At 56.6% G+C, this 115,343-nt stretch carries 109 protein-coding genes and 2 pseudogenes (2 of these 111 cut by a window edge); 66 read left to right on the forward strand and 45 right to left on the reverse strand.

Annotation, left to right across the window (positions count from 1 at the left end):
* On the forward strand, positions 1-116 hold the final stretch of the coding sequence (locus ACR0AI_RS13580; RefSeq protein WP_480674749.1) for an ABC transporter permease. 1,030 nt of this gene lie to the left of the window's left edge; the window shows 116 of its 1,146 coding nt (coding positions 1,031-1,146); its start codon lies beyond the left edge, outside the window; its stop codon occupies positions 114-116.
* 98 nt (positions 117-214) lie between these two features.
* Here the strand turns inward: ACR0AI_RS13580 and ACR0AI_RS13585 are convergent, their stop codons facing one another.
* From ACR0AI_RS13585 to ACR0AI_RS13615, 7 genes are all read right to left on the reverse strand, one after another.
* Complete coding sequence (locus tag ACR0AI_RS13585) at positions 215-1,087, reverse strand: NAD(P)-dependent oxidoreductase (protein ID WP_480674751.1); 873 nt, start codon at positions 1,085-1,087, stop codon at positions 215-217.
* Positions 1,088-1,102: 15 nt separating this feature from the next.
* Positions 1,103-2,065, reverse strand: a complete 963-nt coding sequence (locus ACR0AI_RS13590; RefSeq protein WP_480674753.1) for a 2-hydroxyacid dehydrogenase — start codon at positions 2,063-2,065, stop codon at positions 1,103-1,105.
* A 4-nt stretch (positions 2,066-2,069) separates the two neighbouring features.
* Positions 2,070-2,264, reverse strand: a complete 195-nt coding sequence (locus tag ACR0AI_RS13595; RefSeq protein WP_170380356.1) for a hypothetical protein — start codon at positions 2,262-2,264, stop codon at positions 2,070-2,072.
* Positions 2,265-2,280: 16 nt separating this feature from the next.
* On the reverse strand, positions 2,281-3,624 hold the full coding sequence (locus ACR0AI_RS13600; protein WP_480674755.1) for an amidase: 1,344 nt from the start codon (positions 3,622-3,624) through the stop codon (positions 2,281-2,283).
* On the reverse strand, positions 3,621-4,985 hold the full coding sequence (locus ACR0AI_RS13605) for a TRAP transporter large permease (RefSeq protein WP_170380354.1): 1,365 nt from the start codon (positions 4,983-4,985) through the stop codon (positions 3,621-3,623). The genes ACR0AI_RS13600 and ACR0AI_RS13605 overlap by 4 nt, the downstream gene beginning before the upstream one ends.
* Complete coding sequence (locus ACR0AI_RS13610; protein ID WP_170380353.1) at positions 4,978-5,586, reverse strand: TRAP transporter small permease subunit; 609 nt, start codon at positions 5,584-5,586, stop codon at positions 4,978-4,980. Before ACR0AI_RS13610 ends, ACR0AI_RS13605 begins: the two co-directional genes overlap by 8 nt.
* 82 nt (positions 5,587-5,668) lie before the next feature.
* Positions 5,669-6,763 carry a TRAP transporter substrate-binding protein gene (locus ACR0AI_RS13615; RefSeq protein WP_170556021.1) on the reverse strand — a complete coding sequence of 365 codons (1,095 nt, stop codon included), beginning with the start codon at positions 6,761-6,763 and terminating at the stop codon, positions 5,669-5,671.
* 246 nt (positions 6,764-7,009) lie between these two features.
* On the opposite strand from ACR0AI_RS13615, the gene ACR0AI_RS13620 reads away from it, so the two are divergent.
* Positions 7,010-7,843, forward strand: a complete 834-nt coding sequence (locus ACR0AI_RS13620; protein WP_170556020.1) for an IclR family transcriptional regulator — start codon at positions 7,010-7,012, stop codon at positions 7,841-7,843.
* A gap of 55 nt (positions 7,844-7,898) precedes the next feature.
* On the opposite strand, the gene ACR0AI_RS13625 is transcribed toward ACR0AI_RS13620, so the two are convergent.
* From ACR0AI_RS13625 to ACR0AI_RS13660, 8 genes are all read right to left on the reverse strand, one after another.
* Positions 7,899-9,335: a sulfatase-like hydrolase/transferase gene (locus tag ACR0AI_RS13625; RefSeq protein ID WP_480674757.1), complete on the reverse strand. Its 1,437-nt coding sequence runs from the start codon at positions 9,333-9,335 to the stop codon at positions 7,899-7,901.
* A gap of 4 nt (positions 9,336-9,339) precedes the next feature.
* Entirely contained in the window at positions 9,340-10,128 is a 789-nt protein-coding gene (phnX, locus tag ACR0AI_RS13630) for a phosphonoacetaldehyde hydrolase (RefSeq protein ID WP_480674759.1), read from the reverse strand.
* A gap of 14 nt (positions 10,129-10,142) precedes the next feature.
* Complete coding sequence (locus ACR0AI_RS13635; RefSeq protein WP_480674761.1) at positions 10,143-11,330, reverse strand: 2-aminoethylphosphonate--pyruvate transaminase; 1,188 nt, start codon at positions 11,328-11,330, stop codon at positions 10,143-10,145.
* Positions 11,331-11,426: 96 nt separating this feature from the next.
* Positions 11,427-13,361 (reverse strand): ABC transporter ATP-binding protein, encoded by a 1,935-nt coding sequence (locus ACR0AI_RS13640; protein WP_480674763.1) that lies wholly within the window; start codon positions 13,359-13,361, stop codon positions 11,427-11,429.
* The gene (locus ACR0AI_RS13645) at positions 13,361-14,524 is read right to left on the reverse strand and encodes an ABC transporter permease (RefSeq protein WP_480674765.1); all 1,164 of its coding nucleotides are present in this window, start codon (positions 14,522-14,524) and stop codon (positions 13,361-13,363) included. The genes ACR0AI_RS13640 and ACR0AI_RS13645 overlap by 1 nt, the downstream gene beginning before the upstream one ends.
* Before the next feature lies 1 nt (position 14,525).
* Complete coding sequence (locus tag ACR0AI_RS13650) at positions 14,526-15,518, reverse strand: ABC transporter permease (protein ID WP_480555242.1); 993 nt, start codon at positions 15,516-15,518, stop codon at positions 14,526-14,528.
* 89 nt (positions 15,519-15,607) lie between these two features.
* The gene (locus ACR0AI_RS13655; RefSeq protein WP_480674767.1) at positions 15,608-17,659 is read right to left on the reverse strand and encodes an ABC transporter substrate-binding protein; all 2,052 of its coding nucleotides are present in this window, start codon (positions 17,657-17,659) and stop codon (positions 15,608-15,610) included.
* A 93-nt stretch (positions 17,660-17,752) separates the two neighbouring features.
* A complete protein-coding gene (locus tag ACR0AI_RS13660) occupies positions 17,753-18,652 on the reverse strand; it encodes a LysR substrate-binding domain-containing protein (RefSeq protein WP_480674769.1) in 900 nt (299 codons plus the stop codon).
* Positions 18,653-18,915: 263 nt separating this feature from the next.
* Between ACR0AI_RS13660 and ACR0AI_RS13665 the strand changes: the two genes are divergently transcribed.
* Positions 18,916-19,692, forward strand: coding sequence for an HAD-IIB family hydrolase (locus ACR0AI_RS13665; protein ID WP_480674771.1), 777 nt, complete (start codon positions 18,916-18,918; stop codon positions 19,690-19,692).
* A gap of 18 nt (positions 19,693-19,710) precedes the next feature.
* Positions 19,711-20,946 carry a glycosyltransferase family protein gene (locus ACR0AI_RS13670; RefSeq protein WP_480674773.1) on the forward strand — a complete coding sequence of 412 codons (1,236 nt, stop codon included), beginning with the start codon at positions 19,711-19,713 and terminating at the stop codon, positions 20,944-20,946.
* Here the strand turns inward: ACR0AI_RS13670 and ACR0AI_RS13675 are convergent.
* From ACR0AI_RS13675 to ACR0AI_RS13745, 15 genes are all read right to left on the reverse strand, one after another.
* Positions 20,924-22,666 (reverse strand): sugar phosphorylase, encoded by a 1,743-nt coding sequence (locus tag ACR0AI_RS13675; protein WP_480674775.1) that lies wholly within the window; start codon positions 22,664-22,666, stop codon positions 20,924-20,926. The genes ACR0AI_RS13670 and ACR0AI_RS13675 overlap by 23 nt on opposite strands.
* A gap of 380 nt (positions 22,667-23,046) precedes the next feature.
* Positions 23,047-24,888, reverse strand: a complete 1,842-nt coding sequence (locus ACR0AI_RS13680; protein WP_480674777.1) for a V-type ATP synthase subunit A — start codon at positions 24,886-24,888, stop codon at positions 23,047-23,049.
* Positions 24,885-25,577: a hypothetical protein gene (locus ACR0AI_RS13685; RefSeq protein ID WP_480674779.1), complete on the reverse strand. Its 693-nt coding sequence runs from the start codon at positions 25,575-25,577 to the stop codon at positions 24,885-24,887. Before ACR0AI_RS13685 ends, ACR0AI_RS13680 begins: the two co-directional genes overlap by 4 nt.
* A 1-nt stretch (position 25,578) precedes the next feature.
* Positions 25,579-26,256: a hypothetical protein gene (locus ACR0AI_RS13690; RefSeq protein ID WP_170702247.1), complete on the reverse strand. Its 678-nt coding sequence runs from the start codon at positions 26,254-26,256 to the stop codon at positions 25,579-25,581.
* A complete protein-coding gene (locus tag ACR0AI_RS13695) occupies positions 26,256-26,699 on the reverse strand; it encodes an ATP synthase subunit C (protein WP_170324458.1) in 444 nt (147 codons plus the stop codon). Before ACR0AI_RS13695 ends, ACR0AI_RS13690 begins: the two co-directional genes overlap by 1 nt.
* Positions 26,696-28,492, reverse strand: coding sequence for a V-type ATP synthase subunit I (locus ACR0AI_RS13700; RefSeq protein ID WP_480674781.1), 1,797 nt, complete (start codon positions 28,490-28,492; stop codon positions 26,696-26,698). Before ACR0AI_RS13700 ends, ACR0AI_RS13695 begins: the two co-directional genes overlap by 4 nt.
* Positions 28,489-29,094 carry a V-type ATP synthase subunit D gene (locus ACR0AI_RS13705; protein WP_480674783.1) on the reverse strand — a complete coding sequence of 202 codons (606 nt, stop codon included), beginning with the start codon at positions 29,092-29,094 and terminating at the stop codon, positions 28,489-28,491. Before ACR0AI_RS13705 ends, ACR0AI_RS13700 begins: the two co-directional genes overlap by 4 nt.
* Positions 29,072-30,433, reverse strand: a complete 1,362-nt coding sequence (locus ACR0AI_RS13710) for a V-type ATP synthase subunit B (protein ID WP_170641218.1) — start codon at positions 30,431-30,433, stop codon at positions 29,072-29,074. Before ACR0AI_RS13710 ends, ACR0AI_RS13705 begins: the two co-directional genes overlap by 23 nt.
* Positions 30,434-30,586: 153 nt before the next feature.
* The gene (locus tag ACR0AI_RS13715) at positions 30,587-33,010 is read right to left on the reverse strand and encodes a DUF3141 domain-containing protein (RefSeq protein ID WP_480674786.1); all 2,424 of its coding nucleotides are present in this window, start codon (positions 33,008-33,010) and stop codon (positions 30,587-30,589) included.
* Positions 33,011-33,622: 612 nt separating this feature from the next.
* A complete protein-coding gene (gene argE, locus ACR0AI_RS13720; protein ID WP_480674788.1) occupies positions 33,623-34,768 on the reverse strand; it encodes an acetylornithine deacetylase in 1,146 nt (381 codons plus the stop codon).
* Entirely contained in the window at positions 34,765-35,700 is a 936-nt protein-coding gene (locus ACR0AI_RS13725) for a LysR family transcriptional regulator (RefSeq protein WP_170556001.1), read from the reverse strand. Before ACR0AI_RS13725 ends, argE begins: the two co-directional genes overlap by 4 nt.
* 54 nt (positions 35,701-35,754) lie before the next feature.
* A complete protein-coding gene (locus ACR0AI_RS13730) occupies positions 35,755-36,864 on the reverse strand; it encodes a Rieske 2Fe-2S domain-containing protein (protein ID WP_170768233.1) in 1,110 nt (369 codons plus the stop codon).
* Positions 36,865-36,888: 24 nt separating this feature from the next.
* Positions 36,889-37,563: a DUF1028 domain-containing protein gene (locus ACR0AI_RS13735; protein ID WP_480674790.1), complete on the reverse strand. Its 675-nt coding sequence runs from the start codon at positions 37,561-37,563 to the stop codon at positions 36,889-36,891.
* Positions 37,564-37,567: 4 nt separating this feature from the next.
* Positions 37,568-37,984 carry a RidA family protein gene (locus tag ACR0AI_RS13740; protein ID WP_170473868.1) on the reverse strand — a complete coding sequence of 139 codons (417 nt, stop codon included), beginning with the start codon at positions 37,982-37,984 and terminating at the stop codon, positions 37,568-37,570.
* A 2-nt stretch (positions 37,985-37,986) separates the two neighbouring features.
* Positions 37,987-39,129, reverse strand: coding sequence for an aromatic ring-hydroxylating oxygenase subunit alpha (locus tag ACR0AI_RS13745; RefSeq protein WP_480674792.1), 1,143 nt, complete (start codon positions 39,127-39,129; stop codon positions 37,987-37,989).
* A gap of 200 nt (positions 39,130-39,329) precedes the next feature.
* Here ACR0AI_RS13745 and ACR0AI_RS13750 point away from each other — a divergent pair, with 200 nt between their 5' ends.
* Complete coding sequence (locus ACR0AI_RS13750; protein ID WP_480674794.1) at positions 39,330-40,577, forward strand: flavin-containing monooxygenase; 1,248 nt, start codon at positions 39,330-39,332, stop codon at positions 40,575-40,577.
* 198 nt (positions 40,578-40,775) lie between these two features.
* On the opposite strand, the gene ACR0AI_RS13755 is transcribed toward ACR0AI_RS13750, so the two are convergent.
* Both ACR0AI_RS13755 and ACR0AI_RS13760 read right to left on the reverse strand, forming a co-directional pair.
* Positions 40,776-41,648, reverse strand: a complete 873-nt coding sequence (locus tag ACR0AI_RS13755) for an amidohydrolase family protein (protein ID WP_480674796.1) — start codon at positions 41,646-41,648, stop codon at positions 40,776-40,778.
* Entirely contained in the window at positions 41,645-42,658 is a 1,014-nt protein-coding gene (locus ACR0AI_RS13760) for a nuclear transport factor 2 family protein (protein WP_480674798.1), read from the reverse strand. Before ACR0AI_RS13760 ends, ACR0AI_RS13755 begins: the two co-directional genes overlap by 4 nt.
* A gap of 152 nt (positions 42,659-42,810) precedes the next feature.
* Here ACR0AI_RS13760 and ACR0AI_RS13765 point away from each other — a divergent pair, with 152 nt between their 5' ends.
* The 15 genes from ACR0AI_RS13765 (at position 42,811) to ACR0AI_RS13835 (ending at position 57,336) form a co-directional block, all read left to right on the forward strand.
* Entirely contained in the window at positions 42,811-43,857 is a 1,047-nt protein-coding gene (locus ACR0AI_RS13765) for an ABC transporter ATP-binding protein (protein WP_480674800.1), read from the forward strand.
* A 75-nt stretch (positions 43,858-43,932) separates the two neighbouring features.
* Complete coding sequence (locus ACR0AI_RS13770) at positions 43,933-45,144, forward strand: ABC transporter substrate-binding protein (RefSeq protein ID WP_480674802.1); 1,212 nt, start codon at positions 43,933-43,935, stop codon at positions 45,142-45,144.
* Between the two features lie 67 nt (positions 45,145-45,211).
* Positions 45,212-46,234 carry a carbohydrate ABC transporter permease gene (locus tag ACR0AI_RS13775; RefSeq protein WP_170380322.1) on the forward strand — a complete coding sequence of 341 codons (1,023 nt, stop codon included), beginning with the start codon at positions 45,212-45,214 and terminating at the stop codon, positions 46,232-46,234.
* Between the two features lies 1 nt (position 46,235).
* Positions 46,236-47,390 carry a carbohydrate ABC transporter permease gene (locus ACR0AI_RS13780; RefSeq protein ID WP_170692622.1) on the forward strand — a complete coding sequence of 385 codons (1,155 nt, stop codon included), beginning with the start codon at positions 46,236-46,238 and terminating at the stop codon, positions 47,388-47,390.
* 4 nt (positions 47,391-47,394) lie between these two features.
* Complete coding sequence (locus ACR0AI_RS13785; protein ID WP_170380320.1) at positions 47,395-47,925, forward strand: ester cyclase; 531 nt, start codon at positions 47,395-47,397, stop codon at positions 47,923-47,925.
* A gap of 11 nt (positions 47,926-47,936) precedes the next feature.
* Positions 47,937-49,268, forward strand: coding sequence for a histidinol dehydrogenase (hisD, locus tag ACR0AI_RS13790; protein ID WP_170667739.1), 1,332 nt, complete (start codon positions 47,937-47,939; stop codon positions 49,266-49,268).
* On the forward strand, positions 49,265-50,317 hold the full coding sequence (locus ACR0AI_RS13795) for an ester cyclase (RefSeq protein WP_480674805.1): 1,053 nt from the start codon (positions 49,265-49,267) through the stop codon (positions 50,315-50,317). Before hisD ends, ACR0AI_RS13795 begins: the two co-directional genes overlap by 4 nt.
* On the forward strand, positions 50,317-51,081 hold the full coding sequence (locus tag ACR0AI_RS13800; RefSeq protein WP_480674807.1) for an SDR family NAD(P)-dependent oxidoreductase: 765 nt from the start codon (positions 50,317-50,319) through the stop codon (positions 51,079-51,081). The genes ACR0AI_RS13795 and ACR0AI_RS13800 overlap by 1 nt, the downstream gene beginning before the upstream one ends.
* Positions 51,081-52,124 (forward strand): LacI family DNA-binding transcriptional regulator, encoded by a 1,044-nt coding sequence (locus ACR0AI_RS13805; RefSeq protein ID WP_480555248.1) that lies wholly within the window; start codon positions 51,081-51,083, stop codon positions 52,122-52,124. Before ACR0AI_RS13800 ends, ACR0AI_RS13805 begins: the two co-directional genes overlap by 1 nt.
* Entirely contained in the window at positions 52,121-53,110 is a 990-nt protein-coding gene (locus ACR0AI_RS13810) for a nuclear transport factor 2 family protein (RefSeq protein WP_480674809.1), read from the forward strand. Before ACR0AI_RS13805 ends, ACR0AI_RS13810 begins: the two co-directional genes overlap by 4 nt.
* Positions 53,111-53,258: 148 nt before the next feature.
* Positions 53,259-54,218, forward strand: a complete 960-nt coding sequence (locus ACR0AI_RS13815; protein ID WP_480674811.1) for a cupin domain-containing protein — start codon at positions 53,259-53,261, stop codon at positions 54,216-54,218.
* Positions 54,215-54,817: a class I SAM-dependent DNA methyltransferase gene (locus ACR0AI_RS13820; protein WP_170473918.1), complete on the forward strand. Its 603-nt coding sequence runs from the start codon at positions 54,215-54,217 to the stop codon at positions 54,815-54,817. The genes ACR0AI_RS13815 and ACR0AI_RS13820 overlap by 4 nt, the downstream gene beginning before the upstream one ends.
* 10 nt (positions 54,818-54,827) lie before the next feature.
* Positions 54,828-55,952, forward strand: a complete 1,125-nt coding sequence (locus ACR0AI_RS13825) for a cobalamin-independent methionine synthase II family protein (protein ID WP_480674813.1) — start codon at positions 54,828-54,830, stop codon at positions 55,950-55,952.
* Positions 55,949-56,644, forward strand: a complete 696-nt coding sequence (locus ACR0AI_RS13830; RefSeq protein WP_480674815.1) for an alpha/beta fold hydrolase — start codon at positions 55,949-55,951, stop codon at positions 56,642-56,644. Before ACR0AI_RS13825 ends, ACR0AI_RS13830 begins: the two co-directional genes overlap by 4 nt.
* The gene (locus tag ACR0AI_RS13835) at positions 56,641-57,336 is read left to right on the forward strand and encodes an RraA family protein (RefSeq protein ID WP_480674817.1); all 696 of its coding nucleotides are present in this window, start codon (positions 56,641-56,643) and stop codon (positions 57,334-57,336) included. The genes ACR0AI_RS13830 and ACR0AI_RS13835 overlap by 4 nt, the downstream gene beginning before the upstream one ends.
* A gap of 319 nt (positions 57,337-57,655) precedes the next feature.
* On the opposite strand, the pseudogene ACR0AI_RS13840 reads toward ACR0AI_RS13835, so the two are convergent.
* From ACR0AI_RS13840 to ACR0AI_RS13850, 3 genes and pseudogenes are all read right to left on the reverse strand, one after another.
* Positions 57,656-58,338: pseudogene (locus ACR0AI_RS13840) on the reverse strand (IS6 family transposase).
* A gap of 271 nt (positions 58,339-58,609) precedes the next feature.
* Positions 58,610-59,677 (reverse strand): ParB/RepB/Spo0J family partition protein, encoded by a 1,068-nt coding sequence (locus ACR0AI_RS13845; RefSeq protein WP_480674819.1) that lies wholly within the window; start codon positions 59,675-59,677, stop codon positions 58,610-58,612.
* Complete coding sequence (locus ACR0AI_RS13850; RefSeq protein ID WP_480675071.1) at positions 59,670-61,055, reverse strand: AAA family ATPase; 1,386 nt, start codon at positions 61,053-61,055, stop codon at positions 59,670-59,672. Before ACR0AI_RS13850 ends, ACR0AI_RS13845 begins: the two co-directional genes overlap by 8 nt.
* A gap of 580 nt (positions 61,056-61,635) precedes the next feature.
* On the opposite strand from ACR0AI_RS13850, the gene ACR0AI_RS13855 reads away from it, so the two are divergent.
* A complete protein-coding gene (locus ACR0AI_RS13855; RefSeq protein WP_480674821.1) occupies positions 61,636-62,898 on the forward strand; it encodes a replication initiation protein in 1,263 nt (420 codons plus the stop codon).
* A 637-nt stretch (positions 62,899-63,535) separates the two neighbouring features.
* Here ACR0AI_RS13855 and ACR0AI_RS13860 read toward each other — a convergent pair.
* Complete coding sequence (locus ACR0AI_RS13860; protein WP_480674823.1) at positions 63,536-64,204, reverse strand: GntR family transcriptional regulator; 669 nt, start codon at positions 64,202-64,204, stop codon at positions 63,536-63,538.
* Between the two features lie 124 nt (positions 64,205-64,328).
* On the opposite strand from ACR0AI_RS13860, the gene ACR0AI_RS13865 reads away from it, so the two are divergent.
* The 11 genes from ACR0AI_RS13865 (at position 64,329) to ACR0AI_RS13915 (ending at position 72,953) form a co-directional block, all read left to right on the forward strand.
* Positions 64,329-64,835 (forward strand): TRAP transporter small permease, encoded by a 507-nt coding sequence (locus ACR0AI_RS13865; RefSeq protein ID WP_480674825.1) that lies wholly within the window; start codon positions 64,329-64,331, stop codon positions 64,833-64,835.
* Positions 64,836-64,838: 3 nt separating this feature from the next.
* Entirely contained in the window at positions 64,839-66,125 is a 1,287-nt protein-coding gene (locus tag ACR0AI_RS13870; protein ID WP_480674827.1) for a TRAP transporter large permease, read from the forward strand.
* Positions 66,126-66,144: 19 nt separating this feature from the next.
* Positions 66,145-67,155, forward strand: coding sequence for a DctP family TRAP transporter solute-binding subunit (locus ACR0AI_RS13875; protein ID WP_480674829.1), 1,011 nt, complete (start codon positions 66,145-66,147; stop codon positions 67,153-67,155).
* 21 nt (positions 67,156-67,176) lie between these two features.
* The gene (locus ACR0AI_RS13880) at positions 67,177-68,145 is read left to right on the forward strand and encodes a C-terminal binding protein (protein ID WP_480674831.1); all 969 of its coding nucleotides are present in this window, start codon (positions 67,177-67,179) and stop codon (positions 68,143-68,145) included.
* Entirely contained in the window at positions 68,139-68,417 is a 279-nt protein-coding gene (locus ACR0AI_RS13885) for a hypothetical protein (protein WP_480674833.1), read from the forward strand. Before ACR0AI_RS13880 ends, ACR0AI_RS13885 begins: the two co-directional genes overlap by 7 nt.
* Positions 68,418-68,434: 17 nt before the next feature.
* On the forward strand, positions 68,435-69,085 hold the full coding sequence (locus ACR0AI_RS13890) for an RraA family protein (protein WP_480674835.1): 651 nt from the start codon (positions 68,435-68,437) through the stop codon (positions 69,083-69,085).
* Positions 69,086-69,155: 70 nt separating this feature from the next.
* Complete coding sequence (locus tag ACR0AI_RS13895; RefSeq protein WP_480674837.1) at positions 69,156-70,346, forward strand: L-dopachrome tautomerase-related protein; 1,191 nt, start codon at positions 69,156-69,158, stop codon at positions 70,344-70,346.
* A gap of 62 nt (positions 70,347-70,408) precedes the next feature.
* A complete protein-coding gene (locus ACR0AI_RS13900) occupies positions 70,409-71,326 on the forward strand; it encodes a sugar kinase (protein ID WP_480674839.1) in 918 nt (305 codons plus the stop codon).
* A gap of 3 nt (positions 71,327-71,329) precedes the next feature.
* Positions 71,330-72,034 (forward strand): SDR family NAD(P)-dependent oxidoreductase, encoded by a 705-nt coding sequence (locus ACR0AI_RS13905; RefSeq protein ID WP_480674842.1) that lies wholly within the window; start codon positions 71,330-71,332, stop codon positions 72,032-72,034.
* A gap of 12 nt (positions 72,035-72,046) precedes the next feature.
* A complete protein-coding gene (locus ACR0AI_RS13910) occupies positions 72,047-72,574 on the forward strand; it encodes a 2,4'-dihydroxyacetophenone dioxygenase family protein (RefSeq protein WP_480674844.1) in 528 nt (175 codons plus the stop codon).
* A complete protein-coding gene (locus tag ACR0AI_RS13915; RefSeq protein WP_480674846.1) occupies positions 72,552-72,953 on the forward strand; it encodes a methylglyoxal synthase in 402 nt (133 codons plus the stop codon). The genes ACR0AI_RS13910 and ACR0AI_RS13915 overlap by 23 nt, the downstream gene beginning before the upstream one ends.
* Before the next feature lie 190 nt (positions 72,954-73,143).
* Here the strand turns inward: ACR0AI_RS13915 and ACR0AI_RS13920 are convergent, their stop codons facing one another.
* A complete protein-coding gene (locus ACR0AI_RS13920; protein WP_480674848.1) occupies positions 73,144-74,091 on the reverse strand; it encodes a LysR family transcriptional regulator in 948 nt (315 codons plus the stop codon).
* A gap of 236 nt (positions 74,092-74,327) precedes the next feature.
* Between ACR0AI_RS13920 and ACR0AI_RS13925 the strand changes: the two genes are divergently transcribed.
* From ACR0AI_RS13925 to ACR0AI_RS13980, 12 genes are all read left to right on the forward strand, one after another.
* The gene (locus ACR0AI_RS13925; protein WP_480674850.1) at positions 74,328-75,068 is read left to right on the forward strand and encodes an SDR family oxidoreductase; all 741 of its coding nucleotides are present in this window, start codon (positions 74,328-74,330) and stop codon (positions 75,066-75,068) included.
* 60 nt (positions 75,069-75,128) lie between these two features.
* A complete protein-coding gene (locus ACR0AI_RS13930; protein ID WP_480674852.1) occupies positions 75,129-75,251 on the forward strand; it encodes a hypothetical protein in 123 nt (40 codons plus the stop codon).
* Between the two features lie 93 nt (positions 75,252-75,344).
* Positions 75,345-75,503, forward strand: a complete 159-nt coding sequence (locus tag ACR0AI_RS13935) for a hypothetical protein (protein WP_480674854.1) — start codon at positions 75,345-75,347, stop codon at positions 75,501-75,503.
* Between the two features lie 320 nt (positions 75,504-75,823).
* Positions 75,824-76,243 carry a hypothetical protein gene (locus ACR0AI_RS13940; protein WP_480701360.1) on the forward strand — a complete coding sequence of 140 codons (420 nt, stop codon included), beginning with the start codon at positions 75,824-75,826 and terminating at the stop codon, positions 76,241-76,243.
* A gap of 1,429 nt (positions 76,244-77,672) precedes the next feature.
* Positions 77,673-78,185 carry a ferredoxin-type protein NapF gene (napF, locus tag ACR0AI_RS13945; protein WP_480674858.1) on the forward strand — a complete coding sequence of 171 codons (513 nt, stop codon included), beginning with the start codon at positions 77,673-77,675 and terminating at the stop codon, positions 78,183-78,185.
* Positions 78,182-78,454 (forward strand): chaperone NapD, encoded by a 273-nt coding sequence (locus ACR0AI_RS13950; protein WP_480674860.1) that lies wholly within the window; start codon positions 78,182-78,184, stop codon positions 78,452-78,454. Before napF ends, ACR0AI_RS13950 begins: the two co-directional genes overlap by 4 nt.
* 17 nt (positions 78,455-78,471) lie before the next feature.
* A complete protein-coding gene (napA, locus tag ACR0AI_RS13955) occupies positions 78,472-80,964 on the forward strand; it encodes a nitrate reductase catalytic subunit NapA (protein ID WP_480674862.1) in 2,493 nt (830 codons plus the stop codon).
* 27 nt (positions 80,965-80,991) lie between these two features.
* A complete protein-coding gene (gene napG / locus ACR0AI_RS13960) occupies positions 80,992-81,810 on the forward strand; it encodes a ferredoxin-type protein NapG (RefSeq protein ID WP_480674864.1) in 819 nt (272 codons plus the stop codon).
* Complete coding sequence (gene napH, locus ACR0AI_RS13965; RefSeq protein WP_480674866.1) at positions 81,807-82,724, forward strand: quinol dehydrogenase ferredoxin subunit NapH; 918 nt, start codon at positions 81,807-81,809, stop codon at positions 82,722-82,724. The genes napG and napH overlap by 4 nt, the downstream gene beginning before the upstream one ends.
* Before the next feature lie 12 nt (positions 82,725-82,736).
* Positions 82,737-83,174: a nitrate reductase cytochrome c-type subunit gene (locus tag ACR0AI_RS13970; RefSeq protein ID WP_170376987.1), complete on the forward strand. Its 438-nt coding sequence runs from the start codon at positions 82,737-82,739 to the stop codon at positions 83,172-83,174.
* Between the two features lie 29 nt (positions 83,175-83,203).
* Positions 83,204-83,896: a NapC/NirT family cytochrome c gene (locus ACR0AI_RS13975; protein ID WP_480674868.1), complete on the forward strand. Its 693-nt coding sequence runs from the start codon at positions 83,204-83,206 to the stop codon at positions 83,894-83,896.
* A gap of 12 nt (positions 83,897-83,908) precedes the next feature.
* Positions 83,909-84,172, forward strand: a complete 264-nt coding sequence (locus ACR0AI_RS13980; protein WP_480674870.1) for a hypothetical protein — start codon at positions 83,909-83,911, stop codon at positions 84,170-84,172.
* Positions 84,173-84,827: 655 nt separating this feature from the next.
* On the opposite strand, the gene ACR0AI_RS13985 is transcribed toward ACR0AI_RS13980, so the two are convergent.
* The 3 genes from ACR0AI_RS13985 to ACR0AI_RS13995 all read right to left on the reverse strand — a co-directional run bounded on the left by ACR0AI_RS13985 (position 84,828) and on the right by ACR0AI_RS13995 (position 87,456).
* Complete coding sequence (locus tag ACR0AI_RS13985; RefSeq protein ID WP_480675073.1) at positions 84,828-85,226, reverse strand: transposase; 399 nt, start codon at positions 85,224-85,226, stop codon at positions 84,828-84,830.
* A gap of 409 nt (positions 85,227-85,635) precedes the next feature.
* Positions 85,636-86,733 (reverse strand): Gfo/Idh/MocA family protein, encoded by a 1,098-nt coding sequence (locus ACR0AI_RS13990; protein ID WP_480674872.1) that lies wholly within the window; start codon positions 86,731-86,733, stop codon positions 85,636-85,638.
* 12 nt (positions 86,734-86,745) lie between these two features.
* On the reverse strand, positions 86,746-87,456 hold the full coding sequence (locus ACR0AI_RS13995) for a GntR family transcriptional regulator (RefSeq protein WP_480674874.1): 711 nt from the start codon (positions 87,454-87,456) through the stop codon (positions 86,746-86,748).
* 105 nt (positions 87,457-87,561) lie between these two features.
* On the opposite strand from ACR0AI_RS13995, the gene ACR0AI_RS14000 reads away from it, so the two are divergent.
* The 6 genes from ACR0AI_RS14000 to ACR0AI_RS14025 are packed head-to-tail and all read left to right on the forward strand — an operon-like array spanning position 87,562 to position 93,138.
* Positions 87,562-88,716: an LLM class flavin-dependent oxidoreductase gene (locus ACR0AI_RS14000; RefSeq protein WP_480674876.1), complete on the forward strand. Its 1,155-nt coding sequence runs from the start codon at positions 87,562-87,564 to the stop codon at positions 88,714-88,716.
* Positions 88,716-89,606, forward strand: a complete 891-nt coding sequence (locus tag ACR0AI_RS14005; RefSeq protein WP_480674878.1) for an aldo/keto reductase — start codon at positions 88,716-88,718, stop codon at positions 89,604-89,606. Before ACR0AI_RS14000 ends, ACR0AI_RS14005 begins: the two co-directional genes overlap by 1 nt.
* Complete coding sequence (locus tag ACR0AI_RS14010) at positions 89,606-90,121, forward strand: flavin reductase family protein (protein WP_419740565.1); 516 nt, start codon at positions 89,606-89,608, stop codon at positions 90,119-90,121. Before ACR0AI_RS14005 ends, ACR0AI_RS14010 begins: the two co-directional genes overlap by 1 nt.
* Before the next feature lie 53 nt (positions 90,122-90,174).
* A complete protein-coding gene (locus tag ACR0AI_RS14015; RefSeq protein ID WP_170478072.1) occupies positions 90,175-90,762 on the forward strand; it encodes a TRAP transporter small permease subunit in 588 nt (195 codons plus the stop codon).
* Positions 90,763-92,052 carry a TRAP transporter large permease gene (locus ACR0AI_RS14020; protein ID WP_480674881.1) on the forward strand — a complete coding sequence of 430 codons (1,290 nt, stop codon included), beginning with the start codon at positions 90,763-90,765 and terminating at the stop codon, positions 92,050-92,052. It begins immediately after the preceding gene.
* 24 nt (positions 92,053-92,076) lie between these two features.
* Entirely contained in the window at positions 92,077-93,138 is a 1,062-nt protein-coding gene (locus ACR0AI_RS14025; RefSeq protein WP_170378744.1) for a TRAP transporter substrate-binding protein, read from the forward strand.
* Positions 93,139-93,168: 30 nt separating this feature from the next.
* Here the strand turns inward: ACR0AI_RS14025 and ACR0AI_RS14030 are convergent, their stop codons facing one another.
* Complete coding sequence (locus ACR0AI_RS14030; RefSeq protein WP_170457746.1) at positions 93,169-93,639, reverse strand: tetratricopeptide repeat protein; 471 nt, start codon at positions 93,637-93,639, stop codon at positions 93,169-93,171.
* A gap of 3 nt (positions 93,640-93,642) precedes the next feature.
* On the opposite strand from ACR0AI_RS14030, the gene ACR0AI_RS14035 reads away from it, so the two are divergent.
* The 8 genes and pseudogenes from ACR0AI_RS14035 (at position 93,643) to ACR0AI_RS14070 (ending at position 102,196) form a co-directional block, all read left to right on the forward strand.
* Positions 93,643-94,926 carry a cytochrome-c peroxidase gene (locus ACR0AI_RS14035; RefSeq protein ID WP_480701362.1) on the forward strand — a complete coding sequence of 428 codons (1,284 nt, stop codon included), beginning with the start codon at positions 93,643-93,645 and terminating at the stop codon, positions 94,924-94,926.
* A 1,295-nt stretch (positions 94,927-96,221) separates the two neighbouring features.
* Positions 96,222-96,347 (forward strand): annotated as a pseudogene (locus ACR0AI_RS14040) (mechanosensitive ion channel domain-containing protein); the annotation flags it as partial.
* Positions 96,345-96,722 carry a hypothetical protein gene (locus ACR0AI_RS14045; protein ID WP_480675075.1) on the forward strand — a complete coding sequence of 126 codons (378 nt, stop codon included), beginning with the start codon at positions 96,345-96,347 and terminating at the stop codon, positions 96,720-96,722. The pseudogene ACR0AI_RS14040 and the gene ACR0AI_RS14045, both read left to right, overlap by 3 nt.
* Positions 96,723-96,863: 141 nt before the next feature.
* Entirely contained in the window at positions 96,864-97,133 is a 270-nt protein-coding gene (locus ACR0AI_RS14050) for a potassium channel family protein (RefSeq protein ID WP_480674885.1), read from the forward strand.
* 180 nt (positions 97,134-97,313) lie between these two features.
* On the forward strand, positions 97,314-98,393 hold the full coding sequence (locus ACR0AI_RS14055) for an AI-2E family transporter (RefSeq protein ID WP_480674887.1): 1,080 nt from the start codon (positions 97,314-97,316) through the stop codon (positions 98,391-98,393).
* A complete protein-coding gene (locus ACR0AI_RS14060) occupies positions 98,390-99,454 on the forward strand; it encodes an HlyD family secretion protein (RefSeq protein WP_480674889.1) in 1,065 nt (354 codons plus the stop codon). Before ACR0AI_RS14055 ends, ACR0AI_RS14060 begins: the two co-directional genes overlap by 4 nt.
* Positions 99,444-100,460: a DUF2955 domain-containing protein gene (locus tag ACR0AI_RS14065; protein WP_170768655.1), complete on the forward strand. Its 1,017-nt coding sequence runs from the start codon at positions 99,444-99,446 to the stop codon at positions 100,458-100,460. Before ACR0AI_RS14060 ends, ACR0AI_RS14065 begins: the two co-directional genes overlap by 11 nt.
* A 299-nt stretch (positions 100,461-100,759) precedes the next feature.
* Complete coding sequence (locus ACR0AI_RS14070; protein WP_480674891.1) at positions 100,760-102,196, forward strand: arylsulfatase; 1,437 nt, start codon at positions 100,760-100,762, stop codon at positions 102,194-102,196.
* 313 nt (positions 102,197-102,509) lie between these two features.
* On the opposite strand, the gene ACR0AI_RS14075 is transcribed toward ACR0AI_RS14070, so the two are convergent.
* The 3 genes from ACR0AI_RS14075 to ACR0AI_RS14085 form a co-directional block, all read right to left on the reverse strand.
* The gene (locus ACR0AI_RS14075) at positions 102,510-103,994 is read right to left on the reverse strand and encodes a BCCT family transporter (RefSeq protein ID WP_480674893.1); all 1,485 of its coding nucleotides are present in this window, start codon (positions 103,992-103,994) and stop codon (positions 102,510-102,512) included.
* Positions 103,995-104,294: 300 nt separating this feature from the next.
* Positions 104,295-105,662, reverse strand: a complete 1,368-nt coding sequence (locus tag ACR0AI_RS14080; protein WP_480674895.1) for a sensor histidine kinase — start codon at positions 105,660-105,662, stop codon at positions 104,295-104,297.
* Positions 105,659-106,327 carry a response regulator transcription factor gene (locus ACR0AI_RS14085; protein WP_480674897.1) on the reverse strand — a complete coding sequence of 223 codons (669 nt, stop codon included), beginning with the start codon at positions 106,325-106,327 and terminating at the stop codon, positions 105,659-105,661. The genes ACR0AI_RS14080 and ACR0AI_RS14085 overlap by 4 nt, the downstream gene beginning before the upstream one ends.
* A 139-nt stretch (positions 106,328-106,466) precedes the next feature.
* Between ACR0AI_RS14085 and ACR0AI_RS14090 the strand changes: the two genes are divergently transcribed.
* From ACR0AI_RS14090 to ACR0AI_RS14110, 5 genes are all read left to right on the forward strand, one after another.
* Complete coding sequence (locus tag ACR0AI_RS14090; protein WP_170377047.1) at positions 106,467-107,555, forward strand: tricarboxylate transporter; 1,089 nt, start codon at positions 106,467-106,469, stop codon at positions 107,553-107,555.
* A gap of 79 nt (positions 107,556-107,634) precedes the next feature.
* Positions 107,635-109,665 (forward strand): tripartite tricarboxylate transporter permease, encoded by a 2,031-nt coding sequence (locus tag ACR0AI_RS14095; protein ID WP_170659840.1) that lies wholly within the window; start codon positions 107,635-107,637, stop codon positions 109,663-109,665.
* Positions 109,666-109,752: 87 nt separating this feature from the next.
* Positions 109,753-110,841, forward strand: a complete 1,089-nt coding sequence (locus ACR0AI_RS14100) for a 4-oxalomesaconate tautomerase (RefSeq protein ID WP_480674899.1) — start codon at positions 109,753-109,755, stop codon at positions 110,839-110,841.
* 51 nt (positions 110,842-110,892) lie between these two features.
* Positions 110,893-111,111, forward strand: coding sequence for a hypothetical protein (locus tag ACR0AI_RS14105; RefSeq protein WP_480674901.1), 219 nt, complete (start codon positions 110,893-110,895; stop codon positions 111,109-111,111).
* Positions 111,112-111,125: 14 nt separating this feature from the next.
* A complete protein-coding gene (locus ACR0AI_RS14110) occupies positions 111,126-112,106 on the forward strand; it encodes a D-2-hydroxyacid dehydrogenase family protein (RefSeq protein WP_480674903.1) in 981 nt (326 codons plus the stop codon).
* On the opposite strand, the gene ACR0AI_RS14115 is transcribed toward ACR0AI_RS14110, so the two are convergent.
* Positions 112,075-113,139, reverse strand: a complete 1,065-nt coding sequence (locus tag ACR0AI_RS14115; RefSeq protein ID WP_480674905.1) for an AbrB family transcriptional regulator — start codon at positions 113,137-113,139, stop codon at positions 112,075-112,077. The two genes, ACR0AI_RS14110 and ACR0AI_RS14115, sit on opposite strands and share 32 nt — an antisense overlap.
* Positions 113,140-113,217: 78 nt before the next feature.
* On the opposite strand from ACR0AI_RS14115, the gene ACR0AI_RS14120 reads away from it, so the two are divergent.
* The 3 genes in view from ACR0AI_RS14120 to tcuB are tightly spaced (at most 11 nt apart) and all read left to right on the forward strand, a layout consistent with a single transcriptional unit that may run on beyond the window.
* Positions 113,218-113,898 (forward strand): GntR family transcriptional regulator, encoded by a 681-nt coding sequence (locus ACR0AI_RS14120; RefSeq protein ID WP_170766421.1) that lies wholly within the window; start codon positions 113,218-113,220, stop codon positions 113,896-113,898.
* Between the two features lie 11 nt (positions 113,899-113,909).
* Complete coding sequence (tcuA, locus tag ACR0AI_RS14125) at positions 113,910-115,304, forward strand: FAD-dependent tricarballylate dehydrogenase TcuA (protein WP_480674907.1); 1,395 nt, start codon at positions 113,910-113,912, stop codon at positions 115,302-115,304.
* Positions 115,294-115,343: the 5' portion of a tricarballylate utilization 4Fe-4S protein TcuB gene (gene tcuB, locus ACR0AI_RS14130; RefSeq protein WP_480674909.1), read on the forward strand. The gene runs 1,033 nt beyond the window's last position; only the first 50 of its 1,083 coding nucleotides appear in the window; the start codon lies at positions 115,294-115,296; its stop codon lies off the right edge, out of view. Before tcuA ends, tcuB begins: the two co-directional genes overlap by 11 nt.

The following is a 115,343-nucleotide window of genomic DNA, read 5'->3' on the forward strand; positions in this document are numbered from 1 at the left end:
TGGTTCTGCGCGATGCCTCTCTCTATGATCTGCGCTCGGAGATCGTGTGGATGATCGGCTTTGCCATTTTCGGATTGCTGGCAGCAACGCTGAGGTTCAAGAAGCGCCTGGGCTAGCGAACCATCTGGCGCTTGGGCAGCGTGTCAGGCACATCGCCGCCCTACCTCGGTTTGCCTTGCAAGCGCTCAGCCGGGAGGCCTCGTAAACGTGGTGTTCAATCCAGCGCCCGAAGTCTCTTTAGCAAAGACGAGGTATCCCAGCGACCGCCGCCGAGTTTCTGAACATCCTTGTAAAACTGATCGACCAACGCCGTCACCGGAAGGCTTGCCCCGGTTTCATTTGCAGTATCAAGACAAATCCCCAGATCTTTGCGCATCCAGTCCACGGCAAAACCGTGGTCAAAATGGTCGTCCAGCATCGTCTCGTACCTGTTGGCCATCTGCCAGCTTCCGGCTGCGCCTTGGCTGATAACCTCGACGACCGCGCGCCCGTCCAGACCGGCTTTCTCGGCGAAATGCAGGGCCTCGCTTAAACCCTGAACCAGACCGGCGATCGCAATCTGGTTGCTCATCTTCGTCATCTGACCCGCACCGCTTTCGCCAATCCGACGGCAGATTTTCGAATAGACCTGCATGATCGGCTCGGCCGCATCGTATACAGACTGATCCCCGCCGCACATGATCGAAAGGACACCGTTTTCGGCCCCCGCCTGACCGCCCGAAATCGGCGCGTCTACAAAGCCCAAACCCTGATCCTTTGCCGCAGCATACAACTCGCGCGTGACCTTCGCCGAAACGGTCGTGTGGTCCACGAGCGTGGTGCTTTGCGACATCCCGGAGAACGCTCCGTCTACCCCCGTGCAAACGCTGCGCAGGTCATCGTCATTCCCCACACAGGTCATGACAAATTCTGCCCCCTCGGCCGCCTCGCGCGGGGTTGCGGCCATAGAGCCACCATGTTCAGCAACCCAGGCATCGGCTTTGGCAGCCGTCCGGTTGAAAACCGTCACGTCGTGGCCTGCAGCCTGTAGGTGGCCTGCCATCGGATAGCCCATCACGCCCAGGCCGAGAAAAGCAAGTTTAGCCATTACTTATGTCCTCTACTACAAAAGGTCTCGCGGTGTTTGACCCGCAAAAAAAGCATCCAGATTGTCCAACGCTCGAAAGCCCATAGCGTCTCGGGTTTTGGTTGTAGCACTGCCTATATGCGGCAACATGAAGATGTTTTCATGCGCTGCGAATTTTGGGTTTCCACCCGGTTCGGTCTTGAAACAATCAAGCCCGGCAGCGGCCAGCTTGCCGCTTTCGATCGCGTGCAGAAACGCGTCTTCGTCAACAAGCGCACCCCTCGCCGAATTCACCAGAACCGCGCCGTCAGGCAACTTTGCCAGATTTTCGGCGTCCATCAGGTTCGTAGTATCCGGTGTTGCGGGACAATGCAGCGACAGGAAATCCGCGACCGTCAACAACGTGTCGATGCTTTCGTGATATGTCGCGCCTTGCTCTTGTTCAGGCGACAGGCGGGTGCGGTTGAAATAGTGAACCTCCATATCAAAACCGCGCGCCTTTTCTGCGAACGCGCGACCCACACGGCCCATACCGACAATCCCAAGCCGAGCACCGGTGAGCTGTTTGCCGACCATGAAAGACGGGCTCCAGCTGTCCCAGGCACCGGTGCGCATCAGGCGGTCCCCTCGGACCGCATGCCGCGCGGCACCCAGCATCAGCAACATCGCAAGCTCGGCCGTGGCGTCCGACAGGACGTCGGGCGTGTTTGTCACGACAATCCCCTTCGCAGCCAGTGCCGGAAGGTCACAATGATCTACGCCCACTGAATGGTTCGCCACGATCTTCAGCCGTGGATCAAGCTTTGAGACGACCTCGGCCGAGAAATGTTCCGAGTGACAGGGCATCATCGCGTCGACCCTTGCGCTCAAGGCGATGATCTCGTCCGCCGTGCCCGGCGTGTCGGCCTCGTTCAGAATCACGTCATAGCCTTGTCGCGCGCGCGCAATCGTGGCATCGGACACCCGACGCGGTAGCCAGAGAACGGGTCTATCGCTCATGGGGTCAGTCCTTTTTGATCGCGTCTTCCCAGAAATTGTACAGCGCCAGGGCTATGACGAAGACCGCAATACACAAGAACGGAAACCCGCCCCAGAACCCGGCGAAACCGGTCGAGATACTGTGGGCAAGCCCGAGGACGAACACCATCATCAGGCCGGTACCGATGAGGCCCATGAGAATATTTGTCAGTCGTGACATAGGATTGCTCTCCCTTTTATTCTTGCGTTCTGAGGGTTCTTTGAACCCATGAAGCTGTGCGAAGAAGCCGATCGTCTTCTTCGACCGCGCCGATCAGCTGGACACCAATGGGCAAGTCATTCCGCCCCACCAACAAAGGCAGCGTGAGGCAGGGCAATCCCGCCAACGTCCAGGTGAGGCAGAAAACAGAATCTCCGGTATGGCCCGCGCTCAGCGGCACGGCTTCGCCGGTTGCTGCCGGGGCCAGGATTGCGTCGAATTCATTGAAATACTCGGCGAAAAAGCCTTGAGCGGAGGCCATGACGGCCAAGGCGTCTTCATATTGGGCCTCGCTGATATCTCCGCCACGGGTGACGGCGGATTGCATCTCGGGGCTGAGGTCTGGCCAATGCGCGTTCGAGATTTCGGCCATGTTCTGGCGAATTTCATAGTCATAGATCGTTTTGTGAACGGTGATCAGATCGGCCAGTTGCGGCGATACCGAAAAACGCTCGACCCTTCCACCAAGCCCCTCGATAACGGCGTTCAGCCCCTCAAGCGCATCTGGATCAAGGCGGTCGTTGAACGGAAAATCGAGCCAGGCAATGTTCGGTTCAACCGGAACCTCTGCCTGCGCGCCGGACAACATATCCGCTCGCGGCCGGGCAAAGCTGGCGGGATCGCGCTGGTCATATCCGGCGACCACATCTGTCAGCAAGGCGATATCTTCCAGTGCGTTGGCGAACCCCCCAACGTGGTCCAAAGAAACCGAGGTCCTGAAAACCCCATGCCGCGAGATCATTCCGCGCGTGGGTTTGAAACCATAGACGCCGCAATAAGAGGCCGGGCGGATAACCGAGCCCCCGGTATGCGTGCCGATGGCCAGAGGCACATGTCTGGCCGCAACGGCCGCAGCCGATCCGCTGGACGACCCCCCCGGTGTTCTGGTCGCATCGAATGGGTTGGTGGTGTCGGTCGGATGCATGAAGGCAAGCTCGGTCGTCTTGGTCTTGCCCATGATAACGGCACCGGCCTCGCGCAGGCATTCAACCAGCCTTGCATCTGCCTCCGGCTGTCGACCCGAAAAGATCGGCGTGCCCCGCTGCGTGGGCATGTCTTTTGTATCGACAATGTCCTTGAGCCCGATGGGCACGCCGTGCAAGGGGCCTGTCGCCCGTCCGGCCTTGCGAATGCGATCCAGCTCACGCGCCTGATCCAGCGCCACGCCCGCATCCAGATAAGCCCAGGCGCGGATGGTGCTGTCGGTCTCTTCGATGCGTTTGAGACAGTCCTCAACCAGCGCTTCGGACAAGACACGCCCGTCCCGAATGCCCTCGGCGGATTGAACCGCCGAGAACAATGACAGATCATGTTTGGTCATGGCACCCAGACCCCGAACAGGTAGTCAGGCAGCCACAGCGCGATGCCCGGGAACTGATACATCAGCACCATGCACAGGATCACGATGGCCAGATAGGGCATCAGACCTCGGAAGATCTCCATCAGCTGGATCTGGTTCTTGAGGACCCCCTTCAAGTAGTAGGCTGACATAGCCATCGGTGGTGTCAGGAATGAGGTCTGCAAGTTCAGAGCCACCAGCATCGCGAAGAAATACGGGTTGACGCCAAACGTCTCGAGCATGGGCAGGAAGATCGGCACGAAGATGATCAGAATCTCGGACCATTCAAGCGGCCAGCCCAGCAGGAAGATGATCAACTGTGCAAGCACCAGGAACTGCCAGGGCTGAAGGTTCATGCCAACAACCCAATGCTCAATCACGTCATGCCCGCCGAGATAGGAAAAGATCGACGCAAAGGTCCACGAGCCCACGAACAGCCAACACACCATAGCAGTGGCCTTGGCCGTGAGGAAGACGCTTTGCTTGACCTTGTCCCAGGTGAGCGACCGGTAGAGCACGGCCAGCACAAGCCCGCCCAAGGCACCCATCGCCGCCGCTTCGGCCGGCGTTGCAAGACCGCCGAGGATTGATCCAAGCACCAGCAGGATCAAAACGGTCAACGGCACGAACGAAATCAGGAGGTCCATGTAGATCTGCCGTTTTGGCGGAACATCATCCTCCTGCGGCTTGGGGGCCAGCGACGGGTTCAACCAGACACGCACCATGACGTAGACGATGTAGAGACCCGCCAGCATGAGGCCCGGAAAGACCGCCGCTGCATAGAGGCGCAGAGGAGAAAGCTCGGCAATGGCGGCGTAGACGATCAACATGATCGACGGCGGGATCAGGATACCCAAGGTGCCACCGGCACAGATCACGCCCGAGGCAAAGCTACGCTGATATCCCGCGTTGGCCATTGCCGGATAGGCCAGCAAACCCATCAGGGTGACAACCGCGCCCACGATGCCCGACGCCGTCGAGAACACCGCGCAGGTCAGCAGAGCCGCAATCGCCAGAGATCCGGGTAGGTTACGGGCTGCCATGTAGAGCGAAAAGAACAACCGGTCGACGATATTCGCCCTTTCGACCACGTAGCCCATGAACAGGAACAAGGGGATGGCAACAAGCGTGTCATTCTCCATCACCGAATAGGTATTCTGGTTCAGCAGGTAGAAGATGTTGTTGTTGAAGATGTCCGCAATGCTCTCGGGCGCGGACTGGTAATAGGCGTAGTACCCGAACGCGACGCCCATGGCGAGCAGTGTGAACGCAATCGGAAAGCCCAACAGCACCAGCACAATAAAGAGGCTGAGCATCAGGATGGCGACTTGTGGGTCAGTCATCGCTGCGACCTCCTTGCTTGGTGCCTGTTGTATGAATTCGGTCGACGGTTGATTCCATCAGCATGTCTTCGGTCTCGCGCACGTCATCCAGACGGTCGAGCCAGACGCCATTTCTCATCGCCAGCCAGCATCTTGCCATCTCGGCAAGCCCTTGCAGCATCAGCAAAACACCGGCGACCGGGATCAGGGTTTTGAAGAAATAGATCTGAATTCTGGCGGGGCTGTTCCAGCTCACCTCTTCATAGCGCCAACTGTCCTTGGCGATTTCCCAGCCGTACCAGAACAGGGCAAACATGCCGGGGAAGAAAAAGATAATATACAGAACGAAATCGACCCGCGCCTGCCAGCGGACCGAGAACAGGCGGTACAGCACGTCGCCGCGCACATGCGCGTCTTGCGCCAGCGCATAGGCCCCGGCCATCAGGAACAGGGCGCCATACATCTGCACCATCATATCGAACGCCCAGACGGTCGGCTTGTTCAGCACATACCGGACGAACACTTCGTAGGACACCGAAAGTGTCAGTATTAGGATGCACCAACCGAAGGCTTTGCCGACCCATTGGCTTAGCCCTTCGATGGCGTGGATTGTCTTGATCAAGGTCAGTTCCTCGCCTGTTCCGCCCGCAGTTCAGAAAGCCGCGCACCGGCGCGACCTTCCGTTTTCAAAGAGTTGTCAGGCCTCAGCCGAAGTAGTGCTTATACGCCAGCTTGTAGTCCGGCTGGTTGAGGTTGAGGTAGTTCATGACAGTCTCAGCATAGGCCTTCTGGCTGTCGACGACCTTGGCAAAGAACGGATCTTCATTCGAGATCCTTTCGACCACCACATCCCAAGCCTCAAGCTGGGCCTGCATCACGCTGTCAGGCGTGCGATACACGTTGACGCCCTGCTCTTCGGCCAGTGTCACCAGATCGTCGGCGTAGCGCTTGGTGTTGTTCCAGTAGAAGTTCGAGTTCTCGGCCTCGGACGCGTATTTCAGGATCGCCTGAAGCTCGGGCGCAAGCGCGTTGAACTTGTCTTTGTTGAACGTGACCTCGAAGAACTCCTGGCTCTGGTGGAACGAGGCCAGGTGATAGTGTTTGGACACGTCCTGCATACCAAAGTCGCGGTCGGATGTGGGGTTGTTAAACTCGGCCGCATCAATCAGGCCGGACTTCATCGCGGGCTGGATCTCGCCCCCGGGCAGCTGCACAACGGACATGCCCATCTCAAGCAGAACATCTGCCGCAAGACCAACTGTACGGTACTTCAGACCGTTCATCTGATCCGAACTTGTGATTTCCTCTTTGAACCAACCCAGTGGTTGCGCAGGCATGGGCGAGTTGAAGAACGACACAACGTTCAGGCCAAGGATGCCCATCAGCTCGTCAAACAGTTCCTGACCGCCGCCATAGTTCACCCAGCCCAGTACTTCCTGGCTGGACCAACCAAAGCAAGGACCCGTCCCAAACAGCGATGCTGTCTTGGATTTCGAGTACCAGTAGGCCGGAACATAATGCGCCGCGTCCAGAACACCGCGGTGAACCGCGTCCTGCATCTGGCTGGTTTTCACGACCGAATTCACAGGCAGAAGTTCGATCGTCAGTTTGCCACCGGACATTTCGTTGACGCGGTTGACGTAGGATTGCGCGTTCTCAAGAAAGATGCCGCCACCCCAGGCAGCCTGCATCTTCATTGTCGTTCCTTCCTGAGCATGGACAGCCGGAGCAGCAAGCGCACCAGCACCTACAACAGCGGAGCCACGCAGAAAGTTTCTGCGGTTCAAAGATTTTGTCATGTTTCCTCCCTAGACTGGGCCGTCGCCGATATCCCTTCGGCATTGGCACCAAACCCGCCCTCCAGCGGATAGAATCTACGATAAGCCAGATTCGCAATTTTTCAAAATATTTTGGAAACTCTTTCATTTTGAGCGTCAAAATGCACGCAAATAATTGTTTTTGCTTAAATTATTATTTTCATTTTTTTGCACTTGCGAACAAGCTAGACTCTTTTCACAACCAGCCAGATGACAAACGCGCCAAAAATGAACGAACCAAAGACAGTTGCAAGACGCGGGCGGCCGCGCCTGAAAGCGAATGAAGAAAAGCCCGCAGGTTCTCTGGTCGGGGCGCTGGATCGTGGGATTCGTGTCCTGATTGCAGTCGCAGATGCGCGGGGCGCGACGCTTGTTGACATCGCACGAACGACAGGCATTCCAACGGCGACGGCGCACCGGCTACTGACCACACTCCAGCAGCGGGGAATGGTGGTCAACGATGCCGAACAGGGTAAGTGGCGCGTCGGACCGCAGGCCTATCGGATCGGCAATACGTTTGAGGAAACCTCGAATCTGCTGGAAGTCGCACCAGCGGCGATGCGCAAGCTGTCCAAGGAAACCGGAGAGACAGTGAACCTTGCCATCGAGGAAGGTGGGCAGCTGCTTTACCTGATCCAGGTCGAATCCGAAAATCCGATCCGCGCCTCGATCAAAAATGGCACCGCAGCATACTTTCACACATCCGGTGTCGGCAAAGCCATTATGGCGTATATGGACGAGGCAGCGCTTGAAAAGCTGTTGTCCCCTCTGACACTGGTTCAACAGACGCCCAATTCGATTACGGACAAACAACAGCTCAAAGATGAACTGCAGACATCCCGGCAAAGGGGATGGGCGATCGACGATGAAGAGCGTTTTCCAGGTCTGCGCTGTATCGCAGCGCCTGTCTTCGACTCGTTGGAGAATGTCGTCGCTGGCGTTTCAGTATCAGGGCCCATCACCAGATTCCCCGACAACAAGCTTGAAACCTTGGCCGCGTCGGTTGTTGAGACTGCGGCAAGTATTTCTGAAAAACTCCGGAATTCCCCACCTCAGAGTTAATTCCTTCGCTTTTTCAACCATTTTTGAGCTTTGGAGGTCGGGACCCAAAGCCACCTCAGACTACGCCTTTTCTCATTCTGTGTGACAGCACCTCAGCCCGCAGGTGATGCAGTCGGGGCAGATCTTCCCGCGCGAGATTCCGGGTGCAATCGGGATCGTTTTCGACATCAAACAGCATCGGCTCGATATCCGTTGCGAAATGCGCAAGCCGATATCCGTCTTTCTCAAACGCAAGGGCGCGGCAATGATCGGGCGGGCATTGCCATGCGGTTTCAAAGCGCCCCTTGCCGTTCTCTGATCCAAGCTCAAGCTCGACCATGGCCCCTTGCCCGACGGGTCGGTCGGGCGCCAAGAGGTTGCTGCCCTGCATCTCGGGCGGCGTTGTCGCCCCAAGCGCCGACAGAACCGTCGGGGCAACGTCAATTGACTGGGTCAACACGTCGATATCTTCGGGCGCAAGATCCGGATGCCCGATCATCAGGGGCACGTGCGAGGCGGCGCGGAACGGGGTCTGCTTTCCCCACAGACCAAGATCGCCCAGCATCTCTCCGTGATCGGCGGTCAACACGATCAGTGTGTCGTCCAACTGCCCCACGTTTCGCAACCATTCAAAAATCCGACCGATATGGTGATCGACCTCGGCGGCCAGCCCCAGATATGTGGACCGGCACAGCGCGATTTGTTCGGGCGTCATTGCGTCCTGCTGTCCGTTAAAACCCCAAAACATATCCGTGCCGCTTGGGCGGGAATGGTGGGCCTCAAAGAACGGATGCTCAAAAGCGGCCTCAACCGGTGGCGGGATATCCTGCGGGTTGATCAAATCGTTATACGGCGCGGGGGCAACAAACGGAGGATGCGGCCGGATATAGGTGACCATGGCAGACCACGGCTGAGATTTGCGAACGTCAAGATGCGCCAAAATCCGGTCGGTCAGGTACGCGGTATCACTGTCCTGCACGTCATAGAGCGCTGGCCCTCCGAGAGTGTCGTTCTGAGGTTTGTAGAGCGCAGTCAGGTCGCCCGCATCCGGCACGTCATAGCCACGCGATCTGAGATGGGCGAGCCACTCCCACGCTTCCTCGCGCATCTCGGTGACCTCGGTGATGCCCGGGATCGGCCCTGTGTAGGAGAGATGCGCAGGGTCATTTGGGTGTAGGTCCCTGGGATCGGGCTGCGTGTCTGTATAGCCGAACAACAACAGCTCTAGCCCATTGGTGCGCAGCGCCGTTGCAAGGTTGGGGATATCGCGCCGCAGCGGAACGCCATTCTGAACCGATCCGTGGTTCATAGCGTATTGGCCCGTTAGCAAGCTTGCACGGGCCGGACCGCAGGGCACTACAACTGTATGATGGTTGCGGAAATGCACCGATCGCGCGGCCAGAGCGCGAATGTTGGGCAGCGGCACATGCTGGCCCAAAGCGCCCGTCAGAAGGTCTGCGCGGAACTGATCGATGACGATGAACAGAAAATTGCGCGGAGCCTTCTTCAACATGGGGTCAGGCCTCTGCGTTGTCCAGCTTACGGATCAGCGCGGGCAGATCGGCAACCGTGTCGATCACATAGTCCGCGCCCGCGTCCTTCAGGATCTTGGTCGCGTGCTGGCGCAACTCGTCAACCTCTTCTGCGGACAGTGCGGCCAGTTCCTCCGGTGTCTTGCCCACTGCGTTGCCGGACAAGGACACGCCAACTGTCAGACAGCCAGCAGCGACGCCTTCTTTGATGCCTGGCTCGGTGTCATCGACCTTGATGATCGCCGCAGGCGGATAGGCCACAAGATCAACCATGCATTTATACATGCCCAGCGGGCCGGGGCGGCCCTCGGGCAGGTCGTCAGAACAGACCAGGTTGTCCGGCTCATAACCCTGAGCGGCGGCAACCGGCAGGACGTTCTCCATGATCGAGCGGGTGTAGCCCGTGGTCGACCCGATCTTGAGGCCCATGGACCGCAGATCATCAATCGCAGCTTTACCACCCGGAACAAGATCCGCGTAGTCGGCAGCGACTTTTTCGTTCATCGGCACGAAGATCTCATAGACCTTGTCGACATCCTGATCAGTTGGCGCGTTGCCGTATTTTGCCTCCCACTGGGCGGCGATTTCGGGCATGTCCATCATGGTGCGGATGTGATCCCATTTAGGCGCGCCCATCGGTGCGCGGGCCTGTTCAATGGTGGCTTCGATATCGAACTTGGCGAAGGCCTTCACAAACACACCCATTGGCGCGAATGATCCAAAATCGACCATTGTCCCCGCCCAATCAAACACGGCGGCTTTGAATTTGCTCATTGTCTTTCCTTTCGTCAGGCAGGTTCAACCTGTTTCTGTTTGAGTGTTTCGTCCGAGGGTCTGGCACTGTCGACCCCCATGTCACGCAGCACCTCAGCTGCGGTGTCAACGACCGCTTGCATCACATGCGCATCGACTTGTCCGATGTGGCCAATCCGGAAGCTTTCGGCTGCGGTCAGTTTGCCGGGATACAGGATAAATCCGCGCGCTTTCATGCGGTTATAGAAATCCGGAAACGCAAAACGAGGGTGATCTGGGCAGAAGAAGGTGGTGATGATCGGCGACAGCCACTCGTCGTCCAGCAATGTGACAAAGCCCAGCGCGCGCATCCCTTTGACCAGCGTCTTGCGGTTCTCAAGATACCGCGCGCCCCGCGCGGCGACGCCGCCCTCGGCCTCATGCGCGCGCAGCGCTTCGATGAAGGACGCGACCACATGCGTCGGCGGGGTAAAGCGCCACTGGCCTGTCTTCTCCATCGCGGTCCATTGGGCGTGAACATCCAGGCTGAGCGAATGGCTCTTGCCTTCCGCCGCCTTGATCGCGTCTGTTTCGGCGATCACGAACCCAAAGCCCGGTACGCCCTCGATGCATTTATTGGCCGAGCTGACCATGGCCTGAAACGGGATTACATGCGGCTCGAGCGGGACAGCACCGAAGGCCGACATGGAATCGACCAGAAGCTTGCGGCCCGCCGCCTGTGTGGCGTCCGAGATCTCCTGAAGCGGGTTGAGGATGCCCGAGCTGGTCTCGCAATGGATGGCCAGCACATGCGTGATCGCGGGGTCGGCCTGCAAAGCCGCGGCTACCTGATCCCCGCGCGGGGGCAGATAGTCCCCCATGTCGATCACGGCGCAGTCACGACCAAGATACCCCAGCGTCTGTACCGCTCGTTTGCCATAGGCGCCGTTGCACAACACCAGCACCTTGCCGTCCTTGGGCACAAAGCTGCCCAGCATCGCCTCGACCACATAAGAGCCGCTGCCCTGCAAAGGCACACAGTCATAGCGGTCTTTGTCCTGCCCCAGAATATCCAGCAGGCGGCGACGCAACTCAGCCGTCATGGCGCGGAAATCAGCGTCCCAGCTGCCCCAGTCGCGCAGCATCGCCTCTTTCACCGGCAGCGACGTAGTCAACGGGCCCGGAGTCAACAGATACGGTTCACCGAAATGCGGCGAGGGCAGTTTTTGGGTGTGATCAATCATGACATTCATCTTCTATATGAAGGGTGCCACAACATAGGCTTGAGCTATGGCGTGACTACAGTTTTCCAGTGACCCCCGCAAGGGCATTTCGACCGGCTAAGCGGGTTCCAGTGTCTTGATCCTTTCCGCGGTCACGTGCTGATCCAGATGGCAGGCCACGAAATGCCCCTCATCCACTTCCACCAGCTGGATCGACTCGTCCGAAGGCTGATCCGGGATGCGCAGTGACACCCCGTCCGGGCCATTCCAGGCAACCGGATGGATCATGTCCCCCTCAAAGCGGATCGGCTTGAATTCGGCGTCGGGGTCGGGATGCGCTACGGCGGACAGCAACGCCTTGGTGTAAGGGTGCTGCGGGTTGAAAAAGATCTTGTCGGTCGGGCCATATTCCATGAACCGCCCCCGATACATCACCGCCACCCGGTGCGAGATCTGCGCAACCACCGCCAGGTCATGCGCGATGAACAGGAAGCTGACACCCTGTTCGGCCTGTACGTCCTTCAACAGCGCGACGATCTCGGCCTGAATCGACACGTCCAGCGCCGAGACGCATTCGTCGCAAACAACAAACTTGGGCTTGGAAACCAGCGCGCGCGCTATGCAGATCCGCTGCCGCTGCCCACCGGAGAACGCATGCGGGAAGCGCCGCAGATGCTCCAGGTCGATCTTGCAACGCGCCGCGATCTCGCGCACCCGTTCGTCGATCTGGTCCCGGTCCGTGATGAGACCCGAGGCCACAAGCGGTTCGGCTATGATATCCCGCACCGTCATGCGCGGGTTCAGTGAGGAATACGGGTCCTGAAAGACAAGGCCCATTTCCGGGCGGAAGCTGCGTAGCAAGTTGCCACCGAGGTTGTGCAACTGAACCGGCCCTTCATGGAATGCCATGTTGATCTTGCTGCGCACCGCGCGCAGCTCAGCCTCGGAGGCGTGGGCAAGGTCGATATCGCCCTTTTTCTTGCGGTGAAAGATCACCTCGCCTTCGCTGGGATCAATGGCGCGCAGCATCGCGCGGCCAACGGTGGTTTTGCCTGATCCGCTTTCGCCGACGAGGCCCACGGTTTCGCCCTTTAAGATGTCGAAAGTGATGTCACTAACCGCGTGGACCGTTTCAACCTCGGTTCGGAACAACTTCTTCTTTCTCACCTCGAATTCGACGCCCAGATTGTTGACGTCAATCAGCTTTTTGCTCTTCTTCAACGGCGCGGGCGGGACGACCTTGTCCAGCCGCGGAACCGCGTCCAGCAAGCGCTGGGTATAGGCCTGTTGCGGATTGTTGATGACCTCGCGCACGGTGCCGCGCTCAACAATCTCACCCTTGTACATCACCGCAATGTCGTCCGCGACCTGAGCCACGACACCCAGATCGTGGGTGATGAAAATCATGCTCATGCCCAGCTCGCTCTGCAGATCACGCATCAGTTGCAGAACCTGCGCCTGAATGGTCACGTCCAGCGCGGTTGTCGGCTCATCTGCGATCAGCAGCTGCGGGCCCGCCGAAAGGGCCAGCGCGATCATGGCACGCTGGCGCATGCCACCCGACATCTCGTGCGGGAATTGATCCACGCGGGCGGAGGGGTTGGTGATGCCGACCTTGTCCAGCATCTCAATCGCCAGCTCACGCGCCTGGCGTTTGTTCAGACCGCGATGCAGCTGGATCGCCTCCATGATCTGGTTGCCGATAGTGTAGATCGGCGAAAAGCTGGCCATCGGCTCCTGAAAGATCATCCCGATCTCGCCGCCGCGGATCACGCCCATGCGTGGGTCATGGGGGCGCACCTTGGCCAGGTCGACGGATTTACCGTCCTTCATGACGTAGTTGATCTCGGACCGCTGATAGATGCTGGCAATGCCGGGCAGCAGCTGCATCACCGCCTTGGTCGACACGGATTTGCCCGAGCCACTTTCGCCCACGATGCCCAGCGTCTTGCCCTTCTCAAGCGAGAATGAGACATCGCGAACCGGCTGGATCAGCCCTTCGTCTGTGCGGAAAGACAGGGTCAGGTTTTTGACGTCCAGGATGTTTGCCATCACTTCGCCTCCGCATAAGGGTCAGCCGCGTCGCGCAACCCGTCGCCGATAACGGTGAAGGCCAGAACGGCCACCACCACGAACACGGCGGGAATGAACAGCCATGGGGTTTGCTCAATCGCGCGCACCGATTGCGCCTGTTGCAGCAGAACACCCCACGAGACCGACGGCGGGCGCAGGCCCAGGCCAACGAAGGACAGAGCGGTTTCCGACAGGATCATATAGGGAAAAGAGATCACCAGATCGACGATGATGAAGCTGGTGAAACTGGGCAGCATGTGCTGACCGATGATGCGCTTGGGGCGCGCACCGGCCAGTCGGGCCGCAACCACATAGTCTTCGTTTCGGATCGACAAAAGCTGCGACCGGATACGCCGCGCCAATGTCGGCCAGCCAAAGAGGCCAAGGATCAGTGTCATCGCAAAATAGACCTGTGTGGTCGACCACTCCTTGGGCATGGCGGCCGCCAGTCCCATGTAAAGCGGGATGATGGGCACAACGCGGATCACCTCGGTCACACGCTGGATGACGTTGTCGATGAGGCCGCTGAAATACCCGGCAATCCCGCCGATGATCAGCGCCAGTACAAATGAGATCAGCACCCCGATCACACCAATCGAAAGAGACGTCCGCGTGGCATAGATGGTGCGCGAGAACACATCCCGCCCCAGATCATCTGTGCCCCAGAAATGAATCTTGGCGTCCGGGTTCTGCAAGCCGATCAGGTGGCGGTCGGTTGGGATAAAGCCCAGAACCTTGACCGGTTCGCCTTTTACGAACAGCCCCAGATAGTTGCGCACCTCGGGATCGGGCACCGACACGGCCCGCAGGGTCACCGGATCACGCTCGGTCTTGGTGCCGTTGATAAAGGGCACGACCGAGCATCCGTTGTCATCGCAAAAGCGCGGGATTTGCGGCGGTCCTTCGATATAGGAGGTATCGCGCGTGACTGGGCCATAGGGGGCGACAAATTCGGCAAACAATCCGGCCAGCGCCATCAGCCCCAGCACGATCGAGGCATACATCGCGGCGCGGTGCTTTTTGAAACGCCACCAGATCAGGGTCCATTGCGAAGCCGAGTAGTATTTCAGCAACTGCTGACGTTCTTTTTCTGCAGCCCGACGCTGGGCCGGGGTCATTTCGGGATCTGTCATATCGGTCATGTCACGCCCCCAGCTTGATGCGCGGGTCAAGCCACGCCAACAGCAGATCGGAAAGGAAATTCATGAACACGATGGCAAAGGTCAGCATCAGCAGGATCGCACCCGCCACGTTCATGTCGAGGTCGAGATACGCTTTCAGCAGCAGCTCACCCAGTTCGGTCAGGCCCAGAACCACGGCCACGATCGGCAGCTCGGAAAAGATCCGGTTCACGTCAAACCCGATGGTAGAGACGACCGGGTTGATTGCCAGCCGGGCCGGGTATTTGATCAGCAGCTTCCGCTCGGGCACACCGCGCGCGCGGGCTGCGGTGACGGATAGCTTGTTCAACTCATCCGACATGGTCGCGCGCACGGTCTGGATTTGGTAGGCCACTGCCGACCAGGCCAGAACCACCGCAGGCAACCACAGGTGTTTGAGCATGTCCCAGACCTTGGCCACGCTCCACGGGGCGTCCTGATACTGGGCCGAGAACAAGCCGCCGATATCCGCCCCAAACCAGCGGTTGGCGAAATACAGCATGACCAGCGCCAGCAAAAAGTTTGGCAGAGCGAGGCCCAGATACGAGAAAATGGTCAGACCATAGTCAATGGCCGAACCGCGCCGCACGGCCGCGTAGATCCCAACGGGGATCGAGATCAGATAGGTCAGGATCAGCGTCGCGAACAGGATGCCTGCGGTCAGCCAAACCTTGTCACCGATCACCTTGGTGACCGAGGTTTCAAAGGCAAATGCCTGCCCGAAGTCCCAGCGCAGAACGATACCGCCAATCCAGTCGAAATACCGAAGCAACATCGGCTTGTCCAAACCCAGTTCCTGACGGATGGCTTGCACATCGGCCTCGGTCACGTTGACCCCGGTGCCCGAGTATTTTCGGAACGCGTAGCGATCTGCGTAATCTCCCGGTGGGATTTCCATGATCAGGAACACCATCATCGACACCAGAAGCATCGTGATGGCCATTCCTACTAATCGTTCGGCGGTGAATCTGAGCATGCGTCTGTCCCGAAATTGCAGCTTGGGCTGCAAACTCCGGGGCGTCTGCTGCAAACGCCCCGGAGGAAAATGTCAAACCCGTATGGGGGTTACTGTTCCAGCCACCACTGCGAGGGGCGGTAGGGGTAGGTCCAGTAGAAGTCGTAGGTTTTCGACTTGATGGGTTTGACGTTCTGCAGGTCGTTGCGCCACAGGAAGGGGGCAACGATGTCACCGACGGTACCGATCTTCAGCATGTTGTCCGTGTGGATCTTGACGATTTCTGCACCGATTTCATTGCTGGTGTCCGAGCCGAACTCAGCCTGAATGAACTGCTCGCTCAACTCCCACAGCTTTTGGATATCGGCTGGGGGTTCAACGCCTTCGGCCCCATCGGTCTGTTTCCATGTGGCCCATTTGGCACCGGTGCCCGGGTTGAAGAAGTCGCCAAAGGGCGGCACGAAAACGGTGGTATCCTGCGAGATGGTCGGGCCGGCATTGCCGTCATATTTCCAGGTCGTCAGATCCAGATCGTTGTTGTTGCCCGAGGCGCGGTATTCGTCCGAGGTAACCTCTTTCAGGTCAACGCGCACGCCCACGGCGGTCCAGTAATCCCGCACCAGCTCCATCATTTTCACCGGCACACCCTGCGAGGAATAGACCAGGCGAATGACCAAAGGCTTGCCGTCCGGACGCTCCAACGTGCCGTCACCGTCACTGTCGCTCAGGCCCATTTCAGCCAGAAGGGCCTTGGCGCCTTCGACGTCATAGGCGATGTCCTTGGTCAGCACGTCGTCCGAAATGAACGACACCGTCTTGGGCTCGGCCGGAACACCCTGCATCGGAGTGCCCTGACCCAGATAGACGATCTCGTTGATTTCATCGCGGTTCATCGCCAGCGACATGGCACGGTTGAAGCGCACATCGTTGAAGATTTCGCGCAGCACCTCGTCGTTATGGGTGCGGTTGAACGAGAAGAACACGTTTTCACCCAGAGTCGGTGCGAACTGGATTGTGTAGCCGCCCTTGGCTTCGTTCTCTTTCAGCAGCGGGAAGTCTTCCAGGAAGATCGCCTGCTGTTTCCAGACAACCTCTCCGTTCATGACCTTGAGGTTCTGAACTTCCTTGTCGCTGACATAGCTCTCAACGATTTCGTTGATATAGGGCAGCTGGTTGCCCGCAGTGTCGACTTGGTGGAAATAGGGGTTTGCCACCAGTTTGCGACCTTCCGAGGTCTCTTCGACAACGATGTGGCTTTCCAGGGTCGGCACAACCGCACGGCCAATCGCAGCGGCTTTGTCAGCGTCTTTCAGCAGCGGCGAGGGAACGTCTTTCCAGTCCGAGCCGCCATAGTAGAAATCAACCGCTTCGGCACCGTTAGCGAAACCGTATTCCTGCGCCAGCGCATCGGCGTTTTCGTTGTATTTGGGCATGAACTGGCCCAGGAAATGCTTGGGCTGGAACGGCTGGCCGTAGTCGACGGCAAAGCGATTCAGAATGCCCGGCGTCGGCACCGGGAAGGTCATGCGGACGGTCACGTCGTCAACCGCCTCAACATTGATCGGCTCGCCTGCAAACAGCCAGCGATCCGGGGTTTTTTCCAGAATGTCGGTGTTCAGCAGCAGATCATTGTACCAGAAGGCAACATCTTCGGCGGTGAAGGGTTCGCCGTCCGACCATTTGTGGCCCTCGCGCAGCGTGATCGTCAGAACGGTTTTGTCTTCGTTCCAGTCCCATGCCTTGGCGACGTTGGGCACAACCGTCTGCAGGTCATCCGCATAGCGCACAAAGTTCACGTGGCGCACAGACAGCAGGTCCGACGTGCCCGACTCGGTCGCTTTCGAGATGCCGGTGATCGCGCCGCCATACTGGCCGATGCTGTCATAGGGCATCACGACCAGAGGCTCGGTCGGCAGACGGTCTGCGACAGCGGCCAGGTCGGCGTTGCCAAGGATTTTGCCGTTCAGGTCGGCAATCGCAGGGTTTTCCGAGAATTCCAGGGTGCAGGATGCAGCCGATTGCAGCTCGGCCAGTTCCAACTGCTGCGGGAACGCGGGCTCTAGCCCCATTGGATCAGCGACGGTGGCGACCGGGCAATTTGCCAGCGCGGGAACCGCAATCATCGTCGCGGCAGTGGACATCAGGATATGACGGATCGTCATGACAACCTCCAGGTTTGTTCGACGACCCGGTTAAGGGGCTATTGTAACAGTTTAATAATGAGTGATCGTTTATAGCTTTAAACTATGGCGCGCCTATTCGTTAACGCTCGCCAAAGTTTCTTGAGTAATTTCATAGAATTGCCGGACAGTGGCCGACGCTGCCATCGCGGGCATCGAAACCAAAAACTGATGAGCGCTTAGTTTTTGATCGTTAATCGAGATGAATTTCAGATCCTTGTCTGCGGCCACCAACTCCGATTCGAAGCCTACCCCTTCGCCCACGCCAGCCCTGACCAGAGAGGTGATCGACCCCCAGGAGCCGAGGCCCAGAATGGTTTCCGGCACGATTCCAGCTTCTGAGGCTGCGCGTTCGAAGATCTGACGCGTACCGGCATTTGGCTCCCGCTGTATTAGTCTCAGTTTCGCGACATCCGCCCAACTAAGGGTTTCGACGTCTCGCAATGCACCTTCGTTTTGGGCCACTATGCCGATCCGAAACGAGGCGACCTTTTGGCAATGCATCGTCTCCAGCGGTTCGAGCGCGGTGACAAAGGCGACATCCAGATCACCGGTGCGCAGCAAGGGCAACAGGTCAAGGCTAGCCATTGCACGCGCATTCAGGGTGACACCCGGATGGGTCTGGATAAATCGGGCAATAGGAGGCATGGCGATCTGATAGGTTGAATAGCCCACCCAAAAACTGCCCGACTTCAGGTCTTTCCGCGCGCCAATCGCCAGATCGACCTCGGACTTCAACGCCAGCAGAGCCTTGATCTGTGGACGCAGTGTTTCGAACACTTCGGTGGTTTCAATACCCTTGTTGCCCCGCCGCAAAAAGCGACACTCGGTTTGCCGCTCCAAGGCGACGATCAGGTTGGAAACCGTGGGTTGAGAGACGCCCAACTCTTCTGCCGCAGCCGTGAAACTGCCGGTGCGGGCAACCGCCTCAAGCGCTTTGAGCTGGCGGATGCTCGGTTGTACATTGCTGGGCATGGTCGGTTTCCTTCGCTCGCGCTGTCGTGCAGGTGATCCGGAACAGACACAAAGTTCAATGCCCGGATACGCTTTCCTAGCTTTATCCGTTTTCATTTCCCGCCCGTCCAGTGCGCATGGGAGCGGGTTAAGTCAGGACTTACCGGTCTAAATTGCCTAATTCTTAATCGTTCTCGCCTGTATGCTGATTTTTTAAACAAAAAACTCGCATCTTCTTGTGATTTGAGATGTGGCCGCGCAATCTCGGATGTTAGTCAGAAGCCATGCTCCAACGCCTGCCACTTCTGGTTTTCTCCGATCTCGATGGTACTCTGCTGAACCATCAAGACTATAGCTGGGACGCCGCACAACCCGCGCTAAAGCGGCTTCGGGACATTGGCGCGGGGCTCGTGCTGGCCAGCAGTAAAACCGCTGCCGAGATTATTGGCTTGCGCCAAGCCATAGGCTTTTCAAACCTGCCGTCGATCGTCGAAAATGGGGCTGGCATTCTGGCACCCGGCCACCCAGAAACCGGCGGGCCATCCGAATACCTGAACATTCTGAATATCCTGCAACACCTCCCACCCGGCTTTCGCGGCTTCGCAGATATGAGCGTGCAGGAGGTGAGCGACAGGACCGGCCTTGATCTCGTAGAGGCAGAGAAAGCCCAGGATCGGCATTTCAGCGAACCGGGCGTGTGGGATGGCGCGCCAGAGGATCTTGACAGGTTTATCTCCGAAGCCGGGCGGTACGGCCTTAAGGCCAGGCAAGGCGGTCGATTTCTCACTTTGTCGTTCGGAAAGACCAAAGCGGATGCCATGTCCGACGTGATCCGCCAGCTGAAACCGGAAAGAACCATCGCGCTTGGGGACGCACCGAACGATCTGGAAATGATCCTTGCCGCCGACGCCGGTGTGGTTGTCGCAAACGGGCATGGCGCATCCATTCCGCTCCAGACACCCGAAGCCGAGCAGCGGATATTCAGAACCACACGCGAAGGCCCCGAAGGCTGGGCCGAGGCCATTCTGACCCTCACCGCATCCGATCACAAAGACAGTTAACCAAGACAGGCAGCCCAAATGGCAGACTTCCATCAAAACGGAAACATCACCACGCTTCACAACCTGCGAAGCCGTCCGGCCGAGCACCTGGTGCACGAAATCTCGGTCTTTGCCGAAACGCGCAAGGTGACACTGATCCTGCCTTGTCTCTACTCTGAACTGGAAGGTCCGGCCCTTACTGGGATTATCGACGAACTGTCAAAGGTCAATTACCTGCATCGCATCATCATCGGGCTCGATCAGGCCGACGCAGAACAATACCAACGCGCCAGAGCGTTTTTCGACCGTTTGCCCCAAAAGCATGTTGTGATCTGGAACAGCAGCCCCCGGATGTTACAACTGGAAGACCGGCTGCGCGACCTTGGCCTTGCACCACAGGAACCCGGCAAGGGCAAAAACGTCTGGTCCTGTATCGGCTACCTGCTGGCCTGCGCCGACAGCTCGGTCATGGCGATCCATGACTGCGATATCGTGACCTATAAACGGGATATGCTGGATCGGCTGGTCTACCCCGTGGTCAACCCAACCTTCCCGTTCCAGATGGCAAAGGGTTTTTATCCGCGCATCGGCAATGGCAACCTGAACGGCCGTGTCACGCGGCTGCTGGTCAGCCCTCTACTAATCGCGCTGAAGAAGGTGATCGGAGATCGGGACTATATCGATTACCTACGCAGCTTCCGGTATCCGCTGTCAGGCGAGTTTGCCATTCGCACACCGACCCTGCCCGATCTACGCATCCCGTCGGACTGGGGGCTGGAAATCGGCGTTCTTTCCGAAGCCTGGAGGAACCTCGCGCCCAAATCCGTCTGCCAGGTCGAGATTGCCGACAATTACGATCACAAGCATCAGAAGCTGTCACCCGAAGATGCCAACACAGGGCTGAGCCGGATGTCGACCGACATATGCAAGGCCATTTTCCGTAAACTGGCCGCAGATGGTACCGTATTCACCACAAACACATTCCGGACCCTCAAGGCGACCTATTATCGCTCGGCTCTGGATTTGCTCGAGGGTTACTATACCGACGCAAAGATGAACGGCTTGGCACTTGACCGCCACACCGAGGAAAAGTCGATCGAGCTCTTTGCCGAAAACATCATCCGCGCCGGTCGGGTCTTTTTGGAGAACCCCCATGAGACGCCGTTTATCCCGACATGGAACCGGGTCCATGCCGCAGATGCCGAGTTCCTGCACCACCTGAGCGAAGCGGTCGCGCTGGATCTGGATGAGTTCACACCGCAGGGGCGTTCGTGATCCAGCGACACTGATAAGGCGCCAGTGAGAATTCGGACATGTTGGCACCAAAGACCTCGCCGGTCAGGGCGTCCATCCATGTTTCTTCTGCAATCAGGTTTACCTCTGTCGGGTTGATCTGCACGTGATCCGCAGACACGTTGTGCAAGGCAAAAATGGATTGGCTTCGATCCAGACTCTGCCGCCAGATGCCGAAAACCCTTTCGTCGAGCCGTAGGGTAAACTGCGTCGCATTCGGGTGGAACGCCGATTGCTGCGCGCGAATGCGCAAACGGCGCGACATTTCCGACAACACTCGGGATTGATCCGATCCGGGGTCGGCGAGCTTTGACAAAAGGTCCGGATAGTGCCAGCGATGCCGGTTGATCGCCCTGTTCATCCCGCGACGTTCCACCGCCTCATGGTCGTTTGGGGTGGCTAGAAGAGAATGGATGTAGAATGCGGGAATACCCTCAAGTGACATCACAATGGTCTGCGAACAGATAAAACGCGCCAGGTGAAAATGGTCTTCACCGTCAAAGGTCGCGCGCATGGCCTCGAAAAAGGCGCAGTTCAATTCATAAGGTTCTTCGCGACCATCTGGTAAGGCGCGCATGGAAACCAGCCCGCCCAGCCTTCGCACGGTGTCGATCATCCGCGTCTTTTCTTCGGGTGGCAGCAACCCTTCTGCGGGCCGCATCCCGATACCATCATGGCTGGCGGTGAAATTCAGATAGGCGCACCCCAATTGTGCCGGAGGCATGGCCGCCTGCCAGTCACGCAAATACCGTGCCGTGCCAGACTGCATAGCGTGCAGGATCAACGGAGGCAGGGGAAAATTGTAGACAGCATGCGCCTCGTTACGATTGCCGAAATAGCTTAAGTTTTCGGTTCGCGGAACATTGGTTTCAGTCAGCAGGACGACCGTCTCTGTCGTGAAGTCGCAAAGAAGCCGGAGCAGCTGCACGATCGCGTGCGTCTGAGGAAGGTGGATCGACGTCGTACCCACCTCTTTCCAAATGAAGGCCACGGCATCCAGCCGCAGGATGCGCACGCCCTTGTCGATATGCAGTCGGATGATCCGAAGCATTTCGATCAAAACCTCAGGATTGCGGAAATCCAGATCAATCTGATCGTGGCTGAACGTACACCAGACGTGACGGTCGCCACGGCTCGTTTCAACCTGACGCAAAAGCGGGGTGGTTCTGGGCCGTACCACCGGCTGCAGATCATCTTCAGGCTTAGCCTCGAAGAAGAACCTGTCATGCGGCGGCTTTCCCTGCAGGTAGTTGTTGAACCATAGCCCCTGACTGGACACGTGGTTGAGTACAAGATCCGACATCAGGTGGAAATCACCCGCGATACGCGTAATGTCCGGCCAATCCCCCAATTGCGCGCTGACGCTGTAGTAATCCGAAACCGCAAATCCATCGTCGGATGTGAAGGGAAAGAATGGCAGGATATGCACGCCGTTCACGACCCCCTGCAGATGACGCACAAGAAAATCGTGCAACAGGTCTAGTGGTTTATGAACCTGATCTTCGATGGAATTGCCGTAAGTGATCAGAACACTGTCTCGCTCCGACCAAAGACCATTGCCGGGCTTTCGCCCCTGCTTTCTTTGGTGGTGCCCTGGCGGCCAGAACGCTTGCACAATCTGCTCGGATAATTCTGCATGGTCATGGTCCGGGTAGATACGGATCAGAAGATCCGTCAGTCGCCGGGAGAAATTCTGGCTCATGGTCGTTGTGCTTGGCTCGGCTTCGTCAAATGCCAATTGTTCGCCAGAGCAGTAGATCTGTCAAACAAGTCCAATTCCAGCTGCGCACCATCCCTAGGTTTATCGATCCATCTGCCTGTAAATTGGTCGATTTCAAAGAAAAAATAACGCGCTTGCGATGTGGCCATCGCGCATAGCATCCTTCGGATATCGATTACTCTTGACGGAATCTTGGATTGGTTCTCAACGCGAAGACTTCGAAAGTCGTGCTCCGGCTAGCCAAGACACTTTGGGCTGTCAAAAGTTTGCAACAGCTCTGGGAACGATGACTCGCCCGACCAGAAACCTAACATGCATCGTCCTCACAAGTCTGCGTTCTGTCCTCAATGGCCAGCCACTTGTCAGATGCCGAATTTTTCATGACAAAGATCGGTGATCTGTTGCCAGATTGATTTGAATTCCGGCGTGTTTTCGGCTGCGTAGTGGAAGTTTTTCATCAAACCGGTGAGTTGCGTAAACACCTGCCGTACTTCGGCTTTGTCTGCGAAATCGGCTGTGGACTGGGTGACATCGTAGACCAGTTTGAAGGTCATTTTTTGCCGCTCCAACGGCACGGTTGCATCCACCTGATCAAAGGCATCCTGCTGAAGGTAGACCATATCCACAAACAGCGCTTTTTGTTGGGTGACAAAGTCCTCGATAGTGACGCCCTCTTCGCCGGTGACCTGCATCATTTGGTCGACCTGCTCACCTTTTTCGATCAAGGCCAGCAGGTCCCTAACCTTACCCGTCCAACCGGGTTCCGCGTTCTTGTCATACCAGTCGGAAAGCTGATCCGTGTAGCGCGACCAACTGAGCATCGGGTCAACGGCCGGATAGAACCGCTTATAGGCCCGCTCCGAGGACAAGCCGAGGAAACATTTCACGGTAGACAGAGTGGACTGCGTGACCGGTTCATCAAAGTTGCCTCCAGCGGGTGACACCGTCCCGATCAAAGTCAGGCTGCCCAGATCGTCATCATTGGTTTTCAACGCGCCCGCGCGTTCGTACAAACCCTTGATCGAGCTTTCCAGATAGGCCGGAAACCCCTCCTCGCCCGGAATTTCTTCCAGTTTGCCGGAGGTTTCACGCATCGCTTGCGCCCAACGGCTGGTGCTGTCGGCAATCAGCAAGACGTCATAACCCATCTGGCGGTAATACTCGCCCAGCGTGATGCCGGTGAAGATTGAGGCCTCGCGCGCGGCTACCGGCATTGAGGACGTGTTACAGATGATGATCGTGCGATCCATCAGGCTGCCGCCGGTGGTCGGGTCGGTCATCTTGGGGAATTCGTGGATCGTCTCGACCACCTCACCGGCGCGTTCACCACAGGCCACGACGATGACGATATCTACCTTGGCATTCCGCGCGATCAGGTTTTGCAGCACCGTCTTACCTGCCCCAAAAGGGCCGGGAATGCAGGCCGTTCCGCCTCGGGCGATCGGGAAGAACGTATCAATCAGGCGCTGCGAGGTCAGAACCGGCTCGGTCGGATAGAGGCGTTCGGACAGGGCGCGTTTGAGGATGCTCTCTGGCAAGGGGCGCCGTACTGGCCATTTCTGCGACAGGGTGAGTGTGTGTTCACCACCCTGCTCATCCTCTAGCCGGGCAACGATGTCGTGGATCGTGGCCGCGCCCTTCTGGACCCAAACGACCTTGTAGTCGCCTGTCCAATTGAAGGGCAACATGATCTTGTGGCTGAAGTGGCCTTCGGGCACCGTGCCAATACTGTCGCCTGCTGTGACCGTATCACCGACCTTGACCGACGGCGTGAATGACCATTTTGCCTGATCGTCGAGCGGGGCAACGTCTGCCCCGCGCGGCAGGAATGTTCCAAACTCGCTGGCCACCTTGGGCAGCGGCGATTGCAGGCCATCAAACACCTGCCCCAACAAGCCCGGCCCGAGTTCGACTGACAGCAACTGGCCCGATTGTTCTACCGGATCGCCGACGGCGACACCGTCGGTGCTCTCATAGACTTGAACATCCGCTATATCACCGCGTACGCGCAACACTTCGGCCTTTAGCCGCTCTTGCCTGCCGCCTGGGCCGGGGCGCGTGGGCAGGATGAAGACCACCTCGTTCTTGACCAGCTGTCCGGGCTGGCCCGAGGCATCGGCGTTCGCTTGGATCTGCACCAGCCCCTCTTGCACCGAAACGACGCGGGCGGTGGCGGTCTGCGTGGCGGGGGTTGGGGCGGTCATGCGTATGCTCCCTCAAAATCGATATCGGCAACATCGGCCATGGCCTGTTGCGCCAGATGCTCAAATCTCTTGGCCGCGTCCTGCGCGTTGCTTTGCGCCCAGCGGTCGAAAATATTCCATTTCAGCACATAGATCGCCACCGCTTCGAAATCGAAGTAGTGACGAGATGCGTGTCGTTTCAGTTGCTTGTGACTGACCGATAAGAGCAACCGTTCAAGGCCCAATGGATCTTCGGCATCCAATAGCTGTTTCGCGTCCTTGATCCATGGCATCGCGCCTTCAAGACGGAAATGCGGATCGCCCCAATTCTCGGGGATGTGCCGGCTCCAACGGCCCATGCCGAACACCCCTGACGGGGCACCACCGCCTTGCTTACGCAGGCGAAGCGCGGCAACGACGGTGCGCAGATCCATGCGTTCCACAAGGATCTTCCGCAGAGTTGGTTGCGGCGTATCCTCCAGTGCTTCTTTGCATCGCTTCATGGCCTGAGCATCCGTCACGTCCATGTCATAGCCGCTCCAGTTCAGAGCATGCTCCAACGCCTTCAAAACGCGCGTGTCCTCGGATGTCAGCGCCGTCAAACGCCGCTCAAGGCGGAGGCGCGACAAGGGCGGCTGCTTTGCGACGAACAACCGTTCCGAGCCCGGCAGGCTGCTGATCAAAGCGATATAGGCGTCGGGGTCCGGCATGTTACCGGATCACCCCTTCCAGCACGGCGCGGAAACGAGGCTGCAGATGCTGCATCAGCAACGAAGCCACGGCTTTGTCGGTTAGGTCCAGAACAACGCCCTGATCTTCGGCCCGTACTCGGATACCGTCCTGCGCATCGTCCGCAGCATGCAATTCAACCTGTTCGCGCAGCATCTCGGCAGTCAGGCCAAGCACGTATTTCGTCAGCTTTCCGGACTGGATGTCATCGGCGTTTTGCTTGATATCCTCTTGCGTGGCGACCTTTGCGGGCAGGATGACCTGAACCTTGCCCTCGAGGTTGGCGCCCTCAGCCGCGCGCCCGACAACCTCCAGGATCATCTGTTTCAGCAGGTCTGGGTCTGCCATTTCCTTGGTGACGAGGCGCGCCACATCCTCTCGAAACCGATCCGTCAGGCCCGCTTTCATGGTCAGAACTGCGTCCCGCATGGCGGTGTTCAACGCCTCTTCGCCTGCCGCGCGATAGCTGTCGGAGTCGCTGCGGGCTTTTTTCTGGTAGGCATCCGCCTCGCGCTTGGCGTCCGCCAGAATCTTGGCCGCCTCGGCCTTTGCATCCGCCCTCAGCTTTTCGGCATCCGCCTGCCCCGCAGCCACCCCGTCATTGCGCAGTTTGTCGATCAGCGCGTCGACGCCGTGCGAGATCATGCCATCCTGTGCCATCAACTGATCCCCGCGCTGATAACGAGGGCGAAGACGAAGGCGAAGACGCCAAAGCCCTCGATAATAGCCGCCGGAGCCAAGGACAGGCCGAAAATCTCAGGCTTTTCTTTGGTCGCATTAATCGCGGCGGCACAGGCCCGACCCTGCCAGATTCCGCAATACATAAGCGCGATGCCTGACAGGATGCCGATCCCGAACAGCCCACCCGCGTTTTCCGGCGTCACGTCGCGGTTGAGCGTGAACATGATGACGATCCCGTAGATCACCATCGTTGACGGAAAAGCCGAGACACCGACGAACCGGCCATAGCCGCCCTCGGTCTCGGTCATCGCACCAATACTGGCCATGCCCGCAATCGAACAGCCAATCGCACTGGCCGCCGCGCCCAGCGCCATAGGGGCATAGATGCCCAGCCAACCCAATGTCAGAACAAGCTCATTCATTCCTGAACCTCCTTACGGGCGAACGGACGAAAGACAATGCCTTCGTCCGGCAGACCCCATTTAAAGAATTCGATGTAATTGAGACGTAACCCGTGGACGACGCCGCTCATCATGGCGAGCGCGAAGTTCAAGATATGGCCAATGATCAGGATCAGCAGGCCGAACAAAATGCCGGGCCCCTTCAGCGCGTGGATCACCGAGACCGCCAGATCGTTGAATGTGATCGCAAGCGAGGCCGAAGCCAAGCCAAGCGCAAACAGGCGCATGTAGCTGAGGACATCTCCGAATGCGCCCATGGCCCCGGCAAGACCCTGCACACCGTCAATAAGTCGCCAGAGCCAGTCGATTGGTTTTTTGATCTGCCTCTCGCTGGTAAACAGCAGGATCGCCAAAAGACCCGCGCCCAATATCATCGCGCCCGGCGCTGCTGATTGGCCTTTCATGTAGCTGAGCCACAAGACGAACCCGCCGATCAGCGCCGCGATCCAACCAAGATTGGCAACAGCTTTGCGCTGCCCCCATGCCGCACGCGCGGCTAAAGCGTTGGCCAGCACAAGATGCAAGACACCGACAACAATCGAGATCATCATCATTGAGCCGAAATTATTCAGGTCCAGCAATTTGGCCTTTGCCAGAAGGGACCCATCGGGCGGCGCGACCCCGAAATAGCTGCCAACCAGCACGCCATAAATGACTGTCGCCGCCGAAACGATGACGCCGTAGCGCCTCCAGGATTGTTGGCTGACTGTCCCGCCCAAACGCTTCCAGAACAACAACAGGCCCAGCAGAATGACGGCCCCATATCCTGCATCTGCCACGATCATCGCAAAGAAGAACGCGAAAGAGGCAGCGACGATCACGCTCGGGTCCCAGTCCTTGTAGCCCGGCACTTGGTAAAACAGCGCCAAGTCCACAGCAGCGCTGCGCTGTTCCGGCTGCTCCAGCAATGTGGGCGGGGTGTCATCGGCGCCCGGGTCTTCGATCAGAACGGCGGCATCTTTCGCCCCCGCCATCTCCAGAACCGCATCAATCCGATCTTCTGGCACCCAGCCCTGCAAGGCAAACATCGCCTCTTCGTCGCGGACCTTCTGGGTGGCGTGGGCTAGCTCTGCCGCACTTTCCGCTACGGACAGGTTGCGCCGCATCAGCGTCAAGTAGCGGGACTGCGCAACCCGTTCCGCCTCAAGCGCTTCGATCGCGATCTCTGCCTCTTCCAGCTGTGCTTCCAACTCGTGAATCGGCAAAGACCCGGTATGCGTGCGTGGAACCGGCAGGATGTCATCGGCCGGTTCGTCCGGTGCAATCAGGACGGCATAGAGGAAGCGGTGATCCTGTTCGAGAATGGCCCAAGGAAGCGCCAGATTCTCCAACGCGTCCCGATGCTTTAGGGGCAGTTGGTAGAACCACAACCGGTTGCCCGCTAGCACATCGTCGGGCGGGAAATCCAAATCCCCCCAAGGCTGTACCTGAGCAATCCGATGGGCCAGAAAATCCCTTCGGTCTGACATGTCACGCGTACGCTGCATCAGGTCCAGCACGTCTTTGACGAACTGATCCATCTGGAACTCAGGATCGCGTTGTATTTGCCTGCGAGGCTCGGGGACATCAGTTAGAAAACGCAGTGCCTTGTATGCTTCATGCGCGCCCCGTTCGTTGACCTTCTCCGGCTCAGCTGGCGGAGGGGCCAGGGGCAGCACATGCATACAACCAAGCGCCTGCAGCGCCTCAAGCGTTTCGATCTTCTGCGCCGCCCGTCCCACCAAAGACAGCTTTTTGAGCCGTGCAACACTCATGATACGGCCTCCTGCGCATGTTTGCGCTTGGAGATCTTCGAGCGCACGACGGCCTGCATCTGCTCATCACTCAGATAGATGCGGATCTTCTTGATATTGGCCTTGGCGCGCGGGATCAGAACCTTTTCGAACAGATTGACCCGCTGCGTGATCGTGGCGACGGCCTTGTCGAATATCTTCACCCGCTCTTCCGCCACTTTGACCCGCAGACGCGCCTCAATCATGTCGTGCAGCAATTGCGCGGCGGCGTCGACCCAATGGGGCTTGGCCAGCCGTGAGTACGGCCGCACCGAAACCTCGATCCGGTCAAGGGCGGGCATCTTGACGCCCACGACATTCACCTCCTTGACCTTGTAGTCTTTCAGCTCGACCAACCCGTCCAGATCAATACCCTTCTGCGCCAGCATGGGCAGCTTCGCGCCGACCTGTTGCGCCAGATCGCTCACTTCGTCTTCGAGACGCTTTACGTCGTCGCGTGCTTTGGCGCGTTCGGCCATCAATTGCTGGCGCTTCAGGTCCAGCGACGGCAGGAACCGCTCGTAGCTTTTCAGCTGTGTCTGCTCGCGGGCGAGCGACGACTTATTCAGCTGCAACCGCGCCATCACCATCCTTTGGGAAATACTTGTCGATCAGAGCTTGCTTCATCAGCAATTGTTCAGGCGCAAAACATTCGGCCAGTGTTTTCCAACCCAGATCCAGCGCGTCCTCCAACGGGATCGAGACATTGATATCCATGAACCGTTTTCGGAACAGCGCACCGAATTTAAGCAGTTGATGATCGTAGTCCGACAGATCAAAGGCCATCGCCTGTTTCTGCGCCGCATCCCGGCTTTCCGAATAGAAGCGGATCATCGTGTTCATGATCTGCCCGTGATCCTCACGTGTGGTTTTGCCTATGACGTTCTGCTTTAGGCGCGAAAGACTGCCGAATGGGTCAATCACGCCCGAATGCAGGTAGAACTGCCCCTCGGTGATGTAGCCCGTGTTGTCCGGCACAGGGTGGGTCACATCGTTGCCGGGCATCGTCGTGACGGTCAAAACAGTCACCGAGCCCCCTTTGGCATAGTCACAGGCTTTCTCGTAGCGCCGCGCTAGCTGCGAATAGAGATCACCCATATAGCCACGCTGCGAGGGGACGCGTTCCTGACTGATGCCCACCTCTTTCATCGCGTCTGCATAAGCAGTCATGTCGGTCAGCAAAACGAGAACGCGCTTACCCTCTTCCACCGCGAATTTCTCGGCCACGGCCAGCACCATGTCTGGTACCAGAAGGCGTTCCACCAGAGGGTCCATGGCCTGATTGACAAACATCACAGTGCGCGAGAACACCCCTGCATCCTCGAACGAAGTCCGAAACGTGTGATAGTCATCGAAGATCAACCCCAACCCGCCGAAGACCACGATATCCGCGTCCGCCTGTATCCCGATGCGGCTGAGGAAGGCGTTGAACGGTTCGCCCGAGACCGAAAAGATCGGGATCTTCTGACTTTCGACCAGCGTATTGAACACGTCGATCATTGGCACGTCGGTGCGGATCATCTTGTTGGGCACGGCCCGCTCGGCCGGGTTCACAGTTGGCCCGCCTATCTCGATCCGCGGTTCGGCCGACAGGTCAGGGCCGCCGTCTATCGGCTCTCCCGCTCCGTCAAAAACGCGTCCCAGAATATTGGCGGAATACGGCGTCTGCATCGGGTGACCCAGGAAGGTCGCCGTCGCCTCGGTCGAGATGCCCTTGGTGCCCGAGAACACCTGCAGTGTCACCACATCCCGGTCGATAAAGATCGCTTGGGCCAGCGTTTTATGCCCATCGATCGTTTCGATCACCGCCAGATCATTGAACCGAACAGCCGGCGCGCCACCATCGTCAACCGGCACACGAACCTTGATCGTGTCTCCGACAATTTCCAATACACGTGTATACTTCAAAAGACTCTGAGACATCGCCTACCCTAAGTCGCATGTTTAAGAGTTTAAATTCTTTCCACCTTCGTGCTGCCCACCAAAGCATCAGCGCCGGAGGGATTTATATTGATCTGGCAAATCTGGTTGCCGCCAAGTTAATAGACGTTTCCAGCCTAAAGCAATGAAATCGTTTTAATTCAGACTGGATTTTGTCTTTACTCTTCGCTTTCTGGGTCGAGCTGGTGACAACTCTGACGCTGGCTTTGCCTCAGTTCCAGCATCCCCACTGTAGTCCAAAACCCGCACAAGCAGATTGGCCATCTCTTCCAGTTCTTTAGAGGGTGTTCGGACTTCACCTATGATATGTTTGACGAGATCGACGGCTTCAGTGCGCCGCGCTTTGTCCGGCAATAGATAAGGCAACGTTTCGACCGCGCCCTTCGGATCGAAAGTGGCGATCAGAGATTGCTCATGCAGAATACGTTGACGGTTGGTGACCGAAAGGGACTTGAACGGCGCTTCGTGGTGAAAGATGTGCGCCCAACGGTGCAAAATCTCGGCACGAAAGCCTTTGTGACTGTCAGCCAATAGAACCAGTATACGAATGACCGCCTCGGGTAGACCCCCTTGCCGCATATGAGCAAGCACCGCGCCGACCTCGGGCAGATCGCGCAAAGTCGCCGGATCCGGCAGGGTACGGCGAGCTGCATTCCTTTGCCCGAACCAAGAGGCAAACGGCCCGCCCCAAATTGCGTAGAACGACGCCTCATACCAGGCGTCGCGCAAATCTCGGCCAAAATCCATCGACTGCTCAATCCATTCACCGGTGAGTTTCTCCCATTTCAGAAAAGGATTTTCAGCATCGGCAGGGGCGCGCTGCGCTCTGGCATTCTGCGCCAGAGTTTCGATTCCTTTCCCCAAAACTGTGCTCGAAGACATTGCAGCGCGCTGTACACGCAATGGATGTGCATCGCGCAAAGCTTGAGCCATCACCGGTGACGACAGGGCTTGCACCGCCGGGCGACCGAAGGTTTCATAAGCCCCTGCTTGCACTTCGGACATTTGCGCCACTGCGGCAAAGCTGGTTTCATCCTGCCGACCGTCATCCAATGCCGCGACATCCGACAGCGAGCGTTCGACGAAACGAACTTCGAAGGATTTATCGACCCCGTCCCCTTCGATGCTATCAATGACCATCTCATAGAGACCGGGCGCCATTGCCTCGACCGTCTCAAGTGTAGAGGCCAGGCCTGCGTGCTCTTTGCGCGCGACCTTGGAGGAAACAAAGATGCCCAGATGCCCCACTTCTTCATGAAGCATGTAGATTATGCGCTGGCCGCGTACCCGTATCTCTTCTTCGTCGGCATAAGTCTCGGCAATCCAGTTTAACGCCTGTTGAGGCGGCGTGATATTGTCACCATGGCTTGCAAAGACAAAAATCGGCGCTTTGATCGCCTTGAGATCAACGGGAATTCCAGGCTCCAGTTGTGCGGTATTCTTGACCAGCCGGTTTCCAACGAACAGCTGTTCTACAATCCACCGAATTTCGGCCTCGTTCAGAAGAAAGAACCCACCCCACCAGCGCTCAAAATCGACAAAGCGTTGCCGGCCACCTTCGGGATCGCGATACAGATCGAAATATTTTCCATAGTAGTTTCGGCTGGGGTTTAGCTGCTCGAAATTCATCACCAGATTGGCGCCGTCGAACTTGCCATTCCCCAAATCCGACCAGAACATCGGCTGCCAGGTACCGCCAAGCATACCACCATTGTAGCGCATGGGGTTTTCACCAACCTCACCCGACCAAGGTGCAACCGGCGCTCCGTTGAGCACCAAAGGCCCGGTCAGATCAGGGTTGCAGGCCGCCATCAGCAATGTCGCCCAACCGCCTTGGCAGTTTCCTGTCACAACAGGTTGCGGGCTTTTGGGGTGACGCGCGCTGACAGTGCGAACAAATCCAGCCTCGGCATGCATGACGTCGGCTAGTGTCTGACCTTCAACCGGATCACGGCCGAAGCTCACAAAATAGACCGGATGGCCCTTGGCCAGCGCAACACCGACTTGGCTGTCGGACTTGAAACCACCAATACCTCCTCCGTGCCCAGCACGCGGGTCGATGATGATGTAGGGGCGTTTGTGATCGTCTACCTCAATCCCTTGCGGGGGGACAATGCGCAATAGCTGATAGTTGCAGGGCCGGTCGAGTTCCGCCCCGTCAACGATCACTTCGTAGTCATAAGCAAGCACTGGCGGGCAACCGGCCGCTTCATGTTCGATGAAAACATCACCACGCTCACGCAAGGCGTCCATCGTCAAGGCGACGCGCTGACCAGCATCCTTGACGTAGTCCGCCCAAGCCGAGCCAACAGATTTCGTCTGCGTGAATTGCACCGCAAGATCTCGCAGATCGCTTGTCAGGTTCAGAACCCGATCCGAATGGTGTTCAGTTATTTTCTGTGCCTGAATGGTGGCGGCTCGAGACAAAATTTCATACTGAACACCAGATTGATCGAGCACGTTGGAAATCGCGTCAAACAATTTGCTGTTCACGGCCGTTATGTTTTCACCCGTTGCAAGGGTCGATGCCTTTTCATTCGCGAATGAATTCCGAGCCATTGATCTATCCTTCCTCGGACGATGTTGTTTTTACCGTCGATGGGGAGTATGCCCCCGGTCAAATTGAACGCCTCGCTGCTTGCAAGAAACGATGCACAGGTCGACATCTTCGATGGTCGCGAAGTGATGTGTGGGTGCATGCTTTGCTGCAGCGCACCAAAATTGGCTATCCCGGTGACGACGCGGGTTTTCAGAAGGCCTGACGACATCTTCGCTTTGCGACTGCAGCGCGCGTGCATAACCCCACGCGATCGACCGATCGCTCGCTACTCCGATGACGACAGCTTTTGACCTATTCAGGTGGAACATCGTGGCGCCTCGATTTCTGCAGTGCAGCATACCACTTCTCAATCGATTCGAAACATTTGAATGGTCAGACTACCTCGCCAACGCTGCGTCAAAGTCGTTCTGTAGCAAGGTTGTGGCACATTAGACTCCGCAACAATCTCTGACGACACGCGACCGATCCATTAGAATGGACAACGCTTAAAGCTGACCACAATACGCCAATCCAGGACCGCCCCTACCGGAGCAGACGGCATTCATACGCATCAAATGTGGGCGTCAATTGTCGGAAGCTTCGCAACTGACCTCACAAAAAACACATCTGCCCTAGAGGCCAAACAACACCTCATTCGCGACTTTTCCGAGCATGAGGGAACAAGCAACCAATTGTTCCTCGGAAACGTACTCATCAGGCTTGTGGCCTTGTTCCGCCATAGACCCTGGGCCGCACACCACTGTCGCGATGCCGAGGTCTGACAGAACGCCAGCCTCAGTTCCGAATGCAACGTGGGTTGTGTCGCCGCCGCCAGAGGATTTGACCAGTGAGACCACCGGTTCAGAGCTGGCGACTGACAGCCCCGGGTATCCCGCCAGCAACCGGAGCGAGATTTGGGCAGCCGGCGGAAACTTGGCCAAAACCGCGTCTGCTGCCTGCTGAAGCTCGGCTTCGATCTCGTCGGGGTCATCTTCCGCCAGATGCCGGAACTCAAACGCAAGCGTCGCCTTGTCGGGCACAAGGTTGAGCGCTGTGCCGCCGGACAGCTGGCCAACATGGAAGGTCGTATAAGGAACATCGTAGGCGTCGTTGCGGATCCCGGTTTGTTGGACCTTCTGTTGCATCTGGCGCAATTCTCCGACGAAATCGACAGCAACGTGGAGCGCGTTCACAAACAGCGGTGCGAGCGCGGAGTGTCCGGCCTCTCCTCTGATGTCAGCGCGGTAGGCACGCTTGCCTTTGTGACCAATGGCGACCTGCATCTCGGTCGGCTCGCCCACAATGGCCAGTCTGGGACGTCCCAACAAAGAAGATAGCTGCTTTTTCATGCGTGAAATCCCGACGCAGCCGATCTCTTCGTCGTAAGACACCAAGAGCTTTAGGGGCGTTTTCAGCTCCCGACCGTGCACGGAATCGGCGAGGGCCAGCATCTCAGCCAAAAAGCCTTTCATGTCGGTCGTTCCACGTCCGAACAACCGGTCGCCCTGACGGGTGAGTTTGAAGGGGCTTACGCTCCAATCCTGCCCCTCAACCGGCACCACGTCAGAATGCGCAGAGAGCAACAGCCCGCCTTCAACAGATGGCCCGATTTCTGCAAAAAGCCCTGCCTTAGGTTCGTCAGGATCTGTGATGCGCTGCACCCGAAAGCCGCGATTGCGCAGAAAGTCTTCGATATAGGCGATCATATCGAGGTTGGATCGTGCGCTGACGGTTTCAAAGGCGACCAGCCGCTCCAGAACCTCTAGCGAGACACTCATGAAAGCGCTTCTCCTCCGATTGCGCGGAAGGCGCCCGCGCGGGCTTGAGCCTGCGCATAGTCTATGAACGCAGACACCGTACGCGACTTTTCCGCACCGTGGGTGGTCAAAAGGCCCATTCTCAAGGACCGAACCGGTCCTGTAATCGGCACGCAAACAAGCGGGTTGCCGTCCGGTGATGTATTGCTTTGTGGGCGCACATTGGCGATGGAATAGCCAAAGGCGTTCCCAACCATCGAACGCATCACGGCCATGTCTCGCGTCAGCTCCACGATACGAGGCTGGCGCGAAGATGCGGTAAACAGCGACAGGAAGTAGTCGGTACTGATCGGCAAATCGAGAAGGATCATTGGCAGGTCCGCCAGGTCATCAATCGATACGGATGTCCGCGTCGCTAGCTCGTGCCCAGCATGCAACAAAGCAAATGGGTTCAGGCGCACCAACCCGATGAAATTCAGGTCGGTTGGAATATCCATGTCATAGGTCAGTGCAATGTCGATCTCGGACCGTTGCAACGCATTGAATATTTCTGCCTGGTTCAGTTCTTTCTGGGCGATCCTGACATCTGGAAATCCGGTTTCAAACCCGCGCCGCAAGCGCGGTAAGACAAGTTGCGCGAAGGTCAACAGGCAGCCCACTGCGAGAGGGCCGCGCGCCGTACCTGAAATATCGGCGGCAATGTTTGCGATCTCTCTCGCGTCGTTCAGGACCTGGCGGGCTTTTTCAAGCACCCTTTGCCCACCTTGTGTCAGTGACAGGCCCTGCGCGTGTTGCCGCACAAACAGCGAAATCGCCAACTCTTCTTCAAGCTGGGTGATGGCAGATGAGATCGACGGCGACGAGACGTTCAACCGGTCTGCGGCCCGCGCTATACTGCCTGTTTCGCCAACCGCAACGAGGTACTCCAACTGCCGGAGGGTCAGACGCGGCACGCAGACGCTCCTATTTTAGAGATGTTGTCAGAGGTCTTAGCGACTCGCATAGTCTCAGGCCAGATCAGGGGCACTATCCTGTTGGGCCAGCCATGTTTGGAAATCGCGGATCGTGCCTTCATAGTCATCCCCTGCCAGCGGCCCTTCGATCGCGTGGGCAGAATGCAGCGCGACCTGCATGCGCTCAAGCTTTTCGCGATCCTCGCGGTTGACCTCTTCCCAGAGCGCGATTCGCCCCTGGATCGTGTCGTGATCGAGGTTATCGCGATAGACGGACATCGTCCATTTGACGCGGATCAGGTTCGCGTTGATCGGGAAAATAGACAACGATACGAGCAGGCTGGCGGCTTGGCTGGCCACCTGCGTGGGAAACTTCGCAAAGAGGGACGACCGTTTTCGTTCTGCCTCGCTCAGGCCCGCTGCGCCGTCTCCGCGCGGCGTGATATTATCAGGGTAATTGGCAGCGTAGGAGGTGTAGCCATCCCCGCTGACCAGCTTGCGAGACAGCCCCGACGGGGTGTAGCCGTGAAGGGTTTGCGGATGGACCACACTCAGGTGGTAGCCTTCCATGAAGTTCTCGACCAGGCATTTCCAGTTGGTCTGCCAGTTCTCTTCAGCCACATGCACAAGGCGGAAATCCTCAGTCTCATAGGGCGCCAGCATGGCATCAAGCTCGGGATGTTCAAACGGCGGGGCGTTCGGCGTCAGATTCACGTAAATAAACCCGTTCCAAAGCTGCACCTGGTGTTCCGGCAGCCTGCAGGATTTAGGGTCAAAGCCCGCATTCTCCATTCGCGGCGCACGTAGCAAGGCACCGTCGCGCCCATAGGCCCAAGCGTGATACGAGCAAACAAACCGCTTTGTATTACCGCTTCCTTCTGCCAGTGGCATTCCGCGATGCCGACACACATTCGCAAGGGCACGGATTTCACCCTCATCGCCGCGCACGACGAGCAAGGGTTCATTCAGAAGCTGGACGGTAAAGAAATCACCGGGTTCCGGGATTTCGTCGACCCGACCCAAACAGTGCCACCCGCTGCGCAGCACAGTCTGCGCCTCGTGGTCGAATTGCTCCTGTGAGGTATAGAACGCGCCGGGCATACCCATCGGGCGATCCGCGGGCAAGGCGGCCAAGTCTTGAAGTTTCGTTCGCAAATGGGTCATCCCGGCCTCCCTTGTTGTTATGTCTTACGCGTCCCCTGGCACGCCATAGGAGGGCGCGGCGGAGGGATCGAGTGCGCGGCGCACGTAATCGTCCAGTTGTGGTTTGTAGACGTCCCAGGCGGTTGCAACCGCTTCAATGGGGCAATCCTCGGTCCAGTCGCAGCGCAGGTCGGCCACGGGCCAGCTGACTTTGTCGACCAACATCAGACCCGCGGAATGCACGGGCCCGGCCTCGCCCCCGGCAACAAGCCCAGCGCGCAGTGCAGCAATCAGCCGGTCACCCAAGTGACCTGTCGCATCTTCGAATGCGGACACGATGGCAGCGGGCACACCGTCATGGGCCAGAAGATTGCCCCCCGATGCAACATCCCTGCCCTGCGCCTCGTTCCAGTTGCCCAGCACGTTTTGGCCGGAGTGGATGGCTGTGGTTCCGATTCCGTCAATTGCCAGAAGCTGCCTGTACGCGATGTGCGCGGCCTCACCAGTGATTTGGCTCACCGCCACCTCAGCCGAGGCGCCCTGTTCCATCAGATCGAGCGTCTTTGGGCCAAGGCTCGGATCGGTGACATTCTGGCTCGCCACCGCGCCAACGCCTGCACGGGCATAGGCGCAACGAGCTGCTACCGCCGGAGAAGAAGACGAGATCGCCATGCCAAACATGCCGGTCTGTGCGCAGCGGGCCACAAGAGAGAAAGTCACGGGGCTAGTCCGGGATCACGGCGGTGGCGTCAATCTCCACCAGCCATTCGGGCCGTGCCAGAGCCTGCACCACAAGCCCGGTCGAAACAGGATGCACGCCTTTGATGTATTCGCCCATGGTCCGATACACAGCCTCACGGTGGCGGACATCGGTGATATATACGACCACCTTGACGAGATGCTCCATTTCGCCGCCTGCTTCTTCGATCAATTGCTTGATGTTCTGCATCACCTTGTGGGTCTGCTCTGCCGGGTCGTGGCTGTCGATGTTCTTGGCATCGTCTAGGTTCTGCGGGCACTGCCCGCGCATCCAGACAGTACTCCCGCCGCGTGTGACGACGGCTTGGCACAGGTCATTATCGAGCGACTGTTCGGGGTAGGTATCGCCGGTATTGAAAGGGCGGATGCGGGTGTGAGCCATATTTAGGACGCGCCTCCTGCGTCGATCTTTGCCATCAGATACTGCGCAAAGTCATAGTTCGGGCGTTCCAGATGGCTCAGGTGCCCAGGCGTTGCTGCTTCTGAACAAAGACCCCGAAACACTTTTTCGGTACAGCCGCGATCTTCGACATTCACGTCATCCAGAAGCGCCTTGAGCGCGGTGAAATTGTCTTGCGCATCCGGGTCATCCGCAAAGTCATTCGACATGCCACCGCCAAAGCGGATATGCACCTGACCCGGCCCTTTGGGATGCAAGGACAGATACCAGAAATACCCTGGCGTCAGCGTGATCATAAGGCTTGGATAAAGCGCCAGAAGAAAGGTCGTGCGGCGTTCATCGCCTTTCAGCCGATCATTGCTGGGGTGCGCCATGGCAATGCGCAGGGATTCATCCTTCAGAATCGTGTGGTAGTTGAAGGCCGCGCTACCGGGCGGGCAAATCATATCCTCCAGCCGCGACAAGCCACCAATCGTGCCCGCGTGGCACACCGGCAAATGGTAGCTTTCCATGAAATTCTCGGCCAACACCTTCCAGTTAGTATCCCAGACATGTTCTTCGTAGAACGCCTCAGAATAGTTGGCCATATTATAGCCTTCGATCATTGTCGCCACTTCGGACAGTTGCTCGGCCACGGGGGCCGCATTTGGATCAAGGCAGACAAAGACCCAGCCTAGCCATTCTTCGCAGCGGACCTGAGGCAACGCGTAGTTTTCTTTGCAAAACCCCTCGTTCTGCTTCATCGCGGGCGCACCGCGCAGCTTGCCGTCGAGGCTATAGGTCCAGGCGTGATAGGGGCAGACGATCGTCTTGGCATTCCCGCGCCCATGCAAAAGCGTTGACATGCGGTGCAGGCACACATTGCTCATCGCGCGCAGATCGCCGTCTCTGTCACGCAATACAACGATTGGCTGCCCTGCCAGTTCGCAAGCCACATAGTCCCCGACAGACGACAAGGCGTCGGCCCGGCCCACACAGTACCAGTCCTTGCGGAAGATGTGCTCAAGCTCTGCATCGACAAAGCTCTGCTCGGTATAGACCTCGGTCGGCATGGCCCGCGCACGTTCAAAAGGGACCGAGGTATTCGCGCGCAGAGCGGCGATAGGATCAACGTGGTCTTTGGGCATGAACGAACCTCTTTGCCTGAGTCGCGGGCGGCCACCGCATTCACATACTGAGACGGCTTTTGCCGGAAACAAACCAAAAGTCTATCTTACCGGTGATTAGGTAAAATCTAATCGACATAAGATGATACAAAATTAGGGTTGCACAAGCAAAAGAAGCAGCCGGGCCAACAGATACCCAGCACGGCAAAAAAGGTGACGCGATGGAAAATTTCGACACGGTGGTGATTGGCGCAGGTCAGGCGGGCATTGCCACAAGCGAGCATCTCCGTGCCCAAGGCATAGACCACGTCCTCTTGGAGCGCGGCCGCATTGCCGAACGTTGGCGATCCGAGCGGTGGGATTCACTCGTTGCAAATGGTCCGGCATGGCATGATCGCTTCCCGGGCCTCGAGTTTTCCGGCGACCGCGACGCGTTTCCGCGCAAGGAATGCGTGGCCAAGTATTTTGAAGACTATGCCAAAATGATCGACGCGCCCGTGCGCACAGGCGTCACGGTGACGCGTGCGCGCCCGCATGAAAACCGCGCGGGTTTTTTGATCGAAACGTCGCAAGGTCCCATAGAAGCGCGCCACCTCGTCTGTGCCACAGGGCCGTTTCAGAAACCGGCGATTCCGCCGATCATCCCCGAATCCTCTGACGTTCTGCAGATGCATTCCACCGCGTATCGCAATCCCCAGGCTTTGCCTGAGGGCGCCGTTCTGGTCATCGGCGGTGGTTCCTCCGGATCGCAGATCGCGGCCGAATTGCATGATGCTGGGCGCGAGGTTTTCTTCTCCATTGGCCCCCATGACCGACCACCGCGTCGCTATCGAGGGCGCGACAACGTCTGGTGGCTGGGCGTTCTCGGCATTTGGAATTTGGATACACCGGCGCCCGGCACCGAACATGTCACAATCGCAGTCAGTGGCGCGCATGGCGGCAAAACTGTAGATTTCAGGAAACTTGCCCAGCGCGGCATCACTTTGCTGGGGATGTCGTCGGGATATGAAAACGGCGTCCTCCACATCTCTGATGACCTAAAAGCCAATCTGGATGCGGGCGACGCAAACATGTTGTCCTTGCTCGAAGCCGCCGACGCCTATGTTGCACGCACTGGCATGGACCTGCCAGAAGAGCCCGAGGCCTGGGTCATAGCGGACGATCCCGCCTGTGTGTCAGACCCAATTCGCGAGCTGGACCTTGAGCGCAACAATATCCGCACCGTGATTTGGGCAACAGGGTTCCAGTTTGACTATGACTGGCTGCAGGCAGACACGCTGGACGACCGGGGCAGACCGATCCATCAACGCGGTGTCTCTCCGGTGCCGGGTCTCTATTTCGTCGGGCTGCCGTGGCAATCGCGCCGTGGGTCCTCGTTTATCTGGGGCGTGTGGCACGATGCAAAGTTCATCGCGGACCAGATCTCTATTCAGGAAAACTATCTGGCCTATGCACCAAACTCTCCTTGAGAGGTGTCGTTCTGCAAAAGAGAACCAGGCCGTTCGCATGAGCGGCCTGATCTGACTGGCTCAGTTTTAATTTGAAGTCGAAAGTCTGCTGAAATGTTGAAACCGAATGAATCTGGGCGTGCACTTATCTAAGCGTATCGCCCCACGCGGCCCCCTCAGATGCAACGGGCCGATCAACTTCGAGTACAGTTTCCAACCTCATTCAAAACGGTAGAACCTCTTTGCAGTGTCGTGGAACACGCTGTTCTGATGCTGGTCAGGGATCAGTTCTTGAAGGCGCGAAACCAGCTCAAGGTAAGTCGAAGAAAGACTGTCGACCGGAAAGTTCGATCCGAACATGCAACGATCTGCGCCGAATTGCGACAAGCAGGTAGAAACGATTGGCGCGACGCTTTGGGCGCTCCAATTGTGATCAAACATGCCAAGCCCAGAGAGTTTGCAATGGACGTGCGGCAGTTTGGATAGGGAACTAAGCGCCTCTCGCCAGTGACTTAGTCCCTCAGCACTGCGGTCATGTGGTGAGCCAGCATGGCAAAGAGCGACAGGCGTACCTTGTGCCTGAGAAAGCGCTTCGGCAGTTTGCTCCATCAATTCGGGAAGCAATTGCAGGTCAAAGGAAAGGCCTCGCTCGCCCACAGTTTTCAACCCTATCCGGAAATCCGGGTTTTCAAGCAATCTGTTTGTACCGGTCTTGGCATCTTCGCCGCGCGCGCGCCCAACGATCTGACGAACACCCCGAACCGAGGGTAGCGATTGAAAGCGGTCCAGCTGGTACTCTAGATCGTTGGCCGTCAGATCGCAAAATACGACCTGAACCAGCGGCCAGTCAGGATATTGATCGGCCACGGATTGCACCCACTGCGCCTCGGCCCAGGGATCGGCGGCGCCGACCTGGATATGGACCGAAGCCGAGAAGCCCTGTGCCGACGCATCCGCGCGATACTCTGGTAATAAATAGTCACGCTGGATCGGCGTGGGGTCGCCAAAGAACCGAACGGCGCCCTTTTCCATCAACCAAGGATACTCGACCGCGTTCAGATCCCACAGATGGTGATGTGCGTCTATCTTCATGGTGTTTCGATCCCAGCAGTGCGACCCAATACGTCGACGCCCTGTTGTTTCCAGAAATGCAGCAGGTCTATGAAAATCCAGTTTTCGGCCAGTTTGTCCTCGGCACGGCGATAAATGTCGATCACCCTGAACTCACCCGGTTTGCCAGTGGCCGGCATACCCATGAACCCTCCTGAGGGCGTTGCGGTGAAGTTAGGCCAGCCAAAGAAGCCGCCATAATGCCCTTCGGCCAGGCGGCAGATATGCTTGGTCTTTGACCGGTCTTTGAAACCCGCACGGAACGGTCCCGAGTGTTGCTTGGCATAGCGTTCGATCGTGTAGGTCGCGCCTATCCCCTCGGGCCCCCACCAGATCATGTCTTGATGCCAGGTTCTGGCCAACTCTTCCTCAAGCGGTAACCCGCCTTGCCACTGGCCAAGGTCCGAGATCATCGCATTGATCAATGCCAGTGTTTTCTCACCCTCTGCAACCGGCTGTTCCGTGAGCAGCAGGCCGTCATGTGGCATTGGGCCGGGTTGCACCAGATGCGCCGCTGTTTGCGGAGGAAACGGGTTCTGGCCGGCTTGTACCATCAGGTGCGGTATGTCGAAATACATCGCCGTTTCCGTGATCTTGCCATCGGCGACCTTGTAGAAGGCGCAATAGCGCAGAAACGCCATCTTTCCGGTCGGTCGGATGCCAAGCCAGGGATGGTCGAACAGGCCCATCAAATGCCCCATAGTGACGACCCACACATCTGATTCATCACGCAGCGAATTCTGCCCGGCGAACATGATATCCACCCGATTTTGCAATCGTGTCAGACTGGATTTCAGGGGCATCCAGAATTGCTGGGCCACCTGTTCAGCATCATTGATTAAGTTGAATGGGTGAAAGCCGCGCCAAACTGAATCAGGCGTACAGAAACGGCTCATGACGTTGGGAACGTCTTGGGGCGTCGCTGAATCCAATGCGGAATGAAAGTCAGAGATAACTTTTTTCTCTTTCTGGAAGGTCACGGTATTTTCCATTTGTGTCAGGGTGTTGCGCGTTTTGTGTCGCTAGAATGAATCGGGTATTTTCCACATTCTTGCATACGTATGCAAAAAAGTCTTGCCTGATTTGATACATGCGAACTACAGTTTTGCAAACGTATGCAAAACGAATCCTAGTTGGGGGCACCATGGCGGAAATTCAACTGCGTAACGTCGGCAAACGATGGGGTTCGTTTGTGGGGGTCCACAATTTTGACCTAACCATCGCAGATCGCGAGTTTCTGGTGCTGCTTGGTCCATCGGGTTGCGGCAAGACCACCACGATGCGGATGATCGCCGGGCTTGAGGACGTGACCGAGGGCGATATTTTGATCGACGGCAAGGTCGTCAACGATCTGGAACCCAAAGACCGCGACGTGGCGATGGTGTTCCAAAGCTATGCGCTCTACCCCAACATGAATGTTTATGAGAACATCCGCTTTCCGCTGAAAGTCCGCGGCATCGACCCGGCGACCCATGACGACAAGGTGCGCCGTGCCAGCGCAATGGTCGAGCTGGACGATTTCCTGCATCGCAAACCCGCGGAACTGTCGGGCGGTCAGCGGCAGCGCGTGGCTTTGGCCCGCGCCATCGTACGTGAACCGAACGTGTTCCTGATGGACGAGCCTCTGTCGAACCTGGATGCCAAGCTACGGGTCTCGACCCGGGCGCAAATCAAGAACCTCAGCCATGAGCTGGCGGTGACCACGATCTATGTGACCCACGACCAGATCGAGGCGATGACACTGGCCGACCGCGTTGTAGTGATGAAACAGGGCGTGGTGCAGCAGGTCGGTAGCCCGACCGAAATCTATGACCGACCTGCGAATACCTTTGTGGCCAGCTTTATCGGCTCACCCGCCATGAACCTGATGGAAGGTGAGGTCGCGGGCGGCGTGTTCCGTGCGGAACATGTCGAGATCCCGGTCAACGCACCCGATGGCGCCATGACACTGGGTTTCCGGGCCGAGGATGCCAGCCTTGCCGAAGGCGCGGGCCAGATCACCGCACCGATCTACACGCTGGAGCTGCTAGGCGACGCGACCATGATCTCGGTCCGGGTCGGTGGGGCTTTGGTGTCGGTCAAGGCCGATAAATCTTTCCGCGCCGAGATCGGGGATGATGTCTCATTCTCGGTGCCAACAGAAATCTGTCACCTCTTCGAAGCTGGAAGCGGTGCGCGGATCGGGGAGTAACCCCGCCAACAGCCCTTCGGGGCATAACAGCGGTCCGGGCGTCGACGACGGACCCATCCTGACAGGGAGAAACGCATGAAACTCAAGACGATCCTAATGGCAGGCGCCATGGCCATCGCGGCAAGCGGTGCATCGGCAGCCTGCTCCTATGAAAACGAAGTGCCGCTGAAATCGCTGTCAGCGGGTTTCGAAGCCTGGAAAGCTGTGACGGACGCAATGGCCGAGTGCGGCAATTTCAGCGCCTCGCTGGACCAGGAGTTCCGCGAAAAGCAGCCAGAAGCCTTTGCGGCCGACCCCTCGCTCTATCAGATTGGCGGCGTTGCGAATGAAACCATGATCCCGCTTCTGAACGCGGGCACAATCCGTCCGCTGGATGATCTGGTTGCAAAATACGGGCAAGACCTGCTGCCCAACCAGCTGATCAAGGTGGATGGCAAAGTGATGGCGATCGCCATGATGGTGAACGCGCAGCACCTGATGTATCGCAATGATGTTCTGGCCGAGCTGGGCATTGAAGAGCCCAAGACCTATGACGACGTTCTGGCTGCCGCCGCCAAGATCAAAGAGGCCGGCGTGATGGAATACCCCATCGGCGGCACCTTCAAAACCGGTTGGAACCTGGCCCAGGAATTCGTCAACATGTATATGGGCGAAGGCGGCACGTTCATCGGCGACGGCAATATGCCCGCGATCAACAACGAAAAGGGCGTCAAGGCGCTCGAGACGATGAAGGCCATGACCGAGTTCATGGATCCCGAATACCTTGTGTCTGATTCCACCTATGTGCAGCAGCAGTTCCAACAGGGCAAGATCGCTATGGCGAACCTGTGGGCCAGCCGCGCCGCTGCCATGAATGACGAGGCCGAAAGCCAAGTGGTCGGCAAGGTCACCATGGCCTCGGCTCCGATGGGATCCGAGCGCCCCTCGACCACAATCTGGTGGGACGGCATCGTTCTGGCCTCGAACATGAGCGATGAAGAGGCCGATGCCGCCTTCCGTCTGGTCATGGAAGGAATCGACGGTGACATGGTCAGTGCCAACAATGACACCGCCGTCTGGCTGAACGCGGCCTACCAGCCCGGCGAACTGGCTGCAGGCGCTGCCGCCTCGGCGGAAAACGGTGCGGGGGCCTACCCGGCCAGCGCCGCCATGGGTGTTCTGCACAGCGCCCTGGGCAATGGTCTGGCCGACTACCTGACCGGCGCCAAGGACGCACAGACTGCGCTGGCCGATATCGAGGCGGACTACATCACCGCCGCGAAAGAAGCTGGTTTGATCAGCAACTGATCCTCCCCGGGGAGGGCCCCGTGCCCTCCCTATTTCCCAACCCGAGAACCATGAGAAAGGCAGAGCCATGAATTTCAGGACATTTGCCGCCTTTGTTGGCCCCTCTGTCTTTATGATGCTTCTCTTTATCGCTTTCCCGTTGGTCAGCGTGTTCAAGCAGAGCTTTTACATCACCCAACCCGTCTATGAGATGGTCGAGGTCGAAACCTGTACCCCTGGCTTCCTGACCCAGACCTGTGTGACCGAGCAGAAATCGCAGCCAAAGCTGGATGAGCATGGCGAGGTGATCACCCAGACCGAATATGTCGGCCTGCAAAGCTATCGCAATGTGCTGGAACCCGAGCGGGCCTGGCGCGCGATCACCGAGGGCAATTGGTCCGTGCTGTCCACCATCAACTTTTGGAAGGCGCTGCGATTCACGCTGACTTTCACGCTGATCACACTGCCTCTGGTCATTGGGTTCGGGTTGGGCATCGCGGTTCTGATCAACAACGCCGCGGGGTCGATCCGCGGGCCGGTCATCTTCATCTCGCTGCTGCCTTTCATCATCACGCCGGTGATCGGCGCGCTGTCGATCAACTGGCTGTTCCGTGGTGACGGCATCCTGACGGCGCTGCTGGAATGGTGGTTGAACCGAGACATCGCCCTGTTCGCGCAGGCCTGGACGATTGAAATCTTGATGATGTTCTATCGCGTCTGGCACGTGGCCCCGTTTGCGGCCGTTGTGTTCTATGCCGGGCTGCAGACCGTCAACCAGGACAGTCTCGAAAGCGCCGTGATCGACGGGGCGACTCGTTGGCAGCGGATGAAATACATCGTCATTCCGCATCTGATGCCGCTGATCATCTTCGTGTCGATGATCCACCTGATGGACGCCTACCGGGTCTTCGAAGAGATCGTCGGCTTCTCCAGCCAGGCTTATGTCATCTCGCTGCAATGGCTGACCTTCGACTTCCTCGTGCCGGATCAGGCGGGCAACCGGTCGATCAGCCGGGCCTCGGCCAGCGCGATGCTGACCATGATCGGGATCGTCATTCTGCTGATCCTGCCGCTGCGCCGCACTTGGCGCGACCATAAAGGAGGCCACTGATATGTCCTCGCGCGCGCTTCGCCAACCTCTCAGCCTGCGGCTGACCTCGAACATCTTCCTGGCATTCTGGTGCCTTGTCGCCGCCTTCCCGATCGTCTGGATCGCGATCATGAGCGTCAAATCCCCAGTGGACGCCTATGACAGCAACGCGCTGAACGTGATCTTTGGCCCGGCGACGCTGGCCACAGGGAACGGACTTTCGGTTCTAGATATCATTCTCGGGATCGCGGTGATCTGGGGCGCAGCCATGGTCGTGACAAAGGTGCTGCCCGCGAAGATCAAGGAATACACCGCGCCGGGTCAGGCATGGTTCGGTTGGGTGGTCGGAGTGCTTGTCGCCCTGATCGCCTTCCTGCTGGTGTTCTTTGTGGTTTTGCCCGCGGTTCTGAACGTGCTGAACCCGCTATTCGGCCCTCTGGGTCGCGACGTGCTGGGCGTGACGACCGAGCACTACAAAACCGTGTGGGTTGACCGGGGCTTTTCCAACAACTTCAAAAACTCGCTGATCGTGACCGCCGGAGTTGTGACGGTATCGCTGACCGTGGGCACGCTGGCCGGTTATGGTCTGGCGCGGTCGGGCTCGACACTGGCCTTCTGGATCTTGCTGATCGCGCTGATCTTTCGCGCGCTGCCGCATTCGGTTCTGGTGGCGGGCTACCTGCCGGTCTTCATCAACTCGGCCGAATGGCTGGCGCCTATTCTGGGTGAGAATGCACCGACGCTCTACGGCAAGCCTTTCGCCGTGATCGCGGTGCTGGTTGCGATCAACCAGCCGTTCACGATCTGGATGCTGCGCTCGTTCTTCCAGAACATCCCAGCGGAACTGGACGAAGCCGCGCGGGTTGATGGCTGCAACCACTTTCAGGCCTTCCGCAGGGTGATCATGCCGGTGATGTGGCCTGGGGTGATTACGACCGGGCTGTTCAGCTTCCTGCTGGCCTATAACGACTTTCTGGTGACCTCGCTGCTGCTTGATGCGCAGAACCAAACAATGGTCCCTGCCATTGCGGGCATGTTCAACCGCGAAACAACCACGACCGATCAGGTGGTCGCCGTGGCCGCTGCGGTGTCGATCATCGCCCCGCTGTTCTTCCTTGTGATGATCTTCCAACGCCAAATCGTGAGCGGACTGACCGCTGGCGCAGTAAAAGGATAAAGAAATGAAGGGTTCCCGCCCGGAACAAGCCGTTCTGACCCGTGACACGGATCTGAGCAAAACCGAAGACACGCGCCGCGTGATCGAAACCATGGTGGACGGTCTGAACGACCACCGTATTGACGATATCGGCGAGTTCTTCTCAAAGGGGTTCCGCTGGATGGGCAATCAGGGCTGTGGCACCAAGACCGGCCTGAAGGAATTTCAGGATAACTGGCAGCGCCCCTTCCAGGCCGCGTTTTCGGACAAAACCTGTATCGACGAGGCACGGCTCTATATGGGCGAATGGGCCGCCGCCTTTGGCCGGCAAGAGGCCACCCATTCCGGCGAGTTTCTGGGCATCGCCCCCACCGGAAAGCGGGTCGAGATCCGTTACATGGATTTCTGGAAAGTGGTCGACGGCAAGATCGTCGACAACTGGGTGAATGTGGATTTCGCCCATGTGGCCGCGCAGCTGGGGGTCGATCTGTTTAACGGTGAGGGCTGGGAAGCCTATGACCGGGGTGAGAAAACCGCACCCCGCCCCGACAAGTAAGGATCAGGATTATGGCAATCGAGTATCTGAAACGCGGCAAATCCGACGCTGACCGGGCCGAAGATGACGCAAAGACCCGAGCCGTGGTCGAGGCCACGCTGAAAGACATCGAAACCCGTGGTGACGCCGCCGTGCGCGAGCTGAGCGAGAAGTTCGACAACTATTCCCCCGCCTCGTTCCGCCTGTCGCACGAGCAGATCGACGATCTGATCGGCCAGCTGACCGACCGCGAGCTGGACGATATCAAGTTCGCCCAAGAGCAGGTGCGCAACTTTGCACAGGCGCAGCGGGACTCGATGCTGGATATCGAGGTTGAAACCCTGCCCGGCGTCATACTGGGCCACAAGAACATCCCCGTGCAGTCGGTGGGTTGCTATGTGCCCGGCGGCAAGTTCCCGATGGTGGCCTCGGCCCATATGTCGGTGGCGACAGCCAGCGTCGCGGGCGTGCCGCGCATCATCGCCTGTACACCTCCGTTTCAGGGCAAACCGAACCCGGCGGTGATTGCGGCCATGCACCTGGGCGGCGCGCATGAGATCTATGTGATGGGCGGCATTCAGGCCATCGGCGCGATGGCGCTGGGGACCGAAACCATTGATCCCGTCCACATGCTCGTTGGCCCCGGCAATGCCTTTGTGGCCGAAGCCAAGCGCCAGCTGTTTGGCCGTGTGGGCATCGACCTGTTTGCCGGCCCGACCGAGACCATGGTGATCGCCGACGAGACCGCAGCAGACGCGGAACTCTGCGCAACCGACCTGTTGGGTCAGGCTGAGCATGGCTACAACAGCCCCTGCGTGCTGCTGACCAATTCGCGTAAACTGGCCGAGGATACTCTGGCCGAGGTCGACCGCCTGCTGGGCATCCTGCCCACCGCCGACACTGCGAAAGTGTCCTGGGCCGAGTATGGCGAGGTGATCGTGTGCGACACCTATGACGAGATGCTGAAAGTTGCCGACGACATCGCATCCGAGCATGTACAGGTGATGACCGACCGCGATGACTGGTTCCTTGAGAACATGACCTGTTACGGTGCACTGTTCCTTGGCCCGCGCACCAATGTGTCGAATGGCGACAAGGTGATTGGCACCAACCACACGCTGCCGACCAAAAAGGCGGGCCGTTATACCGGTGGGCTTTGGGTAGGTAAATATCTGAAGACCCACAGCTATCAGAAGGTTCTGACCGATGAAGCGGCGACGCTGATCGGCGAATATGGCTCGCGCCTGTGTATGCTGGAAGGCTTCGTGGGCCATGCCGAGCAATGCAACGTCCGCGTCCGCCGCTATGGCGGGATCAACGTCCCCTATGGCGAGGCCGCCCCCTATCGGGACGCCGCGGAATGAGTGACATCCATACGCAGCACAAAGCGCTGATCGCGCAAATCAGGGCAGCTATGTATGACTTTACAGAAACGGGTGTGCGGCAGGCGCTGGCAAATGTCAGCGCTCCGGATGCCCTGTTTCGGTTGTGCCACCCGTTCGGCGACAGCACAGGCAGCGACGCGTTCTATGACACAGCTTACAGTGATTTGCTGGACGCATGGCCTGACTTGGAGCGGCGCGACTATATCGTCACAGCCGGGCCGGATGAACACGGCGCGGATTGGGTCGGGTGTGGCGGCTACTATACCGGCACCTTCACCGGGCCATGGCTGGATATCCCGCCGACCGGCCATCAGGTGACGATGCGATTCCATGAATTCTATCGCTTCAGCGACGGCAAGATCGTCGAGATGCAGGCGCTTTGGGACATTCCCGAAGTGATGATGCAGGCCAACGCCTGGCCCATGGCCCCCAGCCTTGGGCACGAATGGCATGTGCCGGGTCCCGCCACGCAGGATGGTCTGGTGCAGGGGCCATATGATGCCGCCAGAGGCCAACAGACATGCCAGCACATCATCGACATGCTGGATCACCTCAAGAAACACCCCTCAGAAGGCGGGCCAGAGGTGATGGAGATGGAGAAGTTTTGGCACCCCCGCATGAACTGGTACGGCCCGGCGGGGATCGGCACCGGGCGCGGCTATGCTGGGTTTCGTAACTGGCACCAGATTCCGTTCCTAAACGGGATGCCGGATCGCGGGCAGTATGTGGATGACATCACCTATCACTTCTTCGGCGATGGCGACTACGCCGCCGTCACGGGCTGGCCGAACATGATCCAGACGGTAACCCATGACGGCTGGATGGGGATTGCGCCCTCGGGCCTGCGGATCACCATGCGCAGCCTTGATTTCTGGCGGCTCGAGAATGGCCTGATCCGCGAAAACTGGGTTCTGGTCGATCTTTTGGACGCTTATCGCCAACTTGGCGTTGACGTGTTCGCCCGTCTGCGGGAATTCAACAAGGCCCGGAATATGGGCCGAATTGAAATACCAGATGGAATGAGCTGATGACTGACCTGCCCCGCACCCCCTCGTTTTCGCTGAGCGGTAAAACCGCGCTGGTTACCGGTGCCTCCTCGGGTATCGGTCAGGGCTGCGCCGTGGCGCTGGCCGAAGCCGGGGCGCATGTGGTGTGTGCGGCGCGCGGGGCAGATCGACTGGCCGAGACCGTCGCCGCGCTGCAGGCGCAGGGCTGGTCGGCCGAGGCTGCTGTGGTGGATCAGGGAGACTTGCAGGCGCTGAAACAGCTGTTCGAAGGCCGCGCCTTTGACGTGGTGGTCAATTCCGCCGGAACCGCCCGCCACGGCCCGGCAATCGACACCACACCCGAGGATTTCGACGCAGTGACCAACGTCAACCTGCGCTCGGCCTATTTCCTGTCATCCTACGCGGCCAAGGCGCTGCTTGAGGCGGAGCGGCCGGGGTCTATCATCCATATCTCAAGCCAGATGGGCCATGTGGGCGGTGTGGATCGGGCGCTGTACTGCGCCACCAAACACGGGCTTGAGGGCATGGTCAAAGCCATGGCGATCGAATGGGGCAAAAAGCGCATCCGCATCAACACGGTCTGCCCGACCTTCATCCGCACGCCGCTGACGCAATCCACCTTCGACAACCCCGAACGGGCCGCGTGGATCATGGACAAGATCAAACTCGACCGCGTGGGCGAGGTTGAAGACATCATGGGCGCGGTCACCTATCTGGCCTCGGACGCCTCAGCTTTGGTGACCGGCACCTCGATGCTGATTGACGGAGGGTGGACTGCGGACTGATGGCTGAAAAGGTCACATCCCTTCAGGTTGCGCAACTGGCCGGTGTCAGCCAATCGGCAGTTAGCCGGGTGTTCACGCCCGGTGCCTCGGTCAGCAAAAAAACCGAAGACAAAGTGCGCAAGGCGGCCGCCGAACTCGGGTACAGACCCAATGTTCTGGCCCGCGCCATGGTGTCGGGCAAAAGCCGGATCATTGGTCTGGTGGTGGGGTATCTCGAGAATTACTTCTACCCCGAGGCGTTAGAAAAGCTCTCCAACGCGCTGCAGGAACAGGGCTATCACGTGCTGATTTTCATGGCCTCACGCTCGGCTGGTAATATTGACGACGTGATGGACGAGATTCTGGATTATCAGGTGGACGGAGTCATTCTGGCCTCGGTTCCGATGTCCTCGGATATTGCCACGCGCTGCCAGCAGGCCGGTGTTCCGGTTGTATTGTTCAACCGTACGCAGGATCTAGACGGGATCACCACGGTGGCCTCGGACAACTATTCCGGCGGGCGCAAAGTGGCCGAGTTTCTGCTGGCCGGAGGGCATAAGCGCATCGCCTATATCGCGGGTTGGCAGGGCGCCTCGACCCAGCGCGACCGCGAGGCGGGGTTCCGTGCGGCATTGGCAGAAGGCGGGCAGGATGTGTTCGCCCATGATGTCGGAGATTTCCACACCGAAAACGCCCGCGCCGCCGCCCGCCGGATGTTTGATGTGGCGCCCGGCAAACGGCCCGACGCGGTATTTGTGGCCAATGATCACATGGCTTTGGCCGTGATGGACGTGATCCGCTTCGAATTGGGCCTGCGCGTGCCCGAGGATGTCTCGGTTATCGGCTATGACGACGTGCCACCCGCCGGTTGGCCTGCCTATAACCTGACGACCATCCGCCAGCGCGCAAATCTGATGGTGGCTGAAACCGTCACCGCATTGCTTGACCATATCGACACCCCGGCCACGGCCGAACCGCGCAAAGTGGCCATTGACGGGCCGCTGATCGTGCGGACCTCGGCGCGTTTGCCGAAGGGGTGGAAACCACAAAGGACTGAGACATGAAGGGCTTTGATCCGAAATTCCGGGACTTCCCGGATTACATCATCGGGATCACCAAAGAGATCTGGGAAGATCGTGGCATCGCCACGCTGCATGACTATTACAGCAAGGATATCGTCGTGCGCTCGCCCGGGTCGGTGGTGCTGGGCAACCAGAACGTCATCGGCGCGACCATGGCGACGCTGGCCGAGTTTCCCGACCGTCAATTGCTGGGCGAGGATGTTATCTGGTCCGGTACGCCGGAAGAGGGGATGCTGAGTTCGCACCGGATCATCTCGACCGCAACACATTTGGCCGAGGGAGTTTATGGAAAAGCGACCGGAACCAAATTGCGCTATCGGATTCTCGCCGACTGCCACGCCATCGACAATCAGATCAACGACGAATGGCTGATCCGCGATCAGGGGGCGATCGTGCGTCAGATGGGTTGGGACCCCAAGGAATACGCCGCCGATTTAATTGCGCGCGAAGGTGGACCTGAGAACTGCGTCAAACCGCTGACACCCGAGATCGACCAGCCCGGCCCCTACAAGGGCACCGGCAACGACAATGAATGGGGGCAGCGTTACGCCGATATCCTGACCCGGATCATGAATGCCGATATGGGCGCAATTGAAACCGAATATGATCGCGCTGTTCAGTCCGAATATGTCGGCGGGATCACCGGCCATGGCTGGGACTCTGTGGATCGGTTCTGGATGGGTTTGCGCGCCAGCTTCCCAAACGCCGAATTCAAGATCGAACACCAGATTGGCCGCGATGACCAAAATATGCCCCCTCGCGCCGCGATCCGCTGGAGCCTATGGGGCAAACATGATGGCTGGGGTGTCTTTGGCGCGCCAACCGGTGCGCAGGTCTATGTTATGGGCATCAGCCACGGTGAGTTCGGCGAGTTGATCACCGGCCAGCCGCAGCTGCGCCGGGAATACACCCTGTTCGACGAGACCTCGGTCTGGAAACAGATCCTGCTAAAGGGACAGGAGGGCTAAGTGGCTGCGATGGGCCTCTCCCTGAACGCCAGTCAGGCGGCGCGGCGCTTTCACACGCATCGCGCCTCGCTGCGCGCTCGGCGTTTGAATAATCGACCTCCCGGGGGACGGGATTGATCCCATCACCCCCATTTTCAAGGAGACCATCATGAGCACAATCCAACAACGCATCGTCCGCTACGGCGAGCTGCGGCCCTGCAAAACCGCCTTTATCGACGCCCATACACCTGGCAGTGATCAGAAGGAAAACTTCACCATCATCGGCGGCGGCGTCTCGGAATCGCCGGATCAGCACGTCCACATCACCGACAAGATTGGTTTTAACATCGGCGCTGCGGGCCAGCCTCCGAAATGCCGGAACTCTCTGCACAGCCATACCACGGCCGAGGTGTTCTTTGTCGCCAAAGGCCGCTGGCGGTTCTTCTGGGGTCGCTATGGCACTGCGGGTGAGTTCATTGCCGAAGAAGGCGACATCTTCAACATTCCAACCGGCATCTTTCGCGGGTTCGAAAATGTGGGGCAGGATTATGGGATGATCATGTCGATCCTCGGCGGCGACGATGCCGGGGGTGGCGTGACCTGGGCACCGCAAGTTATTCAGGACGCGCAGGCCCACGGGCTGATGCTGGGTGACAATGGCGTTCTGTATGACAGCAAGAAAGGCCAAGAACTGCCCCACAACGTGCGCCCGATGCCGCTGCTGACCGAGGAACAATTGAAAGACTACCCCGAAGTACCGGTCGAGGATGTGGTGGGTAAATACGTCGCCCGCTATTGGGATCTGATGGCGCTGTCGGCCAATAAACCGGCACCGGTGATTGGCGAAAACGCTCTGATCAAAGATAAACCGGGGTTCGAGGTCGACTTCCTCGGGCGCGGGTCGAGTGTCAATGATCCGATTGTCGCTGAAAAGCCAGTTGTTCTAATGCCCGCCAGCGGTCACTGGCGCATCTCGATTGATGGATATGAGACCACTCTGTCAAATGGAGACACTGCCTTGGTGCTGCCAGGGGAACGCTATAGCGTTGAACCGTCGATGACCGGACAGGCAGGTCTGTACCGGATTACAGCGACCGATGACCCGGCAGGAGCCACCTGGACAGGATGACCGCAGATCCAAACGACACGCATGCCATTTATGAACGGCAGGCGACCGACTATGACAAGCGCCGTTCAAAGGCCTTGTTCGAAGCGCGCTGGCTGGCGCGCTTCACTGCCAGCCTGAAGCCAGGCGATCGCGTTCTGGATTTAGGTTGCGGGACAGGCGATCCCATTGCGCGGTGGTTCAAGGCCGAAGGGTTTGACGTCACGGGTGTCGATTTTTCCGAAGCGATGCTGACTATTGCCCGAACCCGATGGCCCGATGGCGATTGGCGTCATGGCGATATGCGCGATTTCGAACTGGATCAGACCTTCGATGGCATCATCGCCTGGAACAGCTTTTTCCATCTGACAGCGGACGAGCAAACGGATTGTATCGCCCGTATGTCCCGTCATTTGCGGCCCTGTGGAATGCTGATGCTGACCGTCGGTCCCCGCGCAGGAGAGGACAGTGGTACCGTTGGATCGGAACGCGTCTATCACGCCTCGCTGTCTCCGGCAGGCTATGCTGTTTGCCTTGAAGAGAACGGGCTGCAATTGACCGGGTTTCTGGCCGAAGACCCTGAAACCCAAAGCCACACAATCCTGATGGCTCACAAAATCTGAGGAGGCCCCGATGACCGTAAAGACCACGCATGTTGGATCCCTGCCCCGCTCGCAGGACGTGGTGGACTACATCTTCGCCCGTGAAAACGGCAAGCCCTATGATGCCGCAGGTTTTGATGCATGCATGACCAAAGCGGTCTCCGAGACGGTGCGCAAACAGGTCGAAGCCGGGGTGGATATCGTCAGCGATGGCGAGACCTCGAAGATTTCCTACGCCACCTATGTCAAGGACCGCTATACCGGGTTTTCCGGTGACAGCCCGCGCAATGCACCTGCGGATCTGAAGATGTTTCCAAGCTTTTTGCAGCGTCTGGCCGATGATGGAGGCACCCCGAAATATGCGCGCCCCATGTGTACGGGCGAGGTACGTTCAAAAGGGCAAGGCGAGTTGCAGAAGGACATCGAAAACCTTAAGTCGGCGATGTCCCAACATGGGATCGACCGAGGCTTCATGAATGCCGCTTCTCCGGGGGTGATTTCGCTGTTTTTGCAGAATGACCACTACCCAACGCGCGAGGCGTATCTGGCCGCGCTGGCCGATGCGATGAAAGAAGAATACGAAACCATTGTGGCCGCCGGTCTGGACCTGCAACTGGATTGCCCGGATCTGGCCCTTTCGCGGCATATGTTGTTCACTGATCTGTCGGACGACGCGTTCTTGAAGATCGCCAATATGCATGTCGAGGCTCTGAATCATGCGCTGCAGAACGTCCCGCAGGAGCGAGTGCGCGTGCATATCTGTTGGGGCAATTACGAGGGCCCGCATTGCTGTGACATCGCAATGGACAAGGTGTTCTCGACTCTGATGGCGACCAAATCGCGCTATGTGCTGTTTGAAACTTCGAACCCGCGACACGCTCATGAATGGACCGTGTTCCGCGACCGGAAAGATGAGATACCTGATGACAAGGTACTGGTGCCAGGCGTTGTCGACACCACCACCAACTTCATCGAACACCCCGAACTTGTAGCACAACGCATCGACCGGTTCTCAGGCATCGTTGGGGCGGATCGGGTGATTGCAGGCAGCGATTGCGGTTTTGGTACCTTCGCGGGCTTCGGAGCGGTTGATCCGCAGATCGCCTATGCCAAATTGGCGGCGCTGTCGGCAGGGGCAAAGCTGGCCGCGTCATGACGCCTTTGATCTTGTTGCCCGGCATGATGTGCGATGCGCGCCTCTTTGGTCCGCAGATCGACGCACTGTCAAACAGGGTGCCGTTGATGAGCTTCCCGCTAAGCCAGCAGGACAGCGTCGAGGCCATGGCCGCCGAGATTCTGAACAACGCCCCTCCGCGCTTCGCGTTGGCGGGGCTGTCGATGGGTGGAATTGTTGCGATGGAAGTGCTGCGTCAGGCCCCGGATCGGGTGGAACGGCTTGCTTTGCTGGATACCAACCCGCTGGCAGAAGCGTCCGAGGTCAAAGCGCGCCGTGCACCGCAGATGGCCACCGTGCGCGAGGGGCGCTTGCGGCAGGTTATGCGCGATGAGATGAAGCCCAACTATCTAGCGGATGGTCCACGACAGGGCGCCATTCTGGATCTTTGCATGGCTATGGCCACGGATCTGGGGCCGGACGTCTTTCTACGTCAGTCGCAAGCGCTGATGGATCGCATCGACCAACGCGCGACCCTGTCGGCCTATACCGGCAAAACGCTGGTTCTGTGCGGGCGTGCCGATGGTCTTTGCCCGGTCGAGCGCCACCAACTCATACACGATCTTCTGCCAGACAGCGTGCTGACGATCATTGAAGACGCAGGGCACCTGCCCACACTGGAACAACCACAAGAAACCACGGCGGCCCTGATCCGCTGGCTGGAGGACACATGACCCCATCGCTTCTGTCTCTGCTTCGTAAGGTCGACACGCCCACCGTTTGCAACGCCATTGAGGTGGCACAGGGCAAACGAGGATTTGATCAGTTCACCCGGGGCACCATGCAGTGCTCTGCTCCCGATGAGCCAGCAATTGTCGGCTATGCACGCACCGCCAAGATCGCTGCCATTCACCCGCCAACCGAGCCAGCAGATGTGATCCGGGCGCGGCGCATGGCCTATTACAAATATATGGCCGAGGCCCCAGAGCCATCTGTCGCGGTGATTGAGGATGTAGACTACCCGGACTGTATCGGCGCCTATTGGGGTGAGATCAACACATCGGTCCACAAAGGGTTCGGTATGTCGGGGGTCGTCACCAATGGCGTGATGCGCGATCTTGGGGACTTGCCCGATGGGTTTCCCGTCGTCGCCGGTTCGGTCGGCCCGAGCCATGGGTTCGTCCACATACGCGAGATTGATACACCAGTTTCCGTGTTTGGCTTAACTGTAAGCCCAGGTGATCTGATACACGCTGACCGTCACGGAGCACTGGTGATACCAGAGGATGTTATCGTGCAACTGGAAGCGGCGATCCAGAAATTGCTGGTGACAGAACGTATCGTCCTGGATGCTGCACGCCAATCCGGATTTGATTTTGAAACCTTTGAAACCGCATGGGCCGAGTTCGAAAAGGCAAGAGTTTGATTGCGTCTGACGAGTGAAAGATCGCCCCAGAATAGTAAGTTGCGTTTATTCTTTAGAGAGTGATCCAGATAAGGCGGTTAACGAAACGCTTCGCGCTAGCGAAAAAAGCTACGAACTACCGATGACTTAGGTACTACGCACTTCAACCAACTTCTAACTATTGAGCTTGTTGCGAATTCCGGGAAGTCTTCCTCTCTTCAATCACGCTGACAGCGCTTGTCATATACAAGCTATTAGTCCCGAGCCAGTGTGTTCGTTCCAGAAGATGGTTCTGTCGCAAATTTCTTTGAGACTTGTATGGACGAAACTGGAGAGGCGGTTATCCCGCCAACTGGGTAAACTGCTGGAACGGACGGAGTCCGGGCGTGAATTGACCTTTGCGGATTATGTTGACCAGTTCTATGCCTGCCAGGACAGATGCGGCTGAAGCGAAAGACTTGAAGCCCAGCATGGGTCTAATCCTTCGTTTGATGAAGTGGTGATCCTGTTCAATGATGTTATTGAGGTATTTCCGCCTGACCATCTCAGTCGGGATTGGACAACCAAAGCTCTTGATCACTTTATTGATTGCCTTAATGCCGGCCGTGTTGGCGCCACTTTGTCGATGACGATCTTGCGCGGTAGACCGTTTACCTCAAGCGTGCGGGCAAAAAACCTCGTCGCAGCGACTTTGTTCCGGCGCTCGGATAGCATGAAATCAAGGGTCTTGCTGTGTTTGTCGATGGCGCGATAGAGTTAAACCCATCCACCCTTCACTTACACAAATGTCTCATCGATGCGCCACGAGGGGTCTGCGGGACGCTTTCTATACCGCGCTGCGTCCGCAATTAGCACAGCATATCGGCTGACCCAGCGGTTCAGTGTAACATGCTCCAGACTAACGCCGTGCTCCGCCATAATTTCTTCCAGATCCTGGTATGAAACACCGTAGCTTAGGTCGAAGAAAACAGCGTACAAGGTTACGTCTTTCGGAAAATGTGCACCTTTGAACGAGATTGTCACGGTCTGCTCCTAGCTAATCCGAGCATGCGCTACCAAAACGACCCTCAGTTTGACAGGTGGGAACAAGGTTTGTGAAAGAACCCATGAAGATTTCGTGCTCTTACTTTTTGACATAGGAATTAGCACATTGACCACTTCATGGTTGACTAAGGCATAATAGCCCGACCAAATTTAATGCTCAATAAATCGATATTTTGCGCACTCCTTTGGACTTGTTTTTCCGCCGTCTTGTCAGCCAGCCATTCGCACCGAAAGACACCTTAACAATTACCTACACAAATTGCTCACAAAGATGGTTCACCAAGGCTTCCGCATCTGACAGCGCCAGTTCACGCCCTTTGATTTTCAACCGCAATTCACCGGATGCGACTTCTGCCCAAACCTCTCCTCCACCCTTCAATGGTCTCTTTGGGAGGCGTAGAACTTCTGTCGGGCGACCACCTCGGCTTTTGCTCTGAGACGCATCCGACGAGTCACTCATTGCTTTTTCCAGGATACCCCATTCGGCCTTAGCATCCAGTGGACCTACTCCTGCCAAAGCGTCGCGAAGTACTGCTTGCGCCCCACTTCGAATGGCCGATGCCAGCTTTAGGCCCGCCTTCTCTGACAAGGCGACCGGGTGCTGGAGAAGATCGCCCAGGCTTTCATGAACCATTGCAAAGCTGCGGACCTTTGATCGCTTTGCTTTTGACGCAGCAGCGAACAGCACATCGACAGCCGCTTCGGTCGACGGGAAAACCCCCTGCCCTGCCGCCAGTACGGCTATGCGCCCTCTCTCATACGGCGTGAGATTGGCGCGCAGCTCGTTCTCTTCGACCATGGAGACATAGGCGCCCTGCCCCGTCCCCGCGTTGCGAACAAAAGCTGGGATTTCGGCGAAACGAGGATCCGTGCCCGCTAGCCGTCGGAATGCTTCAAGCCGTCGAAAACCGGAAATCAGACCGAAGCCGTCCCCTTCTGGGGTAACCTCTATCGGTGTTCTCAGTCCATTGACGCGAAGGGATTCCAGAAGCTCTGCCATGGCTTCTTCATCTTCGACCATGCGGTCACGTCGGATGAAATCGGCGTCGATCTGGTCAAGTGGCAGCATCTGGGCCACCAACCCGGCCTCTTGTGCATCCCGCCAACGCGCGGCATCACCTTGGTCCTGAGCCAGCGCAACACGGTCTGTAACAGCCGCCATTCCCCCAAGCGATGCTGCCTCGGCTGCGACTTGGGCGATGGGTGGCGGTGCGGATTTGGTCTCAAACGGGCTGACCGAGGGTTTCGCGGCGAAACCCGCCTCTAGTTGTTCAAGCGCCTCTGTATCTGGTGCAATCAGTCTTCTGCGTTTAGCCATCTGCCTGTCCTCCCATCTGCGCATCGCGCCACCAGCATCCGATCAGAACTTCTTTGAATTCAGCATAGGTTCTGTCGAAGGTCTCTCGTCCGCGCACATATGTCTCGCGGTTGAAGTCACGATAATCCGCTTCGTAGATACCGTTCACTTGTTCACCCGCTTGCCCGACCAGCGCCGTATAGTCCTGCCTGTAGGCATTCATGAAATCCCCGAAATACGCCTGAATGACATTGGCCATATCGGTCTGCTGACTCGCGTCAAATCTCGTGATGATCGCGCGTACTACATCCCATTCGAACTTCAGTTCGGGTAAACCCGCCGCACGTTGCGCTGCGTTCTCACCATCTTCGATGCTGGCGAATGTCGTATAGAGCATATCGAAGAAACGACCGGTGGAATCGAATTCAAGGAACGAAGCCCCCAGCGGCACCAACAAAATGTCCGCCGCAGCCAGCGCATTGATCGTAAGGTACCCAAGAGCAGGAGGCGTATCGAGGAAGACAACGTCATAGTCATTCAAAACGCCTTCATCCTGAAGGAAGTTCGTCAGACCGTCCCACAAGGGCCAGCTTCTCAGGCCCATACGCCAGACGGGGATCTGGAACTCGGCCCAATACAGGTTCAGTTGCGCGCCGATCAGGTCGATATTGGGCCAATGCGTTTTTTGAATCACGTCCTGAGGTGTGGTTTTCAAAGCTTCCTGCAGGGTTTCGTCCAGAGGGATCTCGGGCTGCGCCGCTGCCAGGCGCACGCGGTTTTCCTCCTGCACCGCGCGGGCATAGTCTTTGGCGACGAGGGGGAAGACGGTTTGCCACTCATCAGCAACCTGGCCTCCGAGTATGGATGTCATCGAACCTTGGCTATCCAGGTCGATCACCAACACCTTATATCCATCCAGGGCTGCGGACATCGCCAGATGCGCGGCTGTGGACGTTTTGCCGACACCTCCCTTGAAATTGGCTACGGCCACGACTTTGGCCGGCAGGCCTTCAGGTCGGTAGGGCAGGTATTCCTTGGTGCTTACACCTTCAGCTGCAAAGTGCTTTCGCAGAGTCAGTACATCTTCAAGGGTGAACCACTTGGAGCCTGCCTCACCTTCGCCTTGCGGCAAATCTGGGTTCGCTTTTAAAACACGTCGCAGATGGGCCGGAGCAACCGGAATCAGATATTTTGTGATTTCCCAAATTGAAAATCGGCGCAGTCGCTTTTCTCCATCCGGCGCATAGCCTCTACGGGCAAGGTCCTCGCGTCCTTTTGCACAGAAAGCTGCTGCTTTTGCGAATCGAGATGTGCCGATAGGATTAGGCAACTTCGTCGCTGCGATTTCCGGATCGAGGTTCAGGTATGGGGGCAGGGGAGGTTGGTTGGTTTTACTCACTGTCGATGCCTCAGAAAATGTTCGTCTTTGCGACGTATATCGGGAAATGTAGCGAACATTGTTGGAGATGACTATCCTCTTCCGGTATTTTTTCCACAGTTGATTGTAGCTATAAGCGGTTTCGTGGCGAAACCAATCAAAATCAAAGAAAATCGACACAAAAAACGTTTTAGTTTTTTAGAAGTTTTAGAGTCTTTACTTAGTAGAAATGTAATGAAAACATTAAGATAGATATACTTGAGTACCCACTTACGGTTCTAAAGGAACCATTTTACGGGATCAAAGGTATCCGTTTACAGGATATCAGGCGCCCAAGATCAGGAAGTAGGGGACTGATTCTCGGGATACTGAAAATCTACGGAAAGGAGACACTAATTCGATGGGTTTTCTCGCCGAGTACCGGGGACAAAGTCGGGATCGGACTCGGATTGATTCAATTTCTGTGGATAACTTGCGTGCGTGATTCTTAAGGTACCTGAATACGGGATTGCCTTTATCCCGTGTTTGGGTACCCAAAAACTATTGAAGAAAAGGTACCTTATGTGTCAGGCTTTAGCAAAATGAGCAGCCGGGCAGAATCATGCCGGATACACAATTGAACATGGATCAGCTTTCGGGCGCTTTGCGTCGAGAGACTGTTAAGAAAAATGTCGCAGCGATACACATCAGCGGCAAGCTTTCTCTGCTGCAGAGAAAGCTTTCGAATGTTTTGTTGATGAATGCCTATGATGCACTGACGACCGCGCAGACCCACACGATTGATGCGCGGACGCTTTCTATGATGGTCGGGTACAATTCAAACGACTTCGACACTCTGCGTGCAAGTCTGCGGGCTTTAGCGGAAACAGTCGCGGAATGGGACATGCTGGATGAGCAGGGGCGCCAGGAATGGGGCGTCTCATCCCTGCTGAGTTTTGCCAAACTGAAGGGGGGAGTTTGCGAGTATTCATACTCACCGGCGCTGGCGCAAAAACTGTACGATCCGAAGATCTATGCGCTGATCAACGTGCAGATTCAGCGAAATTTCAGTTCCGGGCATGGGCTTGCTTTATATGAAAACTGCTACCGATTTGTGCGGACAGGGTCGACTGGTTGGTGGCCCCTGGACGTGTTTCGTAAGCTGATGGGTGTTGATGGCAGCGACTACTACGCCAGTTTCAAACATCTAAACGCAAAGATCATCAAACCAGCGGTCACGGAGGTGAATAAAAGCTCGGATATTTTGATCGAGCCCGAGTTTCAAAAGAAAGGTCGAACCGTCACCGATATCCGTTTTCTGATCAAAGGCAATCCGCAAAAGGCGATGTTTGAGATCGATGATAGTGATGGGGTGCGCAATCTCGCCGTGTACAAAACTCTGAAGAAGCAGGGTGTGTCTGACCGCTTGGCGCGGCAATGGATCGCGGAGCACGGCGAAGACTATGTCCAGAAGAAGCTCGATTACGTAAAAGGGCAGGGCGGTGTAAAATCCACTGTCGGATATTTGTCGGCTGCTCTGCGGGATGACTACGAAGATCCCAAGGAAATTCCAACACCCGAACCTACTCCCGAAGCCATCGAGGCAGCGCGTAAACGGGTTGCGGAAAAAGCCTCAGAAGAAAAGGCATATGCTGCCCGAACAGCCGAAAGGCAGGCAAGGGCACGCAAGCTTGCCATCGTGGAAGACTTGGTTTCGCGGCGAAACCCTACACAGCGAGATGCAGACAAGCGGTTGTTCTTAGCGGGTTTGGACAATGATCTCGACCGAGAGCATTTTCGATCTCATGGCTGGCGCTCGGGCTTGAACGCCACAGCTATCTTCGAATTTTGGGAAGATCTGGAGCCAGAAGCGTTCGCTCTCTGATGCTCTGTCTTGAAGTCGCTGATTGACAAACGGGTAGAAATCGAACTACCGGTTTGTGCCGCCACTAGATATTTCCCTCCTTCCTCTCGTTTGGGATAGGCCAACAACCGCAAGTCAGTATCCTGTTGATAGCTTTGAAACAAACGCGGACCACTGGCCAACGAGGCACTATACCCAAGCGCGTCAACAGCCAGAACTTTTCAAAAAGTCTCAAGCTAAGTAGGTTAAAAAAGTGGCCTTCCCGCAATGCGCAAAAAGCGCAGGAAAGTATCACCAAGCTATTTTTCCATCTTAATTGTGAGAATTTGGAGGTTCTGTTGCATAGTTCAGAGAGCAACATGTTGTCTCTGCGGCCAGGGCGTACCAATACTGTTTAGGTCAGTTATTTTAATTCTTTAGCAGATATCAATTGGGCGAACACTAGACCGCTAGTTCCGCAGTGTATTCAGTCCAGAGGCTTGGGGCATCTGCTCACGCATTGAGGGTAGGCGGCGGAAGTCTTTCGTCTAAAGGGAGCTAAAGCTAGTGTTTTTAGTCGCTTCTAAACCGGAAGTTACCAAAGTGACCAACATGATCTGTAAGGGCAACTCACACCCAATATTTCACATCATAGCCAGGTTCGAGCTCAGCTTAACTATTAGATTGGGCTACACAAATTTGTCGCATCGCTCCAATAAGACCCTTCTTTTCTGTCTATGTGGAGTTTCAGCACATCCAAGGCTTGTGGAACGTCTCCGTCCCGAACGCACTGAAGCAACTCTAAGTGCTCCCGATAGGACTTAGCCATGTGATCAGGGTGATGCCCCAACCGGCTGCGCAACGCTGCCATTTTCAACGCAATCGTTTGATAGGCGTCATTCAGAAACCGATTGTCCGCACAGTCGAAAAGGCATTGGTGAAGAAGAGTATCCAGATAAAGATACTCTGCATCATCCGCTGCCTCACGGGCCGCTGTCATCCGCTCAACGCAATCGTCGAGCGCGGAATGAAGCGCCTGCGGGTTCGCCTGTATAGCTGAGGTCAATGCGGTTGTTTCAAGGCAGACACGTGCATCGCAAAGTTTTGCCAGTTCCTCGGGTTCCAGGTTGAACACGAATGAGCCTCTTTGCGGTTCGACGACCAGCAGGCCCTCCATTTCAAGCCGGTTGATAGCCTCGCGCACAGGGGTGCGGCTGACCTCAAGATTCTTGGCGATTCGAGCCTCAGACAGTTGCTCACCCAGTTCGAACTCGCCCTTGATGATCCGCTCGCGCAGGTTTTCGGTAACCAATTCCGTCAATGATTTCGGTCTGTTGAATGGGCTCATGTCGCTCTCCTCAGTTCGACAGTAGCAGGCCTGTTTCTGGCATACAATGTGTTAGTGTTGACAAATTAGCATACTGTATGCCAGTTTTGATTCTCACGAGGAGACGGCATTGGGAGGGGCGTCTTTGCAAACTCTGGAAACATGGATTGTTGCGTTTAACCGCGCGCTGGTGGCTTTGGCGCTGGCTACGGTCTTTGCAATAGTCTTCGCCAATGTGGTGGGGCGATACGGGTTCGGTACGTCCCTGGCCTGGGTTGAAGAGGTCGCCAGACACCTGATGATCCTCGGCGCGTTTTGCGGTGCGGGTCTTGCCTTGCGCGAAGGACGCCTGGTCGCGATCACCACAATTCCGGATTTGCTGCCCGACGCTCTGGCCCGAATGCTGCGTTTGGGAATCGTTTTCGTCATGTTTGCCTTCATGGCGACGATGCTGTGGCTGGGCGTCAAATTCGTTGAATTCGGCTGGAACAAGGAAACCATGTCCACCGGCATTTCGCGCGGCATCCCCTATCTCTCTATCCCGATCGGGTGCGCGTTGTTCCTGATCCAGTTGGCCTTTTTCGCAAAACGTTTCGTAAGACAAGAGTTTGAACACGGCCCCAGCGCCAAGGGTGATGAGGCGGAGGTCTAAGCCGTGGCAAAAACCCTGATCATCCTGTTCTTCGCGACGCTGTTTCTGGGTGTTCCGGTAGCCTTCACCATGGGGATCGCCGGCCTGTCCGCGATTTTTATCGACGGTTCTTTGAACCCACTGGTCGCAACCCAACGCATGTTCGCCGGGATCGACAGTTTCCCGCTGATGGCGGTGCCGTTCTTTATTCTCGCGTCTGAGCTGATGACGGCCTGCGGGCTAACAAACGCCTTGTTGCGCTTTGCCAACGCTTTGGTTGGGCATGTGCGTGGTGGACTGGGGCATGTGAACATCCTTGTGTCGATGCTGTTTGCGGGGATCAGCGGCTCTGCTCTGGCGGATGCTGCAGGGCCTTCTGCCATCGTCATGCGGATGATGCGCGAGGCTGGGTATGAGAAGAATTACGCCGGTGCCCTGTCTGCCGCGACGGCCACTATAGGTCCGATCATCCCGCCCTCCATTCTGGCCGTGATTTTTGCGATCTCAACCAATGGAGTGACGGTCGCGGGACTGTTTCTGGCCGGAATTGTGCCTGGTGTTCTGCTGGGCGTTGCGCTGGCCATTGCGAACCATATCGTGTCCACCCGCAACGGCTACCGCGGGCGTGAACATCGCGCCACTATGGTTGAATTGCGCGGTGCAACCCTGTCGGCAATTCCGGCTCTGATCATGCCAGCAATCATTCTTGGCGGTATCCTGTTCGGTGTGTTCACTCCGACCGAGGCAGGCGCGGTGGCCTCAGCCTACGCTTTGTTCCTTGGTTTCATCCTGCGCGCCTTCACGGTCCGCGCTCTGTACGCCGCTTTTGTGCGGGCTGCGGTGGTGACGTCCTCGGTCTTCCTGATCGTGGCGATGGCGTCGATCTTTGCCTGGCTGCTGACCTACCTGCAAATCCCACAGGAATTGGCGAAACTGATCACCCAGATCACCGAAAACCGTCTGGGCATTCTGTTCATTCTGGCGGCCTTTGCCCTGGTCTGCGGCTTCTTCATCGACACACTGCCTGCACTGATCATCCTGACTCCGATCCTCGGTCCTATTGCTTATTCCGCAGGGATCGACCCGCTGCAATTCGGGATGATGCTGGTGCTGAACCTGACCATCGGGATGATCACCCCTCCGGTTGGTCCGGTGCTGTTCGTGATCGCCACGGTCGGACAATTGAAAATCGAACGCCTGTCAAAAGCGGTTCTGCCGCTGCTGCTGGCTGAACTCGTAGTTCTGCTTCTGGTCATTCTTGTGCCGGGCGTCAGCACCTTCATCCCCAACTTCTTTGGATTTGCGAACTGACATGAAAGGGAGGAACCTCATGAAAACCATGTCGAAACTGATGACGGCGACAGCCGTTGTTGCAATGACGGCCGCCAGTGCGGCCTCGGCGAAAGAGCTGAAATACGCACATTTTCAAGCCGCTGACCTGAGCTCGCCGAAACACGCTGCCGCGCTGGCGTTTGAGGCCTGCGTCGAGGGCAAAACCTCGGGTTCGATTGATGTTCAGATCTTCCCTGCATCGCAGCTGGGAGGCGGGTCCGAGATCATGGAAGGGCTGCAGCTGGGCACCGTTCAGATGGCAGCGATTCATGACGGCCCGATCTCGGCTGTCTACAAACCCTTCTCGGTTCTCGCGATGCCTTATCTGTTCGACGATCAGGCGATGGCCTGGGCGGTGATGGACGGTGAATTCGGTGACGCGCTGGCCGACGACATGCGGGCGAAAACCGGCATTCGCAACTTTGGCGTGGCCGACAACGGGGTGCGCAACTTCACCAACAACGTCAAGCCTGTGGCCGAGCCTGCCGATATGGAAGGCCTGAAAATGCGCGTAATGACCGCGCCGGTTTGGGTAACTTTGGTCGAAAGCCTCGGCGCATCGGCAACACCCGTTCCGTGGCCGGAACTTCCCGGTGCACTGCAGCAGGGCGTTGTGGACGGTCAGGAAAACGGCGTGACGAATATCGTCAACGCGTCGCTCTACCAGCACCAAAAATACGTCTCGCTGGATGGCCATGTGTTCAGCTGGCACGCCTATCTGATGTCGGACATGTTCTTCGAAAGCCTGACGGATGATGAGAAGAAAGCCGTCGAGCAATGCGTCGAGATCTCGAAAACGATCCACCGTGGCATGACCGCCGCGCAGGACGCGAATGCGACCGCGATCCTGTCGGAGAAAGGCATGGAAGTGGTCCCCGTCAGTCCCGAGCAAAAGGCCTTGTTCCGCGCAGCCGCGCAGCCTGCCGTGCGTGAATACATCGTGGGTGAGATTGGTGAGGAGTGGCCCGATCGCCTCGACGCGGCTGTCGAAGCCTACAAGGCCCAATAACTCATGCCGAGAGACCGTCACATGACCCGCCAAACCATCGCTATTCTTGAACCCGGCTATGCCGCCTATGACACCGAGGCTTCGGTGTTGGCCGAGCAGAATGTTCAGATCGCGCCGGTTGCGCCGGAAACCGAGGCGGTCCCGGCCCTGCAGGCACTGGATCCAGTTGCCATCCTTGTGCGGGAACGCATTGTGGATGCGGCCGCCATCGATGCCTGCCCGAACCTGAAAGTCGTCGTCCGCTATGGGGTGGGCGTCGACAACATCGACTTGGATTACGCGCAGTCGCGCGGCATCTATGTTGCGAATGTACCAGACTATGGTGCGGAAACAGAAGTCAGCGAACATGCGTTGGCACTGTATTTGGCCGTGCAGCGGCGCATTCCGTCCCGGGATGCCGAAGTGCGGCAGGGTCAATGGGGAGTAGGGCAGGCGGCGTTGATCCCCAGCCGTGAAAACGCCACCCTTGGGCTGATTGGCTGCGGCAAGATCGGCCTTCAAGCAGCACGGAAATTCCGGGCCTTGGGGTTCTCTTCGGTTCTGGTGTTCGATCCCTATCTGAGCGACGACGCAGCCCAAGCAGCGGACGTGCAAAAGGTGGATTTGATCGACCTCTGCAAAGCGTCCGACGTCATCAGTCTGCATGCCCCTCTCACGCCCGAAACACGGCATATTCTGAACGCCGAGCGTATAGCGCAGATGAAGCCAACCTCGATCGTGGTCAACGTCTCGCGCGGCGGTTTGGTGGACGAAACCGCATTGGCTCAGGCTTTGCACCAAGGTCGTGTTTTCGGCGCAGGTATCGACGTGTTCGAACAGGAACCCGTCGACCCGACCAACCCCCTTCTGCACAGCCCCAACACGATCATATCGGATCATGCTGCCTGGTACTCTGAACGCTCGGTTGCTGTGCTGCAGCGATGTGCTGCGCGTGAAGTCGCGAGAGTTCTTGAGGACGAGCAACCCGATCACTGGGTGAACAAATGGTAGATTTCGTCAGCACTTTGCGATCTGCGCAAATTGTCCCGGTGATCCGCCATAGCAACCCCGAGATCGCATTGAAGGCCGTCAAATCCTTATTCCTTAATCTCGCCCTGATGCCGACTGGCGGCGTGTCTCCTGACACTGTGAACGACGGTGGGCTTTGCGTCGGCATGGGTGGAAATCTGCTGCCCGCCCAGGCGCTCGAGGCCGGTCACATCGACTTGGCTCGCACACAAATCAACGCGGCTCTTACGGCCGCAACTTTTCAATCTTCATAACGTAAGAGGATACTCTCATGAACACCCAAGAACTCGTTGCCGGGTTTCGCGACGTGGCCACCGCATCCGTCGCGGATGCTGTGGACAAGGTGTCCGGCAAGACCGGATTTCTGCCGGCCTCGATCAAGCCGCGCATCAATGAAAAGAAGATCGTTGGCCCGGCCGTAACAATTCTGGAAGGCCCTACCGATGAATTCCTGCCGCCGCAGCACGCACTTGACGCCATCGATGAATCCGAGGCCGGTTCGGTCATCGTGATCTCGACCAATGGCACCACAGATGTGGCGCTGTGGGGTGGTCTGATGACCGCCGGAGCCGTTGCCAACAAACACGAAGGTGCCGTTCTGGACGGTGGTGTGCGTGATCTGGTCGAGATCAAGCGCGACTATGACTTCCCAGTCTATTCCCGCTGCGTTAACCCGGGCACTACTCTGGGCCGCGTTCGTACGCTGGCTTCGAATGTAGAAGTCGACATGGGCGGTGTGATTGTACACCCCGGCGACATCATCGTGGCAGATATCGACGGTGCGGTTGTGGTCCCCCGTGAACATGCAGAACCCATCTTGGAAATGGCACGCGAGATTGATGAGCGCGAAGCCGAACAGGCACGTCTGATCATCGAAAGCGGCTCGCTGCGCGAAGGTCTGGCGAAATACGGCCGTATCTAAAACAACAAACCGTCCCGCAGGTTGCTCGCAACAACCTGCGGGACACCAGAACACAGCAAGGGAGGAATACATGCTGAAACGAATGCTCAACACGGTGGCCCTTACCGCCGTTCTGGCTACCCCGGCGCTCGCGAACGGGCTCGAGGTGGTCGCGGAATGGAACACTCTGCCCTATGCCGTCAAGGATGAGGCGACAAAATCCGCTTGGGAAGGGAGCGAGATCTACGGCAAAGCACTGGTTCAGGGCGCCAAAGTCGACAGCCAAGGCAACATCTATGTGTCCACCGCACGCTGGGGCGGGGCCGAGATACCCTCAACCGTTTCCAAGCTGGTCAAAAACGGAGACACTTGGGAACTCGAGGCGTTTCCGTCTGAAGAAATGAACAGCATGTCGAACCCTGATGGCCTGAAGGCCGTGCTTGGTTTTGAGATCGACCGCAATGACGTGATGTGGATCTTGGATCAGGGCCATGTTGCGGGCCCTCCGTTCGAGGAGGGCGACGCGAAGCTTGTGCTGTGGGATCTGAAAGAGAACAAGGAAATTCAGCGTTATGTTTTCACCGCGGAAGAGGCGGATCGTCAGTGTTCTTTCCTGAACGATCTGGCTGTCGATAACGACACCGGCTTTGCCTATATCGCAGACAGCGGTATCTTCTGCGATCCGCTGCATGGCGGTCTGATTGTCTATGACAGTAACACCAACTCGGTGCGCCGCATTCTGGACCAGCACCGGTTCACCAATGATGAGCCGAATTTCTTCTTCAACATTGACGACCGTCCGGTGCTGAAGAATGGCGGTATGCGCACCGGTGCCGATGGTATCGCGCTGTCGGGCGACAAGGAAACACTCTACTGGACCAACCTGACGGGCAATCACCTGTATAGCCTGCCGACCGAAGTGCTGCGGGACTTCGAGAGCAATGAGACAGTCATTGAAAACGCGGTTGAGGTTGCCGCAGTGCTGCCTTCCAACACCGATGGGATGACGGCGGATAATGCGGGCAACATCTATATGACCGCGCTTTCGTTGGACGGGATCACGAAGTTCGATGAATCCACCCGTCAGGTCAGCCGTTTCGTCCACCACCCGGAAATGAATTGGCCGGATACGCTGGCCTGGGGTCCAGATGGCGAGATGTATGTAGTCTCGAACCACCTGCATATCTGGGTCGATGGTGACATGAACTTTGAAGACCCCGAGATCCCGAACTTCCGAATCTGGAAGATTCCGGGTGTCGGCCAAAGCTATACGGCCGAATAATCCTCCCAAACCCCTTGGTCAGCCCACCGGGGCTGGCCCTTTTTTGCAAAGATGAGATGACCATGACCCCCGATATTTTGTGCCTTGGCGAACCGATGCTGGAGTTCAACCAGCAGCCTGACGGGAACTACCTGCCAGGACATGGCGGTGACACCTCAAACTGCGCAATCGCCGCCGCGCGGCAGGGTGCGTCCGTTGGCTACGTGACGCATATCGGCGCCGATACGTTCGGCAATTCCTTCATGGATCTGTGGAAGGCCGAGGGGATCGACACCTCGACCGTGCGTCAGGTCGCGGATGCACATACCGGGGTCTATTTTGTGACGCATGGAGCGAACGGGCATGAGTTTAGCTATTTCCGCGCAGGCTCGGCCAGTAGTCGGATGGAGCCAGATGATCTGCCAGTGGCGGCGTTGCAATCGGCCAAGATCCTGCACGTTTCGGGGATCAGTCAGGCGATTTCGGATGTTGCTGCCGATACCGTGTTTCGGGCCATTCAGATAGTAAAGGACGGCGGAGGCCTCGTGTCCTACGACACCAATCTGCGTCTGAAGCTCTGGCCGATCGAACGCGCCCGCGCTGTGACGCACGCGGCCATGTCAAAATGCGATATTGCCCTTCCTGGTCTGGATGATGCCGAGCAACTGACAGGCTTGTCCGATCCCGATGACATCGCAGATTTTTACCTGAACCTCGGTGCAAAAATTGTCGCCCTGACGCTGGGGGCCGAAGGGACTCTGGTTGCGACACCAGACAAGCGCGAACGTGTCAAAGGCCGCCGGGTAGAAGCGGTGGATGCCACAGCCGCAGGCGACACATTTGACGGTGCTTTCCTGTCTCGTATTGTTGCGGGCGATGATCCGTTTCAGGCCGCACGCTATGCCAACGCCGCTGCTGCGCTTTCGACCCAAGGGTATGGTGCGGTTGCCCCGATGCCTCGCAGCGACGCGGTCGAGGCGTTTCTTGCGGAAGAAGACTGATCCATGAAACACGCCGTTGTCATTGGCGGCACCCGAGGCATAGGCGCTGGTATCGCAGGGGAACTTCGCCGCAAGGGATGGCGCATCACCGCGACAGGTGTCGGAGCTGAAGAGGTTGCGGAATATGCCGCGCAGCACCCTGACGACGTCTGTGCACAGTTGGATGTGCGGGATACTCAGGCCGTTACCGCGTTCTTCGGAGAGACTAAGAAACTCGACGGGCTGGTCAATTGCGCAGGTATTCTGGCGCGCGGCGCGGAGTATGAGATCGAAGTTTTTGAGACAGTGATCGATATCAACCTGACTGGTACAATGCGCTGCTGTCTGGCCGCGCAACCCTTGTTGGCCGAGTCAGGTGGCGCCATCGTGAACACCGCGTCGATGCTCAGTTACTTTGGTGGGCCGCTTGTTCCTGCTTATTCTGCCAGCAAGGGTGGGGTGGCGCAGTTGACCAAGGCCTTGGCCGGGAAATGGGCGGAGGATGGCGTGCGCGTGAATGCAGTTGCACCCGGATGGATCGAAACCGAAATGACCGAGGCTCTGCGCGCCGATCCGGCCCGCAACCAACCTATTCTGGGTCGAACGCCGCTGGACCGTTGGGGCAAACCATCCGAGGTTGGCGCACTGGCTGCTTGGCTACTGTCGGATGAGGCTGCTTTTGTGACCGGCGCTGTCTATCCTGTGGATGGCGGCTATTCTGCAATGTGAGGAGGGCAACTGATGCCAGTACAAGGAAACGACGACGATCCCAGGATGCCTTATCAGCTGCCCTTCCCCAAAGATGCGCAGGAGGAGATCGTCATCCCTGAAGCCGTCGCTACAGACGAGAGGATCTGGGTGCCGCAAACCGAAAACGTCTCGTTCCGACCGCTCTGCTTGAACCGGTCCCAGGGGTACTGGATGAACCTGTTGCGCGTGCGGAAATCCGGGGTTCTGTCGAGGCATCGGCATCCGCAGCCCGTTCATGGTTTTGTTCTTAAAGGCCGCTGGCATTATCTGGAACATGACTGGGTCGCGGAGGAGGGCAGCTATGTATTCGAACCGCCGGGCGAAACCCACACTCTGATTGTACCTGATGATGTCGACGAAATGATCACCTATTTCCAGGTCAACGGCGTGATGCTGTATGTTGACCCATGGGGCAAAACCATGGGTTACGAGGACGTCTTCACTAAAATCGACATGTGCCGTAAGCACTATGAGGAAGTTGGTTTAGGAGCGGACTATGTCGAGCAATTCATTAGGTAGGCCGCTCAAACTGGCCCTGGTTGCCCATGACGCCAAGAAAGACCTGATGGTCGAATGGGCCCAGTCCCATGCTGACGTCCTAAGTCAGGCGCAGTTGTTCGCCACCGGAACCACCGGTGGCCGCCTCAGGGCCGCCTTGCCTGAGCTTAATGTCACCGCGCTGCATAGTGGACCACTAGGCGGCGACCAGCAACTTGGGGCGATGATCTGCGAAGGCCGGCTTGATGGTCTGTTCTTTTTTATCGACCCAATGTCGCCGATGCCGCACGACGTGGATGTTAAAGCCCTTAGCCGGCTAGCGATCGTTTATGATTTGCCCTTCGCAAGTAGCCCAAGCACAGCGGACTTCGTTCTGAGAGGGCTGACTGGACCAAGATAGCTTTAAAGCTTTGGATAATGCTAGGTTCTGTCCGACCCGTAAGGTCAGGATGCATTAATTTTCGTTGCGCCGCAGGATTCACGGCTTGGAATTCGGAGCGGTGGCATTAGCGGTTTTTCTGACTGAGCGACAAGCAGATGGCGTAGCGCCCCTCTTTTTTTCCAGCGCTAGCGCGGCAGACTACAGTCATCTATTGGTTATGAATACTGACCCCAGGAAACGCGTTTCCCAGATCGAGTTCCGTCGAACGGCTCATTTCAGTGAATGAGTCTACAACGAAGCGCCCCAAGGGTTCATGTGCTGTTTTCTGGGTCCAAACCATTTCGCTTTCCCATTTCGGCAAATCCAATGGCGTTGGAAAGACGTCACACCCCGCGCGCCGCGCAACCGGAGTCAACGACGTTGGCACCGTTGCAATCAAGTCGGATTGAGCGACGACATCGGGTAGCAGAGCAAATTGAGTGCAGGTCAAAACCACTTGCCGAGCTTTTCCAAGCTTCTTTAGTGCCTTATCTACAAAGCCGATTTTGTCATTGTTCAGTGTCATCAATGCATGACGAGCCTCTAGGAACGACTCAAGTGTCAAACCATCTCGGGTCAAAGGGTGATCGCGACGGGCGATACATACAAAACTGTCCGGCATAATCGTCCGTCGATGAAACCGCGCAGGAAGATGTCCAAATGTACCAATGGCCAACGTCACTGTGGCGGCATCCAATTGATCAATCAGATCCGTTTTGTTCATCGGTACGAAGATCAGGCTAAGATTTGGCGCATTTTCTGCAAAGTAAGTGACCATCGCAGGCGCCAAACGAAGAATTGCTAAATCTGAAGCTGCAACGGTGATTTGGCCTTGGGCGTGTTTGGGATCAAACTCGGTTTGCTCCAGCATTTGAGAAACGATTGTCAGCGCGCCTTTCACTTTTGGCGCCAATTCTTCCGCGCGGCTGGTTGGCACCATTCCACCCGGCCCCCTTTGAAAGAGTGGATCTTCGAACCTGGCGCGAAGCCGGTTCAGTGCGTTGCTCATGGAGGGCTGAGCAAGACCTATAGACGCCCCAGCGCGGCCGACATGTCGTTCTCGGTACATCGCGTCGAAGGCTTTCAGGAGGTTGAGGTCGAGAGAATTGATATTCATGCGGTGAATTTATAGCATTCTGTTTATCCATTTCAACAACTTCGCTCTGCGCATTAGGTATACGATCAGAAACAACAAACGCTCAGATTGCGGCGGGTCGAAAGCTCCAAGCGGCACAATGGTTGCCGGAGTATCTAACACCGGAGTTGGGCCTGGAAGAGTGATCCTTAACCAGCCAAACCAACCCAGAGCGGCGATCCGGTGCGAATGCCACTGAAGGAAAGAGGAGTTGAACTGTGACAAACGTTTTTGAAACCGCGCTAAAAGGCAAACATGTCGTCATCGTTGGCGGCGGTAGCGGTATGGGCAAAGCAACAGCTGAACTTGCAGCCAGTTTGGGCGCCAAGGTCACAATCTCAAGCCGCAACGAAGAGAAACTGACGGCCGTTGCGTCTGAAATCGAAGGCGACATTTCGGTCGCTTCCGTTGACACCACTGACGAAGCAGCTGTCAAAGCATGGGCCGCCAGCCTTAGCGAGGTCGATCATCTCGTCATCTCGGCGTCCAGCGCTGCGCATGGCGCGTTTGATGAACTGCCGACTGACGACCTGCGCGGCATGATTGAGGCCAAATTCATTGGCCCCTACGTGACCGCTCGCGAGGTTCTGCCGTATCTGGCCGACGGCGCATCGATCACGCTGTTTTCCGGCGTCCTGAGCCGCCGCCCATCGGCCGGCGCCACCGGTCTGGGTGCGGTGAACGCTGCTGTTGAGGCTTTGTCCATGGGGCTCGCGCAAGAACTGGCGGGTACGGCCCGTGTCAACTGCATCAGCCCCGGGATGGTTGCGACCGAAGCCTATGCAGGCATGCCAGAAGAGGCACGTGAAGGCATGTACGCACAGGTTGGTGGATCGCTCCCTGTTGGACGCGTCGGCAGGGCCAGCGAAATCGCTCAAGCTGTCATCATGGCAATGACCAACGATTTCCTGACAGGTTCTGTGCTGGATATCGACGGCGGTCATCTGATCAAGACCTGACAAACTCTGCGGGGGGCCGCATTGGCCCCCTCTTCCTGCTAAGCTCTCGCGGAGCTCCAAATGTCAAACTACCCTTGTTTCGATGCAATTGATTTGCGCGAGCCGGATATCTCTACCAGAAAGCCTGCCACTTTGAACGATATTGCCGATCAGCTTGGCGCTGGTGCAATTCTGGCTGAGTAAAAAACTCGGCAACCTGGATCTTTTGGTGTTCAACACCTTCGACGAAGAATCCACCTTTCTCTACCTGGGTATTTTCCTAAACTGAGACCTGACATGGTATTAAACCTTGGACAGGCACCGAAGGTGCTGAATGCAGCGGGAGCCGTGCTGTTCGGAGCTGTTGCGGGCATGTCGGTGCCAGCAGGCATAGACCTGAATGACCGAGAAGCCTTTGCGCGGAACTCTCCCGCAATGCTGCAGTACTGCTGCTAATATGGCTGTCAACTGAAAGGTTACCACTATCGCGATGATCGTCCGCGCTGGGGTTACCTGTCTGCCAGTCTTATGAAAATCACGCGCCCAAGTATCGACCCGACCTATCGGGCACTTAAACAGTTTGTGTCCTCGAATGTTGATCAGCTGTTCCAAAACACGGTTTTGACGAAGACAGGGTTTAAATGCCTCAGGGCAACAGTTTCAAGTTTCAGTGCAAAATCCCATGCACCCGAGATGTTTGTGATGGGTTGGAGATTCTCGCCGAAGCCGAAAAACATATCGACCCAGAACCACAAGGTCTCAGATCGGATTAATGCGTGCCCGTCTGCCCATATTGTAGCGGCGCAGTCTATGTGAATGTGCGAAGTGGCATGATTTACATCGACGATCCCTATCAGGACCAACTGGGCAGGCTGAACAACTGGCTCGAGCGGAAATCCGGTGAAAAGCTTGTGATGCGGGAAATCGGTGTGGAGTTAAACACGCCGGGCGTAACGCGCGAGCCGTTCGAGCGGCTGGCCGCGCAGATGGCCTATTGGACCCTTGTCAGCATCAAGCCCTCCGAAGCCTTTGGACCACCCGGTACGATCTCGACCGAGGCGGGTGTGGCAATGTTGGTTAGGCAGACGGCAGGCCAAGTTCGGATTTTGATAACAACGTTCCAACTTCTGAGCCCCTGCCGCAATAGCCGTTTAATACTTCACTATCTCTGGTGGGCGTGTAATTTCGATAGATAAGGAAGAAACCTTCTAGACAACAAGTATTGCCACATAAACCGAGAGGCTAATTTCAATCACTGAGCGTGATAAACCGGTTTTGTATTTGGAAGAGAACTCAAATCTTGTGTCCTTTACAGCCGTCTTTTAAAAAAGTTCCCTTCAGGCGGAATTCAATGAGCGGCTTATCGAGAACACTCGTGTCCTCGATGAGGAAGCCTTCTGCAATTCGCTCAATGAGCTTTCGGCCAACCGATGGCCGGCTAGTCAGTTTGTGAGTGCTATCCGGAATGACGCTCCTGACACCCGAACCACTTGTCTAACGCCCTTCAGTTCTGAAAAAAGATTGGAATTCCTTGAGACGCTCCTGAGCCCACGTGGTTTCTTTTCTTCCTTCAGTCAGTCCATAGTCGCATTGTTTCGGCAAAATTTGCTTGATCAGTTTGACAACACTCTTATCGAGAATGGTTGTTCGACTAGGCAATTCTACGGCCGATTTGCGCACGACCAAGAAACAAACGAAGAATTGTGAGTGGACTATTTTTTGTGATTAGGATTGGACATCTTGATATCCAAGGTTCTTTTTCCGGGGATATCCTTTCAATCTGTACCAGCGTTGGCGGCTTCCCACGAAAGTGTTTGTGAGAGACGAAGTTGTTCAACGCTTGTTTTAGTTTCGGGTACACCCGATCGAATCTGGACATCGAAATTATCATCTGACTCTTGATGGAGACTATGAATCCGTCAATTTCTTTCTTGGAGTTGGCCAGCGAAATTGCAAATTCGTGGGAGGCGTTAGGCTTGCTCTGGCCTTTGACTTCGGCAACGCAATGCTTGGTATGATCAGTTCCAATGAGTCGACGTTTGGTATTGCGCAATGTGTTGGCCGTGATTTTGGCCGCGTCTCTGTGCTACACTGGACTTTTTATTCTACGTCGACGGCGGCAGGTCAAACAGTTGAGCTGACATTTGCGCCCGGGTATGATTGCCAGCAAAAAAGCGGTTCAATCACGTAAGCAAGATGTGGCTGTTCGGCAGAGTTTTCCTATCGTTCAGCTAACTCAATTCTTGATTAAAGTACAAAAATTTGAGGGGTTCGAAGAATTTTTGTCTAGAGGCTGGTATCAACTTTGAATTTCGAAAGGAGCACCAAGACTGGATTTTGAAAGTACAGACGCTTTCGCTGGCCTCAATGTGCCGTTGCGGGGGGCTTCCAAGCAATCTTAACATAGGCGATTATAGAGGAGACTGGATGATTGGCCTGGATTGAGATGCATCGGTGAAATACGGGGGTAGAAACAAATTCTCTTCTTCTTATGCGTGAAATGTGCAAAGTTTTAAGAACGATCAAGAATTAATCAAATTGAACATGACATAGGTCAATTTTTGGCCTGCGGCAGTTCGATAAAGAGTTTGGTAAGTCTCGAGATCAACAGCGGACCGCAAGCCTATGAATAAGCTAGCCAGCCGCCGTGCCTTTCTGCGTGGTGCTCCGCTGCGCGAAGACCGGACAGCAATTATTCCGCCCGGCGCGGATCAGGACCACTTTTTCGAATTGTGCGTCCAATGTGACGATTGCGTCTCGGCCTGCCCAGAACACATCATCACCTTTGATCGGCAAGGCTGGCCAGTTGTCAGCCTTGAAGCCTCGCCCTGCACGTTCTGCGGCGCTTGCGCCGAGGCCTGTATGACCGGTGCACTGAAACCCGAAAACCTGAGTGATTGGCCGTGGCGGGCCTATGTCACAGCAGGATGTCTTTCGATGAATGGCGTGAGCTGCCGTGTGTGTCAGGACGTCTGCGACAGCAACGCGATCGGGTTCAAACTGTTACTTGGGGGGCGGTCGGAACCAGCCGTTGACCAAGAGGCCTGCACCGGTTGTGGTGCCTGCGCCAGCGCGTGCCCAGCGAATACAATCCGATTTGAGCGCCACGAAATACTCCCCCAGGAGAGCTTGCAATGAACATCTGCGGATGCCTTGTCCATGTCGCCCCCGACGTCGCGCAAACCGCCCAGGAGTCGATGCTAGGGTTTGACGGCGTCGAAATCCATGCCACTGCCGAAGATGGCCGTGTTGTCGTCGTGGTCGAGGACACGCCCGAAAAGCTGGCCTCCGAGACGATCATGGATCTGCACCAGATCCCGGGCGTGATCTCTCTGACCCTGACCTATCACCATTTCGAAGACCTCGCGGAGACCCGTCCGCATCTTAATGCTTCCTGCCAGACCTGAAACCGGAGACCCATGCCATGACCATCTCTGAATCCCGCCGGACCTTCCTGAAATCAACTGCTGCCGCCGCGACCGCTTCGGCGGCTGGTCTTCCGCTGGCCACAGGCGCAGCGCAGGCGCAAGTCGGCACGTCTGACATTCGTTGGGACAAGGCGGCGTGCCGGTTCTGCGGCACGGGTTGCTCGGTTCTGGTCGGCACCAAGGAAGGTCGCGTGGTGGCCACTCAGGGTGACCCGGACGCGCCTGTGAACCGCGGCCTGAACTGTATCAAAGGCTACTTCCTGTCCAAGATCATGTACGGCAAGGACCGTCTGACCACGCCTTTGCTGCGCAAGACCAATGGCGAATACGACAAGAACGGTGAATTCGAACCTGTCAGCTGGGACGAAGCCTTCGACGTCATGGCCGAGAAATGGAAAGAGGCACTGGCCAAGAAGGGCCCGACCAGCGTTGGCATGTTCGGTTCTGGCCAATGGACCGTCTGGGAAGGCTATGCGGCTGCCAAGATGATGAAGGCCGGGTTCCGCTCGAACAACATCGACCCTAACGCGCGTCATTGCATGGCATCAGCCGTTGTAGGCTTTATGCGCACCTTCGGCATTGACGAGCCGATGGGTTGCTATGACGACTTTGAGCACGCCGACACCTTCGTGTTGTGGGGGTCGAACATGGCGGAAATGCACCCGATCCTGTGGTCGCGCCTCACCGACACGCGCCTGACCAAACCGGGTTCCGAGGTGCATGTGCTGTCCACTTTCGAACATCGCTCGTTCGAGCTGGCCGACAATGGGATGGTGTTTGCGCCTCAGACCGATCTGGCAATCCTGAACTATATCGCCAATTACATCATTCAGAATGGCGCGGTGAACGAGGACTTCGTCCAAAACCACGTCAACATCACCAAAACCGTCACCGATATCGGGTATGGCCTGCGCGACAACCATCCGCTGCAGGAAGCGGCCGAGAACCCAAATGGCGGCAAGATGGAACCGATCAGCTTTGAGGAATATGCCGAGGCGGTTTCGAAATACACGCTGGAATACACATCCGAGCTGTCGGGCGTACCTGCCGAACAGCTTGAGCGTCTGGCCCAGCAATATGCTGACCCCAACCGTAAGGTCATGAGCCTGTGGACCATGGGCTTTAACCAGCACACACGCGGGTCTTGGGTGAACTCGCTGATGTATAATGTGCACCTGCTGGTAGGGAAGATCTCGGAGCCGGGCAACTCGCCGTTCTCGCTGACTGGCCAGCCGTCGGCCTGTGGCACTGCACGTGAGGTTGGCACCTTCGCCCACCGTCTGCCCGCCGACATGGTGGTTACGAACGACAAACACCGTGAGATTTGCGAGACAGCATGGAACATTCCTGCTGGTACCATCCCGGACAAACCCGGATTCCACGCTGTTCTGCAGCACCGCAAACTGAAGGATGGTGACCTGAACGCCTATTGGGTGCAGTGCAACAACAACATGCAGGCCGCGCCCAATATCAACGAAGAAGGCTTTCCCGGCTATCGCAACCCGGAAAACTTCATCACCGTGTCCGACCCCTATCCGACGGTCACAGCCGTGTCTGCCGACCTGATCCTGCCCACCGCCATGTGGGTCGAAAAGGAAGGCGCTTATGGCAATGCCGAGCGCCGCACCCAGTTCTGGCGTCAACAGGTGCAAGCGCCGGGTGAGGCGAAATCGGACCTCTGGCAACTTATGGAATTCTCCAAACGATTCACCGTCGAAGAGGTTTGGGGCGAAGAACTGCTGGCCACCATGCCCGAGCATCGCGGCAAGACCATGTATGACGTGCTCTATGCCAACGGCAAGATCGACCAGTTCCCGCTGTCAGAGACGGCTGAAGGCTTCCACAACGACGATGCGGAACACTTCGGTTACTATGTCCAGAAAGGTCTGTTCGAAGAATATGCCGATTTCGGGCGCGGTCATGCGCACGATCTGGCACCGTTCGAGATGTACCACGAGGCGCGCGGTATGCGCTGGCCGGTCGTGGACGGTAAGGAAACGCTCTATCGCTTCCGCGAAGGCTATGACTCCTACGTGCCCGAAGGCGCGGGCGTGAAGTTCTATGGCAAGCCCGATGGTAAGGCCAGCATCATCTTTGCCCCCTACGAACCCGCCGCCGAAGAACCCGATGAAGAATATGATCTGTGGCTGTCCACGGGCCGCGTGCTGGAGCACTGGCACTCGGGCTCGATGACCCGCCGGGTGCCGGAACTACACCGCGCCTATCCGAACGCGGTTGTCTACATGCACCCGCAGGATGCCGAAGATCGGGGTCTTCGCCGTGGACAAGAGATCGTTCTGTCCACCCGCCGCGGTGAGGTCACAAGCCGGGTCGAGACCCGCGGGCGCAACAAGGTGCCGCGCGGTCTGGTCTTCATGCCCTGGTTCGATGAGCATCAGCTGACCAACAAGTTGACGCTGGACGCAACCTGCCCGCTCTCGAAAGAGACCGACTTCAAGAAATGCGCCTGTAAGGTCGAGCGCGCGTAACCGGGAAGGATCGCAAAGGTTGTCCCCATGTCCCTGACCGGTACTCCTCTTTCGCCGCAACGGCGCCGATTCCTGCAGGATTCGGCCCGCGTGGCAGGTGGCTGCGTAGTTGCTGGGTCATTGCTGGCCTGGTTTGCCCGCGATGCGCGCGCACTGCCGGCGGAAGCCTTGCGCCCGCCCGGAGCATTGTCGGAAGATGAGTTCCTGTCAGCCTGTATCCGCTGCGGGCTCTGCGTGCGGGACTGTCCTTACGATACCCTGAAACTGGCTGAGCTAGGGGTCGATGCCGTTGCAACCGGCACGCCCTATTTCACCGCCCGCGATGTACCATGTGAGATGTGCGACGACATACCCTGTGTCGCCGCTTGCCCTACCGGCGCGCTGGACCCGGGTTTGGACAATATCGATGATGCCAACATGGGCGTTGCGGTTCTGGTCGATCAGGAAAACTGCCTGAACTTCCTCGGTCTGCGCTGCGATGTCTGTTACCGCGTCTGCCCCGTTATTGACGAGGCGATAACACTGGAAACCGCGCACAACGCGCGTTCAGGCCACCATGCGATGTTCATTCCCACCGTCCATGCCGACCGCTGCACCGGCTGCGGTATGTGCGAGAAAAGCTGTGTTCTACCCGAAGCTGCGATCAAAGTACTGCCCGCCCGATTGGCGCGCGGCAGCAGCGCGGACCACTATCGCAAGGGCTGGGAAGAAAAAGAAAGCCACGGCGGTCCGCTTGTGGACGGATTGATCGACCTACCCGACCGCCTGCCTGGGCCTGGCACAGACAATCTGGCCGCGCCGGGCGGCTTTTCGCCCTCCTATGACCTACCGGGGGCAGGCCAATGAGCGCGCGCACTCATATTCCCGTTGGTCAGGAGGCTATTGAGGCCAAAGGCTGGATCGGTGCGCATAAGCTCCTGCTGCTGCGTCGGACAAGCCAACTGTTCTTTTTGGCGTTGTTTCTGCTGGGGCCTTGGTTCGGTGTCTGGATCGTGCAGGGAACGTTGGCGGGGTCGCTGACCCTTGGCATTCTGCCCCTGACCGATCCGTTTGTGCTGTTGCAAAGCTTTGTGGCCGGTCACTGGCCGGAACTGACCGCCTTGATCGGCGGGATCATCGTTCTGGTCGCCTATGCGCTGATCGGCGGGCGCGTCTATTGTTCGTGGGTCTGTCCGATCAACCCGGTGACTGATGCCGCCAACTGGTTGCACCGCAAGCTGGACCTGCCCAAAGGCTGGCAACCCAAACGCACCACCCGTCTGTGGATACTGGCGACGGTCCTGATCGTCTCGGGCCTGACTGGCGTCATCGCGTGGGAGTTGGTCAATCCGATCACCATGCTGCATCGCGGACTGATTTTCGGCGCGGGCTTTGTCTGGGCACTGATCGCTGCGATCTTCATCTTTGATCTGGTCGTCGCCCGTCACGGTTGGTGTGGCCATATCTGCCCCGTCGGCGCCTTCTATGGCCTGATCGGCAGTAAAAGCCTGCTGCGTGTCAGCGCCGCCAACCGGACTGCCTGCAATGACTGCATGGATTGCTACGCCGTCTGCCCGGAGAACCAGGTCGTCTCGCCAGCGCTGAAAGGCAAACCGGATGCGACGCCGCTGATCCTGTCGCCCGATTGCTCAAATTGCGGCCGCTGCATCGACGTATGTGCGGTGGATGTCTTCAAGTTTACTCACCGGTTCGACGACAAGGTCGTCGCGCCTTTCGATCCCGTTCCCGCGCCCGATGCGCGTACAGCCAGACCTATCTAAGGGAGTGCACAGATGAACAAGCCAATCCTGACAGGCGTCGCCGCCCTGATCCCAGTCGTACTCCTCAGCGGGTTCGCCCTTGCGCAATCCGCCCAGGTTGAGACCCTGCGAGGCGGCGAAGTGGATGAAACGGTCCCGCTGGATCAAGTCCACAAAACGATGGAAGGACGCATTGTACGGAACTACCGGCAGCAGCCGCCGCTGATCCCGCATTCGATTGAACAATACCAGATCGACACGCGGACCAACCAGTGCCTTTCCTGCCATGACTGGACAGTTGCAGGCGAACGCAACGCGCCCACCTTGTCTATGACCCACTATCTCGATCGCGACGGCAATGAGTTGGATCACATCGCAGGGACCCGGTATTTCTGCAACCAATGCCACGTGCCGCAGGTAAATGCGCCTACATTGGTCGATAACCTGTTTGAACCATCCCACAGCAACTAATCCAACGTATGACTGAAAGGAGCACCAAGATGGCAGACTCTCCTGAAAAACGCGGCTGGATCGGTCGCTTGTGGAACGCGTTCTGGACACCGGCTGTTTTGTTCAGTTCGGGGTTTTTGATTTTGGCCGGCTTTCTTGGGGGTATCCTATTCTGGGGTGGCTTTCACTGGACGCTTGAACTGACCAATACAGAGGAGTTCTGCGTGTCCTGCCATACGATGGAAACCAATTTGGGCGAGTACCGCGAGACGATCCACTACAACAACCACTCGGGCGTGCGCGCGATCTGTTCGGATTGTCACGTGCCGGATGAGTGGAACCACAAGATCAAAGCCAAGATCATGGCCGTGAAAGATGTCTATCACGAGCTCGCAGGTACCATTAGCACCCCCGAGAAATACGAGGATCACCGTCTGACAATGGCCTCGGCCGTTTGGAAGAAGATGAAGGAATCCGACAGCCGCGAATGCCGAAACTGTCACAACTTCGACTATATGGACTTTACCTTGCAGGAAACACGCGCCGCGAGCGAGCACCAGCGTGCGATTGACACAGGGATGACCTGTATCGACTGCCACCAGGGCATCGCTCACAGCCTGCCGCCGGGATATCTTGAGACCTATCAGGACATAGCCGAAGCGGTTGACGGCAAGCCGCTGCACAAACAAGCGGCGGTGTCTGGCAATGACATCCAGTCCTTCCTCAACTCCAGCGCCGATTAAGAAGGGGCAGATATGTTAGATATACTTGGGACAATCGGTGGAAACATCCTCAGCCTGCCCGGCATTCTTGGGCTGGCGCTGGGAATGATGACCAGACAAATTTGGCTGGGTGCGGCGCTGGGCGGACTTGTCGGCGTGTTTGAAACACTGGTCTTTGCCGGTTTTCAATTCGCTCAAATCGAAGCTCTTGAACTCGTGATTGCAATTCTGGTTGGCGTATGTGCCGGAGGTTTAGGGAGCCTTATCCGAATTAAAGGAACGCAAGTCAGAACTTAGCGACCCGGCGCCAAAGAACACTGCAAGCAGACGCTTTCTACAGTATTTTTGTGCCAGTTCTACTCCAAGTTGCACTGAGAACACTATTGGCAACGCTTCGAGTTCTTCTTCGCTTTAATTGTTGGTTTGATTGGTTTAGTCCCTTTCATCCAGCAGTCCGAATGAAAAGCTGGATGTGTCGCATACTTAGGCGCCCAACTAGCGGCACGCAGTATCGGGCGTTTGTTCCATTTGAATAGTTTTCGAACGGGTTTCAGCTTAATCTCTTCTTAAAGCTGCCATTACCCAATGCTAACATCTCTGGCTTTTGGCTAAGCGCGAAGCGTCCCAGGCAAGTGTACTGACCTTTGGAGTCGTCAAATACGAAATCAAACGGGCTAGTACACCGTCCTTTCGTTTGCGTGGTCGATCACTGGGGTAAAGGTTGTGATCCAGCGTTTGCTAACCAGCCAGCTCAAGTTAACGCTGCAGCCAAAGGCCGTGTCTACTGCTAACCTACCCGGCCTGATGCCGAAACCCTTTCAGTTCGAACAAGCAATGTTTGTGGAGTCCCGCCCTTGGCTTGGCGGATTACCTGCGTGCCCTTGACGTCCGTGATGACTGAGTTTTGGCATCGGTTAGGTAGTTCGTAGCATATTCAAAATACCGGTAAGCTTCATCCCAAGCCGGTCTTGGCGACGAACTTTGGTTGGGCTAGCGAAGCTATCCCAAAGGCCGCATCGTTCAGTGTTTCGAGGCCTTCCTTGAGGTAGCGCCCAATGGTAGCCTCGAAAAAACGGCTCGAAATGTTGCCTTCCCGAAACTTACCATGAACGCACCAAAAGAAGGACGAATAACTCAGCACCTTGTCATGCGGTCCATGTCGACAAAACCATCGATACGTAAGATTGAGATGAAGCTCTTGGCAAAGGCGGCGGTTAGACTGGATTCCCATCAAAAAGCCGATCTCTAGCACTCGGGCCACTAGTTCGGGGTCAATCGAAGGACGGCACGTGTGGCTGTAGTAGGTCTTTAGCTTCTTCCGCATGCCATCCGCGCCGAGAAAGCGGTCGATCTATCCAAGGACGTGGATCGTGGCACATGGGCATCCAGATTAAACTCATAAAACAGCTGCGCTTAGGTCTGTTGAGTACTAATCATTTTTAGACCCTCCCGGTGTCGATACATCAAGTGAATCAAAGGACATGCCGCACTGCGACACAGAGTTTTTAACATCATCGGGCGGGAAGCGGACCTGGGCTATATCCGCGAGAGCATCTCACTCGATCATGAAGGGTGGCTATTGGCAGCCGGGAAGGCAAGACAATAAGTGTATCGGGCATCCCAGTGGGGCTGCGGAAACGTTGTCTTGCACAATCGCTAGAAATGGCCCTTTGCAAACTCGAGTGGCGATATCTGACATAAGTTCGAGCGATATCGGGCCTTTTAGCGGCTGCAACACGCGCCGGTGTTTTTGAACCCTTTCAATCGACCATGTACACCGTTTCGCCCGTGTCTATCGCCCGCTGCGCCGCTTGCCCCATTCTGACCGCCCAGAGGCCATCGTTCAAACTCACGTCCGGTTGAGCTTTTTCGCCACGAAGCACGGCTAAGAAACCTTTGTGCTGATAGTAGGTCGACCCATTGTGATCCCCAGCGGCCAATAAGTTTGGGTCCACTGGAACATCCATTGATACAGGGCCTTTGGGGTTGCGCGGACTAATGATTACGCGCGGAGGCGGAGGAGCGCCCAAGTGGTCCTGCCAAAAGCGCACGGGTCCTGGAACAAGCGCCTCGATTTTAGCGTCTGGTCCGACGGCGGTTATCTCTTCCTGGTAGCGAGAACCTTCTGCAAACATGCAAAGTTCCAACATCGCGCGCGCGCCCGAGGCAAAATCCACAAGAACATAGCCGTGATCCAGAATATCTGGGGTTTGACCATCGTAGCTCTCGTCCAAATGGTTCACCGCCTGTCCTCCACTTGCGGTTATGCGCACCGGGTCGGATTGCAGTATCAGACGCATGAGGTCGAAGAAGTGGCAGCATTTTTCGACGAAAGTACCGCCAGTATTGCGGTTGAAGCGGTTCCAGTGGCCGACCTTGTCCAGGAACGGAAAACGATGCTCGCGGATCGATAGCATTTTAATACCACCTGTCACCTGAGCCTTCTCGATCAGAGCAGCAACTGGGGGCATGTACCGGTATTCCATCGCAACCCAAATCGGGCAGGGATAGTCGCGCTGCAACTTCTCGAGTCGAGCCACGTCTTGCGGGTCGGTGAACAATGGCTTTTCTACCAATAGCGGTAGCGGACGTGTTTCAGCGATTTCGCAAATCTGGTCCACATGAAGATGGTTTGGGCTAACAATGACGACGCAGTCCAGCTCTTCAATCGCCAGAAGCTCTTGCACGGAACCCACCATGGACGCATTTGGCGCAATTGCCTTGGCGGTATTTGCCATCTCTGAATCGGGCTCAAAGATCGCTGCTACATTGGTGCCTTCCAGCAATCCGATGTTGTGCAGGTGCTCTTGCCCCATCATGCCGCATCCAATCAGCCCGTAATTGATGGTCCGGGTCATGTGCGATTCCTTTTACTTCAAACGTTGTACGTAGTTGGCCCGATCTGGGTCGAACCATGTTTTTGAGAATTCAACGGGTTCGGCGTTTTCCGACCAGCTGAACCGCTCGATGTAGCCTACCGATTGGCCCGCTGGTTTGGTGAAGTCAGGAGGTGTCCAGTCCGGTAGCGGTTGGACCGAGACTCTGTCTTCGGCCCTTGCGATCCAAAAGCCCAATTGGCGCTGATAGAAGCGATAGAGTGAGTCGGACAGCAGGCTCTGGTTGATCAGGCCTGCTGATTCGTCGAGCCAAATTTCCTCGACTGCGATGATTGTATCATTCAGGTAGCGCATCCGCCGGACACGCGAACCAGCATCAGAAGCCCCGAATTTCGGCAGATTGGCCGGCTTCTTCAGATGGTCAACTGACAGGACATCCGCACGTGGCAGGCCGCCCCCTTCCGGTAGCTCCAGCCTGAACATTGCATAAACGCTATTTTGTGTGCCGGTTTCGCGGATGTAGTTGCCTGAGCCCTGAACACGCTCCAACATCCCCTTTTTTTCTAGCTCAGAGAGCGATTTTCGGAGCGTTCCAACCGAGACATTCAACTCCGCCGCCATCTCACGCTCGGGTGGCAAACGCTCGCCATCGATAAGGCGCCCAGCCGCGACGTCGCGGATCAGGAGTTCCGCGATCTGAATATATACCGGCAGGGCATTTGGGTTTCGGTTGGAGGCAGGCACGGTCGACGCTTCACTCGGTCGCAGGAAAAATTGATACACTATTGATCTACATCAAAGCGATTGCTACGCAAGAGGAAAGTCAAAGATGTACGGAGCGTGAATCAAATGAGCATCGTCCCCATCACATCCCCCGATCTGGATGCGGCCGAAGTTTCGTGGTTTGCTGCGCTGTGTTCCGATGATTACCAGTTCCTTGGCGTGCCCGATGGCGACCTGCGGTCGAGTTGGGAGCATTGTTCCGGCATCGTGAAAGAGGCCGAAGCGCAGGGCTTCCGCAACATCCTATGCCCGTCCTCCTATCAGGTCGGTCAGGACACGCTGAGCTTTGTCGCGGGCTGCGCCCCAATCACCGACCGGATCAACCTGCTGGCCGCTGTACGCTGTGGCGAGATGCAACCGATCATGCTGGCCCGCACCATTGCGACGCTGGATCACATGCTGAACGGGCGGTTGACGGTCAACATCATCTCCTCCGACTTTCCCGGTGAGAAAGCCGACAGCGCGTTCCGCTATCAGCGCTCGCGCGAAGTGGTAGAGATTCTGAAGCAAGCCTGGACGCAGGACGAGATCAATCATGCAGGCGAGGTCTATAACTTCTCAGGTCTGACCACTGACCCGGCCAAGCCATACCAGATTGGCGGGCCGCTGCTCTATTTCGGCGGCTATTCCCCCTCCGCGCTCGACCTTTGTGGCGAGCATTGTGACGTCTACCTGATGTGGCCTGAAACCAAGGAGCAACTGGCCGAGCGGATGAAGGCCGTTCATGCGGTCGCCGAGAACTACAACCGAACGCTGGATTACGGTTTGCGTGTCCACATGATCGTTCGCGATACCGAGGCCGAGGCGCAGGAATATGCGGATTTCATCGTCTCGAAGCTGGATGACGAATATGGTCGTGCAATCCGGGAACGGGCGCTGGACTCGACCTCTCTCGGCGTGGCGCATCAGGCCAAGAACCGTGATCTGGCCGATGAATATGGTTATGTCGAACCCGGTCTCTGGACCGGCGTTGGTCGTGCGCGTTCGGGCTGCGGAGCCGCTTTGGTCGGTTCGACCGATCAGGTTATGTCCAAGATCGAAGAATATCAGAAGATGGGCATCCGCGCCTTCATCTTTTCAGGCTATCCGCACATGGATGAAGCCAAACATTTCGGCGCCCGCGTGCTGCCCAACCTGAAAACCTGTTCGCTGCCCGAAGCTTATGGGCGGGTGCCTGCAACTACCCCGGCAACCCCGCTGGGCAACGGAGTTCGTCGCTGATGCAACGCGTGAAACTATCTGACTCGCTGGAAATGAGCCGCCTTGTCTATGGCATGTGGCGCTTGGGCGACGACGCAGACACATCGGTGGCGCATGTCGAAGCCAAGATCCAGGCCTGTCTGGATCAGGGTATCACCACCTTCGATCAGGCCGATATCTATGGCGACTACGGGGCCGAGGCTGTTCTGGGCAATGCCCTGCGCGCCAATCCCGGTTTGCGCCAGCGAATGGAGATCGTCACCAAATGCGACATCGTCGCGCCGATTGGCCGTTACGCGGACGCCACGGTAAAATACTATGACACCTCGCGCGCGCATATCGTGAAATCGGTGGACACGTCCCTGTCCGAAATGGCGATTGAACATATCGATCTGCTTCTGATCCACCGCCCTGATCCCATGATGGACCACCATGAGACCGGAGCGGCTCTGGACGAGGTCGTCGCCAGCGGCAAAGTCGGCGCGGTCGGCGTGTCAAATTTCCGCCCTTGGGACTGGTCGCTGCTACAATCGGCGATGAAGGCGCAACTGGTCACCAACCAGATCGAGATTTCTCTGGGTGAGATCAGCCCCTTCACCAATGGCGATCTGGCGTTCCACCAGCAACACGGCCACCCGCTGATGGCGTGGTCTCCGCTGGGCGGGGGCCTGTTGATGGCCGGAAACCCTCCGGTCGGCGTTGTTGCAGACGAGATCGCAGCCGAGTTCGGCGTGGATCGCGCCGCCGTGGCCGTGGCCTTCCTGCTGGCGCATCCCGCAAACATCCTGCCGGTAATGGGCACGAACAATCTGGGCCGCATCAAAACCATCTCGGACGCATTGAAAGTCAAACTGGATCGCGAAAGCTGGTACCGCCTGTATGAGGCGGCGCTGGGGCACGAGGTACCATGATGAATGCAATCTCAAAGGACATGACCCACACCTTCGTTCCGCATAAGGACGACACTCGGACCCTGCGCGACGCCTTCGGGCGCTTTGCGACCGGCGTCACCATCGTCACATGCGACAGCGCCGATGGCCCGGTCTGCATTACGGCCAACAGCTTTTCGTCGCTGTCATTGGACCCGCCCTTGATCATGTGGGCGGGCGACCGCAACTCGCGCCGCTTCCCGTATTTCCACAAAGCCCGCCATTTCAGCGTGCATGTGCTGTCCTCGGAACAGGCCGAGCTGTGTTTTGGCTGTTCCAAAGACGCCTTTGCGCTGCGCGACATCGAGCATGAGCGTTGTGAGAACGGGACGCCGCTGTTGGCGGACTGCCTGGCGCGGTTCGAATGTGAACAACACGCGTATCACGATGCGGGCGATCACGTTATTGTGGTTGGAAAGGTTCTTAAGGCCAGCATGGCGGATGGAGACGCGCTGACCTTTTACGCCGGGAAACTCGGCCAATTCGCGCAGCACTAAGCGCGATTTGACGACCGCGGGACATACCCGCGGCTGAACAAGGGAGGATCCGCATGAGCGGACTGGCATCGGTGCTTGCACCGATCGCATTCGTGAACGAAACCGTGCTGCGTCTGGGCCGCGCGGTTGGCGTCGTTGCGATTGCACTCATGGTGATTGCGATCCTAATCCAAGTTTTCTTCCGGTATGTACTGGGCAATGCTCTGCCATGGCCGGATGAGGCTGCGCGGTTTTGCATGCTCTGGATGACCGGGCTTATGGCCCCTACCGCGTTCCGGCGAGGCGGCTTTGTGGCCATCGACATGCTGGAACGCTTTCTGCCGCGCGTAATCGGCCAATCGCTGAACCTGTTCCTGCTTCTGATCTCGCTTGCGGTCTTGCTGGTCGCGGTCAATATCGGCTGGTCCGAGGTCACTGGCTTTGGCGGCAGATTCGCCACCGCAGCGCTATACATACCCACCTCCTTTGGGTTCGACGAATGGTACCGCATCCCGCGCAGTTGGATGATGGCCTCGTTGCTGGTGGGAATCATTCTGCTGATTTCGGTGAATATCGAGCTGATCCTGCGATCCTTCATCACTCTTCTCGGTGGGGGCCACCTGTTGCCTGAAATTCCTGACGCGGCAGTGGGGGCCGAATAAATGCTGATCTGGTTCCTGCCCACCTTCCTGATTTTCCTGCTGATCGGCCTGCCGGTCTTTTTCGCCCTTCTGGCCGCGCCCGGTATCCTGCTGTGGCTGAACGGACAGACCAACGACATCACGCTGCTCTATCGCAATGTCTATAATGGCATGGACAGCTTCCCGCTCATGGCGATCCCCTTCTTCATGCTCGCCGGAGAGCTGATGAACCGCGGCGGCATCACCATCCGCTTGGTCGAGTTCAGCCAGGCCCTGATGGGCCACCTGCGCGGCGGTCTGGCCCATGTGAACGTCCTCAGCTCGATCCTCTTCGCGGGCCTCTCGGGGTCCGCTGTGGCGGACACTTCGGCGCTAGGGTCGATGCTGATCCCGGCGATGGAGAAACAGGGCTACACCCGTAAATTCGCCGCCGCGATCACGGCGGCGAGTTCTGTGATCGGACCGATTATCCCACCTTCGGGCATCATGATCATCTACGCCTACGTCATGGGTGAAAGCGTCGCCGCCCTGTTCCTAGCGGGCATCGTGCCGGGCGTGATGGTGGGTGTTGGCCTGATGCTGATGATCAAACTCATGGCAGACCGCTACAACTTTCCCGTTGCCAGCCGCAAATACACATGGCCCGAACGACGTCAGGCCAGCCTCAAAGCCTTCTTCCCGCTGATGACGCCGGTGATCATTCTGGGCGGTATTCTGGGCGGTATCTTCACACCAACCGAGGCTGCCGCCGTCGCCGTGGGCTACGCCTTCATCATCGGCTTCTTCGTCCTGCGCACGCTGACGTGGAAAGAAGTGCCCGAGGTGCTCAGCAACGCAGGCATGACTTCCGCCGTCGTCCTTCTGCTGGTCGGCGCGGCGATGGCGTTCAAGACGGTTGTCAGCCTCAGCCATGCGCCGGAACAGCTGGCCTCGCTGATCCTCAGCCTGTCGGAGAACCCGTTGATCCTGCTGTTCCTGATCAACCTGCTGCTGTTCATCGTCGGCATGTTTCTGGATGCAGGCCCCGCGATCATTATCCTTGGTCCGATCCTTGGCCCCATCTTCACCAGCCTCGGCGTCGACCCGATCCACTTTGCGATCATCATGAGCGTCAACCTGACCGTCGGCCTCGCCACACCGCCAATGGGCTTGGTGCTGTTCGTGGCCGCCGCCGTGTCGCGCGAGCGGGTCGAAACCATCGCCAAGGCGATCCTGCCGTTCCTGGCCGTTGAAATCATAGTGATCTTCCTGATCACCTATATCCCCGCACTATCCATGACGATCCCGAGGATAACGGGATTTGCAAACTAACTGAGTTCCATAGGGAGGAAACGCATGCTCAGAGATTTCATCAAAACCGCAGCGGTGGCCACATCGCTCGTGGCCGCGTCCGCTATGGCCGCCACAGCCGCCGACTACACGCTGCGCGCCACTGCCAACTCGAACGAAAATGACGAAGACTATGATGGTCTGATTGTCTTCAAGAACTATGTCGAGGCCGCGTCGAACGGCGCGATCGAGGTTGAACTTTTCATCGGAACCCAGCTTTGCTCAAACGGTGCGGAATGCCTGCAGGGCGTGGCGGATGGCACGATTGATATCTACATCTCCACCTCGGGCGGCGCGTCGGGCATCTTCCCTTACGTGCAGGTTCTGGACCTGCCTTACCTGATGGCCGATGACCGCATTGCCGAGCATGTTTTGTCCGGCGACTTCACCCGCACCATGCGCAACATGGCGCTGGAGGACTCGGGCGGCGCGATCCGTCTGATGACAATAGGTAACACCGGCGGCTGGCGTAACTTCGCCAACACCCAGCGCCGCATCGCCGAGCCTGCCGACATGGAAGGTCTGAAAATCCGCACCGTGGTCGCCGACCTGCCGCAGGAACTGGTCAAAGCCCTGGGCGCGTCGCCGACACCGATCCCATGGCCGGAACTGTTCACCAGCTTCCAGACCGGTGTTGTTGAGGGTTCCAAGAACGGCATCACTGACATCATGGGCATGAAATTCCCTGACGCGGGTCTGCAATATGTCACGCTGGACGGCCATGCCTATATGGGCGCGCTGTGGTGGATGAACAACGCCAAGTTCCAGGAGATGCCCGAGGATATGCGCCGTGTCGTTGTCGACGGTTTCTATGCGCTGCAGCAGGCCACCTTTGCCTCGCCCAAGCGCAAGTCGATTCAGGCCTATGAGGATTTTGTCGCCGGTGGTGGAGACCTCTACGTGCTGACACCCGACCAGAAGGCCGCGTTCAAAGAGGCCGCAACCCCGGTGTATGACTGGTTCCAGTCCAATGTCGCCCGTGGGGATGAGATCTTTGGCGCGCTGACCGAAGCGGTTGCTGCGGCCGAAGCCGATGTAAACGCCTCGCGCGATGCGGACTTGAACTAAGTACATAGGCCGGGCTTTGCGGCCCGGCCCTCACCGAAACGGGTACATCCACCCTTTGTAGTCGTTGACCAGCACATGCGCCCTTTCGATCTGCTCTGGCGACATTTTCTTGACCACTTCCTCAAGGCTGATCGCCGCATCGGGGTCGCCGCCGATAGCGCTGAGCGTGTACCACATGTATGCGCGCACCAGATCGGGCGCGGGCATGCCCAAACCCAATTCATAGTACCAGCCAACCCCCGACTGCGCCCCCGGGTGGCCTTTCATCGAAGCGCGCAGATACCATTCAAACGCTCTCTCATAATCCTGCTCAACCCCAAGGCCCAGCCCGTACATCACGCCGATCAACTCCTCAGCCTCGGCGTTGCCGGAGCGAGCGGCTGGAAGAAGTTCCTCGCGCGCGGCTTCAAACTGCCCGGCTTCCATCAAATCGCGCGCTTGCTCCAGTTCCGCCAGAGCCGGAGATGCAAATACGCAAAGGGCAAAAACAAGCTGACGCATGGATTGGTTGCTCTCTTCTGGGTTGGGGCCGCTGCGGCACAGGATTTGCCGCGACCGTTAACCGATGATGACTTTATCCCATTTGATATGGAACAGGCTGCTGTTGGTCATCAACTGTTTTACGACCCGATCCTGTCGGGTAACCAGAACATCAGCTGCGCCCATTGTCACCACCCGGATTTCGGCACCTCTGACGGGTTGTCACTGGGCATAGGAGAAGGCGGGCAGGGGTTGGGACCGGACCGCACACCCGGCACCGGGGCAGACAGAATACGCAAACGCATCCCTCGCAACTCTCCGGGCCTGTGGAATCTTGGGGCGAGGGAGATTCACACAGTCTTTCACGACGGCAGGCTGAGTATTTCAGACGTCTACGGCAACGGCTTCAATTCCCCAGCGCAGGAGTGGCTGCCCGAGGGTTTGAATTCCCTGCTGGCCGCACAGGCTCTGTTTCCCCTGACCTCACAATTCGAGATGGCAGGCAATGTGGCCGAGAATGAGGTCACCGGCGCGGTGCATGATCGGATCGATAAAGGCTGGCCTATTCTGGCAAAACGCGTCCGTACCGATCCACGCTATGGTCCGGCCATCGTCGCTGCCTTTGACGAGGTCGAGACGACCGAAGACATCACGATCACGCAAGTCGCCAACGCTTTGGCCGCTTTCATGGCGATCGAGTGGCGGAGCACCGACAGCCCGTTTGACCACTACCTCGAGGGTGACACGAATGCCCTTTCGCCGGCCCAATTGGATGGGATGGAGCTTTTCTACGGCAAAGCCCGTTGCTCCAGCTGCCACGCCGGACCTCTCATGTCAGATCAGAAGTTTTATGCCTTGGGTTTGCCGCCCTTTGGACCGGGCCGCACCCGGCAGTGGGATCCTTTCGTCCGAGATGTCGGCCGTATGGGTGAAAGCAACCGCCTAGAGGATGCATATAGGTTCCGCACCCCTATGTTGCGCAATGTTGCCCTGACCGCGCCCTACGGTCACAATGGCGCTTTCCCCGATCTGGAAAGCGTCATTCGCCATCACTTGAACCCACAGGCAAGCCTGGACAACTGGAGGCCTGAAATGGCTGCTTTGCCCGAGGTGCCATGGTTGCAAAAAACCGATTTCATAGTGTGGGAGGATGATTATGAAATGGAGCGTCAACGCATTAAAAGCGACATTGTTCCGATCCAACTCACGGAGTTGGAAATTCAAAACCTGATTGCTTTTCTGCATTCTTTGACAGGTATCAGCGTAGATTCATTGAAATTCGGAGTGCCGAAAGGATTTGTTCCTTAACCATCCCTCGCATCGGCAGTGTACCGTCAGAGAAATCGTATACTGCAGTCCTTTATTGAGGAGATTTTGGGAAGAAATGATCTGCAGAGAAAATGACTGCATGGAGCAGCGCGAAACAAAAAAATACAAGCAGCCGAAACGACATGAAACCAATTTGATCAGACAAAACTGGCATCGTTACCTAGGGCACCGTTCTTGAGCGTGGCATACTTCCGATACCAGATGAATTCAATCTCGGCCGCGTGTTATCTTCGCTGTCTCCGGACACGATAGATACGCTAAAAGCCGCTTTACGCGCTTGCTTATGTTTCAGGTATAGCTCAGCGAGGCATTCTGGTGCGATGCTCTTATCGCTCTTCGACTAAATCTCAGTGTTGTGCGTCATTTGCAGCGGTGCAGGTCTCGGCCCGTAGCTGTTTTGGGAACAACGTTTCGCGTTAGTAGGTCGTGTCCAAATGGGCCTCGGGAGTGTAAAAATTTCAGCTTGTTGAGCGGAATGTTAAATTGTCGGTTTTGCTTGCATTGTGCGAGTTTTTCTGAGTTCAGGCTTGGTAGCCGCGACTGGGGTCTGGTTTGACGGCGACATCGCAGCATCAATGGTTGTTGCAGGACGTCGGCTTTGGGCTGTCTTTGTCGGTGCCGGATGTTACCTCTGATATGTATGTTACAACGCCTTCGAAATCCACAAGGAGTCTAAACTGCCCGAAGCTGCGATAGGCATGAACGGTGGCTTTGGAAAAAACGTATTGTTGGCGGCAACACTCTACGTGTCTCTGCGATTAGAGACTATGCTCGAATTTAGTGTTTTCAGGGTTTCATTGTATGAAGCTGTTGACAGTTGGGTGTCTCTGTGAGCTTTTGAGGTTTCGAACAACTGGGCTCTCCGACTTTCCACACACATGTTCATGCCGAATTTGTCAACGCCATATCCGGAATGGTGGCGACTGCGACAACGTTGAGCAACGCAGGAAACCATGTTTGGTCACAGGCACAGTTTACTGAGGAGGACGCACTGTTGCGGACAAACACTTGAACAGACCCGATTTAAACGCGATCACCTTGGAAACGTACAAGTTTAGTGAAATAGTCGATGCAGATCGTTGATGTGCAACCCTGTCTTGAACTTCCGGCCTCCCTTGTCGGGCGCGCGAGCTTTTTTCAACCGCTTTCTCATTTGTCGCGACTGTGGAGAGAAACAACGAAGATACGGCAGAACAAATCAGCTTAACACATTTGTTTCAAATATGATGGCGGGCCTGTTTGTTGTCTAAAGACGCAGTACTAGCACTGATGATCGCATTCAGGTTGGCGACAAGATAGGAGATGTCACCGAAATCAAGCTGATGGAAACACTCATCAAGTCTATTAAATACGAGATGATTAGTATTCCAAACTCGCAATTGTTAAATTCCGAGGTTGTGAACTACTCGCGTAAAGTAGATGGGCGAGGACTGCTGGTTCACACCTCAGTCGGGATCGGATACGAGGAGCCTCCGAAGAAAATCAAAGCTATGCTGGTGGAGGCAGCTCTTCGAACTCAAGGCTTGAAAAAGTCGCCGGAGCCCTTTGTCCTTTGGACGCAACTGGCTGACTACGCGATCAATTATGAGATCAATGCTTATACGTCGCGTGGTTCGAGCTTGCCCAAAATCTTGTCCGATCTTCGCGAGAACATAGTCGAAGTGTTCAATGAAAACGGAACACAGATCATGACGCCGTCCTACATAGCAGATCCGCCTGAACCCAAAGTTTCAACAGAAGAATGGAACGGCAGGCTTGCTCATGAAGTTGAATAGGGTCTTTAGCCAAACGGGGATACGCGATTCATAATAAATTCTAAAACTGCTATGTAATTATGTGTTAGTTGCTAAGGTAGTCTCATGAACGCGCTTACCAGAATCTCCAGAGGGATCCGAACCGCCTTTAAGGATGGTAGAGTGAAAGGCCTTTTGGCCTTCACAGTCGGAATGATTTTATGGGCCTCGGTCTTCTACCACTTTGTAGAAGGTTGGAGTTGGCTCGACTCAATCTACTTTTCTGTAGTTACAATTTCGACCGTAGGGTTTGGTGATTTTTCACCTGAAACCGCAGCGGGGAAAATCTTTACGATGTTTTACATCATTGTAGGGCTGGGCGTTTTTGTGACTGCGGCGACCACTGTGGCTGATACAATTTTATCCCAAGACGACAAGAAAACAGACAAGTAAACTGCACCTACTTTCGTCCAGCAGATTTCGTCCATAGGCATGTGATTGTCTGCGAATTTCAAGCCGTGACGCGGATTCCCTTTTGTCTTCATACCGATAGGTCATCACCCCAATTTCAAAATAATATACATATTACGTTTTTTGAGTATAATATTCAGAAAACAAACCCAGGGGGATGGAATGGAAAAAACTCAGGACGCGAAGATTGTCGATCTAGCGATACGACTGCTGTTTCTCGGACTATTTCTCTATAGCGCACTGGTCATGGTGGCCCCGCTCGCAAGCGTGGTCATCTGGGCAACCATCCTTTGCGTGGCGCTCTATCCGGTGTTTGATTGGCTGCAATCCAAATTGGGAGGGCGAAAGAAGCTTGCTGCGACGATCTTGGTTTTATTGGGTCTTGTTCTGACCCTGGGGCCAGTCGCAACTGCGGTTTCCGGTGCCGCTGAACTTGGTTCCGAATTTGCTGAACAGGCCGACAAAGGCGAAATAAAAATTCCCCCAGCACCAGAAGGTATCAAGGAACTGCCGGTAGTCGGCGGGAAAATTGCTGATGTTTGGGGTATGTTCGAGCGGAATCTGGACGGTGCGCTTGCAAAATACGGCGCCCAAATTCTTGAAATCACAAAGTCCCTTTTTGGAAAGGTTTTGGGGATCGGAATTGGGCTTCTTGGCCTTGCCCTGTCGGTATTGATAATGGGGGCTCTGTTCAGTCCCGGACCAAGTATGGTTCAGGGCCTTCAGCGCTTTGCCAACCGTGTATTTGCGCCGCGTGGTGGTGAATTCGTTACTTTGGCAGGCGCAACGATCCGAAATGTGACGAAGGGTGTAATTGGCGTTGCCGCCATTCAGGCCGTCGTCGTGTGGATATTGCTGGTTCTGTTTGGGATTGGCTCGGCCGCGACGCTGGCGTTTGTCTGCCTGATCCTTTCGATCATCCAGATTGGACCCGGTTTGGTGCTTATACCAGTGATCATCTATGCATGGAGCTCCATGTCCGGAGGTGCAGCGTTGATCTTCACCATACTGGCCATTCCCGTGACCATAATGGACAGCTTCCTACGCCCCGTCTTTATCTCAAAAGGCCTTGAAACGCCGATGCTTGTGATCCTCATCGGGGTTCTGGGAGGCATGATGGCCTATGGGTTGATAGGCATTTTCATGGGACCCGTATTGTTTGCGGTCTTCTATGAGTTGTTCAAAGTCTGGATTGACGCACCACCGGTTAGCGAAGACGCCGCTGAAGGAGCTGCAGAATGAGGAAGACGATCTGGTCGACATTAGCCGTCATTCTCATTTTTCTCGTCTGGTATCTGGTCGCTGACAGAAAGACACCGTTCACAGGAAATGCCAGAGTAAAGGCCGTGGCGACCCAGATCGTTCCACAGGTCACTGGGACGGTGACCGAGGTTCTTGTTCAAAACGGTCAGGTGGTCTCGGCAGGGGATGTTTTAGTTCGGATTGATGCCAGACCGTACGAAATTGATCGTGACAAAGCCCAAGCCGATCTTGAGGCAGCCACTCAGGAGGTGGGTGCCTCGTCAGCCGAAGTAAGCGCTGCTCAGGCCAAACTGGCGAGGGCGCAGAGTGATCTCGACACTATGCGTCTTCAGACTGAGCGCGTATTTGCGCTCGAAAAGAAAGGGCTGATTGCCGTCTCAAAGGCTGATGATGCGCGAGGGCAGCTTGCAGAATCTGAGGCAAACTTTGAGAACGCAAAAGCGGATCTGGAAAAAGCAAAGCAGAGGCTCGGTGACGATGGGGTTGAAAACCCGAAGATCCAGCGCGCGTTGGCTGCTTTGGCGGATGCGGAACTGAACCTTGAATGGACTGAACTGCGTGCTCCGGCAACAGGTGTCATCTCAAACTTGCTGATAGCCCCAGGTACGTATGCCCGATCAGGGCAAGATCTATTGACGTTTCTGGATGCAACGGACGTCTGGATCGAGGCGTATTTTACTGAGAACAACCTGGGAAGAGCGTCGATAGGGTCTCCGGTTGATGTGGTATTGGATATGCATCCCGGTAAGATTGTCCCTGGCGTCGTTGAGAGCTTCAGTGCCGCTGTGTCTTTGAGTGGTGGTGATGAACCCGGGCAATTGGCAAGCGCACCAAGTACCAAGGGGTTCTTGCGAGAGCCTGAAAGGTTCCCGGTCAGGATCGTCTTACCCGGTTATGAAGCTGGAAGTGCTGAAGATGACCTTCGCTTTCAGCTGAACGGGCAGGCCGATGTGATTATGTATCTAAGTGACAACTCGTTGCTGAACCTCGTCGGCCGTACCTATATCCGCGTGGTTTCAATTCTGTCCTATGCGTACTGAAGACCAGCGCTCTGTCGCCCGGCTTGCGCTGGGTGTGACCGGTGTCTTTTCGTTGGGCTTGTTTCTTGGTTGGCCACTCGCAGTCGTCGGGGCGGTATTCACTGCACTGTTTCTGCAAGCGCCTGCCGCATTGCCTTTGGCGGCATTTGGCAAGCTGTTTGTCTTCTCAATTGGATTGATGTTCATTTCGTTCCTGCTGTCCTCAATTTTCTCACCATATCCTGTTGTGTTTCTCATCCTCGTGGCGATTGGAATAATCCTGTCTTTCGTTTGGTCGGTTTCTGGTGCCGGAGTATTGCCGGGTGTTATCGCTCTCATGGGGGCGTTGATGATCCCGAACTTGGTTCTGCAATCGCAGGATTTGGCCTTGGTGCTCGTGTACTGGATACCGCTGAATTTGTTTTTTGCGGGCTTTGTTTCAACGCTGATGTTTGTGCTAATTCCCGCTGAACCTCCGACGGCCGCTCAGAAGAAAGCAGCAACGTCGTCAGACTTTGACCCACATCGCCGCATCGTCAGGATGTCACTTGTCACAGTTCCGTTTGCTATGGCGTTCTTTGTTTCAGGTGCATCTGCACTACTGGTTCTGTTTTTTGTCGCGCTGCTGAGCCAGCAACTCGCGGCGATGCCTGCGGCGGGCAAAACCGTAGCGAAAGCAATGCTGACGGCTAACCTTCTTGGGGCAGCAGTCTCTATCATTTGTTACGAAGTAAACGTAATAGCCCCGGTCATTCTCACCTCTATTCTGCTGTGTTTTTTCTTTTGTCTGACCCTCGGAGCACTTGGAAAATCACAAGCCCCGCTCGCCGCCGCCGCTGGCTCTGCAATTACGACTGCTTTGATCGTCTACGGTGGGTCAATTGCGCCCTTTTCCGACGAAGCTGACGTAAAGAGTATTACGCGCGTTCTGCAAGTCGCCAGCGCTGCGATCTTCGTAATTGTTGCCTATGTCGTGGTTGACGAATTCTGGCCTGAAAAGAAACGCCAGTCTCCATCAGAAGCCTAAGATGGAACGGTTAGACAATTCACTCCACAGATGGTTTGAAAGATTTGCTTTTCTAAGTCGCGTATCATGACACAGAATGCACACTTCAAGGATGCATCCAAACTCGGGAAGTTTACTTTCCGCTTTTTACGAATTGCCACCGGACCGCTTCGCTTGCTGGCTACTATGGACCTGAAAGTCGCCGTTCGTTCAAGGTGCAGCCAAAGTTCTAAGCGAGCCCTTAGAAGACGGTCATTTTTTGACAGAAGGCATCCAATTTCGCCAGTCTCGAACGAATGATATCTATAGGGAGCGTCATCATGAAGCGGTTTTCGCGAACATTCCTACTGTTGCTTTCTCTTCTAATTGGCACTGTCGCCTCAGCTCAGGAAAAGCCCAATATAGTCTTTATTTTTCTGGATAATTTTGGCTGGGGTGAGCCAGGGTTCAATGGCGGTGGAATCATTCGTGGCACCGCCACTCCGGAAATGGACGCTCTGGCCGCTGAGGGATTAAGGCTTACGAACTTCAACGTGGAAAGCCAATGCACGCCGTCCCGCGCAGCGACCATGACGGGACGGTATGGCATTCGGAGCGGAAACCATACAGTCCCACTTGGAGGTGGCGTTTACGGGCTGACCCAGTGGGAAATCACAATGGCCGAGATGCTCAAGGAAGCAGGATACAACACGGCCATGTACGGCAAGTGGCACCTTGGATGGACCGAAGGACGCTATCCAACCAACCAGGGATTCGACGAGTTTTACGGTGTTGAAACCACGGACGTTACAGTCTGGCGCACGCTTCCGGGATTTGCTGAAGCCAACATGGAAGAGCCTGTCGTGATGCAGGGAGTTGCAGGGCAGCCAGCAACCATCGCGCGGGACTATGACTTGGACTATCGCGGTGAGACAGATGGCGACCTGATTAAGAAAGTCATCGATTTTATCGAAGCTAAGAGTGCCGAAGACGCGCCGTTTTTCATCTATCTTGCTTACACGCAGACCCACTATCCAAACATCGCGTCGAAGGAGTTTGATGGTGTCACTGGAAACAGCGTCTGGGCCGACATTCTGCTTCAAACAGATACGTACATCGGACGTATCGTTGATGCGATTGAGGGGGCAGGTGTTTCCGACGAAACCGTGGTGATATTTATTGCAGACAACGGCCCCGAAGCTCTTCCGGTTGGAAACGCCAATATCTCGCCGGTTCCTGAGGTACATGGTACTGCAGGGCCTTGGCGCGGAACTCTGTTCACCAGCCTCGAGGGAAGCATGCGCGTGCCCTTTGCGATCAAGTGGCCGGGGAAGATCCCCGCTTGTTCAGAAAGCAACGACGTTGTCCACTCGATGGACCTTTTTCCAACACTTGCGGCATTTGCAGGCGGCAAAGTGCCGGAAGACAGGGCATTTGATGGCATCGACCAGTCCGAGTTTTTTCTGGGCGCCCAGCCGAGATCGAACCGAGAAGGCGTGATCGTTTACATGGGAGAACAGATATTCGGTGTAAAATGGAAGGATTGGAAAGTTCTGTTCAAAGAGAACACAACCGCTTTTGGCGCGACAGAGTCTTTCGACACACCAAGGGTATACAACCTTCTGAATGATCCACACGAGCGTGAAAGCGTACTCTTCCCGCACACATGGGTAGCCGAAAAGGCGCTGCCACAGTTGCAGGAGCACATTGCTGCATTCGAGGAGTTTCCTCCGATTCCCTCAGGAACGCCGGACCCCTACGAACCATCCAATGACTGAATGGCGGCTTTGGTCCACACATCGGTCGTTCGACTTTGGACCGCGAAAGTCCGCTTCCTTGCGGTTTGCAGTCCGCCTTTTGTACAAAAGGCAAAAATAGGACCAACGGCAAGTTGGGGCTCGTACCACCAGTTCATGCAACCTGCAGCAAATGGCGACTGCGAGCCCAAAACACTCAGTTACTCAGAGCATCGGCTCAAGAATTCAATCGCTTCAAACACAAATTTCTAAACGCGATGAAGCACGAGCCAGATCAAAAAACCAATGTACAAAAAAACAGATACGTTCAAAACCGTATCGACGATCGAACCTGTCATTCGGTGACCTCTTTTGAAAGCGATTTGAGGAGACAGACCACAAGAATTGGTACGATGAAAACAAACGCAATGGCTGAGAGTGCGATAATAGATCTGACTAGTGAAACATCGTTTACGAGGATCATGGCTAACCCTAGTGCGCCGAGCACCATCCCCCAAATGGTTCGAACGCTCGGCGAGGGGTTTTCGTCTCCGCCTGTTCCAATCATTGCAAGTGTGAATCCTGCGCTCACGACGCTCGTAACAACAAAGAAGAAAGCGGCGGTGATCGTTGCGATCTGCGTGACAAACTTTAATGGAAACTGTTGCAGGAGCGCGAATGTCGTCGCATCAAGGCTCTTTTCGTTGACCTCAAGAAGTTGACCGCTGCCATCCAAAACATCAAAAAAACCTACACCGCCAAGCACACCAAACCAGAAAATCGAAAAAAGAGTGGGCGCAATTATGACCCCGGTCAGAAACTCGCGTATTGTGCGCCCCCGCGAAATGCGTGCAATGAAAATGCCTACGAATGGAGACCATGCAAGCCACCAGATCATGTAGTTAAGCGTCCAGTCCTGAAACCAGGTGGAAATGCTCTGATCAAAAAATTCTGTTGTCGAAAAACCGGCAGGTATGACGTTGTAAACATAACGCCCAAAACCCGAGACGATCGAATTCATCACAAAAGACGTGGGACCGGCGACAAGTAGAAAAACCAAAAGACTGATCGCAATCGCCATGGCCAAATTGGACAGTTTTGACATTCCTTCCCCTAGATCACGTCTCAGAGGAATAAGGAAAGCAACGCACATGGCGGCAAAAATAATTGCTGTCAGATAAGGAGAATTTGGTATTCCAAGAACCCCTGCCAGCCCTGTTTGAATTTGAAACACACCCATGGCCAACGAACCCGCTAGGCCAACGGCTATGGCGACGACAGATAAGAAATCGAATAACCAAGCCAATCCGCGGGTCCATGTTTTCTCGCCGTACACGTCCAGCAACGGAGCGCTTAGCAGCAACGAACGTTCACGTCGATACGCAAAATAGGCAACTATGAGTGCAACGACGCCATAGATGGCCCATGCGTGGAACCCCCAGTTCAAATAGGTTACGAACATGGCGAGCCTTGCGGCTTCTGGATCGGAAGAAAAATCGCGTATTACCGAAAAGTGGGTGAGTGGCTCTGATACGCCAAAAAACAGCAGGCCCACTCCCATACCAGCCGCGAAAAGCATTGCAATCCAAGCTGTAGTCGAAAACTCGGGCTCTGAACCTTCGGGTCCAATTCGGATAGCGCCGTACTTGGAAACTGCGAGATAAATTGCCAGCAACAAAAGTGCGCTGGCTTCGAGCATAATGAACCAGCCTCGGCTTTCGAACTGGATGGTGACAATTCTTGAGGACACGGAACCTAAGCCATGCGGGTCGACAACACCCCATAGTGCAATACAGCTGCTGACGAAGAGAGCCGAAATCAAAAGCGCATTGACTTTCATAAATTACCCAATCGAAGAAGAATGGCTTCGCTTAACCGTAGCAGCGATTATCCTGCTCTAATAGCTGGAAACTTTTTTCCGGATTGGAACACATAGCCGTTTTGTCCCGCTTAACAGTCGTTCGGTTCATATAGACCAGACAATTCCATCCGATGACTGATTTGAGCTCAAAGGCGACATAGGCATAGATGCTGAGCGCCGCGTTCGTCGCTCAGGGCAAGAAAACTGACTGTCGCTGCAATCGCAAATACGCGCCTTGATTTTGACTGGTCGCGGGTTCCGATCAGAACTGGAAACAGTCTAAAGGGCTATGGGGAGCTTAAGCGAAATGCTCGCACCTCTTTCGATTGGGTTGATTTTGACCATTCCTCCGTGGCGCTGCGCAACTGCAGAGACGATTGACAACCCCAGTCCGCTGCCCTCGGAATGCTCCAACTGAGAAAACCGATTGAATGCTGCTTCGCTTTGGTCGGGCGACAGGCCAGCACCGTCATCGGCCACCGTTAGCTTGACGTAGTTGCCGTCAATCCGCAGTACAACCGAGATTTGGCTCAACTTTGTGCCACCGTGTTTGATTGCGTTGTCCAACAGGTTCTTTAGAGCCTCAATCAGAAAGATACGGTCGCCGAGTACCGTGACCGCCGTCTCAGGCATCGTGACATCAAATTCGATACCCTTTGCGAGGATGTGAACGCCCATTTCCGCGCAGGCCTCTTCCACGACCGAGCGGAAGTCAATTTTATCCATTTGGTCTTGGTGCGTCGGCTGCCTAAGCCTCTCAAGTGACAACAGCTGTTCGGCCACTGTTGCTGAGTTTTTCGCTGCCGCAACAAGTTCTGTGATGCGTTTTTCTCGGTCGTCATCCGTTTGCGCGTCCTGCAACGCTTCGGCCATTGACTGCACGGCCGCCGCCGGATTTCTCAGCTGATGTGCAGCTTCGGATATAAACACTTGATGAGCGTTGATACTATTTTCCACCTGTCCAAAAAGTCGGTTCAGGGTTCTGACAACTCCTTGAACTTCGATCGGGACGGGGCGCTTGATCTCACTGAGGTCATCTGGTGAACGCAAGTCAATAGCGTCCTGCAAATCCAACAAGGGCCTCAGACCACGCGCGACGCCGAACCATACAACAATGGCGAGAGTGGCCAGCAGAATTCCCATAAGAATTCCTGCGCGGATTGACAGTTCGTTCGCGAAAGCGTTTCGATCGGCCATACGTTGCCAGACTGTAACTGTCGCATCTCCGATGAGATTTTCTATGGTCACTCGTTCCGTCATCTTTAGAACACGCACTGGTTCTTGGCGGTAGAGCGCTTCGAAAAACCGTGGCTTATACACCTCTTGATCAGAGGGGTTGGTGGCTGCCGGTGGGTAGGCATAACCTGTCACATAGATGCCGCCGGGGCCCGTTACGTGGTAAAAAATCTCTCCGCCCGACGCGTCCCGTATCATGCTGCGTGTCGTTGGTGACAGCGCGTCACCCCCCGAAATCGCAACATCTCGCGATATTGCGAGGCCAGCAGATAACAGGCTGTCGTCGAACAATTCCTGAGCCGTATTCTGCGCAATCATAAAACGCCAAAGACCGAGCAGGGCGGCAATCAGCACCAAGGGGGTGAGGATAAGAATGAAAAGTCTTAACCTGAGCGAGCCGTGATTGATCACTTCTGCACCTCAAGCAGATATCCCAGACCACGGGCTGTCTTAATTCTAATACCGAGATCTTGAAGACGTTTTCTCAGCCGAGATACATGAGGTTCAACGGCCGAGGCCTCCACATCGGCACCCACGCCATAGACGTAATCTGTAAGTTGGCCTTTGGGAACAATTCTGCCCCTGCGCTCTAACAGGCATTCAAGAACCGCGATTTCCCGCCGTGGAATATCCAGAACTTCACCTTGCACACTAACCTGACGGGCAGCGCGATCGAATTCCAGACCACCAACGCTCTCCTTTGCGCCGTAGTCGAGATCTTTGCGTCGAGAAAGCGCCCGGATGCGTGCTTCCAACTCGTCCATTTCGAACGGCTTAACCAGGTAATCATCGGCGCCCATATCCAACCCCGAAACCCGGTCGCTTGTTTCGGCACGTGCCGTAAGCAAGATCACTGGTACGCCGTCACCGCGATTGCGCAGGGATTTCAGGATCTCCAATCCCGACTGCCCGGGCAAATTGATATCCAGAACAACCAAGTCGGCACTCTCTTGCGTAAGATACAAGTCAGCCTCGTCGCCATCCGTAAGCACTTCTGCCGCATGACCGCGGTCACGCAGACGATAAGCAATAGCGTTGGCGAGGGTCTCGTTGTCTTCGACGATGACGATCCGCATCGAGTCTCCTGCAAGTTTCGCGCAAGGTTGGCGCTCCATGATTGCCAGATGGGAGGGGGAATCAACCCCACAGTTCTATTTGCGATCACGGTGGCGCAGAGGGCGCTAGCGTGGTTGTTTGGTCAACAGGGAGGAACCAATGACCATTTCCAACTTCACCCGTCGCGCCGTCGTGGGGCTGATCGCCGCCGCCGGTATCGCCGCACCTGCCGCTGCCGAGGTCGATTTCTCGGGCAAGACAGTTGAATGGGTTATCCCGTTCTCGGAAACAGGCGGGTCTGCCAAATGGGCCAATTTCTTTGCGCCGCTTCTGTCCGAAGCACTGCCGGGTCAACCGACTGTTGTTGTGAAATTCATGCCCGGCGCCGGATCGACCAAAGGCGCAAATTGGTTTCAGGAGCAGAGTCACGACGATGGAACGCTGCTGTTTGGCACCTCCGGTTCGACTCAATTCCCTTATCTGCTGAGCGATCCGCGCGTGCGCTACGAGTACAACGACTGGATCCCGGTTATGGCATCGGGAACCGGTGGTGTTGCCTATCTTAACGCCGAGGATGGAGCTAAGTTTGATGGCTCCGCAAACGCGCTGAAAGACACCAACTTCATCTATGGTTCGCAGGGAGCGACACGTCTTGACCTCGTGCCACTGCTGGCCTGGCAAATGCTGGGTATGAATGTCGAGCCTGTCTTTGGCATCAAAGGCCGTGGCGATGGTCGTCTAATGTTCGAACGCGGTGAAGCCAACATCGACTATCAGACCTCGTCCGGCTACTTGGGTGGTTCGGCCCCGCTGGTCGAATCTGGTCAGGCTGTGCCGATGATGACCTGGGGTGCTCTGGATGCAGACGGCAATATCGTCCGTGACCCGACCTTCCCGGACATCCCGACATTCAAGGAAGTCTGTGAAGCCACTGATGGCTGTGAAACCAGCGGTGAGGCATGGGATGCTTGGAAAGCATTCTTTGTAGCCGGTTTCCCGGTTCAAAAGCTGGCCTTCCTTCCGGGTGATACACCTCAGGAAGTGGTCGACGCATACACCGCCGCATTCCAGGCTGTAACCGAGCGCGGCGACTTTGCCGAAATCTCGTCAAAGCGCGTCGGCAAGTACCCAGTGTTCGTAGGCGACGGCTCTAAGGCGGCGCTGCAAACCGCAACAAATGTCGACGACAACGCCAAAGCCTACGTTCTGAACTGGCTCAAAGAAGCCTATGGTGTCGAGCTGAACTAAGCCCAGACACCACCGCGCGTGCCCCAATGTCGGGCGCGCGCATTTCCAAACACAAGACAATTAATGAAAGGCGGCCGCTATGGAGGTTTTCGCCACCGCTCTTCCTGCGCTGAGTGATGCGTGGGGTCTGATCCTGCAACCTATTGTTCTGGGATATCTTATTCTCGGTGTCGTTATGGGACTGGCCGTAGGTGTTTTCCCCGGACTTGGCGGTATTGCTGGTCTGTCTTTGTTACTGCCTTTCATGTTCGGCATGGACCCTATTCTTGGGTTGGCGCTGATGATCGGGATGGTTGCTGTTGTTCCGACCTCTGACACCTTTGCATCGGTTCTTATGGGCATCCCCGGCAGTTCCGCCTCACAGGCGACGGTGCTGGACGGCTTCCCGATGGCGAAAAAGGGTGAGGCCGCGCGTGCATTGTCAGCGGCCTTTGCGTCATCGCTGTTTGGCGGTTTAGTCGGCGCAACTTTTCTGACCATGTTCATCCTGATCGCGCGGCCAATCGTTCTGGCATTCGGCCTGCCCGAGATGCTGATGATCACTATACTTGGTCTTTCCATGGTCGCCATTCTTGCCGGACGTATCCCGCTAAAAGGCGTTGCCGCCGCTGGGCTGGGCCTGATGGTCGGCACGATTGGCGAAGCGGACGCAGGTGGCTCACTTCGTATGGCCACTTATGACATTCCTTACCTGACGGACGGTCTGAAATTGGTCATCGTTGGTTTGGGTATCTTTGCGGTGCCGGAAATCGTCTCGCTGTTGCGTCAAGACCGATCCATTGCCAAGGGCGCTTCGCTGGGAGCGGGTTGGTTTGATGGCGTCAAGGACTGGGCCGCGAACATCTGGTTGTCGGTCCGCTGTTCGATCATTGGCGTGGTTGTCGGTGTCATTCCTGGTCTCGGAGGCTCGGTTGTTGACTGGATCGCTTATGGCCATTCGGTCCAATCGACCAAAGACAAAAGCAACTTTGGCAAGGGCGAAGTGCGTGGCGTCATCGGACCGGAAAGCTCGAACAACGCCAAGGAGGGCGGGGGGTTGGTCCCGACGCTGCTGTTTGGCATCCCCGGTTCGGGTTCGATGGCGATTTTTATCGGCGCAGTTGCACTGTTGGGATCCGGCGATATCGAGGTTGGTCCGAGCATGCTCAAGGACAACCTCGACATCACTTATTCTATCGTCTGGCTGCTGGCTCTCGCCAACGTGGTGGGCACCATCCTGTGTATCGCTGCCTCGGGTGGCATCGCCAAACTAACGACGATCCGCTTCACCTATCTGGCGCCGTTTCTGTTCATGCTGATCAGCTTTGCGGCATTCCAGTCCGGTCAGAATTTCGAAGACCTTCTGGCCCTGTTTGTCATCGGCCTGATCGGTATCTTCCTGCGCCGTTTCGACTGGTCACGCCCGGCCTTCCTGATTGGGTTCGTGTTGTCCAACCCGGTTGAGAAGTTCACCAACCAGGCGTTCCAGATTGCCTCTTTCCGCTTCCGCAAAAGCTTTGGTGAAGGCATGGAATACGTCTTCAGCCCGATCGTCATCGTCCTGATCGTGGTCACCGTGGTTTCGGTTATTCTTGGCATTCGTCAAGCCAAGATGATCATGGCCGAAGGGGAGGTTAAATCCGGCAGCAAGCGCGCGCCGCTGATCTTTTTGCTGGTGATCATGGCTTACCTGATCGTGGCATTGATCAATGCCAACATGATCCCTGACTACAACATGACAGATAAGATCATACCGCTGGTGATCGGCAGCGTGTCGCTGTTCTGCTGCGTCATCCTGTTGATCCAGATGATGCGGCGACCCGAAGGGGATGCGATCTTTGCTGACAAGGAACTCGCCGGTGAGGATGCGAGCGCGCCACATGGACTTTGGTCAACGCTCGCGTGGTTTGCGGGTCTGATCGCGGCCACGTGGGTTGTGGGGTTCATCCTGGCGTTGATCGGGTTCCTGATCGCATTCTTCCGCATTCGCGCCGGGTCCAGCTGGCAGATGACGCTGCTCCTTACGGCCTGCGGCATCGGTTTCATGTGCTTCATGGCTGGCGCTCTGAACCGGGATTTCCCGCCAGGTCTGCTGCAAGACATGGTGAACCTGCCATGGCCGCTCAAGTAGGCGCTCAACGTCTGCTCGGCCTGCCTATCTGGCAACCGGGCAGCACTGAAATCAGAAATTTCAACGGTTTGTAAAGGAGGGTTCGCTATGACCCAGACAGCAATCCCATATGTTTTCATGCGTGGCGGCACTTCCCGAGGGCCTTATTTTCGACGCTCTGATCTGCCTGAAGATAGGGATAAGTTGGCTGATGTTCTGGTCGCTGCCCTCGGGGCTGGACAAGCGCTCAATATCGACGGGATCGGTGGCGGTAACGCAGTGACGACCAAGGTGGCGATTCTGTCAGTCAGCGAGGACGACTGGGCCGATATCGACTATTTCTTCGCGCAGGTTTCTGTGGATGAGAAACTGGTCGATTTCAAACCCACCTGCGGAAACATCCTCTCAGGAGTTGGTCCAGCTGCGATCGAAATGGGATTGTTTCAGCCCAACGGCGATGAGACCGAAATCCGCATTCGCGCCGTCAATACAGGCGCCCGCGTCGTTGCCAAAGTGCAGACCCCGGGCGGCGAGTTGGTCTATGAGGGTGACGCGGAAATCGCCGGAGTTCCCGGCCATTCTGCACCGGTGAAACTGAGTTTCATGGGCGTTGTGGGCTCAGCAACAGGTGCATTTCTGCCCACTGGAAATTTGCGCGATACAGTGCAGGGGATCGAGCTGACGTGCATGGATGTCGCTATGCCGATGGCGATAGCCCGGGCGGCCGATTTCGGACTGACAGGATATGAAAGCGCCGAAGAGCTGGATGCCAATCGTGCTTTCTTTGATCGGATGGAGGCCGTGCGGATCGAAGCCGGGGAACGGATGGGTATGGGGGACGTATCGAAATCGGTAACTCCCAAATTCGGCCTGATGGCACCCGCCAGAGAGGGCGGAACCCTTGCGGTTCGGTATTTCATGCCATGGAAAAGCCACCCAACAATGGCCGTTACGGGTGCGCAATGCATGGCGTCTTGCGCTTTGACGCCCGGAACCGTCGCAGACGGGTTGCTTGATCGCCCGGATTCAAGCCCGGCTGACGTTGTGTTGGAGCACGCCTCAGGCCAGATCGAAGTTCTGGTGGACTTCTCAAACGACGAGGAGTTCAACGTGAATGCCGCCGGTCTGGTGAGAACAGCGCGTAAATTGGCGGATGGGCATGTTTATGTACCGGAATCTGTGTGGAACGACAGTTGAAAAGGCGGCTCTCCAAAGGTATACTATGGTATACATTATGAGGATGCCTCGATGGATGACTATTCTGAATGCCTCGATATCGCGCGTCAGGAACTCAGGCTGGCGCAGTCGGCTCTGCGGAGGGACATCGCGGACTACCCGACACCGATTGCTGGGTGCGATGAGCAATTCAACCATTTGCTGGATCAGCGCGAACGTGTTCGCAACGCGTTAGAAGCGCTCGACACACGTCATTTTGTGCCGACACCAAGAAAACTAAGCACCGAGTAGGGTAGAGATAGTCGATGAAAGTTCACATTCTGGATGATTGGTTTGACACTCTGCAGGGCCTGCCCTGTTTTGAGAAGCTATCTCTCCATGACGTGAAGGTCTGGACAGACCATGTCGAAGATACCAGCGAATTGGCTGAACGCTTGCAGGAGGCTGAGGCGCTGGTGTTGTTTCGCGAGCGCACCAAGATCACCCGCGATTTGGTTGAAAAACTCCCAAACCTGAAATTGATCAGTCAGCGCAGCGTGTATCCGCATGTTGATGTGCAGGCATGCTCGGATAACGGTGTGCTGCTTTGTTCGAACATGCATGGCGGAACGCCCTCATATGCAGCAGCTGAACTGACATGGGCGCTGATCATGGCCGGGATGCGCGATTTGCCAGCGCAGATGGCCTCGGTCAAAGCTGGGCGTTGGCAGGCCGGGGTTGGCAAGACCCTGAGAGGGCGGCAACTGGGGCTCTATGGATATGGTCGCATCGCCCGCGCCGTTGCTGGTTACGCCGAGGCATTCGGGATGAATGTGGTCTGGTGGTCTTCGGACGAAGGCCGGGCAAGGGCGCAGGCAGACGGCGTGCAGGTCGCAGCAAGCCGCGAAGCGTTCTTTGCCGATAGCGATGTTGTCTCGGTCCATGTTCGCCTAAAGCCAAATACACGCGGCATCATAGCAGCGTCGGATTTCTCGCAGATGCAACCGGGAGCAATGTTTGTGAACACATCCCGGGCCGGGCTGATCGCTCCGGGTGCTTTGTTGGATGCGCTGAACGCGGGTCGCCCGGGCAAGGCCGCAATCGATGTCTTTGATGCCGAGCCCCTGACGGACCCGAATGACCCTTTGCTATCGCACCCAAACCTGATCGCGACACCGCATATCGGCTTTGTGACCGAGGACGAATTCGATCTGCAATTCGCAGATATTTTCGATCAGGTGAACGCCTATGCTGAAGGCGCTCCCATCCACATGATCAACCCCGAGGTTTGGACCAGCGCAGGATAAGATTGGCCGCTATAGGCGCGCCGATGATCACCAGCACGATCCTTGTCAGATGGTGTGTAATCACAAAGCCCAGATCCGCGCCCGAGACGATCGCCAATACTGTCATCTCTGCCTGTCCGCCGGGGGCAAAGGCCAAGAAAGCCTCGACCGGTTGGCCAAAGCCCAACGTGGTGACAACGGCGGTGAAAGCGGCGGCAAGGATGGCAAGGACGATGACATAGGCGAAGCCCGCTGCAACCACCCGACGGAGTTCGACCCAAGTGACGCCCACGAATTTCACGCCTATCCCGCAACCGATAAAAAACTGCGCTGCAAGGATGGCCTCGCGCGGTGGTCGGGTATGAATGAAGTCCCCCAGTGACAGGGCTGCTGTCAGGATCATTGGGCCGAGGATGGATGCTCCGAACAGGCCGATCCGCTCACCGCCTTTCCAGCCTATTAGGGCGGCCAGTACCATCAGCACCAGTTCATTTATAGGGAGGTCACGCGCAGGCTCTCCGATCGGATTGGTGAGTTGGGCATCGTAAAACACCGTTAGAAACAGCGGGGCCAGCGTCACGATGATCAACACGCGCGTACCGTGGATCAGGGAAAGTGTACGCGGGTTGGCGCCTGCTTCGGCTCCAAAGATGATCATGTCCTGCAATCCGCCAGGCATGGCGGCGTAAAACGCGGTCGTGGAGTCAAACCCCCAGATCTTGCGAAAGAAGGGCACGCCTACCAGTGCGATCAGCAGGATGAAGAACGGGACCAGTGCAATAGACGCGGCCATTTTCGGCAGCTCGGCGAAAAGGGCAGGGGTAATCGAAGCCCCAACTGCAACGCCTAGTATGGTGCGCGCTGCAACCGAGACCTGACCAAAACCTTCCATGGGGGCATGCGCCAGGGCAGCGATCAGACACGCGCTCATTGGGCCGAAAAGAAAGGGCAGCGGCAGGTTCAACGACCAAAATACTCCGGTGCCCAGTAGTGCAAGGACCAGTGTTACGGCCCGCTTTGTTAGGAGAGAAGGTGTTTTGTTTTGGGCGGGCAAGGCGCGGCTTCCAACAATATTGACTCGCTGTGTATCCAAATGTATACAACTGGACGCAAGAAGACAAGAGAGCGCTCGATGACCATTCAAGACGACCCCTTACAGCCTGGTCCACAAGGCAATTCAGCGTATCAACGCCTGCTGGACGAGATTCGGGATGGCACACTTCTGCCTGGCGAACGCCTGCGCGAGATTGAGCTGTCGGAACGGCTAGGCGTCAGCCGCACTCCTGTACGCGAGGCTATCCGGCAGTTGGAAGCAGACGGGTTGGTCACTCATGTGCCACGGCAGGGCGCAACCGTCCGCAGCCTCGATTATGCCGAAGTAATGGAACTCTATGAAATGCGAGCGGTGCTCGAGGGAACTGCAGCACGTTTAGCTGCGCGTGCGGCATCGGATGTCGAATTGGATGAGCTGAGCGTTTTGAATGATCGCTTGGCCGAGGCTGGTACCGGCTCGGAAGCGGCTCGGATCAACCGGATTTTCCACGCCACACTTTTGGACGCAGCAAAGAACCGGTTTCTTGCCAAGTCTATGTTGTCCTTGCAAAAAGCGCTGTTGATCCTTGGGCCCTCGCAATTGCTGGACGGTGATCGGGCCGAGACAGCAGTGGCAGAGCACAAGCGCGTCATGGCTGCCTTAAAAGCCCGCGATGGCGCAGCGGCTGAAACAGAAATGCGCGCGCATATTCAGGCCGCACAACGGATGCGCATTCGGGCGTTGCAAGAACGCGACCGGACAACCGACGAAAATCAATAGGTAGACAGGATATGGCCACCCAAAAGGAAGCTTATGATATCGCTGTGATCGGCGGCGGGAATGCTGCCCTCTGCGCGGCGATGACTGCTGCCGAGGCAGGCGCCCGTGTTCTGATCCTCGAGACGGCGCCAAAACCCTATCGTGGTGGAAACTCCCGCCATACGCGCAATTTTCGTTGTATGCATGGCGCTCCTCTCGGCCCGCTGATCGAAGAATACAGTGAAGATGAGTATCTTGAAGATCTGCTAAAGGTCACTGGCGGCAAAACCGACGAACATCTTGCTCGCCTCGCGATCCGAACCTCCGAGGAATGCCTGCCGTGGATGGAAGAACACGGGGTGCGGTTCCAACCCTCTCTGTCCGGGACATTGTCACTGGCGCGGACCAACGCCTTCTTCATGGGGGGCGGGAAGTCTCTGGTAAACGCATATTACCGAACTGCTGCTGGTTTGGGTGTCGATGTTCTGTACGAAGCTGCTGTCACGCATCTGGAGCTGAATGGTGATCGGATCGAGTGGGTCGACTACACCTATGAGGGCCAGTCTCATCGCATCACGCCCAAGGCGGTCATCGTTGCCTCGGGTGGGTTTCAGGCCGACACGGATTGGCTCACCCGTGCATGGGGTGAGCCTGCAAAGAACTTCCTGATCCGGGGTACTCCATACAACCGTGGCGTGGTTCTGTCTGATTTGCTGGATCAGGGTGTGGACAGCGTCGGCGATCCGACCCAGTGCCACGCCGTCGCAATTGACGGGCGCGCGTCGAAGTTTGACGGCGGTATCGTCACCCGCCTGGACTGCGTGCCGTTTTCAATTGTCGTGAACAAGAATGCGGAGCGGTTTTATGACGAGGGCGAAGACGTTTGGCCCAAGCGCTATGCGATCTGGGGGCGTCTTGTTGCGGCCCAGCCGGATCAAGTTGGCTATGTGATAATCGATGCGAAGTCGCTGAACCTGTTTATGCCCTCGGTCTTTCCACCGCTAAAGGCGGACACCTTGGAAGAACTGGCCGGAATGATGGATCTGCCTGCCGACAAGTTGAAAGCGACCGTTGCTGAATTCAACGAAGCATGCGGCGATACCGGTGGATTTCATCCGACCGAGTTGGACGGGGTCACGACCTCGGGTCTGACGCCGCCCAAGACGAACTGGGCGCGTCCGATCACGGAGCCGCCCTTTTATGGCTATTCGCTGCGCACCGGCGTGACCTTCACCTATCTGGGCCTGAAGGTTGACGACACAGCGCAGTGCTCGACCCCTGACGGCAAGATCAAAAACCTTTGGGCTGCCGGCGAGACGATGGCCGGGTCAATCTTGGGGCAAGGCTACTTGGCCGGGTTCGGCATGACTATCGGAACCGTTTTTGGACGCATCGCAGGACGTGAGGCCGCCGCTTATGCAAACTGAACTAATTCAAGAAGCCCGCCGTCAGGCCGAGATTTGCAA

The sequence above is a fragment of the Ruegeria sp. BG3 genome (genome assembly GCF_056538485.1).

Coding starts and splice junctions, on each gene's coding strand:
- ACR0AI_RS13585 (WP_480674751.1), bottom strand. CDS start 1,087: ATGGCTAAACTTGCTTTTCTCGGCCTGGGCGTGATGGGCTATCCGATG.
- ACR0AI_RS13590 (WP_480674753.1), bottom strand. CDS start 2,065: ATGAGCGATAGACCCGTTCTCTGGCTACCGCGTCGGGTGTCCGATGCC.
- ACR0AI_RS13595 (WP_170380356.1), bottom strand. CDS start 2,264: ATGTCACGACTGACAAATATTCTCATGGGCCTCATCGGTACCGGCCTG.
- ACR0AI_RS13600 (WP_480674755.1), bottom strand. CDS start 3,624: ATGACCAAACATGATCTGTCATTGTTCTCGGCGGTTCAATCCGCCGAG.
- ACR0AI_RS13605 (WP_170380354.1), bottom strand. CDS start 4,985: ATGACTGACCCACAAGTCGCCATCCTGATGCTCAGCCTCTTTATTGTG.
- ACR0AI_RS13615 (WP_170556021.1), bottom strand. CDS start 6,763: ATGACAAAATCTTTGAACCGCAGAAACTTTCTGCGTGGCTCCGCTGTT.
- ACR0AI_RS13620 (WP_170556020.1), top strand. CDS start 7,010: ATGAACGAACCAAAGACAGTTGCAAGACGCGGGCGGCCGCGCCTGAAA.
- ACR0AI_RS13625 (WP_480674757.1), bottom strand. CDS start 9,335: ATGTTGAAGAAGGCTCCGCGCAATTTTCTGTTCATCGTCATCGATCAG.
- phnX (WP_480674759.1), bottom strand. CDS start 10,128: ATGAGCAAATTCAAAGCCGCCGTGTTTGATTGGGCGGGGACAATGGTC.
- ACR0AI_RS13635 (WP_480674761.1), bottom strand. CDS start 11,330: ATGATTGATCACACCCAAAAACTGCCCTCGCCGCATTTCGGTGAACCG.
- ACR0AI_RS13640 (WP_480674763.1), bottom strand. CDS start 13,361: ATGGCAAACATCCTGGACGTCAAAAACCTGACCCTGTCTTTCCGCACA.
- ACR0AI_RS13645 (WP_480674765.1), bottom strand. CDS start 14,524: ATGACCGATATGACAGATCCCGAAATGACCCCGGCCCAGCGTCGGGCT.
- ACR0AI_RS13650 (WP_480555242.1), bottom strand. CDS start 15,518: ATGCTCAGATTCACCGCCGAACGATTAGTAGGAATGGCCATCACGATG.
- ACR0AI_RS13655 (WP_480674767.1), bottom strand. CDS start 17,659: ATGACGATCCGTCATATCCTGATGTCCACTGCCGCGACGATGATTGCG.
- ACR0AI_RS13660 (WP_480674769.1), bottom strand. CDS start 18,652: ATGCCCAGCAATGTACAACCGAGCATCCGCCAGCTCAAAGCGCTTGAG.
- ACR0AI_RS13665 (WP_480674771.1), top strand. CDS start 18,916: ATGCTCCAACGCCTGCCACTTCTGGTTTTCTCCGATCTCGATGGTACT.
- ACR0AI_RS13670 (WP_480674773.1), top strand. CDS start 19,711: ATGGCAGACTTCCATCAAAACGGAAACATCACCACGCTTCACAACCTG.
- ACR0AI_RS13675 (WP_480674775.1), bottom strand. CDS start 22,666: ATGAGCCAGAATTTCTCCCGGCGACTGACGGATCTTCTGATCCGTATC.
- ACR0AI_RS13680 (WP_480674777.1), bottom strand. CDS start 24,888: ATGACCGCCCCAACCCCCGCCACGCAGACCGCCACCGCCCGCGTCGTT.
- ACR0AI_RS13685 (WP_480674779.1), bottom strand. CDS start 25,577: ATGCCGGACCCCGACGCCTATATCGCTTTGATCAGCAGCCTGCCGGGC.
- ACR0AI_RS13690 (WP_170702247.1), bottom strand. CDS start 26,256: ATGGCACAGGATGGCATGATCTCGCACGGCGTCGACGCGCTGATCGAC.
- ACR0AI_RS13695 (WP_170324458.1), bottom strand. CDS start 26,699: ATGAATGAGCTTGTTCTGACATTGGGTTGGCTGGGCATCTATGCCCCT.
- ACR0AI_RS13700 (WP_480674781.1), bottom strand. CDS start 28,492: ATGAGTGTTGCACGGCTCAAAAAGCTGTCTTTGGTGGGACGGGCGGCG.
- ACR0AI_RS13705 (WP_480674783.1), bottom strand. CDS start 29,094: ATGGCGCGGTTGCAGCTGAATAAGTCGTCGCTCGCCCGCGAGCAGACA.
- ACR0AI_RS13710 (WP_170641218.1), bottom strand. CDS start 30,433: ATGTCTCAGAGTCTTTTGAAGTATACACGTGTATTGGAAATTGTCGGA.
- ACR0AI_RS13715 (WP_480674786.1), bottom strand. CDS start 33,010: ATGGCTCGGAATTCATTCGCGAATGAAAAGGCATCGACCCTTGCAACG.
- argE (WP_480674788.1), bottom strand. CDS start 34,768: ATGAGTGTCTCGCTAGAGGTTCTGGAGCGGCTGGTCGCCTTTGAAACC.
- ACR0AI_RS13730 (WP_170768233.1), bottom strand. CDS start 36,864: ATGACCCATTTGCGAACGAAACTTCAAGACTTGGCCGCCTTGCCCGCG.
- ACR0AI_RS13740 (WP_170473868.1), bottom strand. CDS start 37,984: ATGGCTCACACCCGCATCCGCCCTTTCAATACCGGCGATACCTACCCC.
- ACR0AI_RS13745 (WP_480674792.1), bottom strand. CDS start 39,129: ATGCCCAAAGACCACGTTGATCCTATCGCCGCTCTGCGCGCGAATACC.
- ACR0AI_RS13750 (WP_480674794.1), top strand. CDS start 39,330: ATGGAAAATTTCGACACGGTGGTGATTGGCGCAGGTCAGGCGGGCATT.
- ACR0AI_RS13755 (WP_480674796.1), bottom strand. CDS start 41,648: ATGAAGATAGACGCACATCACCATCTGTGGGATCTGAACGCGGTCGAG.
- ACR0AI_RS13760 (WP_480674798.1), bottom strand. CDS start 42,658: ATGGAAAATACCGTGACCTTCCAGAAAGAGAAAAAAGTTATCTCTGAC.
- ACR0AI_RS13765 (WP_480674800.1), top strand. CDS start 42,811: ATGGCGGAAATTCAACTGCGTAACGTCGGCAAACGATGGGGTTCGTTT.
- ACR0AI_RS13770 (WP_480674802.1), top strand. CDS start 43,933: ATGAAACTCAAGACGATCCTAATGGCAGGCGCCATGGCCATCGCGGCA.
- ACR0AI_RS13775 (WP_170380322.1), top strand. CDS start 45,212: ATGAATTTCAGGACATTTGCCGCCTTTGTTGGCCCCTCTGTCTTTATG.
- ACR0AI_RS13780 (WP_170692622.1), top strand. CDS start 46,236: ATGTCCTCGCGCGCGCTTCGCCAACCTCTCAGCCTGCGGCTGACCTCG.
- ACR0AI_RS13785 (WP_170380320.1), top strand. CDS start 47,395: ATGAAGGGTTCCCGCCCGGAACAAGCCGTTCTGACCCGTGACACGGAT.
- hisD (WP_170667739.1), top strand. CDS start 47,937: ATGGCAATCGAGTATCTGAAACGCGGCAAATCCGACGCTGACCGGGCC.
- ACR0AI_RS13795 (WP_480674805.1), top strand. CDS start 49,265: ATGAGTGACATCCATACGCAGCACAAAGCGCTGATCGCGCAAATCAGG.
- ACR0AI_RS13800 (WP_480674807.1), top strand. CDS start 50,317: ATGACTGACCTGCCCCGCACCCCCTCGTTTTCGCTGAGCGGTAAAACC.
- ACR0AI_RS13805 (WP_480555248.1), top strand. CDS start 51,081: ATGGCTGAAAAGGTCACATCCCTTCAGGTTGCGCAACTGGCCGGTGTC.
- ACR0AI_RS13810 (WP_480674809.1), top strand. CDS start 52,121: ATGAAGGGCTTTGATCCGAAATTCCGGGACTTCCCGGATTACATCATC.
- ACR0AI_RS13815 (WP_480674811.1), top strand. CDS start 53,259: ATGAGCACAATCCAACAACGCATCGTCCGCTACGGCGAGCTGCGGCCC.
- ACR0AI_RS13820 (WP_170473918.1), top strand. CDS start 54,215: ATGACCGCAGATCCAAACGACACGCATGCCATTTATGAACGGCAGGCG.
- ACR0AI_RS13825 (WP_480674813.1), top strand. CDS start 54,828: ATGACCGTAAAGACCACGCATGTTGGATCCCTGCCCCGCTCGCAGGAC.
- ACR0AI_RS13830 (WP_480674815.1), top strand. CDS start 55,949: ATGACGCCTTTGATCTTGTTGCCCGGCATGATGTGCGATGCGCGCCTC.
- ACR0AI_RS13835 (WP_480674817.1), top strand. CDS start 56,641: ATGACCCCATCGCTTCTGTCTCTGCTTCGTAAGGTCGACACGCCCACC.
- ACR0AI_RS13845 (WP_480674819.1), bottom strand. CDS start 59,677: ATGGCTAAACGCAGAAGACTGATTGCACCAGATACAGAGGCGCTTGAA.
- ACR0AI_RS13855 (WP_480674821.1), top strand. CDS start 61,636: ATGCCGGATACACAATTGAACATGGATCAGCTTTCGGGCGCTTTGCGT.
- ACR0AI_RS13860 (WP_480674823.1), bottom strand. CDS start 64,204: ATGAGCCCATTCAACAGACCGAAATCATTGACGGAATTGGTTACCGAA.
- ACR0AI_RS13875 (WP_480674829.1), top strand. CDS start 66,145: ATGAAAACCATGTCGAAACTGATGACGGCGACAGCCGTTGTTGCAATG.
- ACR0AI_RS13880 (WP_480674831.1), top strand. CDS start 67,177: ATGACCCGCCAAACCATCGCTATTCTTGAACCCGGCTATGCCGCCTAT.
- ACR0AI_RS13885 (WP_480674833.1), top strand. CDS start 68,139: ATGGTAGATTTCGTCAGCACTTTGCGATCTGCGCAAATTGTCCCGGTG.
- ACR0AI_RS13890 (WP_480674835.1), top strand. CDS start 68,435: ATGAACACCCAAGAACTCGTTGCCGGGTTTCGCGACGTGGCCACCGCA.
- ACR0AI_RS13895 (WP_480674837.1), top strand. CDS start 69,156: ATGCTGAAACGAATGCTCAACACGGTGGCCCTTACCGCCGTTCTGGCT.
- ACR0AI_RS13900 (WP_480674839.1), top strand. CDS start 70,409: ATGACCCCCGATATTTTGTGCCTTGGCGAACCGATGCTGGAGTTCAAC.
- ACR0AI_RS13905 (WP_480674842.1), top strand. CDS start 71,330: ATGAAACACGCCGTTGTCATTGGCGGCACCCGAGGCATAGGCGCTGGT.
- ACR0AI_RS13910 (WP_480674844.1), top strand. CDS start 72,047: ATGCCAGTACAAGGAAACGACGACGATCCCAGGATGCCTTATCAGCTG.
- ACR0AI_RS13915 (WP_480674846.1), top strand. CDS start 72,552: ATGTCGAGCAATTCATTAGGTAGGCCGCTCAAACTGGCCCTGGTTGCC.
- ACR0AI_RS13920 (WP_480674848.1), bottom strand. CDS start 74,091: ATGAATATCAATTCTCTCGACCTCAACCTCCTGAAAGCCTTCGACGCG.
- ACR0AI_RS13930 (WP_480674852.1), top strand. CDS start 75,129: ATGTCAAACTACCCTTGTTTCGATGCAATTGATTTGCGCGAGCCGGAT.
- ACR0AI_RS13935 (WP_480674854.1), top strand. CDS start 75,345: ATGGTATTAAACCTTGGACAGGCACCGAAGGTGCTGAATGCAGCGGGA.
- napF (WP_480674858.1), top strand. CDS start 77,673: ATGAATAAGCTAGCCAGCCGCCGTGCCTTTCTGCGTGGTGCTCCGCTG.
- ACR0AI_RS13950 (WP_480674860.1), top strand. CDS start 78,182: ATGAACATCTGCGGATGCCTTGTCCATGTCGCCCCCGACGTCGCGCAA.
- napA (WP_480674862.1), top strand. CDS start 78,472: ATGACCATCTCTGAATCCCGCCGGACCTTCCTGAAATCAACTGCTGCC.
- napG (WP_480674864.1), top strand. CDS start 80,992: ATGTCCCTGACCGGTACTCCTCTTTCGCCGCAACGGCGCCGATTCCTG.
- napH (WP_480674866.1), top strand. CDS start 81,807: ATGAGCGCGCGCACTCATATTCCCGTTGGTCAGGAGGCTATTGAGGCC.
- ACR0AI_RS13970 (WP_170376987.1), top strand. CDS start 82,737: ATGAACAAGCCAATCCTGACAGGCGTCGCCGCCCTGATCCCAGTCGTA.
- ACR0AI_RS13975 (WP_480674868.1), top strand. CDS start 83,204: ATGGCAGACTCTCCTGAAAAACGCGGCTGGATCGGTCGCTTGTGGAAC.
- ACR0AI_RS13980 (WP_480674870.1), top strand. CDS start 83,909: ATGTTAGATATACTTGGGACAATCGGTGGAAACATCCTCAGCCTGCCC.
- ACR0AI_RS13990 (WP_480674872.1), bottom strand. CDS start 86,733: ATGACCCGGACCATCAATTACGGGCTGATTGGATGCGGCATGATGGGG.
- ACR0AI_RS14000 (WP_480674876.1), top strand. CDS start 87,562: ATGAGCATCGTCCCCATCACATCCCCCGATCTGGATGCGGCCGAAGTT.
- ACR0AI_RS14005 (WP_480674878.1), top strand. CDS start 88,716: ATGCAACGCGTGAAACTATCTGACTCGCTGGAAATGAGCCGCCTTGTC.
- ACR0AI_RS14010 (WP_419740565.1), top strand. CDS start 89,606: ATGAATGCAATCTCAAAGGACATGACCCACACCTTCGTTCCGCATAAG.
- ACR0AI_RS14015 (WP_170478072.1), top strand. CDS start 90,175: ATGAGCGGACTGGCATCGGTGCTTGCACCGATCGCATTCGTGAACGAA.
- ACR0AI_RS14020 (WP_480674881.1), top strand. CDS start 90,763: ATGCTGATCTGGTTCCTGCCCACCTTCCTGATTTTCCTGCTGATCGGC.
- ACR0AI_RS14025 (WP_170378744.1), top strand. CDS start 92,077: ATGCTCAGAGATTTCATCAAAACCGCAGCGGTGGCCACATCGCTCGTG.
- ACR0AI_RS14030 (WP_170457746.1), bottom strand. CDS start 93,639: ATGCGTCAGCTTGTTTTTGCCCTTTGCGTATTTGCATCTCCGGCTCTG.
- ACR0AI_RS14055 (WP_480674887.1), top strand. CDS start 97,314: ATGGAAAAAACTCAGGACGCGAAGATTGTCGATCTAGCGATACGACTG.
- ACR0AI_RS14060 (WP_480674889.1), top strand. CDS start 98,390: ATGAGGAAGACGATCTGGTCGACATTAGCCGTCATTCTCATTTTTCTC.
- ACR0AI_RS14065 (WP_170768655.1), top strand. CDS start 99,444: ATGCGTACTGAAGACCAGCGCTCTGTCGCCCGGCTTGCGCTGGGTGTG.
- ACR0AI_RS14070 (WP_480674891.1), top strand. CDS start 100,760: ATGAAGCGGTTTTCGCGAACATTCCTACTGTTGCTTTCTCTTCTAATT.
- ACR0AI_RS14075 (WP_480674893.1), bottom strand. CDS start 103,994: ATGAAAGTCAATGCGCTTTTGATTTCGGCTCTCTTCGTCAGCAGCTGT.
- ACR0AI_RS14085 (WP_480674897.1), bottom strand. CDS start 106,327: ATGCGGATCGTCATCGTCGAAGACAACGAGACCCTCGCCAACGCTATT.
- ACR0AI_RS14090 (WP_170377047.1), top strand. CDS start 106,467: ATGACCATTTCCAACTTCACCCGTCGCGCCGTCGTGGGGCTGATCGCC.
- ACR0AI_RS14095 (WP_170659840.1), top strand. CDS start 107,635: ATGGAGGTTTTCGCCACCGCTCTTCCTGCGCTGAGTGATGCGTGGGGT.
- ACR0AI_RS14100 (WP_480674899.1), top strand. CDS start 109,753: ATGACCCAGACAGCAATCCCATATGTTTTCATGCGTGGCGGCACTTCC.
- ACR0AI_RS14105 (WP_480674901.1), top strand. CDS start 110,893: ATGGATGACTATTCTGAATGCCTCGATATCGCGCGTCAGGAACTCAGG.
- ACR0AI_RS14110 (WP_480674903.1), top strand. CDS start 111,126: ATGAAAGTTCACATTCTGGATGATTGGTTTGACACTCTGCAGGGCCTG.
- ACR0AI_RS14120 (WP_170766421.1), top strand. CDS start 113,218: ATGACCATTCAAGACGACCCCTTACAGCCTGGTCCACAAGGCAATTCA.
- tcuA (WP_480674907.1), top strand. CDS start 113,910: ATGGCCACCCAAAAGGAAGCTTATGATATCGCTGTGATCGGCGGCGGG.